Below are 114,368 nucleotides of genomic sequence, written 5' to 3' on the forward strand. Positions count from 1 at the left end.
GTCGTCTTCCCGACGCCGCCCTTGAGGCTGTAGATCGCGACTGTTGCCATCACGCTACGGTGCCGGTCCGGGGCAGTAAGGGCAAGAGCGCGCGGCACAAAGAAAGGGCCGGCGGAAGATCCGCCGGCCGTCAGGACTCTCGGTGCCGACCTGAAATCAGGCGTGGCAGGCAATCAGGCGTGGCAGGTCTGGGCCGACTTGCCCGGCGCGGTGAGCGTGACGCTCGCCTCGTCGCCGGTCATCGACCAGCCGCCCTCGGCGGTCTTCGGCGCGCCGGCAACCTCGGACTTCAGCGTGGTCGGGGTGCCGCCCTTCTTGGTGCGGACCACGGCCTGCTTGTCGCCCTGGAAGAACGTCACGTAGAGCAGGCTGTTGTCCTTGCAGCGCAGCGTCTGCTCGGACTTGATCGCGGGCGGCAGCACGACCGGTGCGGCGTTTGCCAGCGTGTTCGCCATCGGATCCGGGTTGGTATCGATCACCTCGGGCGAAGCAGGCTTGGAGTTGCAGGCAGCCAGCACGAGCAGCGCGGCGACGGCGGTCATGGGGAGGATTTTCATAGCGGAACATCGCTTCGCGCATGCAGCATGGAGCGTCAAGGCTTATGGCCCGTCGCGCGCCGGGCGTGCGCCACGCAGTCGCAAGGCCAGTGACGAAGCGTGGCAGATCCGCGACGACCGCCCCCAAGCGTCGTTTTTGGCGCGGCAAAGTTTCGCTCGCTTGCCCGCGCTGGCCGGGGACGCCACATACCCCCCATGCAAACGACACCTGATACGCTCGCCCTGATCGGCAACACCCCGCTCGTCCGCCTCAAGGGCCCCAGCGAGGCCACCGGCTGCGATATCTTCGGCAAGTGCGAATATGCGAATCCCGGCGCGTCGGTGAAGGATCGCGCGGCCTTGTTCATCGTCGAGGACGCCGAGCAGCGCGGCTTGCTCCAGCCCGGCGGGACGATCGTCGAGGGGACCGCGGGCAATACCGGGATTGGCCTGGCGCTGGTCGCCAATGCCAAGGGCTACAAGACGATCATCGTCATGCCCGAGACGCAGAGCCGCGAGAAGATGGACACGTTGCGCGCGCTCGGCGCCGAGCTGGTGCTGGTCCCCGCGGCGGCGTTCTCGTCACCGTGCCACTTCGTTCACACCTCGCGCCGGATCGCCGAGGAGACGCCTGGGGCGATCTGGGCGAACCAGTTCGACAACACCGCCAATCGCCGCGCGCACATCGTCGGCACCGCCGAGGAGATCTGGGCGCAGATGGACGGCCGGATCGACGGCTTTACCTGCGCGGCGGGCACCGGCGGGACGATCGCGGGCGTCGGGCTGGGGCTCAAGGCCAAGGATGAAACCGTCTGCATCGCGCTGAGCGATCCGCACGGCGCCGCGCTGTATAATTATTACGCGCATGGCGAGCTGAAGTCCGAGGGATCGTCGGCGGCCGAGGGGATCGGGCAGGGCCGGATCACCGCTAACCTGGAGGGTGCGCCGATCGACACGCAGTTCCGTATCTCGGACCAGGAGGGCTATGCCTGGGTCCGCCGGCTGCTCGACGAGGAAGGGCTGTGCCTGGGGCTGTCGTCGGGGATCAACGTTGCGGGCGCGGTCGCGCTCGCGCGGCATCTGGGGCCGGGCAAGCGGATCGCGACGATCCTGTGCGACACCGGATTCCGCTATCTCTCGACGCTGTACGATCCGGCATGGCGTGCGGCCAAGGGGCTCGGCTGATCGCCCGGATGCGCGGGAATCGACAGCGGCGCGATGGTCGGGTATCCTGGCGCGGCAAGATGAAGTTACCACATGACCCCTCGCAGACGGCGCAGCGCATCAAGGTCGGCATGATCGGGCTGGCGGCGGTCGTCCTTCTGATCGGGCTGGCAAGCGCGATCATCGGCTCGGCCAACCGCGAGCGCCCGGTCGCGACCGCGGGCACCGCGCAGCCGGACGTGGTCGCGAACATGGGCGTTTCGAACCTGGTCGACCCGGCTGGGGCGGGCGAACCGCTTGCCGAGATGGGGGTTGCGCCGAGCGCTAACTCGCAGGCGCCTGCGCAGTAGCTGGCGCTGGGGGCGTTGGGGTTTGGGGCTGAGTGGCAGCGTATTGCGTGGCGGGTGTCGTTAGCCTGATCGTTGCCCGGATCGCCACATGGATCGTTACTCCGATCATCCCCTATATCGTCACCCCAGCGAAGCTGGGGTCTCCAGTGTGGCAGGCGACGGGAGTCACATGGGGATACCCCAGCTTTCGCTGGGGTGACGGTTTTGGGCATGTGGTGCGATAGTTTATTCTCGGTTCTCGCCGTTCGCCGTCAAGGGCTCGCCATCCGCCATCCGCCGTCCGTCGTCTCGCGTCCGGTGTCCGGCCTGACACGTGGCGCATTCAGCGTACGGCAGTCTGCGTACGGCATTCGGTCTGTCGCATTCGGCTCGAGAGCTGGTTCGCGACACCAGCGCGCATCGATATCGGCCAAATCCCTGGATTTCCCCGGCAACACCCCGCAGACTGCCCGGATCGAGTCCGATCTGCACCGAAATTCCCCCCGAAGCGGCGCGCGGAACTCGTCGCAATTCCGTCCAATCCCCAAAAATCCCGTTGCGTCCCCGGACCTCTATGGTAGATGGAGGTTAATACAGGGGCACGTTCACCGTTAGCTGTCAGCGCGGTCGGAACGCGGCGAGAGTCGCGTTTTGAGATGGTGAGGCGTGTGCGCCATTTCGAAGGGTTTTGGCGTGTCGGTGCGGGGTCGCTATCAAGGAGACGGTATCGGCCTTGTCGACGACAAGGGCCGGGTAGCCATCCCCTCGGCGCTCCGCACGACACTTTCCGCAAATGCGCCCAAGGCGAACGGCAAGGACGGCGGAACCATCATTATCGGCGCGCATCAGAAGAATCGCTGCCTGGTCGCGTATGATCCGGGCTATGTCGACATTCTCGCCGAGCGCCTCGACCGCCGCGAATCCGAGAACACGTCCGAGAACGGCGAGTACGACTATAACATCAAGCGCGCCGCAGCGTCCGGCGAAGCCGTCCCCTTCGACGGCTCCGGTCGCTTCATCATGCCCGCCTTCCCGCGCTTCTATGCGGGTATCAAGGGCCATGCGTTCTTCTACGGCGTGCTCGACTATATCGAGATCTGGGACCCCGCGACGCTGATCGCCACCGACGGCATGCCCCCCGTCGTCAAGGAGATGGCGCGCTTCTACATGGCCGAGAAGGGGGTGCAGCTGTGAGCAGTCCTGACGCTCCGCATATCCCCGTCCTGCTCGACGAGGTCCTGGCCGCGCTTTCCCCTGAGCCCGGCGAGACGATGGTCGACGGCACGTTCGGCGCAGGCGGCTATACGCTGGCCTTGCTCAAGTCGGGCGCTCGCGTGATCGCGTTCGATCGCGATCCCGATGCGATCGCCGCCGGCCGCGGAATCGAGGATGCCGAAGACGGGCTGACGCTGATCGCCGCGGACTTCTCGGCGATGGCGTCGGAGCTCGAGACGCGCGGACTGGCGCCGGTCGACGGCGTGACGCTCGACATCGGTGTGTCGTCGATGCAGCTCGACCAGGCCGAGCGCGGCTTCTCGTTCCAGTCGGACGGCCCGCTCGACATGCGGATGGCGCAGGCCGGCATGTCGGCGGCAGACTTCGTCAACGAGGCGGACGAGAACGAGATCGCCGACGTGCTGTACCAATATGGCGACGAGCCCAAGTCGCGGCGCGTGGCGCGCGCGATCGTCGCGGCGCGCCCGCTGACGCGGACCGGCGAGCTGGCGCACATCGTCCGCCGTGCGCTTGGCTACAAGGCGCACGACAAGAAGGACCCGGCCACACGCGCGTTCCAGGCGATTCGCATCCATGTGAACCGCGAGCTGGGCGAGCTGGCGGACGGGTTGCTGGCGGCCGAGCGCGTGCTGAAACCCGGCGGGCGCCTGGCGATCGTGACGTTCCACAGCCTCGAGGACCGGATGGTGAAGCGCTTCCTGCGCACGCGTTCGGGCGGGGCGCCTTCAGGTTCGCGTCATCTTCCGCAGGCGAAAGCCGTTGCAGAACCTAGTTTTTCTCATGTCGGCCGCGGTGTGCGCGCCGGCGAGGCCGAGGTCGCACGCAATCCGCGCGCGCGCTCGGCGACATTACGGACGGCGCGGCGGACCTCCGCGCAACCCTGGACGGAAGAGGTGACGACATGACGGCGGCGTATCGGATGAAGGGTGTGGGCTGGTTCGGGGGCTGTGTCGCCGTCGTGCTCGGTTTCTACCTCGTGTCGCTGCAGGTGGCCGCCGAGCGCAAGAAGCTGGAGGCGGTCAACGGGCAGATCCGGTCGGCTGAGCGCGATATCCGCGCGCTGGAGACCGAGTTCGACACGCGCGGCAACCTCGCGCAGCTCGAGCGCTGGAACGGCGACACGCTGGCGCTGTCGGCGCCGACCGCGGGCCAGTTCGTGGTGAGCGAGGCCGCGCTCGCGTCGCTCGATGTCAACAGCCTGCGCGCGGACGGGGTCCAGACCGCCGCGCTGCTGGTGCCGTCGGGGGCAGGGTCGGTCGTGTCGACGCCGGTCGTTCCGGTGACCGCGGCGCCCGCGGTCGTGAAGCTCGCGCCCGCGCCGGTGCAGATGGCGCAGGCAAGCGCGCCGCGCGCGATCAACGTCGCGATTGCGGCCGCGTCGAAGACCGCGCTGAAGCCGGTGGTGATCCGTGCGTCGGTGGCGACGCCGCGGTCTGCCGAGGCGGCCCTTGTCCGCGCGGCCAAGACCGATCGCCTGGCGGCCGTCGCCAAGGTTCGGCCGCAGGCGGTCGCGATGCTCGATCGCAAGCTGCTGTCCGACACAACTCTGGGTGACATCATGAGCGGTGCGCGCTCCGAGAGCGGCCGGCGGCGGTGACCGCGTTGGTCGCCCGGCCTGTCGCGCAACATCGTAGCGCCAACCAGCGTCACGCGCTGGTGGCGACCGCGCACACGCGCCTGATGATGCTGATGTTCCTGTTCGGCGCGGCGGTGCTGGTGGTGGTCGGGCGGCTGGGGATGCTGGCGGTGCAGGCGTCGCTCGCCGATCCGCAGGCGCGCGCAGCGACGATCGCGGCACGCGGCGACATCGTCGATCGCAATGGCGCGCCGCTGGCGCGGACGATCGATGCGTGGACGATCGCGGTCCACCCCAAGAAGCTGATCGGCGACCCGACCGAGGTCGCGAGCAAGCTGGCCGCGCTGATGCCCGAGGCGGGCGACCAGGCGCATTATTATGCGCTGCTGACATCGGGCAAGAGCTTCATCTATCTGCAGCGGCGCGCGTCGCCCGCGCTCGTCGAGCAGGTCAATGCGATCGGCGAGCCCGCGATCGTGTTCGACCGCGATACGCAGCGCCTGTATCCGCAATCGACGATGGCGGCGCATGCGCTGGGCTTCCTGTCGACCGCGGGGCACGGGATGAGCGGGATGGAACGCGTGCTCGACGAGCGGCTGACCAACCCTGCGCTCAACGGCACGCCGGTCGCGCTGTCGCTCGACAACCGAGTCCAGGCGGCGATGGAGAGCGAACTCGGCCGCGCGATGACGACCTTCTCCGCGCGCGGTGCGGGCGGCATCGTCCTCGACGTGGCGACGGGCGAGGTGATCGCGATGGTTTCGCTGCCGACCTTCAACCCCAACCGCGTCGGGATGGCGGGCAGCGAGGAGCTGCGCAACGTCACGACGCAGAGCGTGTTCGAGCTGGGATCGACGTTCAAGCCGATCACGATGGCGACCGCGATGGATACCGGCGTCGTTACGTCGTTCGCGCGGCGGTTCGATGCGACGCACCCGCTGCAGGTCGGCCGCTTCACGATCCATGACGAGCGGGGCGATCCCAAACGCTGGCTGAACATGGCCGAGACGCTGATCTATTCCTCGAACATCGCCACCGCGCGCGTCGCCGACGAAGTCGGGCCGGCGCGAATGCAGACGATGTTCAAGAAGCTGGGCTTCGACACCAAGCCCGATATCGAACTGCGCGAGAAGGGCCGCCCGTTGTGGCCGAAATACTGGGCGCGCACGACGACGATGACGACCGCCTATGGCCACGGCATCGCGGTGACCCCGCTGCATCTGGCCAGCGCCTATGCGGCGTTGGTCAATGGCGGGATCTGGCGGCCGGCGACGTTGCTGAAGGTCGCGCCGGGGCATGCGCCGGTCGGGCGTCGTGTGATCAGCGAGCAGACCAGCGCGCGGATGCGGCAGATGCTGCGGCTGATCGTGCAGCGCGGCACGGGCCGCAAGGGCGACGCACCGGGCTATCGCGTCGGCGGCAAGACCGGCACGGCCGAGGCGGCGGTGTCGGGTGGCTATGACCATTCGCGCAACGTGGCGACGTTTGCCGCCGCGTTCCCGATGGATGCGCCGCGCTATGTGGTGCTGGCGATGCTCGATTCGCCGCTCGGCACGAAGGAAACCGCCGGGTGGAAGACGGCTGCGTGGAACACTGCGCCGGTGGTGGGCCGGACGATCTCGCGCGTCGGCGCGATGCTGGGCGTGGTGCCCGATGCGCACCGCGACATCGACGTGTCTGACATCGTGCCGACTTTGTGGCAGGACCCGACCCGTACGCAGCCAACCGGGCAATGAGGACGACCAAATGAAGCTGTCAGCGCTGACCGAGGGTACGGAAGAGGCGCAGGTGACGGGGTTCGCGATCGATCACCGCAAGGTTGCGCCGGGTACGGTATTCGGCGCGTTCGAAGGCGCGCGCGTCAACGGCGAGGACTATATCGCCGACGCGATCCGGTCGGGCGCGATCGCGGTGGTCGCGCGGCCCGGGCTGACCGTCGAGGGCGCCGCCTATATCGCCGACGAGAACCCGCGCGAGCGGTTCGCGCAACTGGCGGCCAAATTCTTCGCGCCATTTCCCGAGACGTCGGTGGCGATCACCGGCACCAACGGGAAGACGTCGTGCGTCGAGATGACGCGCCAGCTGTGGCGGATGGCGGGCTTCCATGCGGCGTCGATCGGCACGCTGGGCGTGACGACCGCCGACGAGCGCGTGACGACCGGGCTGACGACGCCCGACGTGGTGACGTTCCTGTCGAACGTGGCGGGGCTGGCGCGCGAAGGCGTGACGCACCTGGCGTTCGAGGCGTCGAGCCACGGGCTGACGCAATACCGGACTGAGGGGCTGAAGGTGGCCGCGGCGGCATTTACGAACCTCAGCCGCGATCACCTCGACTATCACGGCGACATGGCGGCGTATTTCACCGCCAAGATCCGGCTGTTCTCCGAAGTGCTGTCGACCGATGGCACCGCGGTGGTGTGGGCGGATGATCCGCAAGCGGCGCGCGTGATCGACCTGGCGCGCGAGCGCGGCAACCGGCTCGTGACGGTCGGCACGCAGGGTGAGACTCTGCGGCTGGTGGCACGCGATCCGACGCTGCTGGGGCAGGGGCTGACGATCGAGGCCGAGGGGCGGACGTACAAGGTGACGCTGCCGCTTATCGGGGCGTATCAGGCGGCGAATGCTTTGGTGTCCGCCGGGCTGGTGATCGCGACGGGCGGCGACGTGGCCGCGACGATCGCGAACCTGGCGCGGTTGCAGCCGGTGCGCGGGCGGCTGGAGCGCGCGGTGATCGCGAAGTCGGGCGCGCCGGTCTATGTCGATTACGCGCATACGCCCGATGCGCTGGAGGCCGCGATCGCCGCGCTGAAGCCGCATGCGGGGGGCAAGCTGATCGTCGTGTTCGGCGCGGGCGGCGACCGCGATACGGGCAAGCGCGAGACGATGGGGCAGGTGGCGGTGCTGCATGCCGACCGCGTGATCGTGACCGACGACAATCCGCGGACCGAGGATGCGCGGGCGATCCGGAGCGACGTCCTGAAGGGCGCGCGCGGGGCCGAGGAGATCGGCGACCGCCGTGCGGCGATCGCTGCTGCTGTGCGCGAGGCTGGGCCTGAGGATATCGTGCTGATCGCGGGCAAGGGGCATGAGCAGGGGCAGATCGTCGGCGACATGGTTCTGCCGTTCGACGACGTGAGCGTGGCGCGGGAGTGTGCTGCGTGAGGGGGGCTAGATCTTCATTCCCTTCCTGCTTGCGGGACGAGACAGCACTTCTGCTCCTCTCCCATTCATGGGAGGGGTCGGGGGAGGGCGCGATGTACGTACTGGCGTCCGGCCTGTTTGGTCAGCCCCTCCCCCGACCCCTCCCGCAAGCGGGAGGGGAGCAGTGAGTCTGTGGACTTCGGCTGAGATCGCGGTCGCCACGGGCGGTGTGGCGTCGGGCGACTTCTTGGTCTCCGGCGTTGCGTTCGATTCGCGTGAAGTTGGCCCGGGCGATCTGTTCATCGCGATGAGGGGCGAGGCGAGCGACGGGCATCTGTTCCTCGACCAGGCGTTTGCGCAGGGCGCCGCCGGGGCGATCGTGTCGGAGCCTTGCGACCACCCGCACGTCCTCGTCGCGGACAGTTTCGTCGCGCTGAACGCGCTCGGCGCCGCGAGCCGTGCGCGCAGTGGCGCGACGATCATCGGCGTCACCGGGTCGGTCGGCAAGACCAGCGCGAAGGAGGCGCTGTTCGCGTGTCTCGAGCGTGCGGCGCCGGGCGCGGTGCATCGCTCGGTCAAGAGCTACAACAACCATACGGGCGTGCCGCTGAGCCTTGCGCGGATGCCGCGCGATGCGGTGTTCGGCGTGTTCGAGATGGGGATGAACCATGCCGGCGAACTGGCCGAACTGACGCAGCTGGTGCGGCCGCATATCGCGATGATCACCGCGATCGCGCCCGCGCATACCGCCTTCTTCCGCGACGAGAGCGCGATCGCGGATGCCAAGGGTGAGATCTTCGCCGGGCTGATGCCGGGCGGCACCGCGATCGTCCCGTATGACAGCCCGCATCGCGACCGGCTGCTCGGCCATGCCGCGCCGCATGCCGCGCATGTCGTGACCTTCGGCAGCGAAAAGGGGGCCGACGTGCGCGCGATCGAGGCGATGCGGCTGCCGACCGGCGGGACGTTCGTCACGGCGCGGATGGGGCAGGCCGCGGACCACGAGCTGAGCTTCACGATCGCGCAGCCGGGCGCGCACTGGGTTTCGAATGCGCTGGGCGTGCTGGCGTGCGTGCAGGCGGCGGGCAGCGATCTCGGGCTCGCAGGGCTGGCGCTTGCCGAGCTCGGCGGGCTGCAGGGGCGCGGCGCGCGATCCATGGCATCTGTCGGTGACGGCGAGATCCTGGTGATCGACGAGAGCTACAATGCGAACCCGTCATCGATGCGCGCGACGCTCAGCGTCCTCGCCCACGAACCGGGGCGCCATATCGCGGTGCTCGGCGAGATGCGCGAACTGGGCGACGCCTCGGCGGACTATCATGCCGGGCTTGCCGAACCGATCCTTGCGGCGCGCGTCGAAATGGCGCTGCTGGTCGGTGAAGCGATGGCACCGCTTGCGCAGGTGCTTGAGGGACAGATCGAAACCGTCCATGTGGGCGACGCTGCGACCGCGCTCGCCACGCTACGGACGTTTGTCGCGCCGGGCGACGCCGTGCTCGTCAAGGGATCGAACGGGGTTGGGCTCGCTCGGATCGTGGCAGGTCTCTTGAGCGGGAAAAACTGAATGCTGTACTGGCTCGCCGAGCATCTGGGGTTTCCCGGTCTGCTGAATCTCATCCGGTACCAGACGGTGCGGACCGGCGGGGCGGTCGCGACCGCGCTGATCATCGGCCTGATCATCGGCCCCAGGTTCATCGGCTGGTTGCGCGTGCGGCAGGGCAAGGGCCAGCCGATCCGTGCCGACGGCCCGCAAACGCACCTGGCCAAGCGCGGCACGCCGACGATGGGCGGGCTGATGATCCTGACGTCGATGTGCCTTGCGATCTTCCTGTGGATGGACCTGAGCAACACCTATGTCTGGGCGTGCCTGTTCGTGACGCTCGGCTTCGGGACGATCGGGTTCATGGACGACTATGACAAGGTGCGGAAGGCGAGCACCGCGGGGATCAGCGGGCGGACTCGGCTGCTGCTGGAATTCGCGATCGCCGGGATCGCGGCGACGATCATCATGTCGCAGAACGGGCCGCATCTGTATCTGCCGTTCACGTCGCGGCTGTATCTCGATCTCGGCTGGTTCTTCCCGGTGTTCGCAGCCTTCACGATCGTGTCGTTCGGCAATGCGGTGAACCTGACCGACGGGCTCGACGGGCTGGCGACGATGCCGGTGATCATCGCGAGCGTCGCGTTCATGCTGATCGTGTACCTCGTCGGGAACGTGAAGTTCGCCGATTATCTGGGCATCCCGCATGTCCCGCGTGCGGGCGAACTCGCGATCTTCTGCGGGGCGATCGTCGGGGCGGGGCTTGCGTTCCTGTGGTTCAATGCGCCGCCGGCTGCGGTGTTCATGGGCGATACCGGCTCGCTGGCCCTTGGGGGCGCCCTGGGGACGATCGCGGTCGTCGCGCATCACGAGATCGTGCTGGGGATCATCGGCGGGCTGTTCGTGATCGAGGCGCTGTCGGTGATCATCCAGGTGTTCTTCTACAAGCGCACGGGCAAGCGCGTGTTCCGGATGGCGCCGATCCACCATCATTTCGAACAGCTCGGCTGGGCGGAGGCGACCGTCGTGATCCGCTTCTGGATCATCGCGCTGGTGCTGGCGCTGGTCGGCCTCTCGACGTTGAAACTGCGGTGATCGTCGCGAAGGCCTGGCGCGGGAAGCGCTATGCGGTGCTGGGGCTCGCGCGGTCGGGGGCGGCGACGGTGCGGGCGCTGGTCGCTGGCGGCGCGGGGGTTGTGGCTTGGGATTCGGATGAGGCCAAGCGTGAAGCAATCCTCCCCGGCACGGGGAGGGGGACCAGCTCTGCTGGTGGAGGGGGGGCTGTTCCGGGCGTTGCGCCTGCGGATGGCCCCCTCCACCCCCAGCCTTTGGCTGGCGGTCCCCCTCCCCGTGCCGGGGAGGATTTGCGTGTTGCGCCATTGGAGGATCTTTCGGGGTTCGACGCCTTGGTCGTGTCGCCGGGGGTTCCGTTGAATACGCATCCGCTGGCCGCGGTCGCGCGCGACGCGGGCGTTCCGGTCATCGGCGATATCGAGCTGTTCGCCAAAGCCCGCGCGGACCTGCCGGCGCACAAGGTCGTCGGGATTACCGGGACCAACGGCAAGTCGACGACCACCGCTTTGGTGCATCACATCCTCAAGACCGCCGGTATTCCCACGCTGATGGGCGGCAATATCGGGTTGCCGATCCTCGAGCAGGAGGCGCTACCGGAGGGCGGGGTCTATGTGCTCGAGCTGTCGAGCTACCAGATCGACCTGACGCAGACGCTCGATTGCGATGTCGCGGTGCTGCTCAACATTACGCCCGATCATCTCGACCGGTATGACGGGTTCGAGGGCTATGCGGCGTCCAAGGCGCGGCTGTTCGCGATGCAGTCGGCCGGGCATGACGCGATCATCGGGATCGGCGATGCGCCGTCCGCCGCGATCGCGCGCGGGTTGTCCGGCAGGGCTGAGCATCTGACCAAGATCGCGCCCGGCGTGTGCCTGTTTCAGGGCGACTGGCCCGCGCTGCAGGGGCCGCACAACGCACAGAACGCGCTCGCGGCGATCGCGGTGGCCAAGGCGCTGGGCGTGAGCGAGGTCGATATCGATCGCGCGCTCGCGAGCTTCACCGGCCTGCCGCATCGGATGCAGCAGATCGCGTCTTATGGCGGCGTCGCCTATGTCGACGACAGCAAGGCGACCAATCCCGAGAGCACGGCGCCCGCGCTCGCCGCGTTCGAGCGGGTCCACTGGATCGTCGGCGGGCGCGCGAAGGGGGACGACCTCGACGCGTGCCGTCCCGCATTCGGGCATGTCGTCCGTGCCTATACGATCGGCGAGGCCGGGCCGAAATTCGCCAAGATCCTGGGCGGGTCGATGCCCGTCGAGACCGTCGGCACGCTCGACGCCGCGGTTCGTGCAGCAGCCGCCAATGCGAAGCCGGGGGACACGGTGTTGTTATCCCCTGCTTGTGCTAGCTTCGACCAGTTTCGCGATTACGAAGCGCGCGGGGCGGCGTTCCGTGCCGCGGTAGAGTTGCTGGCATGACCGATTTGCGCGCTGGAACCATAAATATGGGTGTGCCCGGACAGAAGAACGGGATCGTCGCGAAGATGAAGCGGCGTGGCGGGCGCGGCGATCAGTCGCCGCTGGGCACGTGGTTCTGGGATATCGACCGGATGCTGCTGTTGCTGACGCTGTTCCTCATCGCGATCGGGCTGATCGCGGTGGCGGCGGCGTCGCCGGCCAGCGCGGTCCGCTATTCGGGCGAGCATCGCAAGATCGCACCGCTCTATTATTTCTGGCGGCAGCTGATGTGGGTCGGCGTGTCGTTGCCGGTGCTGATCGGCGTGTCGATGATGCCCGTATCGATGGCGCGGCGAATGGCGATCGGCGGGTGTGCGGCGTTCGTGCTGATGCTGATGGTGACGCCGTTTATCGGGGTCGAGGTGAACGGGGCGCGGCGCTGGCTCGGCTACGGCTTCGCGCAATTCCAGCCGTCCGAGTTCCTCAAGCCGCTGTTCATCGTGACGGTCGCGTGGCTGTTGTCGCTGCGCGCGAAGGATTCGGAACTGCCGACGGTGCTGATCACCGGCGCGATGACGGCGGGCGTGGCGGTGCTGCTGATGCTGCAACCCGATTTCGGCCAGACGATCATCTTCTGTTCGGTGTGGCTGGCGCTGCTGATGATCGCGGGGACGCCCGCCAAGGTGCTGATCGGGCTGATCGCGATGGCGCCGGCGGGGCTGGTCGCGGCCTATGTGTTCTACGGCGTGGCAAGGTCGCGGATCGACGCGTTCCTGTTTCCGGGCGTCGAGGGCGAGGGCGCGGGCGACCATTTCCAGACCAACGCGGCGCACAACACGCTGACCGCGGGGGGCTGGTCCGGGACCGGGCCCGGCGCGGGCGCGGCGAAGTTCGGGCTGCCCGAGGCGCATACCGATTACATCTTCTCGGTGATCGGCGAGGAATTCGGGCTGATCGCGTGTTCGGTGATCGCGGTGATCTTCCTGGCGATCGTCGTGCGCGTGTTCGTCAAGCTGCTGGACGAGCAGGACGAATTCAAGCTGCTGGCGTCTGCCGGGCTGGCCACGCAGTTCGGCGCGCAGGCGCTGGTGAGCATGGCGGTGAACACCGGGCTCGCGCCGTCGAAGGGAATGACGCTGCCGTTCATCAGCTATGGCGGATCGTCGATGATCGCGCTTTCGGTCGGCATGGGGTTGCTGCTGGCGTTCACCCGGCGCAATCCGTTTCTCACGCGGAGCCCCTATGTCGTCCGCTGGAGTGGTGAATGACTAAGCATTATGTCCTCGCAGCCGGTGGCACCGGGGGACACATGGTCCCGGCGGCGGCGCTTGCGGCCGAGCTGACCAAGCGCGGCCACCGCGTCGCGCTGGTGAGCGACGCGCGCGGCGTGCGCTTTCCCGGGCTGTTCGACGAGATCCAGACGCATGTCCTGCCCGCGGGCCGCTTTGCCGGTGGGCCGCTCGGCTGGGCGAAGGCGACGCGCGAGATGTGGCGCGGGCGGGCGATGGCGCGCGAACTGTACGCGACGTTCAAGCCGGCGGCGGTGATCGGTTTCGGCGGCTATCCGGCGCTGCCCGCGCTGCTGGCGGCGTTTGCGGACAAGATTCCGACCGCGGTGCACGAGCAGAATGCGGTGCTGGGGCGCGTGAACCGCTTCGTTGCAGGCCGCGTCGATGCGATCGCGACCTCGTCCGAGCCGACCGAGCGGCTGGCGGCCAAGCTGCTGGGCAAGACGCATCTGGTCGGCAATCCGGTGCGCGAGGCGGTGCTGGCGCTGCGGTCGCGGCCCTATCCGCTGCTCGAGGAGGACGGGATCTTCCGCGTGCTCGTGACGGGGGGCAGCCAGGGGGCTAGCATCCTGTCGCAGGTGGTGCCCGATGGGCTGGCGATGCTGCCGGTGACGTTCCGGCGGCGGCTTCAGGTGACGCATCAGGCGCGGATCGAGGATATCGATGCGGTGCGTGCGAAATATGCCGAGCATGATATTCCGGCCGAACTGGCTACGTATCTTCCCGATATGCCCGAACAACTCGCCTGGGCGCATCTTGTGATCGCGCGCGCGGGTGCGTCGACGATTTCGGAGCTGACCGCGGCCGGGCGTCCGGCGATCCTGGTGCCGTTGCCGAGTGCGACCGACGACCACCAGACCGCAAACGCGCGCGAGATGACTCGGGCAGGCGGCGCGCGGACGATCGCGCAGGGAGACTTTACCGCAGTGGAACTGGCCAAGCAGATGCAGAAACTCGGGCTCGACCCGGCCGCGTTGCAGAACGCGGCGGGACGCGCGCGCAGCTGCGGGCGGCCGAATGCCGCAAGCGATCTGGCGGATCTGGTCGAGAGCCTGGATGCACCGGTGTCGCGGATTCCGGTCGGTGCGCCGTCCAAGCCAAAGGCGCAGTTCGCATGAAGACGCTCGCAAAAATCCTCCCCGGGACGGGGAGGGGGACCGTGCGCAGCATGGTGGAGGGGGCTCTCCTCCAGCGCTGTGTTTCGTGGCTTGCCCCCTCCACCCCGCCGCTGCGCGTCGCGGTCCCCCTACCCTTGCAGGGGAGAATTTTCGCATGAGGGGTGTCGCAACGGATATCGGCACGATCCATTTCGTCGGGATCGGCGGGATCGGCATGTCGGGCATCGCCGAGGTGATGAAGAATCTCGGCTACCGCGTGCAGGGGTCGGACGTCGCCGAGGGCTATGTCGTGCAGGGCCTGCGCGACAAGGGGATCCCGGTCGCGATCGGCCATGCCGCGGCGAATATCGGCGATGCCGCGGTGGTGGTCGTGTCGACCGCGATCGTGCGCTCGAACCCCGAGGTCGAGGCAGCGCTCAACGCGCGCGTGCCCGTGGTGCGGCGTGCGGAAATGCTCGCCGAGCTGATGCGGCTGAAGTCGACGGTTGCCGTTGCGGGCACGCACGGCAAGACGACGACGACATCGATGGTGGCGGCGTTGCTCGACGCAGGCGGCGTCGATCCGACGGTGATCAATGGCGGCATCATCAACTCCTACGGCTCGAACGCGCGACTGGGTGCGAGCGACTGGATGGTGGTCGAGGCGGACGAGAGCGACGGCAGCTTCCTGCGGCTCGACGGGACGATCGCGGTCGTCACCAACATCGATCCCGAGCATCTCGATCATTACGGATCGTTCGACGCGGTGAAGGATGCGTTTGTCGAGTTCGTCGAGAACGTGCCCTTCTACGGGGCGGCGCTGCTGTGCCTCGATCATCCCGAGGTGCAGGGGATCCTGCCGCGCGTGCGCGACCGGCGGATCGTGACCTATGGCTTCTCGGCGCAGGCGGATGTCCGCGGTGTCGAGGTGACGCCGATCCCGGGCGGCAACCGCTTCGACTGCGTGGTGCGGACGCGTGACGGCGCGACGCGCACGATCCACGGGATCGAGATGCCGATGCCAGGCCGGCATAACGTCCAGAACGCGCTGGCCGCGATCGGCGTCGCGCTCGAGCTGGGCATCGAGGATGCGACGATCCAGCAGGGCTTTGCCAAGTTCGGCGGCGTGAAGCGGCGGTTCACCAAGGTGGGCGAGGTTCCGGTCGAGGGTGGCGGTGTGGCGATCATCGACGATTACGGGCATCATCCGGTCGAGATCCGCGCGGTGCTGGCCGCCGCGCGCGAGGGGGCGAAGGGGCGCGTGATCGCGGTCGTGCAGCCGCATCGCTATTCGCGGCTCGGCAATCTGATGGAGGATTTCCAGACCGCATTCAACGACGCGGACCGGGTGCTGGTGACTCCGGTCTATGCGGCGGGCGAGGCGCCGGTCGAGGGCGTCGATGCGGCGGCTTTGGTCGAGGGGCTGAAGCGGCGCGGGCACCGGTTTGCCGGCGCGGTCGCGGACGCCGATGCTCTGGCGGTCGAACTGGCGGCGACGATCGAGGCTGACGACATGGTCGTTTGCCTTGGCGCTGGCGATATTACCAAGTGGGCGTCTGGGCTGGCCGATGCGATCGCGGTCGAGCGTGCGAAGGTGCCGGCGTGAGTGATGGCGCGCAAATCCTACCCGGTACGGGGAGGGGGACTATGCAGGGCATGGTGGAGGGGGCTGGCCACGGGCGTGCCGTTTCGGGCGGGCCCCCCTCCACCGCCTTTGGCGGTCCCCCTCCCCGTGCCGGGGAGGATTTGCGGGGGTCTCTGACTCCGAATGGCAGCCTGGCGGACTTTATCTGGTTTCGCACCGGCGGGGCGGCCGAGTGGCTCGTGCGGCCTGCGGATGTCGAGGATCTGGCTGGGTTGTTGAAGGGTCTCGATCCTTCGACGCCGGTTCTGCCGGTGGGCGTCGGCTCAAACTTGATCGTCCGCGACGGCGGCGTGCCGGGCGTGGTCGTACGCCTCCCCAAGGCGATGGCGAAGGTTTCGGTGCAGGACGGTCGCGTTCGCGCCGGGGCTGGGGCGATGGGAATTACCGTCGCTAGCGCCGCGCGCGACGCGGGGATCGCGGGGCTCGAGTTTCTGCGCGGGATTCCGGGGACCGTGGGCGGTGCGGTGCGCATGAACGCGGGGGCCTATGGGCGCGACGTCAGCGATATCCTGATCGAGGCGACCGTCGTCACGCGCGACGGGGCGGTCGAGACGTGGCCGGCGGCGCGGTTCGGCTATGTGTACCGGCATTCGGATTTGCCCGCGGGTGCGGTGGTGGTCGAGGCGGTGTTCTCGGGCACGCCGGGCGAGCCTTCGGTCATCGGGGCCGAGATGGACCGGATCGCTGCCGAGCGCGAGGCGTCGCAGCCTTTGCGGTCGCGCACCGGCGGATCGACCTTCAAGAATCCCGAGGGGCACAAGGCCTGGGCGCTGATCGACGCGGCCGGGTGTCGTGGGCTGACGCGCGGCGATGCGCAGGTCAGCGAGAAGCATTGCAATTTCCTGCTGAACCTCGGGTCCGCGTCGAGCGCGGAGATCGAGGCGCTGGGTGAAGAGGTACGGACCAAGGTGAAGGCGCATTCTGGGGTGACGTTGGAATGGGAAATCCAGCGGGTTGGTGTCGCCCGTCATCCTAACGAAAGTCAGGATCCAGAGCCAAAAGCGGCGCGCTCGGTAACCCTGGATCCTGACTTTCGTCAGGATGACGAGGGGGTGGCGAAGTGAGTACGCCTCTTCACATCGCGGTGCTGATGGGCGGCTGGTCGGCGGAGCGTGAGGTTTCGCTGATGTCGGGTAATGGCTGTGCCGATGCGCTGGAGTCTCTCGGGCACCGGGTTACGCGGATCGACATGGGGCGCGACGTCGCGGCCAAATTGGCTGACGCCAAGCCCGATCTCGTGTTCAACGCGCTGCACGGGACGCCCGGCGAGGATGGCTCGGTGCAGGGGCTGCTCGACCTGATGGGCGTGCGCTACACGCATTCGGGGCTTGCGACGTCGGTGATCGCGATCGACAAGGTGCTGACCAAGCTGCTGCTCGTCCCGGCCGGTGTGCCGATGCCGGGCGGGCGGATCGTCAAGTCGGCGGACCTGTTCGAGGGCGATCCGATGGCGCGGCCTTATGTGCTGAAGCCGGTCAACGAAGGGTCGTCGGTCGGCGTCGCGATCGTCACCGATAGCAGCAATTACGGCAACCCGATCGCGCGCGACAGCGTCGGGCCGTGGATCGATTTCGAGGAGCTGCTCGCCGAGCCCTATATTCGCGGGCGCGAGCTGACGACCGCGGTGCTCGGCAACCGGGCGCTCGGCGTCACCGAGTTGAAGCCCAAGACCGGTTGGTACGACTATGAGTCGAAATATACCGACGGGATGACCGAGCATGTCTGCCCGGCGGAAATCCCCGACGAGATCGCCGACGCCTGCAAGAGCCTCGCGCTCGAGGCGCACCGGTTGCTCGGCTGCAAGGGCGCGTCGCGGTCGGATTTCCGCTGGGACGACGAGCGCGGCGTCGACGGGCTGTTCCTGCTCGAGGTGAACACGCAGCCGGGAATGACTCCGCTCAGCCTCGTGCCCGAACAGGCGCGGCATATCGGCATGAGCTATGCCGAACTGGTGCAGGCGATCGTCGACGAGGCGCTGGCCGATCATCCGCTGGCGCAGGCCGGCGCGCCATGAGCCGGACGATCAAGCGCGGCCCGCCGCCCAAGCGGCCTGCCCCGCGGCGTAAGGTCGCGGTCAAGAAGGTGTCGGCGATGGACCGGCTGGTCGGGATGCTCCCGGTCAGCGAGGATACGCTGCGCAAGATCGCGACCTGGTCGATTCTCGGCGCGGGCGGTGCGGTGGCGATCGCGGCGGCGACGTGGATCGGCATCCCCGGCATGATCGGCGCGGCGGTGGCCGAAGGCGCGGGGCGCGCGGGCTTCAAGGTCGAGCAGATCGAGGTGACGGGCCTCAAGCGGATGGACCGGATGTCGGTCTATGCGGTCGCGCTGGAGGACAAGCAGAACCAGACGTCGATGCTGTCGGTCGATCTGGAGGCGGTGCGGCAGAAGCTGTTGCGCTATGGCTGGATCGCCGACGCGCATGTCTCGCGGCGGCTGCCCAACACGATGCTGGTCGATATCGTCGAGCGGACGCCGGCCGCGGTGTGGCAGGATAATGGCCAGCTGACGCTGATCGATTCGTCGGGCGTGCTGCTCGAACCGGTCCAGCCCGAGGCGATCCCGAACCTGCCGCTGGTGATCGGGCCGGGTGCGGATCGGCAGGAGGCGTCGTACCAGACGCTCCTCGCAGCCGCCCCTGCGCTGAAGCCGCGCGTGAAGGCCGCGACCTGGGTCGGCAATCGGCGCTGGGACCTGACGTTCGAGAGCGGCGAGACGTTGGCGCTGCCCGAAGATGGCGCGCCGCGGGCGCTGGTGAAGTTCGCCGAGCTGGATGGCGCGCGGCCGTTGCTGGGGCGCGGCTGGATCCGGTTCGACATGCGCGATCCGACCAAGCTGGTCGCGCGCAAGCCTGGCGCGAGCCTGGCGCACAGCGTCGACGTGCCGGCGCCAGCTAGCGCGCCGGAAACGGGCGAGAATACGACTATTCCGTCGCAAACGGCGGGCGCGAACGTAACGGGCGGGGAGGGATGACATGGCGAAGGTGGCACCGGAAGGGCTGATCACGGCGCTCGATATCGGGTCGTCGAAGGTTTCGGCGATGATTGCGCAGAAAGGGGACGGGGGCGAGTTGATCGTGCTCGGTACCGGCCAGCGCGAGAGCCGCGGCGTCAAGCGCGGCTATATCGCCGACATGGCGACGACCGAGGCGGCGGTGCGCGAGGCGGTCGAGCAGGCTGAGCGGATCGCGGGGATCAACATCGAGAATGTCTGGGTCGGCTTCTCGGCCGGCGGGCTCGTGTCCGACGTCGCCGAGGTCGAGTTCGAACTGGGCGGCCACCGGGTCGAGCAGCAGGATATCGATGCGTTGCTGGCAGCAGGGCGCAATTCGATCGATCCGCAGGGGCGGATGGTGCTGCATGCGCAGCCCGCGCTCTACACGCTCGACGGGCTGACGGGCGTGAAGACGCCGCTCGGGCTGCATGCCGATCGGCTTGGCGTGCATATCCATGTGGTGGCGGCGGACGGATCGCCGGTGCGCAACCTCGACCTGTGCGTGCGCTCGGCGCATCTGGAGGTGAAGTCGATCATCGCCTCACCGGTCGCGACGGGGCTGGCGTGCCTGAGCGATGAGGAGCGCGAGCTGGGCGTCGCGCTGGTTGAGATGGGCGCGGGGATCACCAACGTGTCGCTGTTCGCGGGGGGGATGCTGGTCGGGCTGACCTCGATCCCGATCGGTGCGCAGGACATTACGGATGACATCGCCAGCGCGTTCGGGACGCGGCGGCAGAATGCCGAGCGGATGAAGTGCTTCCACGGATCGGCCAATGCGTCGCCGCGCGACAATCACGACATGATCCCGGTCATGCCGATCTCGGCCGAGGACGGCGCGGGCGAGGGGGCGCAGATCACCAAGGCGCAGCTGATCGGCGTGATCCGCCAGCGGCTCGAGCATCAGATGGGGGAGGTGCGCAATGCACTCACCAAGCTGAAGTTCGAGGGGCCGGTCGGGCGGCAGGTCGTGCTGACGGGTGGCGGCGCCGAGCTGAAGGGGGTCGCCGATTATGCGCAGCAGGCGCTCGGACGCTCGGTCCGGATCGGTCGACCGCGCGGGTTGACCGCGCTGCCGGAAGCGCATGGCGGACCGGCGTTTGCGACGCTAGCGGGGTTGGCCTTCTATGCGGCGACCAACCCGATCGACCTTCGCGGGCTCGCGCCGCAGCGGACGACGGTGCACCGACCAAAGGGCATGGGCATGGTCCGCAAGTTGATTCAGGCGGCACGCGCGAATTATTAAGAGTTTCGAGGGTGCTGGCGTTATTTCGGCTGGAACAGGCCGTAACGTTGGTGCACACAGATTAATCAGGGGCCCGGCCGTAGCGTATCTACCGGGTTGTGCGGAGAACGGCGATGAGCATCGAATTCCTTAGTCCCGAAGTGGACGATCTGGCCCCCCGCATCGCGGTGATCGGCGTCGGCGGCGCAGGCGGCAACGCCATCGCCAACATGATGCGGGCCGACGTCCAGGGCGTCGACTTCCTCGTGGCGAACACCGACGCGCAGGCGTTGAAGCAGTCGACCGCACCGCAGCGGATCCAGCTGGGCACCAAGATCACGCAAGGGCTCGGCGCCGGCTCGCGTCCCGAGATCGGCCGCGCGGCCGCCGAGGAGACGATCGACCAGCTCGCCAAGATGCTCGAAGGCGCGCACATGTGCTTCATCACCGCCGGCATGGGCGGCGGCACGGGCACGGGCGCGGCACCGGTCATCGCCAAGGCGGCGCGCGACATGGGCATCCTGACCGTCGGCGTCGTGACCAAGCCGTTCGCGTTCGAGGGCAACCGTCGCGCCAAGTCGGCCGAGGGCGGCATCGACGAGCTGCAGAAGTATGTCGACACGCTGATCGTCATCCCGAACCAGAACCTGTTTCTCATCGCCAACGCGAACACGACCTTCAAGGAGGCGTTCACGATGGCGGACGAGGTCCTCCAGCAGGGCGTCCGCAGCATCACCGACCTCATGGTGATGCCGGGCCTCATCAACCTCGATTTCGCCGACGTCCGCTCGGTGATGCAGGAGATGGGCAAGGCGATGATGGGCACCGGCGAGGCGAGCGGCGACAACCGCGCGCTCGAGGCCGCGCAGAAGGCGATCTCGAACCCGCTGCTCGAAGGCGTCAGCATGCGCGGCGCGAAGGGCGTCATCATCTCGATCACCGGCGGCGACGACATGCGCCTGCTCGAAGTCGACGAGGCCGCGAACCACATCCGCGACCTGGTCGATCCCGACGCCAACATCATCTGGGGCTCGGCCTTCAACCAGGAGCTTGAAGGCAAGATCCGCGTCTCGGTCGTCGCGACCGGGATCGACGCGGATGCGCGTCCGCCCGAAGCTGCGCCCGAGCCGACCCGCTCGTTCAGCTTCGGATCGCGCAAGACCGACGAGAATACCTCGTTCCGTCCGAGCGAGCCGTCCGCACCGGCTGCTGCCGCTGGCCAGGCGGGCGAAGAGCCGCTCGACCTGACCGCGTCGTCGGAAGTCGAGACCGCGTCGACGTCGGATGACGAGCTTGTGCTTGGTGCCGAGACGATGGTGCCGCAGGCTGCTCCGGCGCCAGCGCCGGTCGCCCCCGCGCCGCAGCCGGCGCCTGCGCCGCGCACCTATGCGGACGAAGCCTATGGTCGCGGCCCGATCGCGCGTCCGGCTTCGGCCTCGACGATGCCGCCGGCGCGCGCCCCGATCGCCCCCGCGATCCCCGTGCCGACCCCGGCCGCGGACGAGGGTGGCGCGCGTCGCCGCTGGCTCGCGCCGGGTGCCGAGGCTGCGCCCGAGGCGGTTCCGGCTGCACCGCGCGTCAAGCTCGGCGGTACGCTGTTCGAGCGTATGTCGAATGCGGCGCGGGGCGCAGCGAAGGAAGAGGGCGATGCGGCTCCGCAGGACCCGCTCGACATCCCGCGCTTCCTGCATCGGCAGAATAACCAGTAAGTCTGGGCGCCGTTCTCCCGGTCTGACGGGAGAACGGCGGGGCCAGATGGATTGGTGGCGGTCTCGTTCTCCAACATCACCTCCCGGGCGAAGGCGGGAGAGGCGGTGTTTCAGCGTGAACGCTTCTCCAAGATCTCATATGTCGAATTCGCAAATTGTAACCCTCGCCCGTTGCTTGCTCCTCGGCACTTCACTCGTCGCCGCACCAGCCCGGTTCGCCGCGCCCCTGCGTCGCGGACATTGCCGGTTCCGTCGGGCTGGCGTCTAGACAGATGATCCTCATGACCCGCTCGTCCCATCATCTCCTGACTGCTGCGCTGGCGCTCGTGCTGGCGGCGGTGCCGTGCGCGGCGTCCGGGCAGGCGATGATCCAGGCGATCCCGGGGACGACCGATGCGGACCGGCTCGGCGACGAGATGCGCAAGCTGGCCAGCAACCCGCGCAACATCGACGCGTTGATCCGGGCGGGTGACCTGTCGATGGGGCTGGGCGATCTGAGTGGTGCGGCCGCACTGTTCGCGCGCGCCGAGAAGGTGAACCCGCGCGATGGTCGCGCAAAGGCGGGAATGGCGTCGATCCTGGTGCGGTCCGAGCGGCCGGGTGAGGCGTTGCGCTATTATGCGCAGGCCGAGGGCTTCGGGCTCGATCCGCGCACGTTCGCGGCGGATCGCGGGCTGGCCTATGATCTGATCGGGCAGCAGGACCGGGCGCAGCGCGACTACCGCGTTGCACTGCGCGATGCCCCCGATGACGAGACGACGCGGCGCTACGCCTTGTCACTCGGGATTTCGGGCAAGCAGGAGCTTGCGTTGCAGCAGCTTGCGCCCTTGTTGCTGAAGAGCGATCGGGGTGCGTGGCGGTCGCGCGCGTTCATCATGGCGATGAACGGCGACGTCGCGGGCGCGGAGAAGATCGCGACGACGATGATGCCCGCCGGGACCGCGCAAGGGCTGCAACCCTTTTTCCAGCGGCTGCCGACTCTGCCGGCGAGCGACCGGGCGTTCGCGGTGCATTTCGGCGAGGTCCATGCGACGCCCGCGCGGCTCGCGGATGCGCGGATGGCACCGCCGATGGGAATGCTCACGGCAGATCCGACCGCGCCGGTGATGATGGCCGCGGTGACGCCGCAGCCGGTGGTCGCGGCGACCTCGGGCAAGAAGGGCAAGCGCGATCGGCGCGGCAAGCCCGATCGGGTCGAGATGGCGGCGGTAACGCGATCGGCAGCGACACCGGTACCTACGACTGCGACGGTTGCGCCCAACGCCGCGCGTGCCGCCCCGACGGTTCTGACGACTATAGATGCTGCGCCGGTCCAGCTTGCGGCGGCGCCGATGCAGATGGTGCAGACGCTGCCGCCGCGGACGGTGCCGACGCCGCAGCCGAACTATGTGGCGAACAGTCCGGTTCAGGGTGTCCGCACCAACCCGGCCGCCGAGGCGAATTCGGTGGTTGCCGCTACCGTGCAGCCGGGCGTGCCCGCTGCATCGGTTCCGGTGACCACGACGGCGCGTGTCGTGCCGGCACCGGCGATGGTGGGGACGCTGCCGCCAAGCGTTGCCTCGCAGATGGCGGCCATCCCGGTTGGACAGGGGCGGACCGATCCGACGCGCTCGGCCAATGCGCTTGCGGCGTCGGCGTCGGCGTCGCCATCGGTTGCGATCCAGCCGACACCTGCTCAGCAGGCACCTGTTCAGCAGGGTTTGGGCCAGCAATTCGCGCCGGTTCAGACTGCGAGCACCGGTACGCCGACGCCGGGCTTCTCCAGTTCGCCTATGGTTTCGCCTGTTGCCCCGACGACCGTAGCTGCGGTCGCGACGCCTCGGCCCCATGCCGTGGCGGCTAGCGAGGATTCGATCCTTGCGCGGATCGTCGCGGGGCTGTCGATCCCGGCGTCCGAGCTCGACGTCGCGCCGATGCGTCCTGCGCCTGCGGTGACGCCTGGCGTCCTGCCGGCCGCCTCGCCGATGTCGGAGGAGGCCGGGCGCGTGGTGGCCGAGGCGAACGCCAAGGCCGAGCGCGATGCCGCGGCCAAGGCGATCGCGGCAAAGACGCTGGCGGCGGACAAGCTGGCGGCCGACAAGAAGGCGGCCGCGGACAAGAAAGTCGCCGCACGCAAGGCCATCGCCGACAAGAAGGCGCTCGCCGAGAAAAAGGCGGCGGCTGCCGAGAAACTCGCGGCGGACAAGGCTGCGGCCGAGGAAAAGCGCATCGCGCGCGCCAATCCGGAGCGCGTCTGGGTGCAGGTGTCGACCGGCGCGACCGAGGGCGACCTGCCCAAGGCGTGGAAGAAGGCCAAGGCCAAGGCGCCGACCGTGTTCGGCAGCCGCGGCGGCTGGACTGCGCCGTGGAAGGCGACCAACCGCGTGCTCGCCGGGCCGTTCAAGACCGATGCGGAGGCGCGCACCTTCGTCAACCAGCTCGCCAAGGAAGGCGTCTCGACGTTCACCTTCACCAGCGATCCGGGCGAGATCATCACGAAGTTGCCGGCGAAGTGAGCTACCGCGCGCCCTGGGCATCGGACCCGGCGCGCAGCAAAGGACGGCTTCAGGAAGAACAGAACGGGTCCGTCCGGGGGCCGCGCGATGCGTTCCAGCGCGACCGCGACCGGATCATCCACTCGATCAGCTTCCGTCGGCTGCGCCACAAGACGCAGGTCTTCATGGCGCCCGATGGCGATCATTTCCGCGTGCGCCTGACGCACAGCCTGGAGGTGGCGCAGATCGGCCGGACGATCGCGCGGACGCTGGCGCTGAACGAGGATCTGACCGAGGCGCTGTGCCTGGCGCACGATATCGGCCATCCGCCGTTCGGCCATGCGGGCGAGGATGCGCTGAAGGCGGCGCTGATGCCGTCGGTCGAGGACGGCGGGCAGGGCGGCTTCGATCATAACGGGCATACGCTGCGCACGTTGATGACGATCGAGCGGCCCTATCCGCTGTGGAACGGGCTGAACCTGACCTGGGAAACGCTCGAGGGGCTGGCCAAGCATAATGGCCCGGTCCGGAATCCGGGCTGGGCGCTGGCGGCGGCGGATGCGGAATTTCCGCTGGCGCTGACCAGTTTCTCGTCGCTGGAGGCGCAAGTCGCGGCGATCGCCGACGATATCGCCTATGACAATCACGATATCGACGATGGCCTGCGCGCGGGGTTGCTGACGCTCGACCAGATGCTGGCGGTGCCGTTGGTCGCGCGCGGCTGGGACGATGTGCGGCGGCGGTTTCCCGATGTCGCGCCGAAGCGGCTGGTGGGCGAGCTCGTCCGCACGCAGATCGGGACGATGGTGAACGACCTGATAGCCGAGACCCGCCGGCGGATCGCGGCGAGCGGCGTGACGACTGTCGATGACGTGCGCGCGGCGGGGCAATGCCTGGTCGGGTTCTCGCCCGAGATGAGGGATGCGGAGCGCGACCTGAAGCGGTTCATGTACGCCAACCTCTATCATCATCCGCGACAGCTGGCGGCGGCGGATGCGGCGCACGGGATCGTGTCTGGGCTGTTCGCGGTCTATCGCGATGATCCGGGGACGATTCCCGAAGAGTGGCGCGAGCGGTTGCCCGAGGCGGAGCCCGACCGGAGCCGGCATATCGCGGACTTCATCGCGGGGATGACCGACCGGTATGCGGTGTCGCGGTATCGGGAGCTGGTCGGGCCGATCGATCTGCCCGAGGGGTTTTGAGGGGGGCGTGGTGTGATCCACGGCTTTACCGCACGCTTTCAGCTTCGCCCTTTCCGTCATCCTGACGAAAGTCAGGATCCAGGGTCATCGGGCGCAACGTTTGGTACTCTGGATCCTGACTTTCGTCAGGATGACGGAGGCGGATATGGTGGATGATCGCGTGTAACGGGGCAAGGGGCGGCCGGTAACGCAAGACGGCGGCCGGACCGAGGTCCGACCGCCGTCTTGGCCGTCAGTGCGACAGCGTCAGGTCAGCGCGTGACCGACGCGATGCCGCCCGCAGCGCCGGTGGCTTCGGCGGTCTTGAACGCGACCGGAACACCGCCCGACACGCCCGAGACGCGATCGCCGCGGACGATCAGGTGGAACTTCTGGCCCGACGGATAGCTGCGGCCGTCGATGACCTGGCGGCCGCCGTCCTGCGTCGTCGTGTAGACATAGGTGCTGCCCTCGTGGACGAAGCTCTGCTTGTCGGCGGCGGCCATGCCGATCGTCGAAGTGAGTGCGGCGGCGGCGGCGGCGATAATCTTGAAGGTATTGCGCATGATCGTGTCTCCCGCATTGTGCGTCGAGCCGGATCAGGTCTTCTCCCAACTCTCGAGCCAGGGAAATATTGCACTGCAGCATGAGTCGCAATTGCAAAGCCCTCGATTGCGGTTGCGTGCGGTGCAACGATGGGCCGGCCGGCCGTTGCGGTGAACCGCTGGCCCGACATAGTTGCGCGACACATTGGGCGCAGATCGGCGGGGAAGGAGAGGGTTCGTGGCCGCTTCCAGTATTGCGCTCAATCGATTCGGTTTCGGGGCGAGGCCCGGGGACGTGGTCTCGGGCGATCCCGCGCGGTGGGTGCTCGCGCAGTGCGACCGGTTCGATGCGCGGCCTGCCGCGATTGCGGGTGCGCCCTCGACCGCGAGCGTGTCGGCGGGGCTTGTCGCATATTTCGCGGAGCAGAAGGCGATCCGGACGCAGTTCGGTCCGCGTGCGCCGAAACCTGCGGCCGGACCGGCTCCCGATCCGATGGCCGCGCCGGTGCCCGCCATGGCCGCTGCGGATCCGGGCGAGGCCGCGCGGCAGGCGGCGCGACAACGGGCGGGCAAAGTCAGCCGCGACGATTATGGGGCCGCGGTCGCTGCGCGGACGATCGCCGCGCTGACGGGTGACGCACCGTTCGTCGAGCGGCTGGTGCATTTTTGGGCGAACCATTTCGCGGTCTCGACCGAGAAGCTCGAAGTCACCGGGCTCGCCGGGCCGCTGGAGTTCGAGGCGATCCGCCCGCATGTGCTTGGCACATTCGCCGACATGCTGAACGCGGTCGAGCGGCATCCGGCGATGCTGCTCTATCTCGACCAGGCGGTGTCGGTCGGCCCCGACAGCGCGTTCGCCGCGCGCCGGGCGAAGCGCCGGTCGGGCCTGAACGAGAATCTCGCGCGCGAGATCATGGAGCTGCACACGCTCGGCGTCCGCAGCGGCTATACGCAGGCCGATGTCACCGAAATCGCGCGGGCGATGACGGGCTGGACGGTGGCGGGGATCGGCCGTGGGCCGGGTGCGCGCGTGCAGGACGATTCGCGGGCCGGCGCGTTCGTGTTCCTCGCCGACGTGCACCAGCCGGGCGACCGGATCGTCATGGGCAAACGCTATCCCGCGGGCGGCGAGGCGCAGGCGCAGGCGGTGCTCGCCGATCTCGCGGTCCATCCCGCGACCGCGACGCATATCGCGACCAAGCTCGCGCGGCATTTTGCGGGCGATACGCCGCCGCCGGCGATGGTGGCGCGGATCGCGGCGGCGTTCCGGACATCGGGGGGCGACCTCCCCAGCGTCTATCGCGCGCTGGTGGCATCGCCCGAAGCGTGGGTGACGCCGCCGGTAAAGTTCAAGTCGCCGTGGGAATGGTATGTCTCGACGCAGCGTGCGCTGGGGACGACGACGGTCCAGCCGGGCGTGACGGTGGGGATGATGAACCAGCTTGGCCAGCCGATCTGGAAGCCGGGGCAGCCGGTCGGCTATGACGATATCGCCGCCGCCTGGGCGGGGCCCGATGCGATCCTGCGCCGGGTCGAGGCGGCGGAACGGTTCGCGGCGCGCGCGGGGCCGGTCGATGCGCGCGCGCTCGCGCCGACGCTGTACCCGGGCGCGCTGAGTGCCGCCACCGCGCAAGGGCTCGCGCGCGCGGAAAGCCCGGCGCAGGCGCTCGCCCTGCTGCTGGTAGCCCCCGAATCGTTGCGGAGATGATCATGCTCGACCGTCGTTCCTTTCTCTCGACCGGTACGCTCGGCGTGCTGGGGTCCGCCTTCGCACCGCGCATCGCGTTTGCGCGCGCCGCGACCAACAAGCGGTTCGTGTTCGTCATCCAGCGCGGCGCGGCCGACGGGCTGGGCATGATCGGTGCGGTCGGCGATCCTGCGTTCGCCGGCGTGCGCGGCGATCTTGCCGCGGACCTGGCCGCGGGCACCAAGCTCGACGGCATGTTCGCGCTGCACCCGGCGATGGTGGCGAGCGCGGGGCTGTACACGCAGGGTCAGGCGCTGTTCGCGCACGCGATCGCCTCGCCCTATCGCGATCGGTCGCATTTCGATGGGCAGAACGTGCTCGAGACGGGTGGCGCGAGCGCATATCAGGTGCGCGACGGGTGGCTGAACCGGCTGCTCGGTGTGCTGCCCGCGGATCAGGCGCGCGCGATCGCGGTGGCGGCGACCGTGCCGATGGCGCTGCGCGGCCGGCGCGAGGTGGCGTCCTATGCGCCGTCGAACCTGCCCGATGCGTCCGACGACCTGCTGCAACGCGTGACGATGCTGTACGAGGGCGACCAGCAACTCCACGGCCTGTGGAGCGAGGCGATGGCGACGCGGCAGCTCACCAGCGATCTCGCGCAGGACGGCGGGCGCAACGCCGCTGCCACGGGCGCACTCGCCGCGCGGTTGCTGAAGCCCGATACGGGCGCGCGGATCGCGATGATCGAGACGGGCGGATGGGATACGCATACCAGCCAGCGCGGGCGGTTGACCGCGCAGTTGAAGGGGCTCGATGCGATGATCGCAGCGCTGCGGGCTGGGCTGGGGCCGTTATGGGCGGACACGATGGTGCTGGTCGCGACCGAGTTCGGGCGGACCGTCGCGGTGAACGGCACGGGCGGTACGGATCACGGCACGGGTACCGCGGCGATGCTGTTCGGCGGCGGCGTGAAGGGCGGGCGAGTCGTGTCCGACTGGCCGGGGCTCGCGCCCGCCGCGCTGTACGAGGCGCGCGACTTGAAGCCGACGATGCAGCTCGATGCGTTCATCGGCGGCGCGGTGTCGGCGCATTTCGGGGTCGATCCGGCGCGGGCGATGGCGGCGTTGTTCCCGGCAAGTGCGAGGACGGCGGCGATCGAGGGGCTGGTGCGAGTCTGAGTGCAGGGCGCGCGGACGGGATTAAAATTGAGCGGCACCCGGCTTTGGTCTAGAGCGCGCGTTTCCTTGACGTACCGGGACTGCCATGACGCTCTATACCCGTTTCGCCGCGCATATCGATGCGGCGCTCGACACGCTGACCGCGGCCGGAACGCTGCCGGAAGGGCTTGATCGCAAGAACGTGACGGTCGAGCCGCCGCGCGACACGAGCCATGGCGATCTCGCGACCAACGCCGCGATGGTGCTCGCCAAGCCCGCCAAGACCAATCCGCGCGTGCTGGCGGATGCGCTGGTCGCCGAGCTGTCGAAGCTCGAGGACGTCGCCTCGGCGAGCGTCGCAGGGCCGGGCTTCATCAATATGAAGCTGACCGACGACGCGTGGCGCGCCGAGTTGGCGGCGATCCCGGCGGCGGGGGCGGATTATGGTCGGTCGACGCAGGGCGCGGGGATCACGGTCAATATCGAATATGTCTCGGCCAACCCGACGGGGCCGATGCACATGGGGCATTGCCGCGGCGCGGTGGTCGGCGATGCGCTGGCCAGCCTGCTCGAATTCGCCGGGCACCGCGTGATCCGCGAATATTATGTCAACGACGCGGGCGGCCAGGTCGATGTGCTCGCGCGCTCGGTCCACCTGCGCTACCGCGAAGCGCTGGGCGAGACCGTCGAGATCCCCGAGGGCCTCTACCCCGGCGACTATCTCGTCCCCGTCGGCCAGTCGCTCGCCACCGAATATGGCGATCGCTATGTCGGCGCGCCCGAGAGCGAATGGCTCGCGATCTTCCGCACGCAGGCGGTCGCCGCGATGATGGTGATGATCCGCGCCGATCTCGCACTGCTCGGGATCGAGCATGAGGTGTTCTCGTCCGAGGCCGAGCTGCAGGCGGCGAAGAAGCCCGAGGCGGCCGAGGCGGAGCTGCGGTCGCGCGACCTGGTGTATGACGGGGTGCTCGAGGCGCCCAAGGGCGAGACGCCCGACGACTGGGAGCCGGTCGAGCTTCCGCTGTTCCGCTCGACGCAGTTCGGCGACGACCAGGATCGCCCGATCAAGAAGTCGAACGGGTCGTGGACCTATTTCGGCGCCGATCTCGCTTATCATTTCCAGAAGAGCCAGAGCGCCGATCAGCTGATTGACATCTGGGGCGCGGATCATGGCGGCACGGTCAAGCGGATCGTCGCGGCGGTCGCGGCGCTGACCGGCGGCAAGACTCGGTTCGACGTGAAGCTTGTCCAGATGGTCCGGCTGCTGCGTAACGGCGAGCCGGTGAAGATGTCGAAGCGCTCGGGCAATTTCGTCACGCTCGCCGATGTCGTGCGCGAAGTCGGCAAGGACGTCGTGCGCTTCACGATGCTCACGCGGCGGTCGGATGCGCAGATGGATTTCGACTTCGCCAAGGTGGTCGAGGCGTCGAAGGACAACCCGGTTTTCTACGTCCAGTACGCGCATGCACGGATCGCATCGCTCCATCGGCGCGCCGAAGAGGCGGGAATTACGCCGATTTCGGCCGATTTGTCCCGGCTTGATACGGACGAACTGGCGCTCGTGCAGCTCGCGGCACAGTTCCCGCGGCTCGTCGAGATTGCCTCGACGGCGCGCGAGCCACATAGAATTGCGTTCTATCTCTATGACTTGGCTGCCGCGTTTCATGCGCTTTGGAATGTCGGCAACGACCGTCCCGATCGCCGTTTCCTCGTGATCGAGGATCCGCAGGCGACCGCGGCACGGCTTTTCTTGGCGTCCGCTATAGGGCAGATTATTCATAACGGCCTCGCCATCATGGGTGTCGAAGCGGTTTCGGAGATGAAGTGATGGCCGAAGACATGGATCTGCGCGAGGAAGACCGGCTCCCCTGGCTCGAAACCGTCGAGCCCGACGATCAGGACACGGTTGGCATCGGCCGCGTGATCGCGCTCGTCGTGCTCGGCCTCGCGGTGCTCGCGGCGATCATCTTCGGCATCTACAAGCTGCAGCAGCGCGCGCCCACGGGCGACGGCCAGCTGATCGCGGCGCAGGAGGGCGACTATAAGGTCAAGCCCGACGATGCCGGTGGCATGAAGGTCAAGGGCGAAGGCGAGTCGGCGATCGCGACGAGCGCGGGCAAGTCAGGCAACGGCGCGATCGACCTGCGCGGCGTGCCGGAAGCACCGGTTGCGGGCAAGCGCGCGGTTGCGCCTAAGGCCGAAGACGCAGCGGGTCGCAACGCGGTCGCGCAGGTGCCGGCGTCGGGCGGGCGACTGGTCGCCGCCGCGCCGATGACCGCGGCGAAGGCGAACGGCGCGGGTGCCGGGACGGGTGGATCGCTGGTCCAGCTGGGCGCGTATCCGAGCGAGGCGGTCGCCAATGCGGCGTGGACGAACTTCTCGAAGCGGTTCGCTTACGTCGGTGCGCTCGGCAAGTCGGTCCAGCCGGTCGCGACGGGTGGTCGCACGCTGTATCGCCTGCGCGTCAATGCGGGCAGCGCGAACCAGGCGGCGGACATCTGTGGTCGTCTGCGTGTCGCCGGCGAGACCTGCTTCGTCGCGAGCTGACGCGACGGTATCGTCGGGGGATCGGAGTTTTGGGTTAGGGCGCCGACGCTCGTTCGTCGGCGCCGCCTTTGGCGGGTGCAAATCGATCGTTTGATGATGGTGTGAGGTTCGAGCGGTGAACGCCCGGTCGGCTGTCCCCGTGTCGGTCGATAGCGCTGCGAACAGGCCTACGAGGCAGTCAGCGACTCTGGCGTGCAAGTGTACCGGATCGGTCCGCTCAATGAGCGTTGACCTTGATAAGATAGCGAACTGAGCCGCCGCAGGGCTTAGCCGGGGCACGTCGCTCGGGCACTGCGCCTCGCTCTACAACGAGCCGCATCCGAGCCGCGTTAGGTTCGACCCCAACTCGCGGATTGCAACAGTCTGCGCGACTCCGTCGCGCAGGTGAGGGCACCTTTCAGGATAACACCGCAGCGCATCCTGTCCTTGTGACCAACCGGGTCGGGTCTGTGCCCTGGTTCGGCTTCAGATCGAGCGGCGATGCTTTCCGCCGTATTTGCGGCCGATGTAATCGCCGATCTGCGCCACTTCGGTCGCAGCAGCGCGCGCGCCGGTAACCTGGCAGGGCAGTGGATCGCTGTCGTGGTTGTTCGCACGGCGCTTCACGGTTTCGCACAGCTCTTCGATATCGGCGCGCGTCAGGACGTTCTTCTCGCGCAACAGGCATATCAGGCTCTGCAGGATCACGAGGTTCTTGTCCTCGGGATCGGCTTGGAGGTCCGGGTATGTAGCCATCTGAGGTTTCCTCTCACCAATATGCAGAGGATATGCCGAATGCGCGAACAAGCAAGCTGTAAGAATTACCTAGCGAAACTGCGCTGCCACCACGCCTCGAACGAGTCCCGCTGCTCCCGGCTGAGTGCAAGCCCGATCTTGCTGCGGCGCAGCAATGCATCTTCGGGTATCCTCGCCCATTCGCGATCGTGCATCCAGCGTGCCTCGATCTCGGTCAGCCCGGCACCGAGATCGGCGCCGAGGCCCGCTTCGTCGGTGACGCCCGCGAGCATCTCGTCGAGCAGCGCCCCGTAGGCATGCGCCATGCGCTCGCTGCGCGCATCGCCGAGGAACGGCCACCGCTTGCGGACCTGTGCCAGATAGGTTGCGAACGGCGGGATGCTGCCCCCCGGAAAGGCGCGGTCGCGTGTTGTCTGGCGCGCGGTGATGCCGAGGGTAGGGGCGATCTTTTCCAGGACTTCCTCGGCGAGGTGGCGCGCGGTGGTAATCTTGCCGCCGAACACCGAGAGCAGGGGCGCGGCGCCCGTGTCGCCAAGCGTGTCGAGCTCGAGGACATAGTCGCGCGTGACCGCCTTGGCTTCGCTGGCACCGTCATCATAGAGCGGGCGGACGCCGGACCAGGTCGAGGTGACGTCGGCGGGGGTGATCTGGCGGGTGAAATGCTGGTTCGCGGCGTCGCAGAGATACGCGATCTCGCCGTCGTCGATCACCGCATCCTCGGGACGATCGACCGGGACATCGGTCGTGCCGATCTCGGTCTGGCCCTGATAGGGGATCGCGAAGACGATGCGGCGGTCGGCGAGCTGGAGAATATACGCGTGATCGCCCTCGTACAGCTTGGGCACGACGATGTGGCTGCCCTTGACCAGCCGGACCCCGGCGCTGGCGTTGATCCCGAGGCGGCCGAGCAGTTCCGCGACCCAGGGGCCCGCCGCGTTGACCAGCGCCCGCGCGGTGATGTCGCGTCCGTCGGACAGCGTCGCGCGCCACACCGTGCCATCGCGGCGTGCGGTGACGAGCTCAGTGCGGACGGCGATCTCCGCGCCCGAGTCCTGTGCGTCCATGGCGTTGAGCACGGTAAGCCGGGAATCGTCGACGAATGCGTCGGAATAGACGAAGCCGCGCGCGCCGTTCTTGAGCGGCGCGGTATAGGCGGTGTCGGCCTTGCGGAGGCCGCGCGAGCGCTTGAGCGTCATGCGACCGCCGAGAAAGTCGTAGAGGTACAGCCCGAGCCGGACCATCCACCAGGGGCGCACCGCATTTTCCTGCGGCAGCACGAAGCGCATCGGCCGGATGATGTGCGGCGCGGCCTTTACCAGGCGTTCGCGCTCACGCAGCGCCTCGGCGACCAGCTTGAAGTCGTAATATTCGAGGTAGCGCAAGCCCCCGTGGATCAGCTTGGTCGAGGCGGACGAGGTCGCGCCGGCAAGGTCACCCTTTTCGACGAGCAGGACGGAGAGGCCGTTCAGCGTGGCTTCGCGGGCAATCGCTGCGCCGTTGATGCCGCCGCCGACGATGAGAATGTCATAACTTTGCGTCATGTCCCGCTACTTAGCCGTTTGGTAAAGCCGAGCCTACCGACTATCTCTTGTCCATGTACAAACCAAAAGCCGGTCTTCCGACGCGCGAGCAGATCCTCGACTTCATCGCCACCTCCGACGTGCCCGCGGGCAAACGCGAGATCGCCAAGGGCTTCGGGCTCAGCGCGCAGGACAAGATCGGGCTCAAGGCCTTGCTCAAGGACATGGCCGACGAGGGGCTGATCGACAGCGCCCCCGGCCGCGCGTTCCACAAGATGGGCGGCGTGCCCAAGGTCACCGTGCTGCGGATCGCCGATGTCGACGATGGCGGCAATGTGTGGGCGGTCCCCGAGCGCTGGGAGGCGGAGGGTGTGCCACCGCCGCGGCTGCGTGTGCGCGAACGCAAGCGCGGCGCGTTGGGCGTCGGCGAGCGGATCCTTGCGCGCACCGAGGAGGCCGGGAATGGCTGGATCGCGCATCCGATGAAGGTGCTCGCGCCGGCCTCAGAGCAGGTGCTGGGCGTGCTGCGCGAGGACGGTGGGCGGCTGTGGCTGACCGGCGTCGACAAGCGCGAGCGGCGCGAGTTTGCGGTGGCCGATGCGGGCGGTGCGGCGCCGGGTGACTTGGTGCTGGCCGAACTCGCGGGCAAGCCGCCCAAGATCGCCGCGCGCGTCGTCTCGAAACTGGGCGATCCGTTTGCGGCGCGCAGCTTCTCGCTGATCGCAATCCACAAGCTGGGCATTCCCGACGTGTTCTCGCAGGAGGCGCTCGCCGAGGCGGAGCGGGTGTCCAAGCTGCCGCTGGGGGAGGGGCGCGAGGATTTGCGCGACGTGCCGATCGTTGCGATCGATCCCGAGGATGCGCGCGATCACGACGATGCGGTGTGGGCGGAGGCGGATGACGATCCCGCCAATGCGGGCGGCTGGAAAGCGATCGTCGCGATCGCCGATGTCAGCTTCTACGTCCGGCCGAAATCGGAGGTCGATCGCGAGGCGCGGCGGCGCGGGAACTCGGTGTATTTCCCCGACCGGGTCGTGCCGATGCTGCTCGAAATCCTGTCGGCGGAGGTGTGTTCGCTGAAGGAAGGCGCGGATCGCGCGGCGCTGGCCTGCCATTTGCGGATCGGCAAGGATGGATCGCTCAAGTCGTGGCGCTTCACGCGCGCGGTAGTGCGGATCGCGGCGAACCTTGCCTATGAAGAGGCGCAGGCGATCATCGATGCGTCCTCCCCTCCCGCCTTGCGGGAGGGGGCGGGGGAGGGCGGTGCCCCACTTGATGCAGTCGAGAGTCAGGAAGCCCCTCCCCAGACCCCTCCCGTAGACGGGAGGCGAGATATGCTGGCAGTGCTGCGTCCCCTCTGGGCGTGCTGGCAGTCACTGGCGAAGGCGCGCGACGCGCGGGCGCCGCTCGATCTCGACCTGCCCGAACGGCGCGTGGTGCTCGACGAGCAAGGGCGGATCATGTCGGTGTCGCCGCGCGAACGGCTCGATGCGCACCGGCTGATCGAGGATTACATGATCGCCGCCAACGTCGCCGCCGCCAAGGCGCTCGAGGCGAAGAAGGCGCCGGTGATGTATCGCATCCACGAGCCGCCCAGCCGCGAGAAGCTGATGGCGCTGAAGGAGTATCTCGAGACGTTCGACGTGCCGTTCGCGCTGGGGCAGGTCGTCCGTCCGGCGACGTTCAACCACATCATCGAGCGGATCGGCGATGCCGACTTCCGCCCGCAGGTGATGGAGCAGATCCTCCGCACGCAGACCCAGGCCTATTATGCGCCGGGCAACCATGGGCATTTCGGGCTGAGTCTCGGCAGCTACGCGCACTTCACCTCGCCGATCCGGCGTTATGCGGATCTGCTCGTGCATCGCTCGCTGGTGTCCGCTTACGGGCTGGGCGAGGGCGGGTTGCCCGCGGACGACGCGGCCAACATGGAGTCGGTCGGCGAGATCATCAGCCGGCTCGAGCGCCGCGCGATGGAGGCCGAGCGCGATACCACCGATCGCTATGTCGCGGCGTTCCTGTCGGAGCGAGTCGGGCAGGTGATGGACGTCAGGATCACCGACGTCACCAATTTCGGCTTCTTCGCGACGGTCGAGGGGATCGGCGGCGACGGGCTGATGCCGGTACGCGATCTGGGCGGCGAGTATTTCCGCTTCGACGAGGGCGCGCGCACGCTGACCGGCGAGCATAGCGGCGACGTCTTCGCGCAAGGCCAGACGCTGGAGCTGCGGCTGGCGGAGGCGAACCCGGTATCGGGGGCGCTGCGGTTCGAGATGCCCGAGGGGAAGGGGGCTGCTCCTCCGATGCGCGGCGGGCGCAAGCCGGTACGCGAGATCAAGCATCGCGGGCGGCCGATGAACATCCGTCACAAGGGCAAGCGCCGTTAGGATTTGGACAAGCTCCCCGCGCTATGCGAGCGTGGCGCAGGGGAGACTGGCATGCGGGGATATATTCTAGGCCGGTCGCGGCGGCGGATCGTCAGCGATTTCGTCGCGGCGAAGGCGACGGCGGCGGATCGTGCGATCGCCTATGACGCGCAGGACCTGCGGACGTTTCGACGGCTGTGCGCGTTCGGTGCGATCGTCGACGACGGGGCGGGGCGCTATCACCTCGATGCGCGAAAGCTCGGGGCGTTTCGCGGGGCTGTGCGCCGGCGGGCGGCGGCGATCGCGGCGGCATCGGGCGTGGTGGCGAGTGCTGCGGCGGCAGCGACGGTGTTCGCGCTGGCGGAGTAACCGGGCGCGCCGCCGAGATCGCAGCGTGTTTCCCCGCGAAGGCGGGGAAACAGACTGGGCTCCCGCCTTCGCGGGAGAACAGCAGGGTGCGGGGTTGAGGTCCTGACTGTGATCAGCCGACCGTGAAGGTGAGCCCTGCCTTCGCCACGAGGCGATCGCGCAGCTTCGTGCCCATCAGCGCGCCCGGCGTCCAGATGCCGCCATCGCCAGCCACGTCCTGAACGAGGCACAAGGCCGCCTCCGCGATCATCTTGCTGGTCGAGCCATAGCCCGGATCGCGGTCGCCGGTGACGACCGAGTCGATCCGCGCGCCATCGGGCATGATGCCGACGAACAACAGGTCGTAATGACCGGCGTCGCGCTCTTCCTTGGACGGGCCTTCGCCGGGTTTGGGGCCCTTGTCGCCCGAGAAGGGATTGAACTTGGCGATCGCTTCGGCCGCCACCTTGCCGAGATCGCCGAGCCCCGCGACCATCATCTCGTCATAGACGAAGTCCGCGCCATAGGCCTCGCCGAGCAGGAAGTTGGTGCGGTGGACGTTCTTGGTGTTGATCGGCGCCATCACGAACGGCGCGACCCAGGCCGAGAGCGTCGTGTCATATTCGGGGAGCAGCCCGGTCGGCTGGTGCGGGCCCTGGAAGCCCGGGGTGAGCGCGAACGGGCTGGTCAGCAGCTTGACGATGCCGGGGTCGCGCGCGGCGGCGGCGAGCGTCGCCTTCAGGCTGGCCGCGGTGCCGCCCGAGAACGTCCCCTGCATCTTCCGTACGCGACCTTTCACGCGGGGCGCTGGCATGCCGTATTTGGCTTTCGCGGCATCCTGCAGCGTCAGCACGCCGAGATCGAAGGGGATGCTGTCGAACCCGCACGAGAAGACGATGCGCGCACCCGTACGCGTCGCCTCGCCCTCATGCGCGTCGATCATGTGGCGCATCCAGGCGGGCTCGCCGCACAGGTCGACATACCCGGTGCCGGTCGCGGCGCACGCGGCGACAAGTGCGCTGCCGTAGAGCTGGTAGGGGCCGACGGTCGAGATGACGACGGTGGCGCGTTCGGCCATCGCGCGGAGGCTGGCGGGATCGTCCGAGTCGGCGGTGACGAGCGGCGTGTCGGCGGGCGCACCGATCAGGTCGCGCACCTCCTGCAGCTTCGCCAGCGACCGACCCGCCATCGCCCAGCGAACGCCGCTCGGATAGGTCTGCGTCAGATATTCGGCGACCAGCCGACCGGTGAAGCCCGTCGCGCCATAGATGAAGATGTCGAAGTCGCGCATATCCGCCTCCTGTTTGCCCCCGGTTTGCGCTTCCGCTGATGGCATCGCAAGCGAAACGCAGTGACTCGCCATGGCTGCTTCGATCTGCGAGCATCGCGCTATGGCCTCCGATCGCAAAACCGTCGCGTTCATCGTCGAGCAGCTCGCCGCGGCGGGCAACGTCTCCGCAAAGCCGATGTTCGGCGAATATGGCGTCTATTGCGACGGTAGGATGGTGGCGATGGTCTGCGACGACCAGCTGTTCGTCAAGCCGACCCCCGGTGGCCGCGCGTTCGCGGGCACGATCGACGAGGCGCCGCCTTATCCCGGCGCGAAGCCCTGCCTGCTGGTAGACGCCGACCGCTGGGACGATGCGGACTGGCTTGCCGAACTCGTCCGGATCTCGGCGGCGGAACTGCCGCTGCCGAAACCCAAAAAGGCTAAGCCGCCTCGTTGAACTGGAGGCTGGCGAGCCGCGCGTAGAGCCCGCTGTTCGTCATCAGCGAGCCGTGCGAGCCCTCCTCGACGATCTGCCCGTCGCTCATCACGATGATCCGCTCGGCCGCGCGCACGGTGGCGAGGCGGTGCGCGATGACGAGCGTGGTGCGGTTCGCCATCAGCCGCTCGAGTGCCTCCTGCACCAGCCGCTCGCTTTCGGCGTCGAGCGCGCTGGTCGCCTCGTCGAGCAGCAGGATCGGCGCATCGCGGAGCAGCGCGCGCGCGATCGTCACGCGCTGACGCTGGCCGCCCGACAGCCGCGCGCCGCCCTCGCCGAGGAAGGTGTCGAGCCCCTCGGGCAGCTTGCGCAGGAATTCGGCCGCGTTGGCGGCCTCGGCGGCGGCCCAGAGCTGGTCGTCGGTCGCGGTCCAGTCGCCATAGCGCAGATTGTCGCGCGCGGACGCGCCGAAGATGATCGTCTCCTGCGGGACCATCGCGATCCGCGCGCGCACCGCAGCGGGATCGGCGTCGCGCAGGTCGACGCCGTCGAGCGTCACGCGGCCCGCATCGGGATCGTAGAAGCGCTGGACGAGCTGGAACAACGTCGTCTTGCCCGCGCCCGAGGGACCGACGACCGCGACCGTCTCGCCCGGCTTGATGTCGAGCGAGAAGCCGTTGAGCGCGGCGACGTCGCGGCGGGTCGGGTAATGGAACTGGACGTTTTCGAACGCGAGCGCGCCGCGCGGCGGCTGCGGGAGTGCGACCGGATTGGCGGGGGCGGCGATCTCGGGCGTCTCGCGCAGCAGCTCGGACAGCCGCCCGGCGGCGCCGGCACCGCGCAACAGGTCGCCATAGACTTCGGTCAGCGCGCCGAATGCGCCCGCGACGATGCCGCCGGTAAGAACGAACGCGGCGATCGCGCCCCCGCTGATCCGCCCGGCAGCGACGTCGATCGCGCCCTCCCACAGGACGAGCGTGATCGAGCCGAAGACCAGCCCGATGACGATCGCGGTCATCACCGCGCGCAGCAGGATGCGCGCGCGCGCCGCGGCGAAGGTTGCGCCAACCGCATCGGCAAAGCGGATCGCCTCGCGGTCTTCCTGCCCGAACGCCTGCACGACCTTCATCGCGCCGAGCGTCTCGGTCGCGATCGAGCCGACATCGGCGACCCGGTCCTGGGAAGTGCGCGAGTAATTGCGGACGCGTTTGCCGAGCAGTGCGATCGGCAGGATGATCAGCGGGATGCCGATCATCAGCATGCCCGCGAGCTTCGGCGAGATTGCGAACAGATAGATCAGCCCGCCGATCCCGGTGAAGGTGTTGCGCAGCGCGATCGACACGGTGCTGCCGACGACCTGTTCGATCAGCGCGGTATCCGAGGTCAGTCGCGAGGCGATTTCCGACGGGCGGTTCTCCTCGAAGAAGCGCGGCGTCAGGCGGAGCAGGTGGCGCTGCACATTGGTGCGGATATCCGCGACGACGCGCTCGCCCAGCCATGAGACGTAATAGAAGCGCACCGCGGTCGCCAGCGCGAGCACAACGACGATCATCAGCAGATAGTGGAACGAGGTGCCGACCGATCCGCTGGCGCCGGGGCCGAAGCCGCGATCGATCACACGCTTGAAACCGTAAGGGATGCCGATAGTCGCCGCCGACGTGGTCATCAGCGCGAGGCCGGCAAACGCGATCTGGCGCGGATAGTTGGCGGCATGACGCCACACCATCGCGAGATCGCCGATCCGGCGGGACGTCTTCTCTTCGGGGTTCGGCTTGGCCATGCGGCACCGCCTAGCAGCCGTGGGGGTGGCGCTCAACGACAACCGCCGTGCGCGGTGGCCGTGGAGACAGGCCGGCCTTACGCGATAGGTAATGATCGCGCGTTGCGCTGCGGCGCTTTTGCGTTACGACCGTTATAGCCTATATAAAGGCGAAGGATACCGCATGCTCTACGATGCTTACGAATTCCAACGGTCGATGATGTCAGGTGCTAGCAAACTGGCGAGTTTCGGCGCGGAAATGCTCAACAACCCGGCAAACCCATTCTCCTATTTAGGCGGCGGGGCGGTGATCGGATCGGCGCTGGAGGTGTTCGCACACGCGAATGCGACTCGCGGAAAGCCCGCATTCGGGCTCGACCAGACGGTGATCGACGGGCGTGAGGTCGCGGTGCGCGAGGAGATCGTGCTGCGAAAGGATTTCGGCCAGCTCAAGCGGTTCGTACGTGAGGGCGTCGAGGGCGGTCCCAAGCTCCTGATCGTCGCGCCGATGTCTGGCCATTATGCCACGCTGTTGCGTGGGACGGTCGAGCGGATGCTCCCGTTCGCGGACGTCTACATCACCGACTGGCGCGATGCGCGCAGCGTGCCGTTGTCGGCGGGCCGCTTCGATCTCGACGATTATGTCGACTACCTGATCGCGTTCCTCGAGCAGATCGGCGCGAACGAAGGGCAGGGCGGTACGCACATGCTCGCGGTCTGCCAGCCCTCGGTGCCCTGCTACGGCGCAGCGGCGCTGATGAGCGCGGACAAGAATCCGTGCCGACCCAAGACGTTGACGATGATGGGCGGTCCCGTCGACACGCGCGAGGCGCCGACCGCGGTCAACACGCTGGCGACCGAGCGGCCGCACGCCTGGTTCGAGCAGAATGTGATCGCGACGGTACCGGGCAATTATCCCGGTGCGGGGCGCAAGGTATATCCTGGGTTCCTGCAACTTGCCGGGTTCATGTCGATGAATCTGGGCAACCACATGGTCTCGCATTGGGAGATGTATAAGCATCTCGTCCAGGGCGACGATGCGAGCGCGTCACAGAGCCAGGATTTCTACGAGGAATATCGCTCGGTTTGCGACATGACCGCGGAATTCTATCTCCAGACGATCGACGTGGTGTTCCAGACCCACGCACTGCCACGCGGGATCCTGACGCATCGGGGTCGGCTGGTGGATCCGGCGGCGATCACCGATATCGGGTTGTTGGCGATCGAGGGCGAGCGCGACGATATTTCAGGGCTGGGCCAGACCAAGGCTGCGCTGACGCTGGCGACGGCGTTGGCCGATGCGAAGAAGCGGTATCTGATCGCGGAAGGCGCGGGACATTACGGCATCTTCAACGGATCGCGCTGGCGCGACAAGATCGCGCCGGTCGTCGAAGAGTTTATTACCGCGAACGGGTGATGATTATGGGCAGCCCCGATGGCGGGGCTGCCCATCGGTAGGTCAGGCGACCGAGTCGACGACGGCGTGGCTGCTCGACTCGTCCGAACGGATGGTGCCGCCGAACAGCATCTTCAGGCGACCACCGATCGAGATGTCCGTCTCCCACAGCTCGGCGCTGTCGATGTCAAAGCGGAGCAGCGTCAGGTTGGGGTCTTCCTTGCCGCCCGGAAACCATGCCTCGACCTGGTTGTTCCAGAGCTTGTCGATCTGCGCGCGGTCGTTCGACGTCGAAACGTCGCCCGACATGCAGGCGAAGAAATCATGTCCCTTGCCGACGAACTGCGCCATCGCCGCGCCGCCCTTGGCGATGCGGTTGTCGCGACCGGCGAAGAAGAACAGCGTGTTGGGCTGATCGTCGTCGATCTGCGCGGTCATCGGCTCGGAATGCTGGCCATCCTCGAGGCCGATCATCACGAACGGGCTCGACTTCAGCTTGTCGATGAACTTCGCTGCGATTTCCTGCGGGGTATCCTTGTCGGCCATCGTCATTCTCCTATGGGCTTGGATTGCCTGAGAGAACGGGTGGGGCGGGCGTTGGTTGCGCTGCGCGGTCCGATGCGATGCTGCTTGGTGAAAGCGCAGACGGCGCGCCATGATGGTGGCGGCAGCAGTCCTGCTGCCAAACAAGAAAGGTAAGGTGTATGCAACTTGCCGATCTGTGCCTGATCCTCGGCATGCTCTTCGCCTTCGCGACCCTGGTCGTGAAGATCATCGAAGTGTCGCGCAAAGGCTAGGTGCACGGGAGGGGCTTGGGCTGACACCCAAGTCCCAAACGTATTGGGCCCCGGCCGCTGACACGACCGGGGCCCAAACAAGAAAGGCGGTGTATGCAACGCCGTTTTGCTACATGCGCGAATGCGGCAAGTTTTTCAAGATCACAGCACCTCGAACAACCCGGCGGCACCCATGCCACCGCCTACGCACATCGTGACGACGACATACTTCGCACCGCGGCGCTTGCCTTCGATCAGCGCGTGGCCGGTCGCGCGGGCGCCGGTCATGCCGTAGGGGTGGCCGATCGAGATCGCGCCGCCGCTGACGTTGAGCCGCTCGTCGGGGATGCCGAGTTTGTCGCGGCAGTAAAGCACCTGCACCGCGAATGCCTCGTTCAGCTCCCACAGGCCGATATCGTCCATCTTGAGGCCGAAGCGCTTGAGCAGCTTCGGGATCGCGACGACCGGGCCGATTCCCATCTCGTCGGGCTCGGTGCCACCGACCGCGATGCCGACATAGCGACCGAGTGGCTGGAGACCGCGCTGCGAGGCGATCTTCTCCTCCATCAGCACCGACGACGAGGAGCCGTCGGACAACTGCGACGCATTGCCCGCGGTGATCGTGAAGTCGGGGCCCATCACGGGTTTCAGCGACTGAAGCCCCTCGAGCGTGGTGTCGGCGCGATTGCCCTCGTCCTTGGCGATCATCACGTCCCTGTAGGTGACCTCCTTGGTCTCCTTGTTGACGATCGCCATGGTGGCGTCGACCGCGACGATCTCCGCGTCGAAATAGCCTGCGGCCTGTGCGGCGGCGGTGCGCTGCTGAGACTGGAGCGCATAGGCATCCATCGCGTCACGGCTGATGCCATAGCGCTTGGCGACGACCTCGGCGGTCTGCAGCATCGGCATGTAGACGTCCTTGTGCATCGCGACCAGCTGGGGGTCGGGCGCGACGCGCATCTGTGGGGTCTGGACGAGGCTGATGCTCTCGACACCGCCGCCGATCGTGATGTCCATATTGTCGGTGATGATCTGCTTGGCGGCGGTGGCGATCGCCATCAGGCCCGACGCGCACTGGCGGTCGACCGACATGCCCGACACGGTGACGGGAAGCCCCGCGCGGAGCAGCGACGTGCGCGCGATGTTGCCGGCCTGATGACCCTGCTGGAGCGCGCAGCCGAAGACGACGTCGTCGATCTCCGCACCATCGACGCCGGCGCGCTCGACCGCGGCGCGGATCGAATGCGCGGCGAGCGTCGGCGCGGGCGTGTTGTTGAACCCGCCGCGATAGGCGCGGCCGATGGCGGTGCGAGCGGTGGAGACGATGACGGCTGAACGCATGGATTTGCTCCTTTTGGATTTGGATCGTCACCCCAGCGAATGCTGGGGTCTTCTGGGTGGCGGGCGTCGTGGCTCGAACCGGGAGATGCCAGCGTGCGCTGGCATGACGTCGATGGTTGGGCGGACTTAGACGAAGACCTGGCTGATCCATTCGGCGATCAGGGCGGGCTTTTCCTGGCCATCGATCTCGACCGTAAAGGCGTTGGTCTGCTGCCACTGGCCGGGGCGCTTCTCGTCGAACGACAGCAGCTTGAACTTGCCACGCACCTTGGAGCCCGACCGGACCGGCGAGAGGAAGCGCACCGAATTGCCGCCGTAATTGACGCCCATCTTGGCGCCCTCGATCGTGGGCGCGTCGGGCACCTTCGACGACAACAGTGGCATCAGCGACAGCGTCAGGAACCCGTGCGCGATTGTGCCGCCGAACGGGGTCTGCGCCGCGCGGGCGGGGTCGATATGGATGAACTGGTGGTCACCCGTCGCAACGGCGAATTTGTCGATCATGGCTTGCGTGACCTCGACCCAGTCGGACACCGTTTCGGTGCCGATGCGGGCCTGCATCTCTGCGGTGGTGATCGTTGCCACGGGGGTCCTTTCTGGTTGGCGCGGTGCGCTGACGCGTCTCTAGGCGCGGCGGTGCTAGTATCGCAAGTCTTGCGTTGACCGGAAAGAGGAAAATGCTGAGTTTGTCTACGTGGAACGGCGAACCCGATGTTCTAAAGGGTGGTTTTACAAAGGAGGGTGGGGGCGGCGTACGTAGGGCGGTTGTCCCGCGAAGGCGGGAGTTCAGTCTGGGTCCCGCCTTCGCGGGGAAACATTTGCGGGCTGGTTCGAGTGGTTAAGGTACCACCCCGGCGGAGGCCGGGGTCCAGTTGGGAGACGTTGCTGACTGAGGTTCGGCTACGTTACCGCGACCTCCTCAACTGGGCCCCGGCCTCCGCCGGGGTGGAGGCGTGATCTTGGGGACACGTGTATCCAGTAGCGGCAGCGAGCGCTGGCCCAGGTAGCCGGGGCTCAGGCCGTCACGCCCTCGGTCTTCGGCCGGCGTATCTCCGGATACGGCGTCACAATCGAACCATCCGGCGCGGCCATCATGTTGACCTGGGTCGGGAAGGCGATCTCGATCTTCTCGTCGTTGAAGCGCTTCAGGATGGCGATGCCGACCGCGGTGCGGCCGTCGTAGAAGCTGGCGTAATCGGGGCCCTTGCTGTCGAACTGGACCTCGAAATCGAGGCTCGACGCGCCGAAGCCGGTAAAGCCCGCGCGGGTGAAGATCTTGTCGTTGGCCTCGACTATCTCCTTGAGCATCGCGGGGATGCGCGAGCAGACCTCGGGCGGGGTCGAATAGGTGACGCCGATGATGAATTTCGCGCGGCGGTGGTTGCGCTGCGTGTTGTTGAGAATCTCCTTGTTGAGGAGGTTCTTGTTCGAGATCACGCGCTCCTCGCCGTCGATGCCGCGGATTCGCGTCGATTTCAGGCCAATCGCCTCGACGCTGCCCGAGGCGGTGTCGTAGCTGATCGAATCGCCGCGGCGGAACGGGCGGTCGAAGATGATCGCGAGGGCTGCGAACAGATCGGCGAAGATACCCTGCGCGGCGAGACCGATCGCGATGCCGCCGACGCCGAGCCCGGCGACCAGGCCGGTGACGTTGACGCCGAGATTGTCGAGCACGACGACCAGCGCCACCGCGAACACGACGAACGTGACGAGCAGCCGGATCAGGCCCATCGCCGACAGCAGTGCCTCGCCCGAATAATGTTCGGACTGCGTGCGATGCTCGATCGCACCGAGGATGATCTCGCGCACCCAGACCGCGGCCTGGAACACCGCGGCGACGGTGAAGAGGAAATTGATCGTCGTCGCGACCTCGCCGGGGGCGGCGGAATAGCCCGACACGAGCTTGGCCGCGAGCATGACGATGAAGAAATTACCGGTCCGCGCGATCGCCTTACCGACGACCATCCCCCAGCCGTTCAGCGCGCGCGGGCGTTCGCACAGCTTGCTGCCGAACCGGCGCGCGGTGTGGAGCGCGACGACGATCGCCGCGCCGATCCCGACCGCGATCAGGATCTGGAGCCAATAGGCCTGCACCCAGGCGATGCTGGCGGTGACGAAGCCCTGCGCCTGGTTGCCGACGTCGCCGGCGTCAAAGATCGGTTGTTTGGCGGGGGTGGTTGCGTTGGACATGGAAATACTCGTCAGGCCGCGTTTGCGCGTGCGGTCAGAATGGGCGCCGCGGTGGCGGGCGTGCCGGCTTCGAGGAAGGCGATCAGCCCGCATTCCTCGCGGCTGAGATAGCGCTTGGCGCGCGGGAGGCGGAGCGCCTTGCGAAAGGTGGACTGTCCCTGTTTCACCAGCGCGATGAGCGACGGATGAACATAGCTCTTCCGCGCGATCGCGTGCGTGTTGCCGAGCCGTGCGACGACGGGCTCGAGCATCGTCTTGAGGCTGAGATCCACCTCGGCGGAGGCGAGCGCCTCGAACGCGGCGACGCTGGCGGCCCAGGTGCGGAAGTTCTTTGCGGTAAATTCGGTGCCGGTGACGTCGCGGATATAGCAGTTCACGTCGGTCGAGGTGACGGGATGCGCGACGCCCGCATCGTCGAGCCAGGCGAACAGATGCTGCTCGTCGAGGTCCTGGCACTTCTTGACGAAGCTGCTGAGCGACCGATCGGTGATCTTGAGCGTCCGTAACTTGCCCGACTTGCCCTTGTACTGGAGTTTGAGCGTCGCGCCCTTCACCGCGCCGTGGCGCTTGCGCAGAGTGGTCGCACCGAAGCTCTCATTCGCCTCGGCATAGGCTTCGTTGCCGACGCGGATATGGCCGCCGTCGAGCAGCCGGAGGACGGCGGCGACGGCGCGCTCCCGGGTGAGCGAGCGTTTGCGCAGATCGGACTCTACCGCCTTGCGTAGCTTCGGGAGCGCGTTGCCGAAGTCGGCGCAGCGTTCGTATTTGGCCGCCTCCTGCGCTTCGCGGAAGCCGAGGTGATAGCGATATTGCTTACGGCCCTTTTCGTCCCAGCCGACCGCCTGGATATGACCGTGGGGCTTGGGGCAGAACCAGGCGTCACGATAGGCGGGGGGCAGGGCGATCGTGTTGAGCCGGCCGATCTCGTCGCGGTCGGTGATGCGCTCGCCCTTGGCGTCGAAATAGCCCCAGCCGTTCCGCATCTTCTTGCGGGTTATGCCGGGCTTTGAGTCGTCCGAATACACGATTCTGGTGGGCAATGCGGTGGTCCTTGGGGCGCCGTATGAAGTCTTCTGGAAATGTTCGGCAAGGCGCATCGTTCCGGAACGACGCGGGCCGCCCGTGGTTGAGGGGGCACTGGATTTCACTGGAGACATGCCATGACCGATCTTTCCCAAGCTCGCGTACTGATGCTCGCTGCCGATGGTTTCGAGACCGTCGAACTGTTCGAACCCAGGAAGGCGCTCGAGGCGGCGGGGGCGAAGGTTACGCTCGCGTCGATCAAGACCGACCCGATCCAGGGCATGAAGGGCGACATCAACAAGGCCGAGACGGCGACGCCCGAGCTGACGCTCGACGAGGTCGATACCGACGATTACGACGCGCTGGTGCTGCCGGGCGGCGTCGCCAACCCGGACACGATGCGTCAGGAAGAGCGCGCGATCGAGATCATCACCGAGTTCATGGAGGACGGCAAGATCGTCGCGGCGATCTGCCATGCGCCGTGGCTGCTGGCCGAGGCGGACGTGATCGATGGCCGCCGCGTGACGAGCTACCCGTCGATCCGCACCGATCTGGAGAATGCGGGCGCCGACGTGGTCGACGAGGAGGTCGTGGTCGACGGCAATCTGATCACCAGCCGCAAGCCCGATGATATCCCTGCGTTCAACAAGGCGATCATCGCCGCGCTGGAGGAAGAGCTGGCCGACGAACCGGTCGACTGATTGCAAGAGTGAAGCACGCTCTTCCTTGTTCTCCTGCGAAGGCGGGAGCCCAGACTGGGTCCCCGCCTTCGCAGGAGAACAAGGAGGGGGTGGTCTAGTGCCTGTTAAGCCAGCGTTGGGCGGGGCGTTCTATTAGGTGATAGAGTGCGATCGAGGCCAGCAGGACCAGGCCGAGGTACAATGCGAGCTTCGCGGGCGACACGGCGTTCGCATCGCTGACGAAGGCGAGCTTGAATGCCTTCCACAGAATGAAGTGGCTGAGATAGGTGGCGTAGCTGATCTCGCCGAGATAGTGGATCGTGCGCATCTCGAACGGGTTGTCCGGTCGGCCCGACGTGAGGGCCAGTAACAGGAGCAGCGTTGCGAACAGCGCGGGGACGACGAGCGTTTCGGGCGCGCCGGCAATCCAGATGATGGCGAGCGCCATGGCGGTGAATATGGCCGCTCCGATCGCCGCACGCGCAGTGCGCCAGCGTAACCAAAGCGCGCAGACGATGCTGCCGGTGGTGAACTCGATCAGGCAGCGGAGCAGGCCGTAGCGCGGGATGTCGGTGCCGAGCGTCGGGGAGTCGATTGCCAGGTGCAGCGCCAACAGCAGCAGGCCCGCAAGCGCGAGCAGCACCGCGGTCGGTACGCGGCGCCAGTCCACTGCCATCACGAGCAGCGGGAACAGCAGGTACGCGGCGAGCTCGGCGCTGATCGACCAGGCAGGATCGTTCCAGGCGAGGTGGCGGGTGAACCCCCAGTTCTGGAGCAGCACGACGTGCAGCGGGAGTTCGGAAAACACGAATTGCGGGTCGTTACGGCCGGTCGCGCGCAGCACGAGCGCCAGCGCGACGGCGCCCACCAGAGTCACCAGATGCAGCGGCCAGATCCGCGCGAGGCGTTTTTGCAGGAAACGCGGCACGCCCGCGATGCCGCCGATCCGCAGGCGGTCGTTCCAGGTGAGCCAGATCACGAAGCCGGACAGCAGGAAGAAGAAGTCGACCGCGAGATAGCCCTTGGCGAAGACGTCGCGCAGGGCGGTGGGCAAGCCGGCGATCGAGAGGCGGATGTGGTAGAAGACGACGAACCACGCCGCGATCCCGCGTACGCCGGTCAGCGCACGCAGTTCCCCGATGGACGCGCGTGCGCTCATGCCGCCGGGGCGGCGGGCGCCGCGCGCCGCATCGGGCGGAACGACTCTTCGCTCCGCTTGCGCGCGAGATAGGTGTCGAGGCCGATCTGCGCGCCGATCAGCATGTAGATGAACGGCTGGAACGCGATCGCGATGAACGCTGCGCCGAGCAGATAGACGATGTGGCCGCTCTGCAGCGCGGCCGCGAGCGGGCCGGCCCAGGCGAACGTGCCGTCGGGATCGCGGTAGCGGCGGCGAACGACCTCCATCCGGACCAGGCCGATCAGGTTGATCGCGAGCCACAGCGCGAGCCCGAAATAGCCCTGTTCGCCGAGCATCTCGAAATAGGCGCTGTGATAGGCGCGCGCCTTGTCGACCTCGACCTTGGGGGTGGCCGCGGCGGCGGGGGCGCCTGCGCTGCCTGCATCCGGCGCGGTCTTCAGGTCGTATCGGATATGGTTGCCCAGATACGCGTTGAAGCCGCCACCGAACGGATGCGTCTTGGCGTATTCGATCGTCCATTTCCACACCGCGAGCCGGGTCGAGGCGGACTCGTCCGCGTCGTACGTCTTGATCGTGTTCATGCGGTTGGTGAAGGTGGAGGGCAGGAACGGAATCGCCGCGACGCCGAGCACGCCGAGCATCGCCAGATACGCAAACTTCCGCTTCACGTTGCGGATCGACAGCAGCGCGAGCAGGCCGATGCAGAGCAGTCCGGTGCGGGTCGAGGTGCCGACCGGGATCAGCAGGCATGCGAAGACCAGCGCGAGGCAATAGCCTTTCAGTCGCCAGTCGCGCTTGAAGATCGTGCCGTGGCTCATGAACCAGATGATGATCGGGATGATCGCGATCGCCACCGCGCTGATCGTGCTGCCCTCGTACAGCCCCGAATTATTGTCGACCATCAGGTTCAACTGGCCATAGCCGCCGCCGCCGCTGGCGATCGTCTTGATGCCGCCGACGACGATGATCGAAGACGCCGCGAGGATCATGAACGCTAACAGCGCCTCAATCCGCAACCGCGTGCGCAGCGTGAGCGGGAGGAAGGCGGCAAAGGCGAGCGCCTTCCACACCCAGTCCCATTTCTCCTTGGCCTCGGCAGGGAAATCGGCGGCGATCGTCGTGCCCCAGCAATAGAGCAGCAGCAGCACGATCAGCACCTGCCGCCCGCCGACCCGCGTGTCGCGCTTGTCGTCGGCGAGGATCCATCCGCCGACCGCCAGCGCGACCGCGATCAGCGAGATCGGCACCGAATTGAGCAGCAGATAGGTCAGCCGCTGCGGCGAGACGATGTCGATATAGACATAGACGAGCACGAGCAGGAACGGCCGCTTGAACCCCATGCCGAAGAACGCGAGCAGGAAGGCGATGAACGCGAGATCACGCATCGCGGCGGGATGTCCGGTCGGGGCGGCGAGTCTTGTCGGCGGCGTCGTGCGGGCCGGGCTCGCGATCGAGATCGGGCCGCCGGAGCAGCAGGAATGCGGCGAGCATCATCAGCCCGTGGCTGAGGCCGAGCGCGAGATTGTCGATCATGGGACGGCCTCCTTTGCGTGCAGGGGTTTGCGTAGCGGGTTTCTCGAGATTTGTGCGTAGCCATAGTCGGTTGACGCGCCGTTAAGCGATCTGTGGCAGACGCGGTCCACAATGCGTATCCTTCATATCCTCGACCACGGCCTGCCGCTGCAAAGCGGCTACACGTTCCGCACGCGCGCGATCCTCAAGGCGCAGGAAGGGCTGGGGTGGACCGTCGCGGCGGTTACCGGCCCGCGCCACGGCGCAGCGCCCGCCTCGGTCGAGTCGATCGACGGGCTGACGTTCCACCGGACGGCGGCGGGCGTGAAGCCGGGTCCGGTCGGCGAGGTTGCGGGGATCGCAGCCTTCGCCAAACGGATCGAGTCGGCGGTCGATGCCTTCAAGCCCGACATCCTCCACGCGCATTCGCCGGTGATCGACGCACTCGCCGCGCTTATCGTCGCGCGCAAGCGCAAGCTGCCGCTGGTGTACGAGATCCGGGCGTTCTGGGAGGATGCGGCGGTCGGCAACGGGACGGGGACGGCGACGTCGCTGCGCTACCGGGCGACGCGCGCGCTGGAGACATGGGCGGTGCGGCGCGCGGATGCGGTCGCGGTGATCTGCGAGGGGCTGCGCGGCGACCTGGTCGCGCGCGGGATCGCCGCGGACAAGATTACGGTGTCGCCCAACGGCGTCGATCTCGAGCTGTTCGGCACCGCGCCGCCGCGCGACGATGCGCTGGGCGCGGCGCTCGGGCTCGACGGTGCAGACGTGGTCGGGTTCATCGGCAGCTTCTACGATTATGAAGGGCTCGACGACCTGATCGCGGCGATGCCTGCGCTGGTCGCGGTGCGGCCCAAGGCGCGGCTGTTGATGGTCGGTGGCGGGCCGATGGAGGCGGCGCTGCGCGCGCAAGCGGAGGCGTCTCCGGTGGCGGATGCGATCCGCTTTGTCGGGCGCGTGCCGCACGAGGAGGTCGAACGCTATTACGGGCTTGTCGATATCCTCGCCTATCCGCGCAAGCGCATGCGGCTGACCGATCTCGTCACGCCGCTCAAGCCGCTCGAGGCGATGGCGCAGGGTCGGCTGGTCGCCGCGTCCGACGTCGGCGGGCACCGCGAGCTGATCCGCGACGGCGAGACGGGGACGCTGTTTCCGCCCGACGATCCGCAGGCGATCGCGGATGCGCTGGCGGGCATGTTCGCGGACAGGTCCGGCTGGGAAGAACGCCGCGCGCGCGGGCGGGATTTCGTCAGGACAGAGCGTAACTGGTCGTCAAACATTCGGCGCTATGATCCGCTTTATGGACGGCTGATCGCAGCTGCTGCACGGGAAAATCGATGACTGCGCTTGGTCGCTACCCCCTGATCCGATCGCTGCCGCTGTACGGCGCGGTGGCCGGCGGGCTGCTCGCTGCCGTCGGCGTGGTGGCGATCTCGACCGACACGCTGGAATCGCTGGTGTGGACCACCGGCGTCGCCGCGCTCGTCCCCGCCGCCGCACCGCCGCTCGGAATGACCGCGCGCGCCTTGCTGGCGCTGGGCAGCGGGCTGCTGGTCGCGGCGTTGCTGTGGTCGTCGCTGTTCCTGCTGTTCGGACCGGGCGGGTTCCTGGTCCGCCGGGCGCCGCGCGAGGACGGCGTGCCGGTGATCCGCCGCGCCGACGCGCATCCCGACGCGCCGCCGCGCAAGCCGATGTCGGCGGCCGACCTGGGCACGCCGATGATGGAAGTGGGCGTGGGGTCTGGCGGGCGCGACGAGCGGACGATCCCGGCCGATCTCGATTTGCCGCTCGCGGCGTTCGATCCCAAGGCGATCCCGCCGGTACCGATGGAGCCGGTGCGCCCTGTGTCGCCGTTGAAACAGGCGATCATGGCACCGCTGATCGCGGTCGAATCGTCGGCGGAGGCGAAGACGTTCCTGACCGCGCCTGCACCACCGTCGGCACCGGCGCCGGTCGCGCCCGTCGAGGCCGTTGTCGAGACGCCAGCTGCAGTGCCGGTCGAGCCGGTCGTCGAGGCACGCGACGTGCTGGTGCAGGAGGACGTCGTCGAAATCGCCGCGCCGACGCCGATCGCGCGGCCGGCACGCGCGGTGGCCGAACCGGCGTCGCCCCCGACGATCGAGGCGCTGCTGACCCGGCTCGAGAAGGGCGCGCTGCGCCGCGGACTGATCGGCTCGCACTGAACGCGCAGGCCGGCGATCCTCCGCTATACGAACGTACCGGACCCTGCTGAAACCGCTGTTTCTCCCTGATCTGCTCTGATACCCATAGCTCGAAAACATCGAGGAGGGATCATGGCGGGCGCGGATACCAAAACTGTTGGGCCGGCACTCGAGGCCGAACACGGTGCGCCCGTGGAGCAGGGCGCGACCCGCTACGCCTGGTACGTGCTGTCGATCCTGTTCCTCGTCTACGTGCTGAACTTCGTCGACCGGCAGATCATCTCGATCCTGGCGGAGGACATCAAGCGCGACCTGGGGCTGAAGGATCAGGATCTCGGCTTCCTGTACGGCACCGCGTTCGGGGTGTTCTATTCGTTGTTCGGGATCCCGCTGGGGCGGCTGGCGGACAATTGGCACCGCGTGCGGCTGATGACGATCGGGTTGTCGCTCTGGTCGGTGATGACCGCCTTGTCGGGGTTTTCGCGGACCGGCGGGCATCTGGCCGCGGCGCGGATCGGGGTCGGGATCGGCGAGGCGACCGCGAGCCCGTCGGCCTATTCGATCATCTCCGATTATTTCCCGAAGCGGCTGCGCGCGACCGCGCTCTCGATCTACTCCGCGGGGCTGTACGTCGGCGGGGGCTGTTCGTTGTTCATCGGCGGGCTGATCGTGCAGGGCTGGAACACGGCCTATCCGGGCGGCGGGCCGCTCGGGCTGGTCGGCTGGCAGGCGGCGTTCATGGCGGTCGGGCTGCCGGGGCTGTTGCTGGCGGTGTGGATTGCGACGCTGAAGGAGCCGATCCGCGGGCTGGTCGAGGGGCTGCCCGAGCCCGAGAAGCATCCGGCGCCGTTCCGCGCATTCGGCGCCGAGCTGGTGACGATCGTGCCGCCGCTGACGCTGATCGGTGCGGCGATGGGCGGGGCGCGCGCGCTCGGGTATAATCTGCTGGCGCTCGCGCTGGTGTCGGCGGCGGTGACCGGGCTGATCGAGGCGGGCGAGCCGTGGCCGCAATGGGTGGCGATCGGGATCGGCGTGTATGCAGTGTTCTCCTGGGCGTCGGCGTTGAAGCGCCGCGATCCGCCGACCTTCGCGCTGATCGTGGGGACGCCGGCGTTCCTGTGCACGGTCGTGGCGTATGGGCTGAACGCGTTCCTGAGCTATGCCGCGAGTTTCTGGGCGGCGCCCTATGCGTTGCGCGAGCTTGGCGTGACGCCGTCATCCGCGGGGTTCATGATAGGCAGCCTTGGCGCGACCGCGGGCTTTCTCGGGCTGACGATCGGCGGCGTGGTGTCGGACCGGTTGCGGCGCGGCAATCCGGCGGGGCGGTTGTGGGTGGTGATCTTCGGCGCGGTGGTGCCGGTGCCGTTTCTGGTGCTCGCCTTCACCGCCAGTGCGCCGACCGCCTTCTATACCGGGATATTCCTCGCGCAGCTGACCGCGTCGTGCGCGCTGGGTGCGGCGGCGGCGACGACTCAGGACATGGTGCTGCCGCGGATGCGCGGGACGGCGACCGCGACGTTCTTCATCGGGACGACGCTGATCGGGTTGGCGCTCGGGCCGTATATGGCGGGGCGGGTGTCGACGCTGACGGGGAGCCTGTCGATCGGCATGTTGTCGCTGCTGGTGGTGACGCCGATCACGCTGGCCTGTGCAGTGGCGGCGTACCGGCTGGCACCGCGCGCCGAGGCGACTCGGGAGGCGCGGGCTCGGGCTGCGGGGGAGGCGGTTTAGGGGATCTTCCTTCCGTCCGGCCTGCCGACGGCCTGACGCAGTTAGGAAAAGGGCGCCCCTCTCGTCTCGAGAGGGGCGCTGGTACTCAGCCGGCCTGGAACACGCCGCAGGCGATGCGGCCGCCGCTGTTGCCGGACGGGTCGGTCATCAGGTCGTCCGGTGCTGCATGCACCACGAACGCCGCGCCGTCTGCGTCGAGCAGTCCGGCCATCGTCGCGCCGGGGATCGTCATGCCGATCGTGCCGCGGCCGTCGGTGCCGATAATTAGGTTTGGCAGGTCGCCTTCGTGCGGGCCTTGCGGGTTCATGCTGCCGTGCTTCGTACCGGTCGGGTTCCAATGGCCACCCGCGGTCGTGAAGTCGGGTGCGTCGCAGCGGCCGACCGTGTGGATGTGCGCACCGTGCGTGCCGGGGGGCATCGCCTTCGCGTCGAGCGTGAAGCGGACACCGCCTGCAACTTCGGTCGCGGTGGCGCGGCCGACATCGACACCGTTTGCGGTCGTCAGCGTCGCGGTGGCGCGCTGGCCGCCCGCCATCGGGGTTCCGGTGTCCATTCCGCTCTTGGCGCAGGCGCCGAGGCCCATCGTTGCCGCGCCGAGCAGTGCCAGTGTCGCAATCCGCATATCGTCTCTCCCTGTTGATCTCTCTTGCGAACCCTTCGCCGTGGCTCAGGTTCCCCGCGGCGTATCGAGCGCCCATCGCGCGACGGGTTCGTAGGTCGCGCCGTCGCGCCCGAGATGGCTTTGGTACAGCACGAGATGGGGGAGCGGGAAGGGCGCGCTGGCAAGCCCGGCATGCTCCGCCAGCCATGGATCGACCGTGAACCCGACGCCGGCCGAGCGCGCGAGCCGCGCGACCGTCAGATGCGGGAGATAGGCGCGGCGTTCAGGCTCAAGACCCGCGCGGACGCAGGCCTGATCGACCTTGCGGTGGAGTGCAGCGAGCGCATCGTGCGGCGTTACGCCGACCCAGAGCGTATCGGTCCGCCCGCGTTCCTCGAATCGGCCGACTCCGGCGAGCGAGACGACCGGCGCGGGGGCTGCGACATGGCTCAGCGCGACCGCGATATCTTCCGCGACCGGCCGCTCGACCGCGCCGATGAAGCGCAGCGTGATGTGAAGCTGGTCGTCGTCCTGCCAGCGCGCGGCGGGGACGCCTTCCATTATGTCGAGCAAGCTCTGACGGATAGGCGGCGGAGGGCGGAGGGCGACGAAAAGACGGATCATGGGCATCAACAGGTTAACCGTCACTATGGCCCCCGATGCAACCACTCTGCTTGAAAAGCGTCGTGCAAGAGACGATATTCATCGTAACCGGCACGATGCCGGACAAAGGAGCTGATTTCACCATGGCTAATTGGTCTGACCCCCGGCCCCGCGCCACGTCGTTCGGAACGACGGCCACGGGGCAGCGTACCGAGGCCTATGACGCTGGTCTCCGGTCGTACATGCTGTCCGTCTACAACTATATGGGCTCGGCCGTGCTGCTGACCGGCATCGTCGCGATGCTGTTCGCCTGGGGCGGCGCCCAGTCGCCTGCCGCACAGGTGTTCATGAGCGGCGGCATCCTAAAGTACGTCATCATGTTCTCGCCGCTGGCGATCGTGTTCGGCATGAGCTTCGGCCAGAACCGGATGAGCACCGGCACGATGCAGATGCTCTTCTGGGGCTTTGCGGTCCTGATGGGCCTGTCGATGTCGACCATCTTCCTGGTCTATAGCGGCACGTCGATCGCGGGTGCGTTCTTCGCGACCGCTGCCGGTTTCGCCGGGCTGAGCCTCTATGGCTACACGACGAAGCGTGATCTGTCGGCATTCGGGACGTTCCTGATCATCGGCGTGGTCGGCCTGCTCGTCGCCAGCCTGATCAACATGTTCCTGCAGTCGGGCGTCATGCAGCTGGTCATCAGCGGCGTCGGCGTGCTGCTGTTCGCTGGCCTCACCGCCTATGACACGCAGCGTACCAAGAGCCTGTATGCGCAGGTCGCGGGCACCGACATGGTCGGCAAGGTCGTGATCATGTCGGCACTCAGCCTGTATCTCGACTTTATCAACATGTTCATGTTCGTGCTGCGTCTGTTCGGTAGCAGCCGCAACTAACTCCCGCTAAGGGTGTGACGAACGCAGGGCTCGGCGGGACACCGCCGGGCCCTTTTCTTTTGGCTTCAGGACAGGAATGGGACGCGCGATGCGGCTCTCGATCGACGTGCGTCTGGATTACGGGATCAGCGGAGATGCCGATGTGCTGCTCCAGATCGAAGCCGCGGCGATGGCCGACCAGACGATCGAGTCCGAATCGCTGACGATCTGGTCGGACAGTCCGATCCGCGCAGTCCGCGGCGAGGACGGGATCGGCCAGCGCTGCTGGTCGCGCGGGCATGGCCGATTCACCGCAGAGTATAAGTCGATCGTCGCGGTGTCGCGCGAGCGGGTCCAGCTCGAGTTGTATCCCGCAACTCCGCCGCGAATGCTCGATGGCGAGCTGACGCCGTATCTGATGCCCAGCCGCTATTGCCCTTCGGACCGTTTCGAGGGTTTTGTCGGGCGCGAGTTCGGTGGGCTGGAAGGCGGGCCGCTGGCCGCTGCGCTGACCGAATGGGTGTACCAGTCGCTCGACTATCGGTGCGGATCGAGCAGCGGCGAGACGACCGCGCTCGACACGTTCGCGTCGCGATCGGGCGTGTGTCGCGATTATTCGCATCTGCTCGTGTCGCTGGCGCGCGCGGGCGGGATCCCGGCGCGGTGCGTGTCGGCTTATGCCCCCGGCGTCGATCCGCCCGATTTCCATGCGGTGGCGGAGCTGTGGCTGGCGGGCGACTGGCGGCTGATCGACGCGACGAAGATGGCGACGTGCAGCGATATCGCGCGCGTGTGCGTCGGCCGTGATGCGACCGACATCGCGTTCATGACGGTGTTCGGGCAGGCGTATCTGTGGGAGCAGCGGGTCACGGTCACGCCGCTCGACTGAAGAGCCGTCCGTCATCCTGACGTTTGGGGGCGGGGGGCAGGAACGCTCTTGCCGCTGGACCGTTGGTCGTCGCAAAGTTTTCAAAGAGGGACAATCGCGATGACCGACATAGACAAGAGCGCACTCGACAGCCTTTCGGTCGCACCCGACGACAAGGATGCCGAGGGCAAGACCTCGGGCCGCGATCCGCGCCAGGAAGCGGGCCAGGACAAGTCGATCGCCAAGCGCCTGCAGAAGAACCCCGACAGCGCCGACGCGCGCCTCGACAACGGGCTGGACGAGTCGATGGACGGCAGCGATCCGATCTCGGCGACTCAGCCGGGGTCGGGCAACGAGCCGGCCAAGTCGTCGGGCTATGACGAGGATGCGGAGCGGGCGCTGCGCGAAAAGCAGGCATAACGCACTGTGATTGCCTGACGAATGGGCGTCGGTCGGAAACGACCGGCGCCTTTTTGTTGCCCGAACGTCGCGCAACGTAATCGAATCGCTCGATTTGGTTCGGTTCGTCGCACGCTTGTTGCAGCGCAACAGCTTTCATGGTCGCTTGGCGTTACGGAAAGATGACGCGCATTTCGGTCGTTGTTAACCATCCGAGCGCATAGTCTGCAGGTTCCTTGACAGAGCGGGGTGACGACATGGCTTCCAGAATGACACCGGCACAGGGCTCGACGACGCTGGCCGAGATGAAGGAATTCGCAGGCTTTCCCGGCGCCACGCAGCGCTATATCCGCCGGTCGCTCGATGTCGGGCTGGACCGCGAGGACGCGATGCTCCGCTGGTCGCGCGACGTCGTCGAGGCGGCAAGCATTCGGGCTCAGGCGCGGCTGTACAACTCGCTCCCCGATCTGCGCGCGCTGGTGCCCGACGACAGTGGGCTCGACTCGATCGAACCGTTCCTCGCGCCGCTGATGACGCTCGTCGCGTTCGACCTGGGACAGGGGCGATTGACGAGCTTCTCGGCGCTGCGCTTCCTGTACGAGCGGTTGATCGGTGCCGAGGTCCGGCCGTGGCTGCCATCGGCCTTTTGTGCGGCGGCGGCGCTGCCGCATCTGCATCCCGAATTGCGGCGCAAGCTGCTCCAGTCGATCAGCGAGGCGGCAGCGACCGCCTCGGGTTGGTCGAACCGGCAGCCGGCCTTCTTCCCCTATTGGGTTGAGAAGGTGGATTCGGGGACGACGCTGGCCAGCTGATCGCACCGCGCTATCGGCAGGCGCGCCAGCCCATCGATCCGCGATCGGCCTGGTCGAGATGCAGGTGATCGGCATGCGCGGCGTTATAGTCGGGGGACAAGGTCGTCGCGAACAGCGGGCAGGCGCCGTCGCGGACTTCGCGCAGGAACGCGGACTTGGCATCGCCGCGTTTCCAGTCGCGCACGACGGTAATGCGGGTGCCGTCGTTCAGGCGGAAGCCGGCAATGTCGACCGCGTCGGCGGTGGAATGCTCGCTCCAGTTGCCGGCATCGCGACCATAGATCCGCCGACAGCTATAGCTGCCGAAATGATCGATACTCGCGACCCGCGCCCCGAAACGACGCTCGGCGGCAGGCTGGACGATGTTCCATTCCCAAACCGACAGTGCCGCCGCGACCGGGCAGGCGACGCCGAGCCCGGGCGGTACGAACGCGATCTTGCGCGCGCCGCCGGTCAGCCTGACGCCGTCCGAATAGCCGCATTGTCCTTCGCCCTTGCGTGGCGGCAGGACAGTGTAGCGCACCCCGGCGCGATCGAGCAGCGCGCGGCATTGCGGGAAATCGCTGGTCAGCGCGGCCAGCTTGCGTCCGGTGAACATCCCGATCGGCTGGCCGAGATCGAGCGGTGCCCAGGGCAGGTCCTGCGGGCGGCCGCGAGTCATCGCCCAGAGCATCAGCGCCAGCGTCGCGACGACCGCCAGCCCGACGAGCCAGCCCAGGATCCGCCGCACCGCGCGCATCTCAGCCGCGCACCGCGTCGGACATCGGCTCCGACGTGATCGGATAGCCGAGATCGTGCGGGATGCAGAGATGCTCGACCTCGCCTCCCGCCGCGCTCCGCCGCATCTCCGTCCAGGGCGTGACAGTCCGTACCGGGTGCGCGCGCGCGTCCGCGACCGCGGCGTCGAAATAGGCGAACTGCGCGAGGCGCTCGAGATTGCGCCGCGTCGGGAAGATGATCGTCGCGCGGCCCGCGTCCGCCTGCGCGAGCACGTCGGCGGCGGTCGCCCAGAACAGCCGGACATTCTCCGTCGCATCGACCCGCGCCTCGGGCGCGTCCGCCGGCATCCGCGCCAGATAGAAGTGCGTGTCGAAGATCCGCGCATGCGCGTGCGCGGGCCGCCAGCGCGCGAAATATTCGAGCGAGTCGAGGTCGAGGCTGGCACCCGCCTCCGCCAGCGCCTCGCCCAACACGGTTCCGGCGTGGAGCATCGCGCGCAACCGCTCAAAGACCGCGGGGGGGGGCGTCGGCGAGAGGCCGATTGGCAGCCCGACCTCCTCGATCGTCTCGCGGATCGCGGCGATGCGCGCGGCGGCGTTGGTATCGGGGTGGCCCGACGCGGCGGCGAGGACATGGTCGCCCGGATCGATCCGGCCGCCAGGGAACACCAGTGCGCCGCCGGCGAACATCATCGCCTTTGCCCGCTCGACGAACAGCAGCTCGGGCGGCCCGGCGACTGAGTCGCGGAATAGCACGAGCGTCGCGGCGGGGATCGCTGGCGTGAGGGGCGGGATGTCGGTCATGTCGCGGTGTAACGCGCCACCCCGCGATCGGGTAGCGTGGGCAAAACGTCCAACGATCTCAACGCGCGGCCGGCGTCAGCGGAGCGACCGGTATCGTAATCGGCGGCGCCCTCGGCGCGGCATAGGACAGCGACCAGCCGGGCGGCAGATAGTCGGTCGACATGTAGTAATAGAACAGGCACGTCCCGTCGCGCCGGTAGGTACCGCCCTTGACGAGGCCAAGCGCGACCGTGCCGTCGAACACCGGTGCGCCGCTGTCGCCGCCCTTGCAGGTCGGGCCCTCGACCGCGACCCAGGTGGGCAGGCATGCACCGCCGCATAGATCGCCGGCGGGCGCGAAATCGACCATCGCGACCAGCGCGCAGCTATAGCCGGTCCGCTCGCCGCGATGGCAGACGAAATCGCCCGCACGCGTGCTTTCGCGGTTGCGCCAGGTCGAGACGGGTCGCGCGAGCGTCTTCGCCGTGTTGGCGTAGAAGGTCGCGGGGAAGGACGCGGGCAATGGAACGGCCGCCGCGACGGTGTTGATCTGGACGTCCTGATAGCCCCAGCCCCATTGCCCGACGAACTCGAGCGGCACGCTGCCCTGGCGCTGGTCGACATAGGTGAGCGCGTCGGGGCAATGCGCCGCGGTGGCGATGCCCGAGCGCGCTCCGTCGGTGACGACGAACCCGGTGGTGCAGGCATAGCGCTTGCCATCGACCGTCCCGACGACCCGTGCGCCGCCCTCAATCGTTGGCGTCGGGGCAATCGCCGCGGGGGCCGCGTCGCTGGAGATAGTCTGGGACGAGGGGCTGAGATCGCTGGTGGTTTGGTCGATCGCCTCGATCTGGACGGGAACGCCGGTCATAGCCGCGATCTGCGTCTGGACCGCGCCGTCGCGATCGCGCTCGGCATCGCGGCCGCTGATCATCACGACCAGCGCACCCGTGCGCGGATCGATCCCGAGCCCCGGCGGATGCGGCAGCGCCGCGCGGATCTGCGCCTGATGTGCGGCGATGACCGCGAGCATCCCCGTTCGGTTCATCGCGGCCCCGGTGCGGAACACGATCGGGACGTCGATGCCACCGGCAACGATCGACTGATCCGCGACTGGGTCCGTGCCGGTCAGCAGAATGACGATCCGATAGCTCGGGCGATGCTCGATCACGATCCCCGCCCAGCGCTCGCGATAGGTCTCGCGCAGGCGATCGGTGACGGCGACGCTATCGGCCTGGGCGCGCAGCCGGTGCATCGCCTCGTCGAGCGTCACGCCGAACGCGCGCGCATATTCGGCCGCATCCTGCATCAGTGCGTCGATGGGCATCTGGACGCGCGGGACGGGCGCCGTCGGAGCCTGCGCCATGACCGGTGGCTGGAGCGCGGTCAGCAGGGAAAGCGCCAGGGCGAGCCGGGCTCGAAACGTCGACATTGATCGGGCATCGCACAGGAGAAGCGGGGAAGGGCCTGGTGACATACCCAGGGGGTTCAAACACCTGCAATCCGCCGTTCGATCCCGCGATGGATAGCGTGTCGACACAGTCGCGCGGCGTGTCCTGGCGTGTCTGTCATATTTGAAACACCGCAGGACGGTGCGTGCGCGTTCGTTACGCCCGTACCGTCCTGCAGTGTCTGGTCCGTGCCGGCGATCGCCGGGTCAGATCAGCCCTTCATGCTGCATCGCGGTCTGCACCGAGGGGCGAGTCATCAGCCGATCGCGGAACGCGGCGAGCTTGGCGGGAACCTCGATCGCGTTCTTCTTCGCCCAGAGCAGCATGACGAACAGGTAGAAATCCGCCACGCTGACGTCGGCGCCAAGCAGGAAATCGCCCTTCATCGTATTCGCCAGATACGTCATCCGCTTGACGATCATGTCGGACGCCTTGGCCTTTTCGTCGTCACCGGCGCCCGAGAAGAACGGCTTGAAGCTCTTGTGGATCTCGGTCGAGATGAACGCGAGCGCTTCGAGCAGATGCGTGTGGCCCATCGCGCCCGCGGGTTTGAGCGCGGTATCCTGATGCGCGATCCAGTCGAGGATGGCGATGTTCTCGCTCAGCGTCTCACCCGAATCGAGCGTCAGCGCAGGCACATAGCCCTTGGGATTGATCGCGGTGTAATCGGCACCGCTCTCGGTCCGCTTGGCCTTCAAATCGACCTTTTCATGCTCGAACGACAATCCCGCTTCATGCAGCGCGATATGGTCTGCCAGGCTGCAGGCGCCGGGCGCATAATAGAGCTTCATCGGTTTTCTCTCCGTGGTGGACGGCGTGAACGCGCGGGATGTCGATCGGCTGCCCGGCCGTTCTGGGCGGCGGGCAGGAAACGGCTTATTCGAGATCGTCGTCGTCGATGACCACGACGTTGGCGTTGGGCCGCTGATCGGCGACATCGGCGCAGACGTCGAGAATCTCGTCGCTGAACCGTTCGAACAGTTCGAGCGCGTCGTTGTCGGGCTCGTCGCCGCTCAGTTCCTGGAGAACGGCATATTTGACGGCAAAGTCGCGCTCGTCGCCGTCGATTTCGGCGGTGAACTCGATCTGCTGCGCGATGTCGTTGTCGGTGAGGCTGGCTTGGTCGACGGTGATACGGCTGGGCATGGCGTGGGTCTCCTGGAAAAGGACAGGCACTGCCCAAGAGCGGTGACTCAGGCAAGGGGTCGCGTGTCGAACAGCGGCCGAGTGTGCGCGTCGCGGCGTATCAGGCGACCGGCATAACGACCGATATGGACCATGTTCCGTATCGCGGGCCGACCGGTTGAGGCGTAGTCTCAAACAGGCCGTCACAGCGGCCGGGACTCGCGGTGTTTCAGCCACGTCGCGTGTCCTGGGTGGAACTCCCTCTGTTGCCCTTAAAGGCCGCTGTGGCGCCACTATCGGGTGTATCCGAGCCGGTCTCGTCATGGCTCGGGGTGCCTGCAACTAGCCCGGTCCGCCACCGCAGCGGGCCCCGCGCAGCAAGGTGATGGAGATCCTGATGGATATCGTAACCCCGTTCCAGTTCTCGCTTGTGTACAACGCGTTCTCGTTCACCTTCGCAACGATGGCCGCGGCGACCGCGTTTCTCTGGCTCAGCCGGTCGCAGGTCGCGCCGGCGTATCGGACAGCGGTGACGATCTCGGGGCTGGTGACTGCAATCGCTGCCTATCATTATTTCCGCATCTTTGAGAGCTGGAACGCCGCCTATGACTTCAAGGACGGCGTGATCACCGCCACCGGCTTCGCGTTCAACGACGCCTATCGCTATGTCGACTGGCTGCTGACCGTGCCGCTGCTGCTCATCGAGCTCGTCCTCGTCATGCGGCTGTCGCCCGAACAGACATCGTCCAAGACAGTCCGTCTCGGGTTCGCGGCGGCGCTGATGATCGTGCTGGGCTATCCCGGCGAGATTGCGCTCGACATCCCGACCCGCGCGCTGTGGGGCACGCTGTCGTCGATCCCGTTCGTCTACATCGTCTGGGAATTGTTCCGCGGGCTTGGCGAATCCATCGAACAGCAGCCGGCCGCCGCACGCGATCTGGTGCGGCGCGCACGGCTGCTGACCTTCGCGTCGTGGGGCTTCTATCCGATCGTCTACATGGCCCCCTATGCCGGCCTGACCGGGGGCAATGTGACGACCGTCATCCAGCTCGGCTACACGATCGCGGACATCGTCGCGAAGGCCGGCGTCGGCGTGCTGATCTTCATGATCTCGTCGCGCAAGTCGCAGGCGGAGGGTCATGTCGCGGGGGTCCACGCCGCGTGACCGACGACCCGGCGGCACATGATGGCCGCTGACAGCCTCAACCACCGCCGCACCCGGATCGGGCGCGGCGGTGTCGTGCCTGTCGCGTTCTGGATCGTGGGGATGTATCTCGCAACAGCGCTCGCCGCGGGGATTCCGCTCGATGGGCGGACCGCGACGAGCATCGCGACTTTGGTCTTCATCGTGGGTGGCATGCCGCATGGCGCCTATGACATCGCGTTGCTCACGCGCGCGACGTGTCTGCGCAACGGCTGGCTCTGGCTGGCGGTGGCGGGCTATGTCGGCGTCGCGATCGGCATGGCGGTGCTGTGGGTGGTCGCGCCGGTGGTCGCGCTGATCCTGTTCCTGACGGTCGCGGCGATCCATTTTGGCGAGGACTGGACGATGCTCGACGAGCCGCTGCTCAAGATGGCGGCGGGCACTGCGATCATCGCCGCGGCGGCGATCGGCCACCCGTCGGAGGTCGCCGCGCTGTTCGTCACCATGGCAGGCGGCGCGGGCGGCACGGTGGTCGCGCGCGCGGCGATCGCGGTGGCGCCCGTCGCGTTGCTTGTGACGAGCGTGGGGATCTGGGTCGCGTGGCGCGAGGGCGCGCGCGAATGGGCGGCGGCGACCGCGGTCGCGATCATCGCACTGATCGTCCTGCCCCCGGTCGCGGGCTTCGCGCTGTTTTTCGTGTTCCTGCACTCGCCGCGCCACCTGAGCGACGCGCGCGCGCTGCTCGACGATATGCCGCGTGCGAAGTGGCTGACGACGGGCGCGGCGATGAGCGCGCTCGCAATCGGGGGGTGGTGGCTCTTCGCATCGGGTGTCGAGGCGTTACCCGCCGACATGACCGCTCAGGCCTTTCAGCTACTCGCCGCCGTCGCCTTGCCGCACCTGCTCCTGTCGCGCTGGCTCGAGCGGCGCCTGGCGCCTGCGGTATCCGGTCAGGGCGACGAATTTTGCGTGCGGGGAACGGATCCGTGATGCGCCACTCTACGCCGCTCAGCGACCCGGACTATTCCGCTAGTATCTGGTCCGCGAGGAGGCGGCCGGAGAGCCAGGCGCTTTCGATCCGCGGTGCCAGCAACCAGTCGCCGGCGGCGCCGAGACGCGTCCCGGCATTCCACAGCGCACCGCGATCGGTCGCGGTCGCGCGTGCGTAGCGCCAGCGATGCGCGGTGCGATAAATTGGCGTGGGAAGCGGGCGGTCAGCCTGGTCTGCCAGCGCGGTGTGCAGTCGCTCGGCGACGCTGTCGATCGAGTCTTCGAGGTGCGTCGTCGACCAGTCCGGCGTGGCCTGGATCACCCAGGTCTCCGGGCCGCTGCGCTCCGGCTTGGCGCTGTTGCGCGCGGCCCAACCGATGATCCCGGCGTGGCGGACGACGTCCTCGGTGATCGGGACGGGCTCGGCAAAGGCCAGCATCGCGGTCCAGCTTGGTGACGAGCGGCAGGCCTTGGCTTGGGCCGACATGGCCGGATCATGATCGGCCAAGAGCGCCGCGGCCTGCTCGGCGGGAACGGCGATAATGACCGCGTCGAACGGCGCGTCGGCTGATAGGGTGGGCATGAGTGGCGGAGGCGTGAGCGGATCGACGTGCCAGCCGGCGTCGCTGCGGCGGAGCGCGGTGACCTGGTGCTGCCAGTGGACCTGCGTCTGGTCCGCGAGATGCTTGACGATCGCGTTCATGCCGGGTGTGCCGACCCAGGCATCGTCCCCCGCCGCCGGCCAGCGCGCGACCACGCCGGCCGCAGCCCAGGTGTCGACCGCGGCGACGAAGGCGGGATCGCGCGCGGTCAGATATTGCGCGCCGTGATCGAACGCCGCGTTGCTTGCAGACGTCTCGACCCGCCGCGTCGACATCCGCCCACCGGCGCCGCGACCCTTGTCGAACAGCGTGACGTCATGCTCCGCGTCCTGCAGCCGCAGCGCGCAGGACAGACCGGCGATGCCGGCACCAACGATCGCAATTCTCATGACGCTCTCCGTGACACCCAGACGCGCGGGCCATGAACGCTCCGCTGTTGCGCGACAACAGCGGTTGCACGGGGCGTCGCGTCATCCTTGCGCAAAGTTGATCTCGCGCAACCGGACACGATGCAAGCCGGTGGCGATATGATCGTCCGCTGCCGGATTATGCGCGGAGGTGCCCTTGACGGCCTGGCTCCAGGGCAATCGAGCATGGGGCGGCCGTTATGAGCCGCCGTGCCTGACCGGCGGCGCGGCCGCGATGGCGGCGTTGCCCGGCAGGTCGGCGTCGGTCGGACCGGGCAGGACTGCGCAGGACTGCGTCCGCCGATCGGTCAGCGCGGGCTGGTCAGCGCGCAGACCGCAAAACCGAGCGGCGGGAGCGTGACGGTGAGGCTGCCAGGCGCGGCGACCTTGCCGCATCCGGCCCCCGCGAGCGGCCGCGCGGCGGTCGCCTCGACGCCGATCTCGACCTGGCGCGTCAATGCGGTCGTCGAGGTGTTGAACGCCAGCAGAACCTCCGCCTGCGTGACCGGATCGAAGCGCGAAATCGCGAGCAGCCCGGGCGTTTCCTCGCGCGCGCGCAGCATCTGCCGGCCGCGCGTCAGGGCAGGCGTGGCGGTGCGCAGCCGGGCCAGCGTGGCGGTCTGGCGGAACAGCGGGTTGTCGCGGCTGAAATGCGCGGTCGCGGTCGTGCTCGCGGTGCCGAGCAAGCGGTTGTCGTTGTACACCGCGACCTTGCTGGCGAACATGTCCTCGCGCGCATCCTGGTCGTTGCCGTCGCTCGCAAACCCTTGCTCGTCGCCCGAATAGATCGTCGGCACGCCGCGCAACGTCAGCAACATCGCGTTGGACAGCATCACGCGCCCCAGCACCTCATCGTCGCCCGCCTTGGGAAACGCGGTGCGGACGAACGTCGCGAACCGGCCGTCGTCATGGTTGCCCGTGAAGGTCGGCAACGTCACGGCGGTGTCGTAGCCATGGGCATATAGTGCATCGCCGTCGAACAGCGCCTCGAACGCATCGGTCCCGCGAGTGCCCGCGACGGTGTCGACCACCGCCTGGCGGAACGAGAAATCGAGGACGGCGGGCAGTTTGTCGACGATGGTGTGCTGTGCGAGCACGGCGGGGCGGACCTCATGGTCCGATACCTCGCCGAAGATATGGAAATTGGGGATGCCCTTTGCGGCGGCGCGGGCCTGCATCGCGGGGACGAAGGCGGCCCAGAATTCGGGGTTCACGTGCCGCGCGGTATCGATCCGGAAGCCATCAACGCCGTAGCGATCGATCCAGTCGCCGAAGATGTCGATCATGCCCGACACGACGCGCGGATTCTCGGTCATCAGGTCGTCAAGGCCGACGAAATCGCCCATCGTCGAACTCTCGTTGCGATAGGTCGTGTCGCCGCGATTATGGTAATAGCGCATGTCGTTGAGCCATGCGGGCACCTTCACGCGGCGCTCGGCGGCGGGCACGAACGGCGTGTAGGCATAGTCGTTGCGGACGAGCTTGGAAAAGTTGTCGGCGGTGCGGACGTCGTCGCCGGCAAAGCCCGGATTGATCGCCGCGCCGTTCGGCCCGAGCCGGCGCTGGTACGGATAGTCCGCCCGGCTGCGATAGGGGCAGGCGCGCTGGCCGACGCATTCGCGGTACTGGATCACGTCGGCGGTGTGGTTGATGATGATGTCCATATAGACCTTCATCCCGCGGCCATGCGCGGCGCTCACCAGTGCTGCGAAGTCGGCATTGGTGCCGAGATGCGGATCGACCTGCGTGAAGTCGGTGATCCAATAGCCGTGATAGCCGGCGGATTGGTGACCGGGGGCGCCTTGTACGGGCTTGTTCTTGAACACCGGGCCGACCCAGATCGCGGTCGCGCCGAGGCTCTGGACATAGTCGAGCCGCTGGGTCAGCCCCTTGAGATCGCCGCCGTGGAAGAAGCCCTTGGCAGTGGGATCGAGGCCGGTCTTGTCCCGGCCACCCGTCAGCCCGCCGCGATCATTGGAGGGATCGCCGTTCTCGAACCGGTCTGGCAGCACGAAATAGATCACCTCGTCCTGCGGCAGTCGCGCGCGGTAATCGAGTGGGGGCGCAGGCGGCGTGGGCGTGGCCTGGGCGGGGGACGTCTGGACGGGGTTTGCCAGCGCATGCGGCGCGGCGAGTGCCATCGCCAGCGCGACCGTGAATTTCGTAGCGCGCGTCGACATGCAATCTTCTCCATCATCGCATGGCCGATCTTGCGCCGACCCGGGTTCTTGGCGCCTGCTGTGCCGGTCGATGCCCGCTAAACCAAGTATCGCACATACGTATTCAGGTTGGGGATGGGCTAGGAGCAGCCGCACCAATGGGTTGCGCTTCGCCGATGGCGAGGCTGAACGACGACTGCCGTACTTGCCTAAAGACAATGGCGCGGCGTCGGTACGCCATGATCGAAACGCGCCTGCCGTGCGCTCCGTAAGCTTTTGATCGTGCACGACCTCTCGGTTTTGACGTTTGGGCGGAGGAGGGGGCGAGCAATCTGACGGATGCAGAACGACTATATTCATGGTTGAAATTAATCTAGGTTAGAAGCAACGAGCGCCTTTCGTCGATCAAGGGGGCCTGTGCGGAAACAGGCCGCGCAGGCCGCGTTCCGATTGGGCCCGATCGTTCGGCAAAGGGGGAAACGCGATGCGACGGTTGCCACAACCATATGCCATGCTGATCAGCATCCTGCTTGTGCCGCTGCTGCTTGGCATGCTCGGGTGTTGGGAGCGCGTGCGGGCCCAGCGCTCGGTCGTCGACTATGCGACCGCGGTGGTGTCCTTGCCGCAACAGGTTCGCGAGATGCGCGAACTCGGCGCGCGTGACAGTTCAGCCTCGATCGACCTGGGCAATCCCGACACCGTTTACGCCCCCGCGCTCGCAGCCGACATGGTGGAGGCGCGCCTGCCGTCGGTCCGGCGCAGTCTGGTCCTTGCGCGGATGCAGGGTCCGCTGGCCTGGTGCGTGATCGGTGGGTCGTTACTGGCGCTGCTCTGCGGCGCGATCGGGCTGGCGGCCGCGCAGATTGCCGCACGTCGTGCGATGGTGTCGCGCGACGTGCTCGTGGCGAGCTTTGCCGCGCTCCAGCGCGCGCTGCCGCTGGTGCTGGGCGGGATGGTGATCGGCCTTGCGCTCGCCGTGGTCTGCGGGGTGCTGTTCGAACTGATCAGCCTGTGGTCGTCGGTGTCGCTGTCGGGCGGCGGCGTGAAGCTGATGTTCGCGGGCGTGGTGCTGGCGACGATGGCGGTATGGACCGCCTGGTCCGCGATCGCCGCGCTGCGCGAGGTGGTGGCGCTCTACACGCCGCAACCGGGCGCGGTCACGGGACGCGCGGTCAGTGTGGACGAGGCGCCCGCGCTGTGGCGCTTCGTGGAGGACATTGCCCGTCGGCAGCAGGCGATCGCGCCTGATACGCTGGTGCTGGGGTTGACGCAGGGCTTCTATGTCACCGAGCAGGACCTGGTGCTGTCGCCGCGCGACCGGGCTGTTTCGGGCCGCACGCTCTACCTGCCGGCGCCCTACCTGCAGTTCTTGGACGAAGAGGAGGTGGCGGCGATCGTCGGCCACGAGCTGGCGCATTTTACCGGCGAGGACACGGCGTACAGCCGACGGTTCGCCCCGCTTTATGCCGGGATGGAGCGCGCGCTTGCGGCGATGCATGCCGACGCGAACGGGCTATTGCTGCTGAGAGGGCCGCTGCAGCTGGCCGATCACATGATGGAGCGGTTCGATCTCACGGTGCGCCATTGGAGCCGGCTGCGCGAGTTCGAGGCTGATCGGCTGGGCGCGCTGGTATCCGGAGGGCGGCCGGCCGCGTCCGCGCTCGTCCGGACGGCGGTGGTCGCGCCGCCGGTCGATACCGTGCTGCAAAACGCCTTCGCCTACCCGCCTGAGGATGACGCGAATCTGGTGGCGATGATGGCGCAGATGGTCGACGAGAAGGGGTGGCCCGATATCCGCGCCTATCTGGAAGACGTGCAGTCACACCCGACCGATACGCATCCGCCCACGCCTGAACGCATTCAGCGGCTGGACGTGGCGCTCGATGCTACATTGCTCGAGACCGCGCTGCGCGCGCCCCGCGAGGGGCTGCGCCCTGCGGGCGAGCGCCTGATCGACGACTGGCACGTCGTGTGCCGACGCCTGAGCAGCGATTACCTCGCCGAAGCCCGCGGGGCGCATGCGCGCCACCGCCAGTATCTGGAGGACACCGTGGCCGCCGTGCCGCAGGAGGCGGTGACGCTGTACAACAATGTCGCTTCGGTCAGCTGGGTGCAGTTTGGCGTGGCCGCGATGTTCGCCGCCATCGGTGTGGCGATCTGGATCTTCCGCCGGGCGATCGGCTTCGGCCATGACGCCTTCGCGGTGTGGTTGATCCTCGGCATCTGCAGCGCCGCGGTCGTCATCGGCGTTGTTGCCGGCATCATGACCCGCCGCAGCGGGCAGACGCCCTATCTGATCCTGCTGCCCGAGACGTTGAGCGCCCCCAAGCTGAGTGCGCCGATCGCATGGCGTGACGTGGAGAATTGGGGCGTCGTCTATGGCACCCGCTTCGCTCTCGATCTGATATTGGAGGACGGCGTCGTGCTACCTCACGCGCAGCGCTTTGCGCGGGGGACCAAAGTCCACAAACGCAAGCGGCTGGTTTCGATCGGCGCCTATGGCGTTCGCGGCATGAGCGTCGAGGATTTCCAGCAGGTGATCGAGCGTTACGTGGAGGCGGACCAAGCCCGGCGTGTCCTGGCGGAGCGTTGACCGGCGGGGCGTTCGCTCGCGGCATCTCGGCCCTGACACGCGGAACGAACGTGGCGATTCCGACTGCGTTCTTTCGCCGGGGCGGGCATCCGACGAACAGCGCCAGTGCGCCGGCAAGCACTACAGGCGCTGCACAGCATCGATATCATCTGCGGGCGCGTGTAAGACCGGTGCAGCGTTGGCACCTGCATGTATCACTGGGCGACCGATTACTTTTCCGTTCAAGACAACCAGCAATATGGAGGATCTCACGACCACACGCTCATGAAGCGCGAAGGATGTCAAGGCCGAACAAATGACCGACGTGATATAGGTCACATAGGCATTTACCAAAACTGCGCGAAGCGACAGGTTGATCAATACTACGAGCGGCAGGTGTAATAGATATATCGTGTAAGATGCAGCGGATACACGCTGTACCAGTGCAGGAACCGATCGAACCCGAAGCGCTGAGCGCAATATGAGCACAAATGCCGCGGGCGGGCATAGCGACGCTGCTACAAAGCGTAGGTCGGCTGTCCCCATTGCGACGAAGGCCGAATTTGCATTGGGTGCGATTAGCGCAAACCAGATTAGATAGCTCGACGCCACCACGGCGGTGATACGTATCGCGCTCGCTGGTTGGTTGAGCAGTAATGACTTGAGTTCGGGGATGCGGCCGACGAGATATCCCAGAAGGAACATCGGCAGATAGCCGGCGACAAGCTGTAGCGTGCGGAACGCGGCGAACGCCGATTCCGACATCGCCGCCGCCATGATGGTGGGGGCGATTCCGAACAGGACGGCGGACATTACGGCCGTAAACAGAAGTACCGTAGACGATCGCACCAGCCTTCGCTCGATCAGGTCGACGATGCAGGCCTCCAGCGTCCTATCAAGTCGTAACCGTATCATCGCGTAGATGACGATCGAATAGGCGATCAATGCTGCAAGGAACCACAAATGGTACCAATTGAATAGCATACCTGTCGCAGCGGTATCGCCCGCCGCCGTACGCATCAGCCAGATGGATGGGGAAAGTACAAAAAGGCCGAACGCCAATGGGAAGCCCAGCTGAACTAGTCGGCGGCGTAGCCAGATGCTCGGTGTCCGCTTGGCAAGCGAAATGGCAGTCAATACGCCCGCTATGCCGAAAAAGGCGCCCATCCGGAATGTCTGGGAAATGATGTCGATCGCGCCGAACAGGCCGAGTGGCGGCAGGCCAATCGATCCGTGCAGAATAATACCGCCAAGAATTAGAGCCGCACGCCAAGCGTCAAGGCCTATAATGTAGCCGACGGGTGGTGCGGACTTCGCCATTTCATGACGGGTGTACTCTATTACGACATGATGCAACCACGCTACTTGCCATCGATCGATCGATGGCCTGTCGAATATTGATCGACCATAATGCGTAACCCGCTGCATTGAGGTGGATATTATCGACGTACAGGCTGTTATCGGGCAGTCCGTGGCGGAGCAGAACTTTTCCCGCCGTTATGAATGTAATTTTCTGGTTGCCCCGAATGAATTGGGGGAAAGCGGCGTCGTATCGCAATTGCTCACCACGCTGTGGCCACCGTCCCGGACTTGGCTTCATACTAATGACGAAGATCGGAACCGACGGCCATTTTCGGCTCATCGCGTCGACCAGCTGTGCCACCTTGCGAGCGGTATCGATTCCCGATGCGCCGGACGCGATGTCGTTTTCCCCGGCATAAAATATCAGTGCGGCCGGAGCGACTGCACTGTCGGTACGGAGTGCTCGTGCTGCAATCTGACCGATCAGGGCGCCGTCGATGCCGCGTCTGTGCGTCTGCCATCCGGGGAAATCGCGGTCCAGCGTGCGCCACTTCTCGATGGACGAACTACCGATGAACCATAACCCGCATCTGCTCGCGTCGGATGCGGCGACGGAATCGGGGAGTGGGATATGATTGATGACCCATGGCCGAAGGTAAGTCCAACCGGTAAGCACGGCGACAAACACCCCGAGTCCAATCAGGAACTTCAGCAATGGGGGCGTCGTATCGTGCGGTGTTCGTCGGCTGTTCATGTCAAGCATTTGGCAGTGCACGGTTAATTTTAGCTTTGCGCGCCGCTTACAGCACCTGCGGATGGTGGCTCCGCCACGCGGCGTCCGGTGATGTTCCAGTAGGCGCGTTCAGGGGCGGCCAAGCGGCCAAGCGGCCAGGCGGCCAGGCGGCCAGGCGGCCAGGCGGCCAGGCGGCCAGGCGGCTTTCGCGACGAGCGCTCAGCGGCGCAAGTATCCGGGCAATACCCAATTACGATAGTTTGGGCGGTCGATCGTGTCAGTGACGCATCCAGCGCTCGTAACGAACTTATTTTTACGTGGCGTTCGTGCCCGTGATCTACAATTCGCTCGTCTTCGGTGTGGCGACACCTCGGTGGACTGCCTTCACGGTTATTGCCGACAATCGGCTGGCTGAGATTCGTTCAGTCTGCTTTCGCGAAATCGAACACAGGCGGTGCGGCCGATCTTAGTCCAGCCGTCACCGCGGTCTGGCGTTCGGCAGCGTCTTCGCCGACGAAAAGGCATGCGTCCTTCTCATCGGCATAGCCCGCGCGCGCTGCTGCCAGCCTGAAGATCTCGGGCGTAGCCTTGCTGTGTCCGACATCCTTGCTGTAGATCAGGAGATCTTTCTCGAAGAATTTCTTTATTCCTGCATTGTCGAGTAGCGGGGTGATAGCCGAACCAGGAAGGTCGCCGGTGTTCGAGATGATCCCCAGCCGGGCACCGCTACGCTGCGCGGCCTCTAGCATCGGGACTGCCCAGGACAGCAGAGCAAACGCCGTGATTGAGCCCGGCGGGTCGCCCGGAACTGGCGTCGCCAGCGTGGCGCCGATGTCGAAGAAGATGACCTTGGCCGCGATCGTCATTGGAGCCTCGTGTCAGCTGCTGCCGCCCGACAGTGCCAGCAACGGCGCTAGCAGCTGTGGCACGTCGGTCTGGCCGGTCAGGCTGGTTGTCGCCTCCGACGTGGGTAACGAGAAGCTTCGGGTCTCATCGTCCGCGCCGACGATTTCGACCCGGTAGCCGCCAAGATCGGCGCCGATCATCGGCTCGGCCGCCGTGAACTGCGCCGCCGCGCTCAGCTGGCGGACTGCATCGTCCATCGCCGCACGGCCCGCTTCGTCGAGTCGTGTGCGGTCGAGATCGACCAGCGGCGGTAGGGCGATGTTGCCGGCAAAGCCGCCGACCTGTGTCACCGTCAGTCTGCTGCATCCCTCGGTCATGTCATCCTCACTTGCTGCCGAACCGTGATAGCACAGGACGCGCGGCGGCGCTCGGCCACCGCGCGTCAGGCCTTGGATCCGATCACCCGGATCCGATGTGTGCACGGGCGCCTGTCTCGGCGGCGCACACGTTCGGCCGCTCATTCAGCTGCCTTGGGCCACTCATGCGGATCCTCTTCCCCGCCGATCCCGCCTTGCAGCTGCCGCAGCTCGTCCTCGAGGTAGCGTTCGTCCAACTGATGTTCGCGCAGTCGCATCGTCCCGCAGCACCCCGATCGGTCCTGAAGACCATTTTCTTTGACCCTCAGGAACGGATGGTCGACCGCCTCGAGGACATCGTCGCTGGCCATGTCCTGTGTGAGCGGGGTCGGTGAGACCACCACCTCGCGCGCGGTAAACTGGTTGCGGATCGCGTTGCGGTAGGCGACCGGTTTCCCATCCGCGGCGGCGATCACGAGCATCTTGTTGACGACATCGGCGAAGGTCGCGTTCGTCGCCGGCGCCGCCTGGATCGCCCGCAGGAGCAGGCGGAATACATATTGGGCGCAGTTCACCAGCGTGAGCGCTTCATCCTCGCCGGCGACGCCAAGATTGCGTTCCAGCAGGAAGATGTCGGCGAGTATGTCGTAAACGCCGCCGGTAAACACCTGGCTCAGATCGTGGACCTCGCTCGTCACCTGGCTGAGTTTCTTGTCATTGTCGGCGTTGCGCAGCCCATTATCGCGGCCGAGCGCCAGTCCGAATTGCTCGGCCACGTCCGAGAGGAAATTCTTGTTGTGCAAATTGCCCTTGGTCTGGACGATCAGCGCCTCGGCTTGGTCGAGTTGCGAAAGCGCCAGGAAGACCGCGACGAGATCGCCGAACGCTTCGTGCAGTGCGCCAGTCTGCGGATTGGCGCTCGCGCTGAGCCAGCCCGGCTTCAGCGAATCGAGCACGGCGTGGCCGCATTCGTGCGCGACGATGTCGAGCGAGCGACAGGTGTAGATCACCGGTGCGGGCGCAGGCGCGCCCGGCTTGTTGAAGTAGAAGAATTTCAGCGCCTTTTCGCCGCGGCTGTAGAACGCGTTCATCGTCACGCCGGCGTGCGGGAACACCGTGATCGGATCGGTGTTGGAGCCACTATTCCATTGCCATTTGATCGCCGCACCGACTGCGCGCTGGCACATCGCCAGCGTGAGATGGACGACCGAGAAGGTATGGACCGCGTCGAACGTCGGCGTGTCGGGCGTCTGGATGAAATCGTTCATGCTGTTCGGAGCGACTGGCGGCACGCCCGCAAGATGGATCCGGTTGTTGCTCGGGCCGGTCCCGAACAGGCCGCGCAACAGAATCCGGCGCAACCCGATCTCGGCGACGCTCGGATCCTGCTTGTAGAGCAAGACGCGCGAAGCAAACGAGATCGGCAGCGGCGGGATCGGGATCGCGATCACCGGGCCGGCGGCGGCTTGATCGTCGGTCGAGCGGACCAGCTCGAGCGCAGGCCGGCTGGGCGGACGCGCGGCGCCGCGATTGACGGAGGCGGCATTGAATTCGCGTGTCGGCGTGGGCACGAACGCGGCGGGCAGGACAGTGCTGTCGATGATTTCGGTCATGGCTGCAGGCTCCCTAAAGCGGTTGGAAGGCGTTCAGACACACTCCGACTGCACGGCCCTTCAGACCGGATCAGCATAAGCGGAGCAGGCGACATCAGCTTTCACGCAAAGAAGGACGCGACTCGACACTTACTTGTGAGGTAATCAGTCTACCACGACTAATCGATACTTAAAATGTCATTGAAGAGTATGCGATGGATATCATGCGCTCAATGTCTAGTGATACAGTATACCGACTGTAAAATTATCCAGGGGATTGGGTTGTTTATACGGTTGGACGGCAAGAGTTATTCCATCTGTTGTTCGATAGAATGTACGAGGGCGTATTTTTATCTGGAAGGTGTGGCAAGCGCCTCCGTCAAACGGTCTTGCCGGCCCACAAACCGGCAGGTCGCTGATCATTCTCCGTCGGATTTGCGATCCGTCGGCGCGAGCGCGGTCGTGCGGCAAGCAGGCCTTGCGGGCAGTTTTCGCCCGATGGCGAAACTCCGCGTTCCCGTAGGTATCGAGACCGCGCTCGGCCGGATCGTCTTTGTATCCAGGGCGGAGACGTGGCTGCCGGAGCGATCAGCTATGGCGCGATGTTCGTGGCAGGTGTCGATGGGTAGGGGGGGGCGCTAAATCGTTCCGAGCACTGCGAGCTCGTTGCGCTCGCCTGCCGCTGCCCGGTCGCTCTCAACCGGCCGCGACGTGTTCAACCGGTGGTGGCGAACCCCTATCGGGCGGGTCCTTCACCACCTAACGTTGGAGCAACCTGAGCATGGACCGCGCTCAAGCTCGGTCAGGACGGTCTGAAAACCCAGCGCCGACCTCGAGGTGCTGCCAACCAATTGGCTGGTCGGGGGGGGCGATGCTACGCCTGAGGGTCAGTCATCCCGAAAGATGCGACGAATGCTCGTGCTGCAACGCGACGCCACGGCGGCCAGAACCACCGCGATAAACGTGCCGCCCCAGATGACACCAAGGGCGACACATATCCAAAAAAGCACGATTCAGGGTTAAAAGGGTAGCACCTTCACGCGTGCTCCGACCGTACAGAAGATGGCGGTTGCAGCCAGCGAACCACCAAGCCATCCCAATGCGATAATCATCATAGACATGCCATCGTCCTCTCAAACGTCGACTGTTGTCGATCGTTCTGGGACGATAACCGCTGTGCGATTCATTACAATAAAAAGACACGGTCGTTGGCAAAAAAAACGGCGCTTCGAGCGATGCGGCGGGCTGTCGTCGAACCGTTCATTTTGTCTCGGCAGCAGCGGTCGAGGCGAAAGGGTCAGTTGCTTAAAACCGGCCCAGCGATACAGTTTGGTACGGCAGCCAAGACTCGACCAATTTGGCGCCGATGGGGGATGGCAGGATGAAACGGGGCATAACGACGATCGCGTTGCTGACATCGGTGGCCGCGAACGCGCAAAGCGTGGCAGACGATGCGCGGGCGTTTGGCGCGCGTCCTGCTATCGAAGACATCAGCCTCTCGCCCGACGGGAAGCGGATCGCGTTTGTCGCGCCGGGTAGCGGTCTATCCTCTACCTTGTACACGGTCGCGATCGGCGACGGGGCGGAGCCGAGGGGCGCGCTCGCCGTAAGTGGCGCACCGGACCGTCTGTCCTGGTGTCGATTTGTGTCGGGCTCGCGACTCGTTTGCACCATCTGGGGCTCGTTCATTGCGCCGGGGTACACCCGGCCGATGAGCTATTCCCGAATCGTCGCGACGGACGAAGCCGGCGGCAATCAGAAGATGCTGACCGGCCGCCAGGTTAATCAACGCACCGCGACCTTCTATGGCGGTGCGGTGCGCGATTGGCTGCCGGGCGAGGACGGGCAGGTGCTGATGGACCGCGAGTATAGTCGCACGGACACGATCGACACGAACATTGGCACGACCCGCTCGGGCACCGGGGTTGATCGGGTCGACACCCGTACGGGGCAGCATCGCACCGTCGAGGCGCCCCGACCCAATGCCGTCGACTTTATCTCGGACGGGCGCGGGACGATCCGCATCGCCGGCTACCAGTTGGCAGCCGGTACCGGGCAGGTCGATGGACGGATCAGCTATCGCTATCGCAAGGCCGGGTCGAACGACTGGCTGGAGATGGGCGTCTACGACAGCATCAAGGAGGAGGGGTTCAATCCATACGGAATCGATCCGGTCGCCAACATCGTCTATGGCCTGCGGAAGAAGGACGGGCGGCAGGCGCTGTTCACTCGTGCGCTGGACGGCAGCGACACCGAGGTTCTGGTTCTTTCGCGCCCTGATGTCGACATCGATGGATTGATCCGCGTCGGCCGAGACCGGCATATCGTTGGCGCAACCTACGTCACCGACAAGCGAACCGCGGTCTATTTCGACCCTGCAGTAAAAGCCGATCTTGCGTCGTTGCACCGGGCGCTGCCCGCGCTGCCGATCATCGATATTGTCGATGCCAGCAGCGACGGGAAGCAACTTCTCGTTCACGCCGCCGCGGATACCGATCCCGGCCGCTACTATCTCTTCGACAAGGCTACGAAGACGCTGAAGGTCTTGATGCAGGATCGTCCTCAGCTTGACGGGCGTAAACTCGCCAGCGTCCAGGCCATCACATATCCCGCGCAGGACGGTACGATGATTCCGGCGTATCTGACGATGCCGGCTACCGGGGCGACAAAGGGGCTTCGCGCGATCGTCATGCCGCATGGCGGCCCCAGCGCGCGGGACGAATGGGGTTTCGACTGGCTCGCGCAATTCTATGCAGCGCGTGGCTATGCGGTCATCCAGCCCAATTACCGCGGCTCGTCGGGATATGGTGACGCCTACCTGATGAAGAATGGATTTCGGGCCTGGCGCACGGCGGTTGGCGACACGAGCGACGCGGGGCGTTGGCTCGTGAAGCAGGGCATCGCCGACCCTGGCAAGCTGGCGATCGTTGGCTGGTCCTATGGGGGGTACGCCGCGTTGGAAGCAGGCGTGCTCGACCCGCAATTGTTCAAAGCCATCGTCGCGATCGCACCGGTTACCGACCCGGCGAGCTTGACCGACCAGTTACGCGACTATGCGAATTACCGCGTGAACAAAGACTATATCGGCACGCTCGAAGCGGGTGCGTCCCCTGCAAAGAATGCTGGGCAGATCGCCGCGCCGGTGCTTCTGTTCCATGGGACGCTGGACAGCAATGTCGCGTACAGCCAGTCGAAGCTGATGAACGACAGGCTGAAATCTGCGGGAAAATCATCCGAATTGATAACGTTCGACGGGCTGGATCACCAAATCTACGACTCGGCCGCACGTGCGCAGATACTGGAGCGATCCGATGCTTTCCTGCGCGCAGCGACTGGAGGGTAGGGTAGTCCGATTACCCACAACGCGCCCAAAGCAGCGCGTCCATCAGTAACTCATCCAGTCGAGTTCAGCATCATCGAGCGCCGCGAACGCATCGCCATCCGCCCCCCATCTCCTGGAGTCGCCTTCGCACTGCTTGAGTATCGTCGTTGCGCGGGAGGGCGCGACTGGCGCGCGCGGCGTCGGCAATGCCGTCGACCCGGTCGATCCGATCGCGCCGATTGAGTAGCCAAACCCCGAATGCGGGGCGCGTTTCAATTTCTTGATCATCGGTTTGCATGCCGGCGAATCCTCGTCTGATCCAACGCGGCCGGCTGCAGCATATTCCGAATTTGTTCTTATGACCCGCGGTGTGTTGGGGCAGGGCAATATTGAAAACGACCGGCATTGCCGGGAACGCCGGGTCATCAGAACGCTATCAAATGCTTTTAATCTAAGTTAGTTGTCATGTTCGATTCTTGGGGTCGCCCGACGACATGGCAGGGATGAATTGATGGTAGCGCGTGTTCTTCGCGGCATTACTCAGACGTTCGAAAGGGCCAATTCGTGGGTTCTGACCACGTGGTTCAAGGCGAGTTATCCAGGGCTGAGCATCGGCACGGGGGTACTGATCCGCACGGGAGCGCGCCTGCGAGTGCTGAATGGCGCCACGATGTCGATCGGAGACAGGACGGTGATCGAGCGTAACTGCCTCCTGAGATCCGATGGGGTCCTGTCGATCGGGAAGGACGGATTCATTGGACCAGGGTCGACGATCGTCGCGGCTATTGCCATCGCCATTGGCGCTGATGCGCTCATCGCCGAGAATGTCACTATTCGGGATCAGAACCATCAGACAAATGATGCGAGCCCATACCGCCTCCAGGGCCTCGATGCCGATGCGATAAGCATCGCCTCGAACGCTTGGATCGGCGCGCACGCGACGATCCTGAAAGGCGTGAAGATTGGCGAGGGTGCGATTGTTGCCGCAGGGGCGGTCGTCAGCAAGGATGTGGCGGCGAGGGAGGTTGTTGGAGGCATCCCCGCCAAACTGATCAAAGTCCTTTGACCCGATAGAGCTCGCAGAACTGCGGTGTTGGGCACTTCACCGGGGTGCACTCAATACTGGCAGCGTCCGTTTGCCGGGCTGCACCCCGGCATCCCCCGCCCGGCTATACCGGACGGGAAACTTGCGCGCGCGTGGGCCTTCCGTCGAGCGAAGGCGACCGCCTCGACGCCGATCTGCCACGATTGGAGGATCATCCGCGTGCGGAGCGTCAGTGCCGCGAACCAAGCCTCCTGATAGCCATGGAGCTGGTCGAGGAAGATTGCCTTCAGCTCGGCCGCCTGGTCGGCGGTGAAGTGGTTCTTCTTCGCCTTCTTCCTCTCGCCCGCATTGCGGTTGGCGACCTTGTCGTTCAGGCCGCCGGAATGCCCGCTGGGTGCCTCGTAGCGGCGCACCTTGGCCAGGATCTCGACCTGGCGGCGCAGCGCATCCAGCTCGGTATAATCGGCGCCGGTCTTCTTCTCCTTGCAGATCAGCACCATCAAGCGGGTCTCAAGGCAGTCTTCCAGCTTGCGGATCGACGGCGCATCGTTCCAAGCATGACACCGTCGCCGGCTTTTAACGGTGTCGTATCTGACTGCGAGCCCGTCGGCGATCTGCGCGCTGCTCCAGCCGCGCCAGTACGGGCTGCGTGTCGGGCGAACCCGTTCTTCGACGGGTAGCGTGAGAGGGTCGGATAAGATCGACATGGTAAGGCGATGCTAGCCACGCCCCGACGCCTGCCGCCTCCCATGAATCTTGTAAAATGGCGTTCTACAAGAGCGTCCGTCCAGTAGTCTACCTTATCCACGAGAAATAAGAGATAATTGAGCTGTGTCAGGTTAAAGAAAGCGATCGATTAAGAATTGGAGCCTAATCCATTAGTATTAAATATCTCTGGATTCTGCCTGGTTAATGACCCCGTCAACCTCGTCCGGTTGCGAAAGCCAGGATATATACCGCGAAGCCTTGTCACTACACTTGGCCAATTGAGGAGCGCTATGAGCGCCAGAATTGCTGGGGTGAGCTCGCTAATGATCGATGTAAACTGTTGTAACAACAATCCGCGAGGTCCCGGATGAGTATCAAAACTATCAACGATGATACCCCCGTGTTTCGCGGCATATTGCATTTTGGGCACCCACCAGGGATTGCCCGGATATGTGGTAGAGGCTGCGCTACCGTTCACAATATCTCGTATCAGTGGCGCGTTTGCCGCCTCCAAATTGGAATCATAATATCTCCAGCGGCCGTCGACTTTCGCCGCTACAGCAAAATGACCGCGCCCAGTCGGATCAGCGCTAGGCCAAGCGAAACGTACAGCAGCATAGTGCATGTCAAACCTACGCAACAGTTCCATAAAGATTATCGACTGCTGACTGCACATGGCATGGCGATGACGCAGGATACTATCGGTGCCGAGTGGAACGCTCAATCCATAGGGGGGTGCTCCGCCTAGAGCCGCGAGCGCCCAGTTCTCCCGCCAAGAAGTGTGGGAAATACCGTGAACAAACCTATTGCGAACAAATTCGTCAATGCCCTTGACTATCTTCTCTTCACGAGAACCTTGTTGCGCCTAAATTAAGCGAGTTACGATGGGCATGGACTTATCCATCGTATCTATCGATGTTAAACTAGGTTGCCACTGTTCGTTCTGGGGCCTCAAAGGCGTTCTTACACCGCTCGGCGAATACTGAAATGCTATCAGCAGTACCGCCGCGAAGATCAAAATTACGGACAACGATTTACGGATAAGCATGGTAAAACTAATCTATCACAGTTTTTTCAGCAATAACATATGCATATGTGATTGTCATGGGGTAGCAGTAACCACCTAGATCTTGTAAAAAATCTACTGTTCCGCCAGCTGAAATAAAATCGGTAAATATCTGTCGTTAAACGGAAATATCTGGCAACTGCATTAAGTTAATTTTATCAGGATTCTTTGACCGGTTGAGGATCCGGCGAGCGCTACTGAGCAAGTCGGGGGCTGTCGAACGAGGTGAACGAGCTTGAGCCGTACATCTAGGTCGTTCGGTGCTGACCGAGCCGGACGTGGACTACGTACACAAGTGCAAGCGCCCGCTTCAGCTCGCGTTTTTTGTAGAAATGAATTCTACAAGATTGGCCGCTTGAGATCGCCGCCGTCTTCGTCCCAGTTCGATTCGTCAAACGGCGCCCGGCGCGCTCCAATCGATCGAGGACCTGCCGCCATTGGAACCAAGAGCAAGCGGTTCCGCACCCTCGTCGAAAGCGAGACCATCAGCGATGGCCGCAAGGTTGCGCCGGAGATTATCGACGAATGCGTCGCGACCTTTGCGCCTGCGACCTACTCGCCACGGATCAACCTCGAGCATGTCTCGTGATACAGTCCCGAGGCGACCTTAACGGCTATTGCAACGTAGTCGCGCTCGAATCCAAGACCTATGGCATCGTCATCGGCGGCAAGAGTGAGTAGCGCTGCAGGTCGTATGCGACCGTCGAGGGCAACGACCAACTGGTCGCGCTCGCCCGAGCCAACCAGAAGCCGTTCCCCTCGGTCAAGCTGACCCCCAATTATGCTGGCAGCGGCACGTTCGGAGTCATCGGCTTGGCCTTCACCTACGCGCCCGCGTCGATCGGCGCCGAGCGGCTGCAATTCTTGCACCCCGCGTCTGGCAGTCTCTTTGCCTCAGGCATCGACGTCGTCGCAATCGAGTTCGAAGCGAAGCAGACCGAACAGGAGAAAGCCGACAGCATCGTGGACCGCCTGTTCGCTGCGGTTGCTGCCAAGTTCAGACCCGCCCAGCCGTTTAGGCCTACGCCTGCCAACGGCAATTTCGACCCCCCGGCGCGTTCGCGACCGACGTGCGGACGGCGTTCAGCGGCTCGATCACCGCGGCACTAAAGCCAATCACCGAGGCCCCAACCTGGAGGATCAAGCGCGATCGTCGTTTGGACGCCACGACAGCGGCCCTTGCCCACGCGATTCTGATGCTGACGTCCTCGTGATCCGTCGCCGTATCGTCATGGAGGGCACGCCCGACTTCGCGACCGGCAAATCGGCGGAGTTCGATTGTGACTGGAGTGACGATGACCCCGATTACGACGTCGTCAGCTACCGTTTGATCGCCGCCGGGACAGTCACATTGGCCACCTAGCTTGCAGACGCAACGATGGCAGAGAAATTTCCGTTGAACGAACCATCAACATCACTGATTAGCCGGCTAACTTAGATGAGTTTCCGTCTCGTTATCTCAAGACCATAATCTCTTTCCCAACATAAGTTACATTGATACAGTTCGGGAAACTAAGGGTGGGCGTTCAATCTATGGGTTACCGGGGTGACATCCAAATATTTCGAGCGCTTGCCGTCATTTTGGTGGTGCTGTTTCATCTGGGCGCCCCGGGATTCTCGTCTGGATTTCTAGGGGGTGATATTTTCTTCGTCATCAGTGGCTATCTGATGACGAAGCTGCACGCGGAAGATGACGGCGCTTTCGCTTTTTACAAACGTCGCGCCCGCCGACTATTGCCCGCTTACGCGGCGACAGTCGCGGTGACGCTTGGCACCGCATTTTTCATCACTGTACCAAGTGATTTCGTCCAAGTCGGCGAGCAAACGTTCTTTGCAGCCGCGCTAGCGGCGAACTTCGGGTTCGCGTTGCAGAACTCTTATTTTAGCAGTTTTGAGTTCAACCCACTCCTGCACCTCTGGTCGCTCGCGGTGGAGTGCCAGTTTTATCTGCTGTTCCCGTTCATCATCAAAGTAGCGGTGCGGTGGCGGTTCGCGCTCGCTGCAATAGCATTTGCATCGCTGGTGCTGTGTTTGGCCTTCGTGCTCATCAGTCCAAAATATGCCTTCTTCATGCTTCCGATGCGAATGTGGGAATTCGCTATCGGGATGTGGGTCGCGTTACGGCCTTCGCGGACGAGTAGGGCAGGGCGATGGGGCGCGATGGCGCTCGTAGCCATGGCCGTTATTCCGTTGATGCCTCTCAACGGAAAGCTTCGCGATCTCGTCTTTGGTCATCCCGCGCTTGGCGCCGTCATGGTCTGCCTTGCGACTGGGGCGGCGCTGATGATCGGTCAGCCCGCAACGCTGGTCAACTCGGCTCCAGGGCGGGTAGCCCAGCGGCTCGGCAATATCTCGTATTCCCTCTACTTGGCGCACTGGCCCGTCCTTGTGCTGTTCCACTACCAGCCGTTCGGCGGTACCACGCCGCACGCTTTGAACATCATTGACGCCGCAAGCGTGATTGCGGTTACCGCCGTCGCCACGGCGTTGCTCTACCTTGTATTCGAGAGGCCCGGACCGCGGTTGTTCTCTGCGCGCCGCGCCGTACTCGCCGCCGCAGTCCTGTCCCTGGCAACGGCGATCCTCATGCCACTGCAACTCCGCCAATTCGACGCGATCGATGGCGTCACGTTCGCGGCCATGAAGGATCGATCGTACAATAGATGCGGTAAGGCGTTTCGCATCCTGCACCCTCAGCAACAACTCTGCGAGACTGGCGCGGGCCCCCGCGGAAACATCCTACTGATCGGCGATAGCTTTTCGGACTCCATCAAGGAGGCGTTCGCCTCTACTGCTAAATCCCATGGGTTTGGAAGCTACTTCGCGGTCGACAATCAGCCGTTGATTACGCGTGGTCTGGACGCAACGTGGCTTGCCGGCGAAATACGCGATCTCCGGCCGAAGGCGGTGTATCTGCACTACACGGCCGAGCATCTCGCAGATGGTGTGCTGGAGGCCGCCAAAGAGGCGGCCGCACCTTCCCACATTCCGGTGATCGTGATCTTGCCGCCTCCGACATACGTGCAGAACGTGCCTCAGAGTATCTACTTAAGCCGGCATGGCGGCCCTGCGATGGCGGCCACTACCTTAGCGAAATATCATTCAGCGACTAAGGATCTTGCCGCCCGCTCGGCAGCGCTCGGGTTTCATCTCATTGATGTTGCCCCGGCGTTTTGTGACCCCGTTTGCGCGGTCAAGGACAGCGCGGGCAGGCCGCTCTACTTCGACCGCGCTCACCTCACGCTTGTGGGAGCCGAATGGATGGCTCCTTGGCTTGGGTCGTCGATCGCGAAGCTATAGACAGCCTCCCTTCCGGGTTGCGCTCGCATGTTTGCGAGACGGAGATGGCCGCGCACCGCATGGCGCTCGATCTTTAAACCTCTCACCACCAGCGCCGCGCCGCCGCGACCCGAATCCGAGGGCTGACAAGATGAACGACCAGAAGAACACGCCAAACTCCGCACCCGCCGCCCCCGGCGACGTCACGTTCGATTACGACATCGTAGTCGCCGGCAAGGTCGTGCTGCCGACCGTTACGCGGATTCATGTCCGAAAGCGGATGGGCGGCGCCCTGCGCGGCGTGAATCGCGGCGGCCTGGTCCGGATGGATTATCACCAGTAGCACCGCGCGTGACGCAGCCGATCCTCCACCCGCATCTGATCGACGCGATGGACTCGGCCGACGCTGCCAATCATGCCCGGCCTGGCCGAGTCCATTCTGGCGACGCCGACAATCGGCGCGATCTTCGTGGTCACCGGGTTCGGCAGCAAGTTCTGGTAATGGTGCGACAAAGCTGGTTTGCCAAATTGCTCGGCGCACGCGCTGCGCAAGGCCGCAGCGCGGCGCGGAGGCTTTCTGCTCCCATCAGAGATCAAGCCGTGGGGCGGTCACACGACAGTGAGGTCGCCCCGGACGCCGCTGCGGCTGATCAGCGCACGTTGTCCGACACTGCCGCCGACGAGCTTTTGGCTAACCTTGCGGAAAGGTTGGCCAAAGATGCCCCCAAGGCACTGACTGTACAGGGAAATAAATGATGTTTGGTGCACCCGACTGGATTCGAACCAGTGGCCTCTGCCTTCGGAGGGCAGCGCTCTATCCAGCTGAGCTACGGGTGCCGGTGACATGCGCCTAGCAAAGGCCGGGGCGGGGCGCTAGCCGTTTTGATGCGGGGGCTTCACTTCGTCTGTGGGTTTCCCCTTTGGCGGCGGCGTCTTGGGTTTGAAGGCGCAGAGATCGCTGACGATGCACCGCCAGCATTCGGGTGTCCGTGCCTTGCAGACATAGCGGCCATGCAGGATGAGCCAGTGATGCGCGTGGAGGCGGAAGGGTTGCGGCGTCGCCTTGTCGAGTTTCAGTTCGACCGCGAGCGGGGTCTTGCCGCGCGCGAGGCCGGTGCGGTTTCCGACGCGAAAGATGTGCGTGTCGACCGCGAAGGTCTCCGCGCCGAACGCGACGTTGAGGACGACGTTGGCGGTCTTACGCCCGACGCCGGGCAGGCGTTCGAGCGCGTCGCGATCGCTCGGGACTTCGCCGCCATAGTCGTCGATCAGCATCTGCGAGAGCGCGATGACGTTCTTCGCCTTGGTGTTGAACAGGCCGATCGTCTTGATGTGGCGCTTGAGCTCGTCGAGGCCGAGCGCGACCATCTTGGCGGGCGTATCGACCTCGCGGAACAGCGCACGCGTCGCCTTGTTGACGCCGATGTCGGTCGCCTGCGCGGACAAGGCGACCGCCACGACGAGCGTGTACGGATTGACGAATTCGAGTTCGGTCTCCGGGTGCGGATCGGCCTCGGCCAGACGCGCGTAGAACGCGATGACGTCCGCCTTTTTCACAGCCCGAGCACGTCGCCCATCCGGTAGCGCCCGGCGGGTTGGCCGGCGAGCCAGATCGCCGCGCGGACCGCCCCGCGCGCGAAGATCGAGCGATCGTCGCCGCGGTGGTTGAGTTCGATCCGCTCACCCTCGCCGGCGAAGATCACGCTGTGGTCGCCGATCACCGACCCGCCGCGCAGCGATGCGAAGCCGATCGTGCCCTCGGACCGTGCGCCGTGCAGGCCCGCGCGGCTGTCGACGCGCAGCTCGGCGAGCGACGACCCACGGCCCTTGGCGGCGGCGTCGCCGAGCAGCAGCGCGGTGCCGGACGGCGCGTCGACCTTGTGCCGGTGGTGCATCTCGACGATCTCGACGTCCCAGTCCGCGCCAAGCCGCGCCGCGGCCTCGCGGACCAGGATGCCGAGCAAGGTGACGCCGAGCGATGTGTTGCCGGTCTGGAGGATGGCGATGTCGGCGGCGGCGGCGTCGATCATCGACTGATGCTGTGGCGACAGGCCGGTCGTGCCGATCACGATAGCGGTACCAGCGGCGCGCGCGGCGGCGAGATGCGCCTCGATTGCGGAGGGTGTCGAGAAATCGACGAGAACGTCGGCGCTGCGGGCGAGCGGGGTCGGATCGTCGCCGGCATCGACGCCGCCCGCGAGCGAGGCGCCCGCGGCCTCGATCGCATCGACGATCGCGCGGCCCATGCGTCCGGCGCTGCCGTAGATGCCGATCGAGGTCGTTCCGCTGGGGGGCGGGGCGAGTTGGGGCGCGTGCGTCTGCATGCCTGCGCTTTGCACCAAGTGGCGGTTTGGGGACAGGGGGCAGCGGCAGCCCGAGGCAATTTCTCCGCGAATAATGGCTGGGCCAGCGGCCCGATCTGCGGGCCGGACTGGCTTCAGGGACGCGCGATCAGGGCCCGGACAAGGTCTAGGTCGGCGGGTTTGTCGACATCGACCGCCGCCAGGCCGAACGGCGTCGAGACCGCTGCCGCGTTCAGACCTGCGAGACGACCCAGATGCGCGATCGCGGCCACCAGCGTCAGCCGACCCGACATGTAGCGGAGCAGCGTGCCGAGCCCGAGCCGGCGGACGATCCGCCACGGGCGCTTGCGATCCGCCTCGACCTGCGCCCACAGGTCGAGCGCGGCGACCGCGCGCGGCGTGGCGAAGAGGAACAGGTTGCACCCCGACCAGGCGCCATCGGCGAAGCGGAGATAGGTGCGGCGCGTGCCGGGGGCCGCGGCTTCGATCACGTCCTGGCGTGCGAGCAGCGCGGCGACGTCGGCGTCCGCCGGCACGTCGGCGAGAAAGCGCGTGATCCATTCGGGCTGGAGCAGCGCATGATCCGCCGTCGTGACCAGCAGCGGCGTGCCGAGTGCCTCGATACCGTCGCGCACGCTGCGGCTGGGGCCCGACGCGGCGGTCAGGACTGTGAGGCCGAGCGCGGTCGCCGCCGCGCGGACGGTATCGTCGGACACCGAGACCGCGATATGCGTTGCGCCTGCATCGCGCAGTGCCTGCGCGACACGGGCGAGCAGGGTCTGGCCGTCGAGCAGGATTAGCGCCTTGTGCGCGACGCCGGCATAGGCCGCGACCGGATCGACGCCGCCGCGCGAGCCGGCGAGGATCAGCGCGTTGACGGGGGTGCTCATGGCGTCGTGGTGCCTGTCTGCGACCGCGCGCGCCAGACCCGCCAGAACACGCCGGGCGCCGCGAGGATGGGATGCTTCTCGCGCCACGGTGTCAGCGGCACGGCGACGCCGGTATGCCGCTCGACCTTCCATAGGCCGTAGCGTGCGGCGCCCTCGAAGGTGAAGGCGGCGCGCACCAGGCGGGCGATGTTGATCGGTTTGCCGGCGCGACGTCGGCGCGCCCAGGCCTGCTGCAGCGCCGCGCGCTTTGCCGGCGACAGATCGGGTCGCAGCACGCCGGCCTCGTCGCGAAACGCGATGCCGTCCGCCGTCCAGGCGAGCGGCAGGAGGTCGTCGTAGCGCGCCGGATCGAAGCCGAGGATCTGCCCCTCGCGCCCCTTGCGTTCGACGCGGAGTTCGGCGGCGTAGGTCTGGCGGAACAGCGCGCGCCAATAGGTGTCGGCGGTACCGCTCGCGGGGCCAAGCGCCGCGGCGAACCGCGCGGCGGACCGCGCCGCATCGCCGATCGCTGCCGCCACCTGGGTCGCGATGGCGGGCTCGCGGACCCAGACGAGTGCGGAGGGCTGCACGAACCGGGTCCAGATCGTCGTGTCGAGCGTCCGCGCGGCCGCGGCCTTGGCGAAGGTCGCCAGCCGCATCGTCGCGATCTTCGCGCGCACCGTCTCGCCATTATGGGCGAATTCGCGGTAGCTGACGGTCGGCCACATGCCCCGCTCGGGCGGGCCTGCGGTCAGGACGTAGAAATCGAGCACGCCCTCGATGAGGCCGGTGCGCAGGTTCGAGCCATAGAACAGCACTGCCAGCGTGTCGGCCGACCCGTCCGCCAGCACCGAGGCGACGTCTCGGACTGCGGCGATGGTGGGGACGTGCAACTGGCGGCGGACGACGTCGCCGAGCGTGATCACGGGACGACGAAGCTGAGCGCGCGCGCTTCGCGGACGATCAGGTCCCCGCCGGCATAGACTTCGCCGTCGAGGATGAAGCCCGAGTCGATCGACAGGTCGAAGCTCGGCGTGTCGATCCGGTGATAGCCGGCGCGATCGAGCCAGGCGGCGGGCGAGCCGGCGACGATCAACGGCGTCGCGGCGGCGAGCCAGCGCGGTGGTGCATCGACCAGCAACGTCTTCAGCCCACCGCGCGGCACGCCGAAGGGACGGATCCCGATCGGCATGCGCTTCAGCGTCGACGCAAGGAGAATATAGCGCGCGCGATCGGTTTCGGCATTCTTTCCAGCGGCATGGACGCCCTCGTCGCCGCGCGACTGGAAGCGGATCCGCATCCGGTTGCCCGCGCGCCACGCGCTGTTCGCGCCGCCGAACAAAGTCTGCAGGATCGCCCAGCACAAAGCGAGCCCGACCGCGACGCCGTTGAAGGCGCCCGCGCGGTGCGTGCGCTGCGCGAGCGCAGTGGCGTCGACGAACGCGCCCGCGCCGAACAGGAACCCGCAGAGCTTCGCGCCGCTGTCCTTGCGGATTACCTCGACCGGGCTGCGCAACTTGACCCGCCCGTGGCGAGCCGCGGTCAGCGCCTGATCGAGCGTCCAGCTATCGGGTATGCCGAGATCGAGCGCGAGCGCGTTGGTCTTGCCCGAGGGGACGATCGCCACGCGGGGGGCAGCCCCCGTCCAGACGCGCGCGGCGGCGGTCATCACGTCGCGGATCGTGCCGTCGCCGCCGTCGATCACGAGAAGTTCGATGCCGTGCCGCGCGAAGTCGGTGAGCACCTCGGCCAGCTCGTCCTGCGTACGCGGGGTGACGGCGAGCACCGTGCCCGACAGGAACGGCTTGGTCGCCTCGACGCTGCTGCGGTTGCGGTGGCTCTTTGGATTGCAGATGATTCCGGTGCGGATCTTGGCGGCGGCCTCGCGCGGGTTCACGCTGGCCCGTTCGGTTGCCGCCGAATCGAACATGCCCTCGGGCAACCACGCGGGTGCCGCGGGAGGGGTAAGCGATTGCCTGCCAAAGGCATCAAAGTTCGAAACAGCATCAGCCACGTTATAGAGATACCCGTCACGGTAAAGAACCGCTACAATTTTGTGTCAATAAGATTTCCGTTCCGCGTCTACCGCGGTCCGGGCGAACATTACCCGCGATATCGCATCTTCATCCGTATCACCGTGCCGGACGCGGGCAGGGCGGTGCGGACCGCATCGAACGACGGCAGCCCGACCGAGGTCGGTGCGTCGTTCGAGAAGCCGAAGCCTTCCTTCGGCACGAACAGCGTCCGGTTGAACTTATGGTCGCCATTCTCGTCGTGATATTGCGCGACGGCATAGTGTCCCGGCTTCATCCAGAAGCAGGCGCGTGGCTTCGCCGCCGAGACGCGGGCGCGCCCGACCTTGGCGCCCTTTGCCAAAAACCTGGACTTGTCATCGGGATAGATCGCGAAGGCGACCTCGCCCTGGCTATTGCGCAGCGTCGTCGCCTCCAGGATCAGTTTTGCGTTGCCGTTCCCCGGCGTGCCCTCGCACGTCTCGGCGGCGCGGGCATGGGTCGGCGCAAGTGCCGCCGCGGCGCCGAGCGCGATAAGGAATCCGTAGTTCATCGGCAGACCATGACCCGAAAATAGTGGCGATAGAGCGGCGCGCAGATGACATTTGCGACGTGAACGAGGCGTTTATCGCAGCCTCCGCGGTCGCGGTGTCGTGGCCGGGTCAGGCCTCGCGGGGCACGCGTGTCATGCGCGCGGCGGCGAACCCCAGCAGGATCGCGACCGCCACCGACCCGACCGCGACCGCCACCGCGACGCCGGTCGACTCATAGGTCGGCATCAGCATGAACGCGGTGACGAACAGCAGCACGACGCCGACCGCACGAATTGCGAACACCGTGCCGGCCCGGTGGAGCGCGGTCATTACCGTATCGAGGCTGACGGTGGCGAGGTCGAAACAGCCGGCGGCGGCAAGCCACAACAGGACGGGATAGGCGCCGCCGAACGACTTGCCGCCGACCAGCTTCAGGATCGGCTCGCCGACCAAAGCGACGATCGCGAGGATCACCAGTGCAGCGGCGGTGCTGGCCATCATGGTCCGCATGAGGATACGCCGCAGCCGCGAGGGCTCGGCGGTGCGCACCGCGCGGACGATCTCGGGGAAGGCGGCGCGCGAGAGCATCTGCGACAATTTGGCGAGCGCCTGCGCCAGCTGGGTCGCGAGCCGGAACGCGCCCGCCGCCGCGGGGCCGATCGACGCGCCGACCAGGAGCAACGGGATCTGCTTGCTCGACAGCCCGAGCGTCGCGCTGGCGTTGGTACTGAGCGAGAAGCGGACGATGCCCGGATTCTCGTCGCGCAACTGCCGCCACGCGCCGCGGCCGCGGGCGAGCAGGCCGAGGTCGCCGCTGCGTGCGACCATGATCCAGTAGGTCGCCGCGGTCACGATCTCGGCGATCGCCCAGGCGAGCATGAAGCCGCGGATGGTGGGCGCAAAGAGCATCGCTGCGCCCGCGCCGACGAACCGCATGATCGGCGTCATGCTGTCGGCCAGCGCGGACAGCGAGAATTTGTCGCGCAGGCGCAGGATGCCGAGCGGGGTCGAGCGGATCGTGACGAGTTGGACGACGGTGAACATCAGCGTGTCGCGCATCAGGTCTGGCGGGATACCGAAGCGGTCGCTCCATATCCAGAGGATGACGACGCTGAGCGCCGCCCCGACCAGCGCGCTGCACAGGTCGAGCACGGCCGAAAGCCGGAGCAGCCGCGCGAGCCGGGGCGTGTCGCCGTGCTGGATCGGCTCGACGCCATATTGGACGATGATCTGCCAGGTCTGGAAGCCGACAAAGGTCGCCAGCGCCTGCGCCGCGCCCGAGATCAGCGCGAACCGGCCGAAATCGACCACGCCCAGCGTGCGTGTCGCAAAGCCGAGATAGAAGAGCGACAGGACCGCCAGAACGCTGCGACTGGCGAGCAGCCAGCCGAGGTTGCGCGCCGCCGCCCGGAAAATCCCGGTCGTGCCCGCGCGTGCCGGTGCATCCGCCGGGGCCGGAGAAGGAGCGGGGTCCTGAACCATCTGCGACCGGCCCCTAGAGCGCGATCGCGGGTGCGGCAAGGTGCCCCGGAGGTGACAAAGCGGCGGGCGGCTCCTAGACCGCGCGCGATCGGGCGGCAGCGCCGCCGTCATGCGAGGGATCGTTCGTCATCTGCGGAATTGCCGGCCTTTACGCGCGGGGTGGCGGTGCCGTTTCGCCCCGCCTCGTCACCGCACCCCTGATCACCGCGCAGTGCGACGCGATCCTGCACCGCGGGCCCGACGACCAGGGCGTGATGACCGATGGCGATTTCGGCTTCGGGATGCGCCGGCTGAGCATCATCGACATCGAAGGCGGGCACCAGCCGTTCCACTCGCCCGACGGTCGTTATGCACTGGTCTTCAACGGCGAGATCTACAATTTCCGCGCTCTGCGACAGGAGCTGCAGGCGCTCGGCCGCATCTTCGAGAGTGCGGGCGATACCGAGGTCATCCTCGCAGGCTACGAACGCTGGGGCGACGATGTCTGGACCCGGCTCGACGGCATGTTCGCGGTCGCGGTGTGGGACATGCACGCCCGGCGACTGACGCTCGCGCGCGATCCCGTGGGGATCAAGCCGCTTTATTATACCGACCAGGCCGCCGGGTTCGCGTTCGGCTCCGAACTCAAGACGCTGACCTTGCTGCCGGGGATGGCGTTCGACGTCGACGCCCGCGCGCTCCACGATTATTTCAGCTTCGGCCATGTCCGCACGCCGCGCTCGATCTACACGCAGGTCCGCACGTTGCCGCCGGGCCATGTGATAACCGTCGAGGCGAGCGGCACGCCGACGCTGCGCGCCTATTGGACGCCCGCTTATCATCCGGCCGAGCCGCGGTCCGAAGCGCAGTGGATCGAGCAGTTCCGCGATCAATGGCTCGACACGATCGGCAAGCAGATGGTCGCGGACGTCGATGTCGGCGCATTCCTGTCGGGGGGCGTGGATTCCTCCGCGGTGGTCGCGGCGATGGCGCAGGTGTCGGACCGCCCGGTTCGCACGTTCACGATCGGCTTCCCCGACCCACGCTTCGACGAATCGCCGCATGCCGAGGCGATCGCGCGGCATCTCGGCTGCAACCACGTTACGCGGACGCTCGAACTGGCGGATGCGCAGGCGATGCTGCCCGAAGTCCAGCATTGCTATGACGAGCCGTTCGCCGATCCGTCCGCGGTGCCGACCTGGTATGTCAGCCAGATCGCCGCGCAGGAGGTGAAGGTCGCGCTGTCGGGCGACGGCGGCGACGAGCTGTTCTTCGGTTACAAGCGCCACGCGACCGAGCGCCGGATCGGGGCGTTGCCAGCGCCGTTGCGCAAGCTCGCGCGCGCACTGGACGCGGTGCCGACGCTGCCGTCGCGGCATGCGAATGCGGTGTTGCAGCGCTGGCGCAAGACGACGGGCAGCGCCGCGCTTCCGAACGGCGTCGCGCGGTTCTTCGCGAAGACGCAGATCACCAACGAAGCCTTCCGCCGCGAGATCTTCTCGGCGGAGTTCATCGCCGAGGAAGAGGGCGGAATCGCCGCGCTGGTCGCGGAATACTTCCCCGATCCCGCCGCGATCTCGGCCGACACGCTCGAGCAGTTCGGGCTGGCGGATCTCGCGCTCAACCTGCCCGGCGCGATGCTGACCAAGGTCGACCGCGCGAGCATGGCGCATTCGCTCGAGGTGCGCGTGCCGATGCTGGGGCAGGGGATGGTCGACCTCGCGCTGTCGATGCCCGCCGACATGAAGCTGCACGGCAAGGTCGGCAAATACGTCATCCGACAGGCGATCGCACCGTGGCTGCCCGAGGGGATCCTCGATCGCCGCAAGCAGGGCTTCCAGATGCCGCTCGCCGCCTGGTTCGCCGGCGATTTCGGCGCCTATGCCGAACAGCTCTGGCGCGACAGCGGCGTCCGCGAACAGGGGATGTGGCGCGCGGGCGCGGTCGACAAGGTGTTCGCGGATCACCGCGCGGGGAAGCGGGATTACAGCCGATTCCTGTACGCGCTGGCGATCTACTGCCTGTGGTGGATCGGCCGGCCTAAGGCCGTTGCGGTCGGCATACTCTAATTCGTCATCCTGACGAAAGTCAGGACCCAGAGCCACGGACGTCCACCTTTGTGACCCTGGATCCTGACTTTCGTCAGGATGACGGCGTGACGCCTAAGCCAGCCAACTCACCAGCGTCTCACCTTTGGCCTTGCGCGCCATCGCCTGCACCAGCCGCACCATGTGCACCACCAGCGAGATCGCGGTCCACGCGGCCACCCCGATGATCCCCCAGTCGGGCCGCATCACCAGCAGCCCCGCGAACAATATCACCATGTTCGGGTTGCGCCGCGCGGTGATCAGCCGGAACCAGCTGTCGAACCGCTCCCAGACGTGGATGTGCATCCCGAACCGGACGATGAACGCCCCCTCGATCAGCCGCTGCGCGACATAGCCGAACAGCATCGTGCCGATCACCGCCCAGAACACGCCGTCCTCAAGCGGCCGACCGTACGGCGCGCACCCCGCCGCCCAGGCCCACCACCAGAAGGGCGGGTGGACCAGGTCGACGCCGTGATCCCACGCATTGCCGAGCTTGGACGAGGTGATCGTACACCGCGCGAGCTTCCCGTCGACGGTGTCGAGCACCATGAAGAACAGCCCCGTGGCGAGCCCCGTCCAGAACCAGCCATACCAGAACGCCACGGTCGCCACGATGCACAGCACCGATCCGAGTGCGGTCACCTGGTTCGGCGTGATCCCGGCGCGCGCGCAGACCCGCGTGATCGCCAGCGCCCATTCGGGCCACAGATATTTGGTCAGCAGATCGGTGACGCCCTTATACGCCCCGACATAGCTTGCGCGCTCGATCGCCGGCACCGCGGGCGGAGTCAGCAGTTCGGCGAACGGACGCTCGCGTTTGCGCAGCGCCTCGTTGAGGATGCCATCCTCGGCTTCGGCGGCGATCACCGTGAGGCCGGACACCAGCGGCGCCTCGCCGAGCATCGCCGCGGTCATCCGCGCACGCTCGTCGGCGTTGCGGACATGCGCGAGAACGGGGACGCCGGTCCGCGTGACGACCGTACCGGGGCGGGTCTTCAGATGCGCGATCCACACCGGATCGAACGCATAAGCGAGGTTGGCGAGGATGACGGGGCCCGTGTCGCCCGCATCGTCGGTTGCCAACCCCTGCGCGACGCCGATCCGTCGGATCCGCTCGGCATTGGTCATGCCCCAGAGCAGCGTGTCGTTCGCCCGGACGGTCCGGAGCGCTGGCGTGGGGGCTGTAGAATCTACCATGGCGCACCCGTTAGCCGATCTGGTCGTGAAAGCGAGAGGGGAGGGGTAGAACGACGCTTCCGCAGGGCACCACCCCGGCGGAGGCCGGGGCCCAACTGGGACGGCCAGAGTAACTGTGCACAGTCCCTTGTCAGCATCGTCCCCCAATTGGGCCCCGGCCTCCGCCGGGGTGGTGGGGTTTATCGAACTGGCCTCGCTTCCAGCACGCGAACGATTTCCGCCGCAGCCTTCGCCGCGCCGCCCTCAACCGCGCCGAGCGATTTGCCGGCGAACGCCGCCTGAACCGTCGCATACTCCGCGTGCACCAAAGCCGCCCGGTCTAGCGCCGCGATCACATCCGCGACGTCGTCGACCACCTCGCCGCACGCCCACATCGCGTAGTTCGGATCCCCCTCCCACGCGACGCCCGCCGCGTTGAGAAATACGCACGGCCGCGGCCGCATCAGGAACTCGATCACCTGGCTCGACGTGTCGCCCAGATAAACGTCCGCGACGCCGGTATAGCTTCCGTCGACCATCGCGAAGCCGTCAATGTCGCAGTGCACGTGCGGCAGAGCGCCGATCTCGCGCATCAGATCCGCGACCTCGGGGGCTTTCTCGACCAGGCGCTGGTGCGGCGCGAAGATCAGATTGTAACGCCCGTCCGCGACGATCCGCCGCACGACCTCCGCCCCCCAGCGCCACCAGGACGAGCGATGCTGTTGCCAGTGCGGCGTGTACAGCACCACCGGCCGCGTATCCGCGAACGGCGGCGCGGCGTGCGTGCGGTGCGTGAAATCTGCCTTCACATAGCCGGTCGCGACGAACCGGTCGGGCGCGAACCCGCGATCGAGATAGGTCTGGCGCTCGCGCTGGCTCGGCACCAGCGTCAACGCCGCCGCGCGCCGGCGCGGGTCGTCGCGTGCGCTCATCGACCCGACGCCGTGCGAGGTCTTCACGAACTTCGCACGCATCGGGAACAGCCGCGGCAACCACAGACTCGTCTGTTCGGCGCACACGACGACGCGTGCGCTGCGGAGATAGGGGAGCAGCCGCACCAGCATCGGGATCTTGGCCGGCAGCACGGGATTGCGCCCCGTGCCATCCTCGGCAACGCGGCGGAACCCCGGCGCGCGGCGGATACGGACGGTGGGGAAGGGGGCCGTCCACCGGGTCAGGAGAGTCTCGTGGACCGAGGTGCTCACCCACAGGTCGATCGGCACGGTCGATGTCGCGGCGAGCGCCTCGACGATTGGATAGAGATGCGGGATCAGCAGCGTCTCGCCGAGGAACAGGAACGCGACCTTGCCTCTGGGAGGGGGGCTGGTCATGGCCGATGATCGCGTTCCCACAGCGCGATATCCTCGGGCCGGTCGATCTCCTGCCAGTGCGCGCCGGTCGCGATCCGCACCGCCGTCACGCCAGGGCCCTGCGCGACGCGTGCGACGACGGCGTGGTGATAGGCGTGGATGCCGTTCTCCTCGCCGATTACCGCGCGCAACGCCTCGGCATAGGCGCCGCCGCCGTGCGACACGATCAGCCCGAGCGAGCGATCGGTCGCCTCATGCCCGACGAGGTGCTTGCCGACCGCGATCACGCGGGTCCCGTCGGCCTCGACCAGCATGTCGTCGAGCCCGGCGTCGACCAGCGGCTCGACAAGCAGCGCCACGCCCCCCGTGTCGCCGCCAAGCGCAGTGCGCAGGATCGTCGGGTCGAACACGGTGTCGCCGTTCATCAGGGCAAACGGCGCGCCGAGATAGGCGCGCGCCGCCCAGACGCTGCCGATGCTGTTCGCGCTCGACCAGAACGGGTTGAAGACAAGCTCCGTCGGCAGGGCGCCGTCATGCGCACGCAGGTGCGCGTCGATCTGGTCGATACGATAGCCGCCGATGATCACCGCACCATCGAAGCCCGCGGCCGCGACCGCGTCGAGCTGGTGATCGAGGATCGCGCGTCCGCCGACTTCGACCAGGCATTTGGGCGTGGTCAGCGTCAGGGGCAGCAACCGCGATCCGTGGCCCGCGGCAAGGATGATGGCCTTCATGGGGTGCGCCTTTACGCGGCAAGTGTGGCAGGAAAATGCAGTTGCGCGCCGTTCTCCCGCCTCCGGGGGGGAGAGCGTTATCGCTGCACGCTCTCGCTGTCCGCCCGCGACCAGCCGCCGCCCATCGCCTGATACAGCGTCACATAGGCGGTCAGCCGGTCCGCGCGCGCTTGCACCAGCGACAGCTCCGCGGTCAGCAGGCCGCGTTGCGCATCGAGCTGGTCAATATACGCCGAATAGCCCGCGCGGTAGCGGTTCGAGGCGTTGCGCAACGCTCCCGCCAGCGCATCGCGCTGCCCGGCGAGCGCGACCGCCTGTTCGCCCGAGCGCTGCACCCCGGCCAAGCTGTCGTCGACCTCGCGGAACGCCTGCAACGCGGTGCGGCGATAGGCGAAGGCGGCCTGGTCGCGGCGGGCGGTGGCGGCGTCGGCCTGTGCGCCGAGCCTGCCGCCGTCGAAGATCGGGCTCAGCACGCTCGCGCCGATCGAGAACACCGCAATTGGGTTCGCCAGCGCACTCGACAGGACGACGCCCGCCGAGCCGGTCAGCGCGAGGTTGGGCAGCATCGCCGCGCGTGCGCTGTCGAGCGAGCGGTCGGTCGCGACCAGAGTCTGCTCGGCCTGGTAGAGATCGGGGCGGCGGCGGAGCAGGTCGGCGGGCAGGCCGTCGGGGATCGCGGGCGCGGCGAGCTGGTCGAGCGTGCGGCCGCGCGGGATCGGGCCGGGATTGTCGCCGAGCAACAAGCTGAGCACGTTCTCCTGTCGGCTGATCGCGAGCTGTGCGGCGGGGACGAGCTGTTCGGTCGCGTGATATTCGGCCTCGGACTGCCGGAGTTCGAGGTTCGAGGTGTAGCCGGTCTCGGCGCGGCGGCGGGCGATGCGCAGGCCCTCCGCGCGCGCTGCCAGCGTCTGCCGCGCGACTGCGAGCCGCAGGTCGAGCGCGCGCAGCGTGATGTAGCCGGTCGCGACGCTGCTCGCGATCCCGAGCCGTACCGTGTCCTGCGCCGCCTGGCTGGCGAGCAGCTGCGCCTGCGCCGCGCGGCTAGCCTGGCGGAGGCGGCCAAACAGGTCGAGGTCGTAGCTGATGCTGACCGAGGGCTGCGCGCCGATCGCGTCGGAGGGCAGGCCGAACGCGCTGACCGTCTGGCCGGTGGTGCTCGGCGCCGATCCGCTGACGAGCGGGGTCTGCTGCGCGCGGGCGAGGCGCGCAGTGGCGCGCGCCTCGTCGATCCGCGCGGCGGCGGCACCGAGATCGGGACTGTTCGCCAGCGCGCGCGCGACGAGCGCGGTCAGCGCGGGATCGCCGAACGCGCTCCACCAATCCGCACGCATCGGCGCGCCGGGCCCGAGCGCGGTGCGCCACGCGGGGGGCGGCGCGACCGCGGTGGTCGCGGGCGCCTCGGGGCGGGGGCCGATGCAGGCGGTGGCTAGGAGGGCTAGGGGGAGGATCCCGATATCCCGAACCAACCGCCACCCCGGCGAAGGCCGGGGTCCAGGTGGGAAGGTCGAAGTAACGGCGGACTGCGCTTCGTTACTGCCGTCCCCCAACTGGGCCCCGGCCTTCGCCGGGGTGGTGGACTCGGTTGAGGTGGTGGACTCGATTGAGTTGGTTTGTCCGAGGGCGGTGGCATTTCCCATGTGTCCCCGCGAAGGCGGGGACCCAGTCTGGGCTCCCGCCTTCGCGGGAGAACAGGGGCTGGGGGCAACGCGTGGGTTGCGGGGCATCACCGGACGCCCGGTCCGCCGGCGGTATCCACGCGCGCCTGCACCGACATGCCCGGCCGCAACCGGGCGCTCAGCCGCTGGCCCGCATCGACGCGGATCCGCACCGCGATCCGCTGCGGCACCTTGGTGAAGTTGCCCGTCGCATTGTCCGCCTTCAGCACCGCGAACTCGGACCCGGCGGCAGGCGCGATCCGCTCGACATGCCCGGTCAGCCGTTCGTTCGCGAGCCCGTCGACGGTGAACGACGCCGGCTGGCCGACCGCCATCCGCGCGGTCTGCGCTTCCTTGAAGTTCGCGATCACCCAGGTTTCGGGCGGCACGAGGAACATCAGCTGCGACCCCGCGGTCACATATTGGCCGAGGCGGACGCCGACCTCGCTCAGCCGCCCCGTCTCGGGCGCGCGGATGACGGTGTTGGCGAGGTCGATCCGCGCGAGGCTGCGCGCCGCCTCGGCCCCCGAGACCCCCGCTTTCTGTCCGCCACGCCCGACCTCGACCGTGCGGATGTCCTGCCGGGCGATCTCGCGCGCGGCCTTGGCCTGCTGGACCTGCGCCTGCGCCTGGCGGAACGCCGCGAGCGTCTGGTCGCGTTCGCGCAACGACACCGAGCCGTCCGTCACCAGATCATTGACTCGCGCCATGTCCGCCTGCGCGCGCATCAGCTGCGCGGCGGCGTTGGCGACCGCGGCATCCTGTGCCGCGAACGTCGCCTCGCGGCTGGCCGCGGTCTGGCGGCTGTTCGCGAGTGTCGCGGCCTGCGCATCGACCTGCGCCTGCGCCTGGTCGACCCGCTGGCGGTAAATGCGGTCGTCGATCTTCACGAGCGGATCGCCCTGCTTCACATCGGCAAAATCGCGCACCAGCACCTGCGTGACATAACCGCTGACCTGCGGGCTGATCACCGTCGTCCGGCCGCGGACATAGGCGTTGTCGGTCGATTGATAGCTGGTCGCGAACGGCGGTAGCCGCCACGCCGCGAGCACCGCGCAGACGCCCGCCACCGCCAGCAGGGCGATGATGATGATGACGTTGCGGCTCGGCGGCTGCGGTCGCCAGCCCGATCCGACCGGGGTGGCCGGGGATGCCGGGGCGGCGGCAGGGGCAGGCGCTGGTGCCGCCGTCTCTGCCATCTTTTCTTCGGTCGCCGGTCCTTCGGCCACCGGGCTGCGCGCGTCGGTCATGTTGTCCCCTCCAGCCGCGCGCGTCGTTCGCGTCGCGCGCGTCTCGCCAGCAGGAACAGCAGATAGCCGAACGTCCCCCCCGCGAGAACGGCGATCAACCGGAAGACGTCGTCATACGCAAGCACGTTTGCTTCGCGCGTGGTGGTTTGCGACAGGATCGCCGCCCCCTCGGCACTGCGCAGCGTCGGATCGACGATCACCCGGCTGACCGCGGCACCGCCCGCGGCGATGCGCTGCGCGACGATCGGGTCGGTCGGCGAGATCTGCTGGACCAGCGCCACGCTGTTCGCCTTCTCGCGAATCACCTGATAGCTGCCGAGCAACGCGGTGCCGCCGAGCCCGCCCAACGAGTTGATGATCCCGAACAGCGCGATGAAGCTGATGATATGGCCGGCGCCTTCCTTCAACGCGCGGGTCATGCCGAACAGCAGCGCGGGGCCCAGGAAGAACGTCGCGGAAAAACCGATGATCGCCTGCGTCACGTACATCTGCGGCGCGCGCGTCAGGCTGGTCGCGTAGGAATCGAACCAGGCCGCCACCGCGACCAGCCCGATCGCGAGCATGATCGGGTGGCCCAGCCGCTCGACATCGAGCGTCACCGCGCTTGCGATGACGCCTGCGACCGAGGCGACGAAGATGATCAGGAAGAACGGCACGAGCTGGTCGTTGTTCTGCCCCAGCACGGTCAGCAGCCCGACCGAGGCATAGGTCTGTTCCGACAGCACGATCCGCGCCATGACGATGACTATCGTGAAGCGGACGATGTCGGCGCTGCCCAGCCAGCGCGTGTTGAGCAGCGGGTTGGCGCGGTGATGCTCGACGACCAGCGCGGCGGCGAACATCGGGATCGCCGCGATCAGTGCCCAGCCGATCCACGGCGCATTGGTCCACCACACGATCCGCCCGAGCCCGAGCACCGCGGCGAACAAAGCGGTCGAGCCCGCGAACAGCACGAAGGTGAGGAAGTCGAGCGGCTCGAACGCCTTGCTCCGCGTCGTCGGCGGCAGGCGCAGCGCGGCCACCGCGGCGAGCGACAGCAGCGCCAGGCCGAGCTCGAACAGGTACAGCGTGCGCCACTGCGACATCGCCAGCAGGTCCGGCGAGAACAGGCGCGCGAGCGGAGTCGCGCATTGCGGGATGCCGATGCCGAGCACGACCGCCTTCAGCCGCCATTTCGCAGGCAGCGACTGCATCACGTAATAGAGGCACAGGCTGCTGAGCGCCGCCCCTGCCATCCCGCTGATCGCGCGCACCGCGATCGCGGTCGCAAAGCCGTGGACGAACAGGTGCGCGAGCGTGATCAGCACGTAGAGGATCAGGAAAATCATCGCGAACGGCCTGAGCCCGAACTGCGCGCGGAACTTGATCATCAGCAGGTTTATGCTGACGTTGGTCATCACATAGACCGTCGGCAGCCACGCGATCTCGGCGGGATCGAGCCCGAGTGCGCCCTGCAGCGTGTAGGTGTTCGCGCTGATCAACGCGTTACCGAAGCCGACCGTGAGCCCGAGCAGGATGCCGATCAGCGCATAGGCGATCTGGCGGTGGCGCGGATGGAGTGGCGAGCCGGGAGAGCCGGGCAGGACGGGGCGTTCGTGTTCGGCGAACTGCCAGTCCTCCTCGCTCAGGAAGTCTCTGATTCTCCGCGCTATCATCGGGCGTCGTTTTGGCACGATCGGGGGCGGGCGTCATCCAGGAACGCTGATGATGGGGGGCAATGTAACGAGTAAGTCACCACCCCGGCGGAGGCCGGGGCCCAGTTGGGGGACGGGAGTAACGGTGGACAGCGCGCCATCATGGCGACCTTTCCAACTGGGCCCCGGCCTTCGCCGGGGTGGTGGCAGCACAGAGGGCATTTGCTGCACCGCAGCGGAACATCCCCCGTTGCCCGCCGTTGCGCCTTCATGCGCATGTTCCGATCGCTTCACATACCGCCCGAATGGGTCTGGCTGGAGAGCGTCGCCGTCGTCTCGGCCGCGATCCTCGTCGCGCTGGTCGCGCACTGGCTGACGATGCGGATCGCGGGCCATGCCCAGCGCCGCACCACCGCCAAGACCGACGGGCTCGTCCTCGCCCGCGTCCGTCGTCCGTTGCGCGCGGTGTTCGTCTCGGTGTCCGTCGCGTTCGTCGCGCGGATCCTGCCGATGGACAACGACGTAGAGGATCTGTGGAAGCAGCTGCTCGGCTTCCTCGTCCCCGCGCTGCTGGGCTGGCTCGCAGCCGCGGCGTTGCGCGCGTTCCAGGACGTGATCGAGATCCGCGCCGACATCACCGTCGAGGATAATTTGCGCGCGCGCCGCAAGCGCACGCGCGCGGCGATTCTCGGGCGGATCGGGACGTTCTTTATCGTCTTCATCAGCGTCTGCCTGATGCTGCTGAGCGTCCCCGGCATCCGCTCGATCGGCGTCACGTTGATGGCGTCGGCGGGTATCGCCGGCCTCGTCGTCGGTGCCGCCGCGCAGCCCGCGCTGAAGAACCTGATCGCGGGTGTGCAGATGGCGTTTACCGAGCCGATCCGGCTCGACGACGTGCTGATCGTCGATGGCGAATGGGGGCGGGTCGAGCAGATCAACCTGACGTTCGTGGTCATCAAGATCTGGGACGAGCGGCGTCTCGTCGTGCCGGTCTCGAAGTTCCTTGAACAGAGCTTCCAGAACTGGACACGCGAGACGAGCCAGTTGCTGGGGTCGGTATTCTGGTATGTCGATCCGGCGACCGACGTGCCACGGTTGCGCGAGAAACTGGGCGAAATCGTCACGGCCAATCCGCGCTGGGACAAGCGGTTCTTCAACCTCCAGGTCACCGACGTGAAGACCGATTGCATCGAGCTGCGCGGCCTGATGACCGCAAAGGACGCGGCGATCGCGTTCGACCTGCGCTGCGACGTGCGCGAGGCGCTGCTGCGCTATATGCGCGACGAAATGCCCGAGGCAATGCCGCGCAACCGCCTGCTGATGGCAGCGGACCCGGCGGGTGGCATGGGCAGCCGCCCCGCCTAACTAAGATTGTAGCCAGCACCTCTTCACGCCGTCATTCCCGCGAAGGCGGGAATCTATACTGGCTAAGCACCGCGATAAACCGCTTGCGGTAGCCAATATGGATCCCCGCCTGCGCGGGGATGACGGGATCTGGGGTAGAGGCGATCGCTGTTATGCCTCGACATGCTCCGGCGCGGCTTCGAGCGCGGTGATGAACAGTTCGCACCACCACATCACGTCCTCCTTGCGGACGTTGTCGATCAGCTTTTTCCAGCGCGCCTTGCGCTCCGCCAGCGGCATCTTGAGCGCGCGGGCGATCGCGTCGGACATTTCCTCCGGGCTGTACGGATTGACGAGCACCGCGTCGGACAGCTGCGCGGCGGCGCCGGCGAACTGCGACAGGATCAGGACGCCGGGATCGTCGGGATCCTGCGCCGCGACATATTCCTTCGCGACCAGGTTCATCCCGTCGCGCAATGGCGTCACCAACCCGACGCGCGCAGCGCGGTAGATCCCCGCCAGCACGTCGCGCGGGAAGCCCTGGTTGACGTAGCGGATCGGCGTCCAGTCGATATCCGAAAACTCGCCGTTGATCCGCCCCGACATCGAATCGAGGTTCGCGCGAATCTCCTGATAGGTATCCACCTTCTCGCGGCTCGGCGGCGCGATCTGGAGCATGTAGACCAGCCCGCGGTGATCGGGATGCGACGCGAGAAAGCGTTCATAGCCCGAGAAGCGCTCGGCGAGGCCCTTCGAATAATCGAGCCGGTCGACACCGACGATCAGGCTGCGCCCGGTCGCCGACATGTACATCCGCTCCTTGGCGTGGCGCGCGGTGTCGCTGCTCGCGGACTTCTCGAAGTCCGCGGTCTCGATGCCGATCGGCGTGGTGATCGCCTTGATCGTGCGATCGCCGACCGTCACCCAGCCATCCTCACCGACCACGCCGTCGAGCTGGCTGGTGACGTAATGCAGGAAGCTGTCGAGCCAGTCCTGAGTCTGGAACCCGACGACGTCATAGGCGAACATCGATTCGACCAGCGCGCGGTGGCTCGGCAGCGACAACAGCATCGCCATCGGCGGCCACGGGATGTGGAGGAAGAAGCCGATCTTGTTCTCGACGCCCAGCTTTCGGAGTTCGCGGCCGAGCGGGACGTGGTGATAATCATGCACCCAGACGAGATCGTCGGGCTCGATCAACGGCAGCACCGTCTCGGCAAAGCGCGTGTTCACCCGCGCATAGCCGCTGGAGAAATCGCGTTCGAACTCGGTCAGGTCGATCCGGTAATGGAACAGCGGCCACAGCGTGCGGTTCGCATAGCCATTATAATATTCGTCGAAATCCTGTTCCTCCAGGTCGATCGTCGCGGTGGTGACGCCCTTGCCCTGCTGGAAGTTGATATGGCCCGTGAAGGTCTCGGTGGTCGCACCCGACCAGCCGAACCACACGCCGCCCTTTTCGCGGAGCGCCGCGAGCAGCGCGACCGCGAGGCCGCCCTGGTTGCCCGAGGGCGCGTCGACCGACTGGACGCGATTAGAGATGACGACGAGGCGGCTCATCGTACGGCACTCCAGGGCTTGCTGAGCAGGACGGCACAGTTGATCAGCCCCACCAGCGAATAGGTTTGCGGATAATTCCCCCACAGCTCGCCGGTCGCAGGATCGATATCCTCCGACAACAGCCCCGCAGGGGTACGGCGCGCGACCATCTCGGCGAACAGCGCACAAGCATCGGCGGTGCGGCCGGTGGTGTGCAGCGCCTCGATCAGCCAGAAGGTGCAGACGTTGAATGCGGTATGCGGCAGGCCGAAATCATCCTCGGTCGCATAGCGCAGCATGTGGCTGCCGCGCCGCAACCCTTCCTCGACCGCCTTCAGCGTCGACTGGAAGCGCGGATCGTCGGGCGCAAAGAAGCGCAGGTCGAGCAGCTGGATCAGGCTCGCGTCGAGATCGTCGCCCCCGAACGTCGCGGAGATACGCTGCGTATCCTCGCGCCACGCCGACGTCTCGATCGTGCTGCGAATCGTGTCCGCGCGCGCGTTCCAGAACGTCCGGCGATCCTCGAGCCCGAGCACGCCTGCCGCGTTGGCAAGCCGGTCGCACGCCGCCCAGCACATCGCCGCCGAATAGGTGTGGACATGCGCCTTGGTGCGCAGCTCCCATAGGCCCGCATCGGGCTTGTCATAGGTTTCCCAGGCGCGATCGCCGACGAGTTCGAGGCTCCTGAAGTCCTCGTGGCTCGACATGCGGAACAGCCGCTGGTCGAAGAACGCCTGGACGTCGGACAGGATGATCTGCCCATACGCGTCGTGCTGGATCTGCTCATACGCCTGGTTGCCGACGCGGACCGGACCCATGCCGCGATAGCCAGGCAGCGTGGTCTCGGTGCGCTCGACCAAGGTCGCCTCGCCGCCGACCCCGTAGAGCGGCTGGACATGGCCACCCTTCGACGCATCGACGATGTTCCGCAGATATTCGAGATAGCCCTCCAGCACGTCGAGCGCGCCGAGCCGGTTGAGCGCCTGCACCGTATAATAGGCGTCGCGGATCCAGCAGTAGCGATAGTCCCAGTTGCGCTCCGACCCCTCGTGCTCGGGGATCGAGGTGGTGAGCGCGGCGACGATCGCGCCTGTCTCCTCATGCTGGCACAACTTCAGCGTGATGGCGGCGCGGATGACGACGTCCTGCCATTCGACTGGCGTCGCGAGCCCGCGCACCCAGTGGCGCCATTCTTCCTTGGTCCGCGACAGCATCGCCTCGGCGGCTTCGTGCAGCACGCCGGCAAAGCTCTCGTCGGGCCCCAGGAACATGTGCATCGGCCGCTCGAGCCGGAACCAGCTCTCGCCGACGACATGGCCGACGGGCGCGTCGGTGGTCAGCCGCAGCGTCTGGTCGTCCATCAGGAAGCGGACATGGTTCGACCCTTGCGTATGGCTGGTCGGCTTGCCCCAGCTGGTCGCGACGCGCAGGCGGATCCGGATGCGCGGCGACCCCGCGACGGGGCGCACGATCCGGACGAAGCTGGTCGGGCGATAGGTCCGCCCCTCGCGCACGAAGCGCGGGCAGAAATCGGTCACCTCGACCGCGTTGCCGGCCTGGTCCTCATGCCGCGTGACAAGGATCGGCGTGTTACGGATATAGCTCTGCGTGGTCTTCGCGCCGCCCTCGAGCTCGATCGCCCAGAAGCCGGTCTCGGGCGCATCGCCGCCGAGCAGCGCGCAGAATGCCGGGTCGCCATCGACCCGCGGCACGCAGCCCCAGACGAACGTGCCGGTCTTGTCGATCAGCGCGGACACCTGGCAATTGCCGATCGGCCAGAGGTTCATGTCGGCCTTGGGCGGATGGGCGAGGGGGGTAGCGGTCATCGTGTTTCCAATATGGCGGCGATCCAGTCACGGAGAGCGGCAACGTCGTTCAGGCGGTAGGTGGCGGCGGTAGGGCGCGCATCGCCGATCAGCACACCGGCCCCGCCGAGATTGCGGGCGGCTTCGAACCCGTCTTCGTCGGTAACGTCGTCGCCGAAGAAATAGGGCGTGGTGCCGGCCATTGGGGGCGCGTCGATCAGCGAACGGAGCGCCGCACCCTTGTCGCCGGGGGTGCGCAGCTCGACCATCATCTTGCCGCGCTGGAGTGTGAGGCCGTGGCGGTCGGCCAGCGTCTCGGCGAGCGCGACGGCGTCGGGCTCGAACGCCGGGGCCATCCGGTAATGGAGTCCCGCACCGAGGCTCTTGGCCTCGTAGACGAGGTCGTTCGCGGCGGCGAAGGCGGCGAATTCCTCGGCGGCGGCTTCGAGCGAGGCGGGGCGTTCGGCGGCGACATGGCCGTCCTCGGGCGTCCGCCGCTCGGCGCCATGGCTGCCTGCGACCGCGAACCGGCGGGCATGATCGCCGAGCATTGAGTCGAGCTGCTCGATCGACCGGCCGCTGATGATCGCTACGCGCCCGGGATAGCGTTCGGCGAGGCTGTCGAGCGTATCGCGCAGACGCTGGTCGACGACGACCGCATCGGGGGTCGCGGCGAGATCAACGAGCGTGCCGTCGAAATCGAAGAAGAGGCTGACGGTGTCGAGGGCCACGGGTGGCGGATCGAGCGCGACAGGCGGCGGCGCGAGGACTTCAGTCGCGGGCTGGCGTTCGGCTAGCATCATCGTCAAACCCCCGGGGGTGCCGCTACGTTCCGCTGCACTGCAAAATTGGAACGGGTGCGGTTCGATTGCTGTTTCGGGTGCTGAAGCGCCGTTCGCCCTCGCCTTGTATTCGCGCGAAGGCGGAAGCCCAGGACCAAGCAAAACCGCGTTTTGGGCTGCTCGACCTTCGCCTTCGCGGGGGAACGGAGAGGATGGACGGCCTCGTAAACCCGAGCACCACCACGGCGAAGGCCGGGGCCCAAATGGGAGGCGCTGGCGAAATGATGGATGTCCGTCGTCACATCGACCTCTCCAATTGGGCCCCGGCCTTCGCCGGGGTGGTTGCGTCCCGTGCTGCCACGCCGCGCGACCCCATTATACCACGGCACCCATCCCGCCTGCGACACCTCGCGACACAAAAGCGCTGGACTAGCAAAGGCCCCTTGGCCATGCCTGCCGCCCATGTCCCGAGTCCGGCTTCTTCTCATCGCATCCGCCGTATCCGGGGGGATCCTGCTCGCAGGCTGCACCGTCGGCCCCGATTATCATCCAAAGGCCGCGGCCGAACTTGGCGTTCCGGATGCCTATTCGGTCACCCCCGCGACCACGCCCGAAGACCTGACCCGCTGGTGGCAGAAGTTCGACGATCCCGTCCTCGGCCAGCTCGTCGAGCAGGCCGCTGCGACCAATCTCGATCTCGCCCAGTCCGTCGCGCGCCTCCGCCAGGCGCGCGAGAGCCTGATCCAGAACCGCGCCTCGCTGCTCCCCACGCTGAGCGGCTCCGCTGGGTATCAGCGCAACGAGAATGTGCGGGGCGGCGGGCGCTCGTTCACGCTGCCCGACGGCACCGTCGTCGATACCGGCGGCGGCGGCGCCAACAGCTTCACCGTCGGTGCCAGCGCGAGCTACCAAGTCGGCGTGTTCGGCGAGATCCGCCGCACCGTCGAGGCGAGCCGCGCGGACTATGCTGCGTCGGGCTATGATTATGCCACCGTGCTGATCTCGGTGGAGAGCGAGGTCGCGCGCAACTACGTCCTCGCGCGGTTGTACCAGCAACAGCTCGCCAACGCCCGCGCGTCGCTCGCGATCCAGGACGACAATCTCGAAATCGCGGGCTTCCGCGTCCAGGCCGGGCTCGTCTCCAGCGTCGACGCCGAACAGGCCCGTGCCCAGCGTGCGCAGACTGCCGCGACGATCCCCAGCCTCGACCAGCAATATGCCGCCGCCGTCGCGCGGATCGGCATCCTTACCGGCCAGGCCCCCGGCGCGCTGCGTCCGCTGATGGCGCCCGTCAAGGCGATCCCGACCGGCCCCGCAGCGGTCGGCGTCGGCATTCCCGGCGACACGCTGCGCCAGCGTCCCGATATCCGCTCGGCCGAACGCGCGCTTGCCGCCGCCACCGCGCGGATCGGCGTCGCCAAGGCGCAGCTCTATCCGGCGCTCGCGATCACCGGCAACCTCAACACCAACGCGACGTCGATCGGCAGCATCGGCGACGCGATCACCGGCAGCCTGTTTGCCGGGCTCACCCAGGCGATCTTCAACGGCGGACGCCTTCGCTCCCAGGTCCGCACCAGTGAAGCCGCCGCCGATGGCGCGCTGGCGCTCTACAAATCGACCGTCCTCACCGCGCTGGAGGATGTCGAGAACGCCGTCGTCGCTTTGCAGACCGCACAGGAACGCGAACGCCAGTTCGCGATCGCACTCGACGCATCGAACAATTCCGCGATCCTGAGCCGCAGCCAGTATCGCACGGGCCTCACCGATTTCACCACGCTCAACCAGCAGGAAACCGCGCTCTTGTCCGCGCGAAACGGCGCGACGCAGGCGCGCGCCGACGCCGCCACCGCGCTGATCGCGCTGTACGCGGCGCTCGGCGGCGGCTGGGATTCGACCGTCATTCCAGAAGCGCCGGTTCGCGCGCCAACCAATCCAGAGGCACGCTGATGGCCGACGCATCGATCGACGACTTCCTCGGTGTAAAGCCGCAAGCGCCCTGGCGGCGATACGTCAAATGGGTCGCGATCGCGATCGGCGTGGTCCTGCTCTGCCTGCTGCTCACGCGCTGCTTCGGCGCGAAGGAGCAGACGCAATATTCGACGCAGGCCGCAGCGCGCGGCAACCTGACCGTCACCGTCTCGGCGACCGGCAAGCTCGCGCCGACGACTCAGGTCACGGTCGGCTCGCAGCTGTCGGGTCTCGTCACCAAGGTCGTCGTCGACGTCAACGACCGCGTCGTAGCCGGTCAGCCGCTCGCGCTGATCGATCCCGAACAGCTCGACGACCAGATCCGCCAGACCAGCGCACAGCTTGCCGCGAACCAGGCGCAGGTCGCGCAGGCGCAGGCCACCGTCGCCGAATCGCGCGCGCAGCTGAACCGCCTCGAAGAGGTCTCGCGCCTGTCGGGCGGCCGCGTGCCGTCGAAGACCGAACTCCAGACCGGTCGCGCTGACTACGCGCGCGCGGTCGCCGCGCAGAAGGTCGCCGAGGCCAATGTCGTCGCCAGTCGTGCAGCGCTCGCGCAGAACCAGACGCAGCGCGCGCGCGCGATCATTCGCTCGCCCGTCACCGGCGTCGTGCTCGCGCGCCAGATCGATCCCGGCCAGACGGTCGCGTCGTCGTTCAACACGCCGACTTTGTTCGTGATCGCCGAAGACCTGACCAAGATGAAGCTCGAGGTCGCGATCGATGAGGCGGACGTCGGCGAGGTGAAGGTCGGCCAGAAGGCCAGCTTCACCGTCGACGCGTTCCCCGGCCAGACCTTCCCGGCGACGATCACGCGGGTTGATCTGGGCTCGAACCTGACCGTCAGCTCGGCTACGTCCTCGACGACGACCACGACGACCACCACCGGGCAGGTGGTATCCTACGCCGCCGACCTGACCGTCGCCAATCCGTCGCTGACGCTGCGCCCCGGCATGACCGCGACCGCGGACATCGTCACCTCGGACAAGCGCAACGTCATGCTCGTCCCCAACGCCGCGCTGCGCTTCAAGCCAAGCGCCGACGCAGCCAAGGATTCGGGCGGCGGCATCGCCGGCTCGCTCACCTTCCGCCCGCGCCGCGGCGCCGGCGGCAACGCGCGGACCGCCAAGCTCGATCGCGGGTCGCAGCAGACGATCTACGTCAAGGGCGCCGACGGCACGCCGCAGCCGGTGCAGATCACGACCGGCGACACCAACGGGACGATGACCGAAGTCCTGTCGGGCAATCTCCAGCCCGGCGCGCAGATCATCATCGGCCAGCTCGCCAGCGGCACCGACACCACCAAGACCGCCGGACGACGGTCGGGCGGCGCCAGCAAGGGTGCAGGCGGTGGCCAGTAATACGCCCCCTCTGATCTCCTTACGCGGCGTCACCAAGACGTACGGCACGGGCGCGACGATGTTCCAGGCGCTCAAAGGCGTCGACCTCGATATCGCGGCAGGCGATTTCGTCGCGGTGATGGGGCCGTCGGGGTCGGGTAAGTCGACGACGATGAACATCCTCGGCTGTCTAGACGTGCCGAGCGCGGGGACGTTCACGTTCCGCGGCCACCACGTCGAGACGCTTGACCGCGATCAGCGCGCGCTGCTGCGTCGCAATTATCTCGGCTTCGTGTTCCAGGGCTTCAACCTGCTCTCGCGCACGTCCGCTCTGGAGAATGTCGAACTGCCCTTGCTGTACCGCGGCGACGAGAAGCGCGCGCGGCGCGATGCGGCGATGGCGAGCCTCGATACCGTCGGCCTCGCCGACTGGTGGGATCACACCCCCGCCGAACTGTCCGGCGGCCAGCAACAGCGAGTCGCGATCGCGCGTGCGCTGGTGACCAGCCCCGACGTGCTGCTGGCGGACGAACCGACCGGCAACCTCGACAGCGAACGCTCGATCGAGATCATGCAGCTGCTGACGCGCCTCAACGCGGAGAAGAACATCACCGTGCTGATGGTCACGCACGAACCCGACATGGCTGCGTTTGCGCGCACCGTTGTCCACTTCAAGGACGGCCTGGTCGAACGCATCGACAGCCAGCACCACCAAGGCGAGAGGGTGGAGTCGTGAGCGCCCCCATTACGACAACCTATCTTCTCCCCTCCCGCCTGCGGGAGGGGACGGGGGAGGGGCGTGCCCCACTCACCGGACGCCAGTACGTACGTCATTCCCTCCCCCGACCCCTCCCGCAAGCGGAAGGGGAGCAGCAAGTCCGCGTCCTCGATACCGGAGCGACGCACTAATGTTCGGCACCACGCTCGTCCTCGCGCTCCGCTCAATCCGCCGCCATCTGCTGCGCTCGTTCCTGACCATCCTCGGCATCGTCATCGGCGTCGGCGCGGTGGTGACGATGGTCACCCTCGGCAAGGCGACCACCGCCGCGGTCCAGCAGTCGATCTCGTCGCTCGGCACCAACATCCTCCAGATCCGTCCCGGCCAGGGCTTCGGCCGCGGTGGTGGCGGACCACCGCCGCCGCCGCTCAAGATGGACGACATCGATCCGATCGCGCGGCAGATCGCCGGCGTCACCGCGGTCGCCCCGACCGAGCAACGCAGCGCCACCGCGATCTACAACGGCGCGAACTGGACGACCTCGATCAACGGCACCACCGGCGCCTATTTCGAGGTGCAGCCCTGGCCGCTTGCGGGCGGCCGCCTGTTCACGGGCCAGGAGGAAGCCGCGGGGAAGGCGGTCTGCATCATCGGCAACACCGTCATCCAGAACCTCTTCCGCGGCGTCGATCCGATCGGCCGACGGATCCGCCTGAACGACATTTCGTGCGACGTGATCGGCACGCTCAGCACGCGCGGGCAGGCCGGCTTCGGCGGCGATCAGGACGATGTCGTGGTCATGCCGATCAAGACCGTCCAGCGCCGCTTTACCGGCAACCAGAACGTCGCGGCGATCCTCGTCGGCGTCGATCAGGGCTATGACACGCAACAGGTCCAGGCATCGCTGACCGATCTGCTGCGCGAGCGTCGCCATCTCGCCGCGGGGCAGGACAACAATTTCAACATCTTCGATACCAAGCAGATTTCGGACACGCTGACCGGCACCACGACCTTGCTCACCGGGATCGTCGCCGCGGTCGCCGGGATCAGCCTGGTCGTCGGCGGGATCGGCATCATGAACATCATGCTGGTGTCGGTTACCGAACGCACGCGCGAGATCGGCATCCGCCTCGCGATCGGCGCGATCGCGCGTGAGGTATTGATGCAGTTCCTCGTCGAGGCGATCGCGCTGTCGTGCCTCGGCGGCGTCATCGGGCTCGTCATCGCGCAGCTCGCGATCGCGATCATCGCGCCATTGATCAAGGTTCAGTGGCTGTTCGTGCCCGAGATCAACATCTTCGCCTTCGTCATCTCGGCGGTGATCGGCGTGGTGTTCGGCTATTTCCCCGCCCGCCGCGCGGCCGCGATGAACCCTATCGACGCGTTAAGGCACGAGTGATCGCCGCGCGGGGATCATGGACGAGTGCCTGTAGCCGCTCCAGGTCCTCCGGCGTATCGATATCGATCAGTTCGGCGGGCGCGGTGACGACGTGCCGCCCGGCCTTCACAAGATCGCGCGCGCCCGCATCGCCGTCCAGCGTCAGCAGGAAATCGAATCGCTCGCGCCCGAACAGGGCAGGGGGCGACGGTTTCTCGCCATCGCTCGACGCGACCACCGCGTCCGCGCTGTCGGCGGCATCGAGCATCCGGTAGATATGCGCCGCGGTCACGCGCGGCATGTCGGCGAGCGCGATCAGTACCGCCTCCGCACCCTCGTCCTTGGCACGCTGCACGCCGAGCTTCACCGACTGCGACATACCCGAGGACGGGTCGTCATTGTGGACTACGTCGAACCGCTCGCTGATGAAATCGAGCTTGCAGCCATCGGTGACGACCAGCCGCCGCTTGAACGGGATGTTCTCGAACGCGGTGACGACGTGCAGCCCCAGCGGCTTGTTGAGGAACGGCACCTCGAGCTTGTTGGGGATGCCGAACCGCTCCGAACGCCCCGCGGCGAGGAGGATGAGAAAGACGTTTTCAGCGGCGATCATTGAACGCTCCTATCATCGCCGCCGCGACCGACAGCGCAATCTCGGATGGCCCGATCGCGCCGATGTCGAGCCCGACCGGCGCATCGATCCGGTCGATATTCTCCGCCGTAACGCCCTCGCTGGCAAGCCGCTCGCGCCGTGCCGCATGGCTCTTGCGACTGCCGAGCGCGCCGACATAGGCGGCGTCGGTGGCGAGCGCAGCGATCAGCGCAGGATCGTCGATCTTGATATCGTGGCTGAGCGTCACGACCGCGGTCGACGGGCCGGGGCGCAGCGCCGTAATCGCCTCGTCGGGCCAACGATCGTCGAGCGTTACCCCGGGGAAGCGCTCCTCGGTCAGGAAGCGCGCGCGCGGATCGATCACGATCGTCTCGATCCCGAGCTCGCGCGCGAGGCCGGCCAGCGCCTGTGCGATCTGCACCGCGCCCACGATCAGCAGCCGGCGCGGCGGGTCGTAGCGGTTGACGAACACCTCCCCCGTCTCGAGCGGCCGCGCGTCGCTATGCCCGGTCTTGAGGTCGGTGGTGACGGTCAGCGCATCGCCCTGGTCGCGCGCGTCGGCGATCCGGTCGAACAGCTCGGGATCGAACCCCTCGACCGACACCGGCTGCATCATCACCGCGATCTCGCCGCCACACGGCAGCCCGACTTCCCACGCCGCCGCGTCCGCGACACCGTAGTTGCGCACTTGGAACGGCGCGCCAGCGATCACCTCGGCGGCGGTCGCGAGAATATCGCTCTCGACGCACCCGCCCGACACGGATCCTTCGAACCGGCCATCGGCGTGGACGAGCATATGGCTACCCTTGGGCCGCGGCGCGGATCCCCAGGTCGAGACGACCGTGGCAATCGCCATCTTTTCGCCCTTCCACGCCTTGGCGGCGGCAATCACGCTATCGTTTTCGGCCATGTCTCGTTCTCTTTCTAATCCTCCCCGGAACCGGGGAGGGGGACCAGCGCAGCTGGTGGAGGGGGCCAGCCGCAAACGTTACGCTTTTGGGGCCACCCCCTCCACCCCGCCAAGAGGCGCGGTCCCCCTCCCCGTGCCGGGGAGGATCAAACGGCGGGCAATCCTGCCAACAGCTTGTCGAGCGTCACCGGGAAGTCTCGCACCCGCACCCCAGTCGCGTTGTAGATCGCGTTCGCCACCGCCGCGCCTGCGCCCGAGATGCCAAGCTCGCCGACGCCCTTCGCGCCGGCCGGATTGGCGGAGTCGTCGATCTCCTCGATGAAATGCACCTCGAGCTGCGGAATATCGGCGTTCACCGCGACGTGATATTCGCCGAAATCGGGGTTCACGAACGCGCCGGTCCGCGTGTCGACGATGCCCTCTTCGCTCAGCGCATAGGCAATCCCCCACGCCATCCCGCCGGTGATCTGGCTCGTCGCGGTCTTGCGGTTGAGAAGGCGGCCGACATCGAACACGCCGAGCATCCGCCGCACGCGCGTCTCGCCCGTCACCGCGTTCACCGCGACCTCGACGAAGTGCGCGCCGTGGCTCGCCTGGCTCGTGCGCTTGCTCTCCTTGCCCGGCCCGGTCTTGCCCATCGCCACGATCGGGTCGCCGCG

The 114,368-nt window shown here is 66.7% G+C and carries 101 protein-coding genes, 1 tRNA gene and 1 pseudogene (2 of these 103 running past the window's edge); 52 read left to right on the top strand and 51 right to left on the bottom strand.

The genetic code is table 11. From position 1 onward, the window contains the following. Both EV283_RS08655 and EV283_RS08660 read right to left on the bottom strand, forming a co-directional pair. A protein-coding gene (locus tag EV283_RS08655; RefSeq protein WP_130324450.1) for a ParA family protein crosses the window boundary here: on the bottom strand, positions 1-50 show its 5' portion. The gene continues 661 nt to the left of window position 1, outside the view; only the first 50 of its 711 coding nucleotides appear in the window; the start codon lies at positions 48-50; its stop codon lies off the left edge, out of view. Positions 51-173: 123 nt separating this feature from the next. After that, the gene (locus EV283_RS08660) at positions 174-557 is read right to left on the bottom strand and encodes a hypothetical protein (protein WP_056417506.1); all 384 of its coding nucleotides are present in this window, start codon (positions 555-557) and stop codon (positions 174-176) included. A 195-nt stretch (positions 558-752) separates the two neighbouring features. On the opposite strand from EV283_RS08660, the gene EV283_RS08665 reads away from it, so the two are divergent. The 20 genes from EV283_RS08665 (at position 753) to EV283_RS08765 (ending at position 25,625) form a co-directional block, all read left to right on the top strand. Further along, positions 753-1,721, top strand: coding sequence for a cysteine synthase A (locus EV283_RS08665; protein WP_130324452.1), 969 nt, complete (start codon positions 753-755; stop codon positions 1,719-1,721). Positions 1,722-1,780: 59 nt separating this feature from the next. Further along, a complete protein-coding gene (locus EV283_RS08670; RefSeq protein WP_130324454.1) occupies positions 1,781-2,050 on the top strand; it encodes a hypothetical protein in 270 nt (89 codons plus the stop codon). A 672-nt stretch (positions 2,051-2,722) separates the two neighbouring features. Next, positions 2,723-3,223 (top strand): division/cell wall cluster transcriptional repressor MraZ, encoded by a 501-nt coding sequence (locus EV283_RS08675; RefSeq protein WP_056052920.1) that lies wholly within the window; start codon positions 2,723-2,725, stop codon positions 3,221-3,223. Beyond that, entirely contained in the window at positions 3,220-4,170 is a 951-nt protein-coding gene (gene rsmH / locus EV283_RS08680; RefSeq protein WP_130324455.1) for a 16S rRNA (cytosine(1402)-N(4))-methyltransferase RsmH, read from the top strand. Before EV283_RS08675 ends, rsmH begins: the two co-directional genes overlap by 4 nt. After that, positions 4,167-4,862: a hypothetical protein gene (locus EV283_RS08685; protein WP_130324457.1), complete on the top strand. Its 696-nt coding sequence runs from the start codon at positions 4,167-4,169 to the stop codon at positions 4,860-4,862. The genes rsmH and EV283_RS08685 overlap by 4 nt, the downstream gene beginning before the upstream one ends. Further along, entirely contained in the window at positions 4,859-6,577 is a 1,719-nt protein-coding gene (locus EV283_RS08690; RefSeq protein WP_130324460.1) for a penicillin-binding protein 2, read from the top strand. The genes EV283_RS08685 and EV283_RS08690 overlap by 4 nt, the downstream gene beginning before the upstream one ends. A gap of 10 nt (positions 6,578-6,587) precedes the next feature. Beyond that, the gene (locus EV283_RS08695) at positions 6,588-8,003 is read left to right on the top strand and encodes a UDP-N-acetylmuramoyl-L-alanyl-D-glutamate--2,6-diaminopimelate ligase (RefSeq protein ID WP_130324462.1); all 1,416 of its coding nucleotides are present in this window, start codon (positions 6,588-6,590) and stop codon (positions 8,001-8,003) included. Positions 8,004-8,166: 163 nt separating this feature from the next. Further along, entirely contained in the window at positions 8,167-9,546 is a 1,380-nt protein-coding gene (gene murF / locus EV283_RS08700) for a UDP-N-acetylmuramoyl-tripeptide--D-alanyl-D-alanine ligase (protein ID WP_242615879.1), read from the top strand. Next, the gene (gene mraY, locus EV283_RS08705; RefSeq protein WP_130324466.1) at positions 9,547-10,617 is read left to right on the top strand and encodes a phospho-N-acetylmuramoyl-pentapeptide-transferase; all 1,071 of its coding nucleotides are present in this window, start codon (positions 9,547-9,549) and stop codon (positions 10,615-10,617) included. Further along, positions 10,614-12,014: a UDP-N-acetylmuramoyl-L-alanine--D-glutamate ligase gene (gene murD / locus EV283_RS08715; RefSeq protein WP_242615880.1), complete on the top strand. Its 1,401-nt coding sequence runs from the start codon at positions 10,614-10,616 to the stop codon at positions 12,012-12,014. Before mraY ends, murD begins: the two co-directional genes overlap by 4 nt. Before the next feature lie 65 nt (positions 12,015-12,079). Continuing rightward, complete coding sequence (locus EV283_RS08720) at positions 12,080-13,261, top strand: putative peptidoglycan glycosyltransferase FtsW (protein WP_130325077.1); 1,182 nt, start codon at positions 12,080-12,082, stop codon at positions 13,259-13,261. Beyond that, on the top strand, positions 13,258-14,400 hold the full coding sequence (murG, locus tag EV283_RS08725; RefSeq protein ID WP_130324468.1) for an undecaprenyldiphospho-muramoylpentapeptide beta-N-acetylglucosaminyltransferase: 1,143 nt from the start codon (positions 13,258-13,260) through the stop codon (positions 14,398-14,400). Before EV283_RS08720 ends, murG begins: the two co-directional genes overlap by 4 nt. 154 nt (positions 14,401-14,554) lie before the next feature. Continuing rightward, positions 14,555-15,985, top strand: coding sequence for a UDP-N-acetylmuramate--L-alanine ligase (murC, locus tag EV283_RS08730; protein ID WP_130324470.1), 1,431 nt, complete (start codon positions 14,555-14,557; stop codon positions 15,983-15,985). 140 nt (positions 15,986-16,125) lie between these two features. After that, the gene (gene murB, locus EV283_RS08735) at positions 16,126-17,088 is read left to right on the top strand and encodes a UDP-N-acetylmuramate dehydrogenase (RefSeq protein WP_242615881.1); all 963 of its coding nucleotides are present in this window, start codon (positions 16,126-16,128) and stop codon (positions 17,086-17,088) included. Then, entirely contained in the window at positions 17,085-18,038 is a 954-nt protein-coding gene (locus EV283_RS08740) for a D-alanine--D-alanine ligase (protein WP_130324472.1), read from the top strand. Before murB ends, EV283_RS08740 begins: the two co-directional genes overlap by 4 nt. After that, entirely contained in the window at positions 18,035-18,997 is a 963-nt protein-coding gene (locus EV283_RS08745; RefSeq protein WP_130324474.1) for a cell division protein FtsQ/DivIB, read from the top strand. The genes EV283_RS08740 and EV283_RS08745 overlap by 4 nt, the downstream gene beginning before the upstream one ends. 1 nt (position 18,998) lies before the next feature. Next, the gene (gene ftsA / locus EV283_RS08750) at positions 18,999-20,261 is read left to right on the top strand and encodes a cell division protein FtsA (RefSeq protein WP_055880042.1); all 1,263 of its coding nucleotides are present in this window, start codon (positions 18,999-19,001) and stop codon (positions 20,259-20,261) included. 113 nt (positions 20,262-20,374) lie between these two features. Further along, positions 20,375-21,949 carry a cell division protein FtsZ gene (gene ftsZ / locus EV283_RS08755; RefSeq protein ID WP_130324476.1) on the top strand — a complete coding sequence of 525 codons (1,575 nt, stop codon included), beginning with the start codon at positions 20,375-20,377 and terminating at the stop codon, positions 21,947-21,949. A 281-nt stretch (positions 21,950-22,230) separates the two neighbouring features. Beyond that, positions 22,231-24,444 carry a tetratricopeptide repeat protein gene (locus EV283_RS08760; RefSeq protein ID WP_130324478.1) on the top strand — a complete coding sequence of 738 codons (2,214 nt, stop codon included), beginning with the start codon at positions 22,231-22,233 and terminating at the stop codon, positions 24,442-24,444. Beyond that, positions 24,441-25,625, top strand: a complete 1,185-nt coding sequence (locus tag EV283_RS08765; protein ID WP_130324480.1) for a deoxyguanosinetriphosphate triphosphohydrolase — start codon at positions 24,441-24,443, stop codon at positions 25,623-25,625. Before EV283_RS08760 ends, EV283_RS08765 begins: the two co-directional genes overlap by 4 nt. A 251-nt stretch (positions 25,626-25,876) precedes the next feature. Here EV283_RS08765 and EV283_RS08770 read toward each other — a convergent pair whose 3' ends face one another. Continuing rightward, positions 25,877-26,170, bottom strand: coding sequence for a hypothetical protein (locus EV283_RS08770; RefSeq protein ID WP_130324482.1), 294 nt, complete (start codon positions 26,168-26,170; stop codon positions 25,877-25,879). Between the two features lie 217 nt (positions 26,171-26,387). Here EV283_RS08770 and EV283_RS08775 point away from each other — a divergent pair, with 217 nt between their 5' ends. The 4 genes from EV283_RS08775 to EV283_RS08790 all read left to right on the top strand — a co-directional run bounded on the left by EV283_RS08775 (position 26,388) and on the right by EV283_RS08790 (position 31,543). Then, positions 26,388-27,857 (top strand): DUF1800 domain-containing protein, encoded by a 1,470-nt coding sequence (locus EV283_RS08775; protein WP_130324484.1) that lies wholly within the window; start codon positions 26,388-26,390, stop codon positions 27,855-27,857. 2 nt (positions 27,858-27,859) lie between these two features. Further along, positions 27,860-29,014, top strand: a complete 1,155-nt coding sequence (locus EV283_RS08780) for a DUF1501 domain-containing protein (RefSeq protein ID WP_130324486.1) — start codon at positions 27,860-27,862, stop codon at positions 29,012-29,014. Between the two features lie 85 nt (positions 29,015-29,099). Continuing rightward, the gene (gene argS, locus EV283_RS08785; protein WP_130324488.1) at positions 29,100-30,824 is read left to right on the top strand and encodes an arginine--tRNA ligase; all 1,725 of its coding nucleotides are present in this window, start codon (positions 29,100-29,102) and stop codon (positions 30,822-30,824) included. After that, on the top strand, positions 30,824-31,543 hold the full coding sequence (locus tag EV283_RS08790; protein WP_130324490.1) for an SPOR domain-containing protein: 720 nt from the start codon (positions 30,824-30,826) through the stop codon (positions 31,541-31,543). Before argS ends, EV283_RS08790 begins: the two co-directional genes overlap by 1 nt. A 465-nt stretch (positions 31,544-32,008) precedes the next feature. Here the strand turns inward: EV283_RS08790 and EV283_RS08795 are convergent, their stop codons facing one another. Further along, positions 32,009-32,278 (bottom strand): hypothetical protein, encoded by a 270-nt coding sequence (locus tag EV283_RS08795; RefSeq protein WP_056417565.1) that lies wholly within the window; start codon positions 32,276-32,278, stop codon positions 32,009-32,011. 65 nt (positions 32,279-32,343) lie between these two features. After that, entirely contained in the window at positions 32,344-33,819 is a 1,476-nt protein-coding gene (gene glpD / locus EV283_RS08800) for a glycerol-3-phosphate dehydrogenase (RefSeq protein WP_130324492.1), read from the bottom strand. 53 nt (positions 33,820-33,872) lie between these two features. Between glpD and EV283_RS08805 the strand changes: the two genes are divergently transcribed. Beyond that, entirely contained in the window at positions 33,873-36,185 is a 2,313-nt protein-coding gene (locus tag EV283_RS08805; protein ID WP_130324494.1) for an RNB domain-containing ribonuclease, read from the top strand. A gap of 51 nt (positions 36,186-36,236) precedes the next feature. Then, the gene (locus EV283_RS08810; RefSeq protein WP_130324496.1) at positions 36,237-36,533 is read left to right on the top strand and encodes a hypothetical protein; all 297 of its coding nucleotides are present in this window, start codon (positions 36,237-36,239) and stop codon (positions 36,531-36,533) included. A gap of 112 nt (positions 36,534-36,645) precedes the next feature. On the opposite strand, the gene EV283_RS08815 is transcribed toward EV283_RS08810, so the two are convergent. Continuing rightward, the gene (locus EV283_RS08815; RefSeq protein ID WP_130324498.1) at positions 36,646-37,803 is read right to left on the bottom strand and encodes a saccharopine dehydrogenase NADP-binding domain-containing protein; all 1,158 of its coding nucleotides are present in this window, start codon (positions 37,801-37,803) and stop codon (positions 36,646-36,648) included. Positions 37,804-37,903: 100 nt separating this feature from the next. On the opposite strand from EV283_RS08815, the gene EV283_RS08820 reads away from it, so the two are divergent. Next, a complete protein-coding gene (locus EV283_RS08820) occupies positions 37,904-38,239 on the top strand; it encodes a TfoX/Sxy family protein (protein WP_130324500.1) in 336 nt (111 codons plus the stop codon). On the opposite strand, the gene EV283_RS08825 is transcribed toward EV283_RS08820, so the two are convergent. Next, positions 38,223-39,998, bottom strand: coding sequence for an ABC transporter transmembrane domain-containing protein (locus tag EV283_RS08825; RefSeq protein WP_130324502.1), 1,776 nt, complete (start codon positions 39,996-39,998; stop codon positions 38,223-38,225). The genes EV283_RS08820 and EV283_RS08825 overlap by 17 nt on opposite strands. Positions 39,999-40,161: 163 nt before the next feature. Between EV283_RS08825 and phaZ the strand changes: the two genes are divergently transcribed. Continuing rightward, positions 40,162-41,394: a polyhydroxyalkanoate depolymerase gene (gene phaZ, locus EV283_RS08830; protein WP_130324504.1), complete on the top strand. Its 1,233-nt coding sequence runs from the start codon at positions 40,162-40,164 to the stop codon at positions 41,392-41,394. 42 nt (positions 41,395-41,436) lie between these two features. On the opposite strand, the gene EV283_RS08835 is transcribed toward phaZ, so the two are convergent. From EV283_RS08835 to EV283_RS08855, 5 genes are all read right to left on the bottom strand, one after another. Further along, positions 41,437-41,919, bottom strand: a complete 483-nt coding sequence (locus tag EV283_RS08835) for a pyridoxamine 5'-phosphate oxidase family protein (protein WP_130324506.1) — start codon at positions 41,917-41,919, stop codon at positions 41,437-41,439. Positions 41,920-42,311: 392 nt separating this feature from the next. Further along, the gene (locus EV283_RS08840; RefSeq protein WP_130324508.1) at positions 42,312-43,490 is read right to left on the bottom strand and encodes an acetyl-CoA C-acyltransferase; all 1,179 of its coding nucleotides are present in this window, start codon (positions 43,488-43,490) and stop codon (positions 42,312-42,314) included. Between the two features lie 126 nt (positions 43,491-43,616). Beyond that, a complete protein-coding gene (locus EV283_RS08845) occupies positions 43,617-44,075 on the bottom strand; it encodes a MaoC family dehydratase (RefSeq protein WP_130324510.1) in 459 nt (152 codons plus the stop codon). A gap of 429 nt (positions 44,076-44,504) precedes the next feature. Then, complete coding sequence (locus tag EV283_RS08850; RefSeq protein WP_130324512.1) at positions 44,505-45,680, bottom strand: mechanosensitive ion channel domain-containing protein; 1,176 nt, start codon at positions 45,678-45,680, stop codon at positions 44,505-44,507. Positions 45,681-45,691: 11 nt separating this feature from the next. After that, entirely contained in the window at positions 45,692-46,663 is a 972-nt protein-coding gene (locus EV283_RS08855) for a DNA topoisomerase IB (RefSeq protein ID WP_130325081.1), read from the bottom strand. Positions 46,664-46,840: 177 nt separating this feature from the next. Between EV283_RS08855 and EV283_RS08860 the strand changes: the two genes are divergently transcribed. Continuing rightward, positions 46,841-47,404 (top strand): type 1 glutamine amidotransferase domain-containing protein, encoded by a 564-nt coding sequence (locus EV283_RS08860; protein ID WP_055878364.1) that lies wholly within the window; start codon positions 46,841-46,843, stop codon positions 47,402-47,404. A gap of 94 nt (positions 47,405-47,498) precedes the next feature. Here EV283_RS08860 and EV283_RS08865 read toward each other — a convergent pair whose 3' ends face one another. From EV283_RS08865 to EV283_RS19110, 3 genes are read right to left on the bottom strand one after another with little or no spacing between them, the layout of a single operon-like run. Beyond that, positions 47,499-48,542 (bottom strand): acyltransferase, encoded by a 1,044-nt coding sequence (locus EV283_RS08865; RefSeq protein WP_130324514.1) that lies wholly within the window; start codon positions 48,540-48,542, stop codon positions 47,499-47,501. Then, entirely contained in the window at positions 48,539-49,909 is a 1,371-nt protein-coding gene (locus EV283_RS08870; protein WP_130324516.1) for a putative O-glycosylation ligase, exosortase A system-associated, read from the bottom strand. Before EV283_RS08870 ends, EV283_RS08865 begins: the two co-directional genes overlap by 4 nt. Then, the gene (locus EV283_RS19110) at positions 49,902-50,057 is read right to left on the bottom strand and encodes a hypothetical protein (RefSeq protein WP_165391728.1); all 156 of its coding nucleotides are present in this window, start codon (positions 50,055-50,057) and stop codon (positions 49,902-49,904) included. Before EV283_RS19110 ends, EV283_RS08870 begins: the two co-directional genes overlap by 8 nt. Before the next feature lie 111 nt (positions 50,058-50,168). Here EV283_RS19110 and EV283_RS08875 point away from each other — a divergent pair, with 111 nt between their 5' ends. The 3 genes from EV283_RS08875 to EV283_RS08885 all read left to right on the top strand — a co-directional run bounded on the left by EV283_RS08875 (position 50,169) and on the right by EV283_RS08885 (position 53,932). Continuing rightward, positions 50,169-51,380, top strand: coding sequence for a TIGR04063 family PEP-CTERM/XrtA system glycosyltransferase (locus tag EV283_RS08875; protein ID WP_130324518.1), 1,212 nt, complete (start codon positions 50,169-50,171; stop codon positions 51,378-51,380). Beyond that, on the top strand, positions 51,377-52,222 hold the full coding sequence (locus EV283_RS08880; protein WP_130324520.1) for a hypothetical protein: 846 nt from the start codon (positions 51,377-51,379) through the stop codon (positions 52,220-52,222). The genes EV283_RS08875 and EV283_RS08880 overlap by 4 nt, the downstream gene beginning before the upstream one ends. A 111-nt stretch (positions 52,223-52,333) precedes the next feature. After that, complete coding sequence (locus EV283_RS08885; protein WP_130324522.1) at positions 52,334-53,932, top strand: MFS transporter; 1,599 nt, start codon at positions 52,334-52,336, stop codon at positions 53,930-53,932. 85 nt (positions 53,933-54,017) lie between these two features. Here EV283_RS08885 and EV283_RS08890 read toward each other — a convergent pair whose 3' ends face one another. Next, a complete protein-coding gene (locus EV283_RS08890; RefSeq protein ID WP_130324524.1) occupies positions 54,018-54,554 on the bottom strand; it encodes a superoxide dismutase family protein in 537 nt (178 codons plus the stop codon). Positions 54,555-54,599: 45 nt separating this feature from the next. Next, positions 54,600-55,157, bottom strand: a complete 558-nt coding sequence (thpR, locus tag EV283_RS08895; RefSeq protein ID WP_130324526.1) for an RNA 2',3'-cyclic phosphodiesterase — start codon at positions 55,155-55,157, stop codon at positions 54,600-54,602. Between the two features lie 122 nt (positions 55,158-55,279). Between thpR and EV283_RS08900 the strand changes: the two genes are divergently transcribed. The 4 genes from EV283_RS08900 to EV283_RS08915 all read left to right on the top strand — a co-directional run bounded on the left by EV283_RS08900 (position 55,280) and on the right by EV283_RS08915 (position 58,087). After that, positions 55,280-56,029 (top strand): Bax inhibitor-1/YccA family protein, encoded by a 750-nt coding sequence (locus tag EV283_RS08900; RefSeq protein WP_130324528.1) that lies wholly within the window; start codon positions 55,280-55,282, stop codon positions 56,027-56,029. 88 nt (positions 56,030-56,117) lie between these two features. Next, a complete protein-coding gene (locus EV283_RS08905) occupies positions 56,118-56,897 on the top strand; it encodes a transglutaminase family protein (protein WP_130324530.1) in 780 nt (259 codons plus the stop codon). A gap of 99 nt (positions 56,898-56,996) precedes the next feature. After that, a complete protein-coding gene (locus tag EV283_RS08910; protein WP_130324532.1) occupies positions 56,997-57,296 on the top strand; it encodes a hypothetical protein in 300 nt (99 codons plus the stop codon). 248 nt (positions 57,297-57,544) lie between these two features. Further along, the gene (locus EV283_RS08915) at positions 57,545-58,087 is read left to right on the top strand and encodes a hypothetical protein (protein WP_234422756.1); all 543 of its coding nucleotides are present in this window, start codon (positions 57,545-57,547) and stop codon (positions 58,085-58,087) included. 10 nt (positions 58,088-58,097) lie between these two features. Here EV283_RS08915 and EV283_RS08920 read toward each other — a convergent pair whose 3' ends face one another. The 5 genes from EV283_RS08920 to EV283_RS19115 all read right to left on the bottom strand — a co-directional run bounded on the left by EV283_RS08920 (position 58,098) and on the right by EV283_RS19115 (position 62,186). Continuing rightward, on the bottom strand, positions 58,098-58,826 hold the full coding sequence (locus tag EV283_RS08920; protein ID WP_130324534.1) for an extensin family protein: 729 nt from the start codon (positions 58,824-58,826) through the stop codon (positions 58,098-58,100). Position 58,827: 1 nt separating this feature from the next. Next, positions 58,828-59,610, bottom strand: a complete 783-nt coding sequence (locus tag EV283_RS08925; RefSeq protein WP_130324536.1) for an NUDIX hydrolase — start codon at positions 59,608-59,610, stop codon at positions 58,828-58,830. Positions 59,611-59,668: 58 nt separating this feature from the next. After that, positions 59,669-61,021, bottom strand: coding sequence for a hypothetical protein (locus EV283_RS08930; RefSeq protein WP_207223064.1), 1,353 nt, complete (start codon positions 61,019-61,021; stop codon positions 59,669-59,671). 225 nt (positions 61,022-61,246) lie between these two features. Further along, entirely contained in the window at positions 61,247-61,831 is a 585-nt protein-coding gene (locus tag EV283_RS08935) for a glutathione S-transferase N-terminal domain-containing protein (protein ID WP_130324538.1), read from the bottom strand. Positions 61,832-61,916: 85 nt separating this feature from the next. Further along, the gene (locus EV283_RS19115; protein WP_056417631.1) at positions 61,917-62,186 is read right to left on the bottom strand and encodes a DUF1488 family protein; all 270 of its coding nucleotides are present in this window, start codon (positions 62,184-62,186) and stop codon (positions 61,917-61,919) included. A gap of 376 nt (positions 62,187-62,562) precedes the next feature. Between EV283_RS19115 and EV283_RS08945 the strand changes: the two genes are divergently transcribed. Together EV283_RS08945 and EV283_RS08950 are read left to right on the top strand one after the other, a co-directional pair. After that, positions 62,563-63,330: a bacteriorhodopsin-like gene (locus EV283_RS08945; protein ID WP_130324542.1), complete on the top strand. Its 768-nt coding sequence runs from the start codon at positions 62,563-62,565 to the stop codon at positions 63,328-63,330. Between the two features lie 18 nt (positions 63,331-63,348). Continuing rightward, positions 63,349-64,299: a Brp/Blh family beta-carotene 15,15'-dioxygenase gene (locus tag EV283_RS08950; RefSeq protein WP_242615882.1), complete on the top strand. Its 951-nt coding sequence runs from the start codon at positions 63,349-63,351 to the stop codon at positions 64,297-64,299. A 31-nt stretch (positions 64,300-64,330) separates the two neighbouring features. Here EV283_RS08950 and EV283_RS08955 read toward each other — a convergent pair whose 3' ends face one another. Together EV283_RS08955 and EV283_RS08960 are read right to left on the bottom strand one after the other, a co-directional pair. Further along, positions 64,331-65,290 (bottom strand): FAD-dependent oxidoreductase, encoded by a 960-nt coding sequence (locus EV283_RS08955; protein WP_130324544.1) that lies wholly within the window; start codon positions 65,288-65,290, stop codon positions 64,331-64,333. Between the two features lie 326 nt (positions 65,291-65,616). After that, positions 65,617-67,488 (bottom strand): alpha-amylase family glycosyl hydrolase, encoded by a 1,872-nt coding sequence (locus EV283_RS08960; RefSeq protein ID WP_130324546.1) that lies wholly within the window; start codon positions 67,486-67,488, stop codon positions 65,617-65,619. Between the two features lie 619 nt (positions 67,489-68,107). On the opposite strand from EV283_RS08960, the gene EV283_RS08965 reads away from it, so the two are divergent. Next, a complete protein-coding gene (locus EV283_RS08965) occupies positions 68,108-70,060 on the top strand; it encodes a M48 family metallopeptidase (RefSeq protein ID WP_165391729.1) in 1,953 nt (650 codons plus the stop codon). Between the two features lie 120 nt (positions 70,061-70,180). Here the strand turns inward: EV283_RS08965 and EV283_RS08970 are convergent, their stop codons facing one another. The 5 genes from EV283_RS08970 to EV283_RS08990 all read right to left on the bottom strand — a co-directional run bounded on the left by EV283_RS08970 (position 70,181) and on the right by EV283_RS08990 (position 74,889). Continuing rightward, complete coding sequence (locus EV283_RS08970; RefSeq protein ID WP_165391730.1) at positions 70,181-71,359, bottom strand: acyltransferase family protein; 1,179 nt, start codon at positions 71,357-71,359, stop codon at positions 70,181-70,183. A gap of 1 nt (position 71,360) precedes the next feature. Continuing rightward, positions 71,361-72,056, bottom strand: coding sequence for a GDSL-type esterase/lipase family protein (locus tag EV283_RS08975; protein ID WP_165391731.1), 696 nt, complete (start codon positions 72,054-72,056; stop codon positions 71,361-71,363). A gap of 440 nt (positions 72,057-72,496) precedes the next feature. Next, on the bottom strand, positions 72,497-72,940 hold the full coding sequence (locus EV283_RS08980) for an HAD family hydrolase (protein WP_130324554.1): 444 nt from the start codon (positions 72,938-72,940) through the stop codon (positions 72,497-72,499). A 12-nt stretch (positions 72,941-72,952) separates the two neighbouring features. Further along, on the bottom strand, positions 72,953-73,297 hold the full coding sequence (locus EV283_RS08985) for a hypothetical protein (RefSeq protein WP_130324556.1): 345 nt from the start codon (positions 73,295-73,297) through the stop codon (positions 72,953-72,955). A gap of 140 nt (positions 73,298-73,437) precedes the next feature. After that, positions 73,438-74,889 carry a hypothetical protein gene (locus EV283_RS08990; RefSeq protein WP_130324558.1) on the bottom strand — a complete coding sequence of 484 codons (1,452 nt, stop codon included), beginning with the start codon at positions 74,887-74,889 and terminating at the stop codon, positions 73,438-73,440. A gap of 1,399 nt (positions 74,890-76,288) precedes the next feature. Between EV283_RS08990 and EV283_RS08995 the strand changes: the two genes are divergently transcribed. Continuing rightward, entirely contained in the window at positions 76,289-78,211 is a 1,923-nt protein-coding gene (locus EV283_RS08995; RefSeq protein WP_347400213.1) for a S9 family peptidase, read from the top strand. 42 nt (positions 78,212-78,253) lie between these two features. Here EV283_RS08995 and EV283_RS09000 read toward each other — a convergent pair whose 3' ends face one another. Next, positions 78,254-78,478, bottom strand: coding sequence for a hypothetical protein (locus tag EV283_RS09000; protein WP_130324562.1), 225 nt, complete (start codon positions 78,476-78,478; stop codon positions 78,254-78,256). 223 nt (positions 78,479-78,701) lie between these two features. On the opposite strand from EV283_RS09000, the gene EV283_RS19415 reads away from it, so the two are divergent. Further along, entirely contained in the window at positions 78,702-79,256 is a 555-nt protein-coding gene (locus EV283_RS19415; protein ID WP_130324564.1) for an acyltransferase, read from the top strand. Between the two features lie 50 nt (positions 79,257-79,306). On the opposite strand, the gene EV283_RS09010 is transcribed toward EV283_RS19415, so the two are convergent. After that, positions 79,307-79,942 (bottom strand): hypothetical protein, encoded by a 636-nt coding sequence (locus EV283_RS09010; protein WP_242615883.1) that lies wholly within the window; start codon positions 79,940-79,942, stop codon positions 79,307-79,309. Between the two features lie 1,772 nt (positions 79,943-81,714). Here EV283_RS09010 and EV283_RS09020 point away from each other — a divergent pair. The 5 genes and pseudogenes from EV283_RS09020 to EV283_RS19315 form a co-directional block, all read left to right on the top strand. Then, positions 81,715-82,119: pseudogene (locus EV283_RS09020) on the top strand (GPO family capsid scaffolding protein); the annotation flags it as partial. Positions 82,120-82,219: 100 nt separating this feature from the next. Further along, the gene (locus tag EV283_RS19125) at positions 82,220-82,372 is read left to right on the top strand and encodes a hypothetical protein (RefSeq protein ID WP_165391733.1); all 153 of its coding nucleotides are present in this window, start codon (positions 82,220-82,222) and stop codon (positions 82,370-82,372) included. 170 nt (positions 82,373-82,542) lie between these two features. Beyond that, entirely contained in the window at positions 82,543-84,309 is a 1,767-nt protein-coding gene (locus EV283_RS09025) for an acyltransferase family protein (RefSeq protein WP_130324569.1), read from the top strand. 130 nt (positions 84,310-84,439) lie between these two features. Beyond that, entirely contained in the window at positions 84,440-84,631 is a 192-nt protein-coding gene (locus EV283_RS09030) for a hypothetical protein (protein ID WP_207223065.1), read from the top strand. An 8-nt stretch (positions 84,632-84,639) separates the two neighbouring features. Further along, entirely contained in the window at positions 84,640-85,044 is a 405-nt protein-coding gene (locus tag EV283_RS19315) for a hypothetical protein (RefSeq protein WP_207223066.1), read from the top strand. Between the two features lie 4 nt (positions 85,045-85,048). Here the strand turns inward: EV283_RS19315 and EV283_RS09035 are convergent. The 8 genes from EV283_RS09035 to EV283_RS09070 all read right to left on the bottom strand — a co-directional run bounded on the left by EV283_RS09035 (position 85,049) and on the right by EV283_RS09070 (position 91,487). Then, positions 85,049-85,125, bottom strand: a tRNA-Arg gene (locus tag EV283_RS09035). 36 nt (positions 85,126-85,161) lie between these two features. Beyond that, a complete protein-coding gene (gene nth, locus EV283_RS09040; RefSeq protein WP_130324571.1) occupies positions 85,162-85,845 on the bottom strand; it encodes an endonuclease III in 684 nt (227 codons plus the stop codon). After that, entirely contained in the window at positions 85,842-86,612 is a 771-nt protein-coding gene (dapB, locus tag EV283_RS09045) for a 4-hydroxy-tetrahydrodipicolinate reductase (protein WP_130324573.1), read from the bottom strand. The genes nth and dapB overlap by 4 nt, the downstream gene beginning before the upstream one ends. A 113-nt stretch (positions 86,613-86,725) precedes the next feature. Next, positions 86,726-87,481: a nucleotidyltransferase family protein gene (locus EV283_RS09050; protein WP_130324575.1), complete on the bottom strand. Its 756-nt coding sequence runs from the start codon at positions 87,479-87,481 to the stop codon at positions 86,726-86,728. Next, entirely contained in the window at positions 87,478-88,386 is a 909-nt protein-coding gene (locus EV283_RS09055; RefSeq protein WP_130324577.1) for a hypothetical protein, read from the bottom strand. Before EV283_RS09055 ends, EV283_RS09050 begins: the two co-directional genes overlap by 4 nt. Then, positions 88,383-89,474, bottom strand: a complete 1,092-nt coding sequence (locus EV283_RS09060; RefSeq protein WP_130324579.1) for a diacylglycerol kinase family protein — start codon at positions 89,472-89,474, stop codon at positions 88,383-88,385. Before EV283_RS09060 ends, EV283_RS09055 begins: the two co-directional genes overlap by 4 nt. Before the next feature lie 89 nt (positions 89,475-89,563). Further along, the gene (locus tag EV283_RS09065; protein ID WP_130324581.1) at positions 89,564-90,025 is read right to left on the bottom strand and encodes a DUF2141 domain-containing protein; all 462 of its coding nucleotides are present in this window, start codon (positions 90,023-90,025) and stop codon (positions 89,564-89,566) included. Between the two features lie 109 nt (positions 90,026-90,134). Beyond that, positions 90,135-91,487, bottom strand: coding sequence for a lipopolysaccharide biosynthesis protein (locus EV283_RS09070; RefSeq protein WP_130324583.1), 1,353 nt, complete (start codon positions 91,485-91,487; stop codon positions 90,135-90,137). Between the two features lie 137 nt (positions 91,488-91,624). Here EV283_RS09070 and asnB point away from each other — a divergent pair, with 137 nt between their 5' ends. Next, positions 91,625-93,535, top strand: a complete 1,911-nt coding sequence (gene asnB / locus EV283_RS09075; RefSeq protein ID WP_130324585.1) for an asparagine synthase (glutamine-hydrolyzing) — start codon at positions 91,625-91,627, stop codon at positions 93,533-93,535. A 93-nt stretch (positions 93,536-93,628) separates the two neighbouring features. Here the strand turns inward: asnB and EV283_RS09080 are convergent, their stop codons facing one another. From EV283_RS09080 to EV283_RS09105, 6 genes are all read right to left on the bottom strand, one after another. Continuing rightward, on the bottom strand, positions 93,629-94,753 hold the full coding sequence (locus tag EV283_RS09080) for a CDP-alcohol phosphatidyltransferase family protein (protein WP_130324587.1): 1,125 nt from the start codon (positions 94,751-94,753) through the stop codon (positions 93,629-93,631). A gap of 179 nt (positions 94,754-94,932) precedes the next feature. Continuing rightward, on the bottom strand, positions 94,933-96,063 hold the full coding sequence (locus EV283_RS09085; RefSeq protein ID WP_130324589.1) for a hypothetical protein: 1,131 nt from the start codon (positions 96,061-96,063) through the stop codon (positions 94,933-94,935). Next, positions 96,060-96,776, bottom strand: a complete 717-nt coding sequence (locus EV283_RS09090) for a phosphocholine cytidylyltransferase family protein (RefSeq protein WP_130324591.1) — start codon at positions 96,774-96,776, stop codon at positions 96,060-96,062. Before EV283_RS09090 ends, EV283_RS09085 begins: the two co-directional genes overlap by 4 nt. A gap of 77 nt (positions 96,777-96,853) precedes the next feature. Further along, on the bottom strand, positions 96,854-98,242 hold the full coding sequence (locus tag EV283_RS09095) for an efflux transporter outer membrane subunit (protein ID WP_130324593.1): 1,389 nt from the start codon (positions 98,240-98,242) through the stop codon (positions 96,854-96,856). A 257-nt stretch (positions 98,243-98,499) separates the two neighbouring features. Then, on the bottom strand, positions 98,500-99,681 hold the full coding sequence (locus tag EV283_RS09100; protein WP_130324595.1) for an HlyD family secretion protein: 1,182 nt from the start codon (positions 99,679-99,681) through the stop codon (positions 98,500-98,502). Further along, a complete protein-coding gene (locus EV283_RS09105; protein ID WP_130324596.1) occupies positions 99,678-101,336 on the bottom strand; it encodes an MFS transporter in 1,659 nt (552 codons plus the stop codon). Before EV283_RS09105 ends, EV283_RS09100 begins: the two co-directional genes overlap by 4 nt. A 255-nt stretch (positions 101,337-101,591) precedes the next feature. On the opposite strand from EV283_RS09105, the gene EV283_RS09110 reads away from it, so the two are divergent. Next, positions 101,592-102,680, top strand: a complete 1,089-nt coding sequence (locus EV283_RS09110) for a mechanosensitive ion channel domain-containing protein (RefSeq protein ID WP_165391735.1) — start codon at positions 101,592-101,594, stop codon at positions 102,678-102,680. Between the two features lie 150 nt (positions 102,681-102,830). On the opposite strand, the gene EV283_RS09115 is transcribed toward EV283_RS09110, so the two are convergent. From EV283_RS09115 to otsB, 3 genes are read right to left on the bottom strand one after another with little or no spacing between them, the layout of a single operon-like run. Further along, positions 102,831-104,219, bottom strand: a complete 1,389-nt coding sequence (locus tag EV283_RS09115; protein WP_130324600.1) for a trehalose-6-phosphate synthase — start codon at positions 104,217-104,219, stop codon at positions 102,831-102,833. Further along, positions 104,216-106,024, bottom strand: a complete 1,809-nt coding sequence (locus EV283_RS09120) for a glycoside hydrolase family 15 protein (protein ID WP_130324602.1) — start codon at positions 106,022-106,024, stop codon at positions 104,216-104,218. The genes EV283_RS09115 and EV283_RS09120 overlap by 4 nt, the downstream gene beginning before the upstream one ends. After that, entirely contained in the window at positions 106,021-106,806 is a 786-nt protein-coding gene (gene otsB, locus EV283_RS09125) for a trehalose-phosphatase (protein WP_242615884.1), read from the bottom strand. The genes EV283_RS09120 and otsB overlap by 4 nt, the downstream gene beginning before the upstream one ends. Positions 106,807-107,247: 441 nt before the next feature. Between otsB and EV283_RS09130 the strand changes: the two genes are divergently transcribed. From EV283_RS09130 to EV283_RS09145, 4 genes are all read left to right on the top strand, one after another. Continuing rightward, positions 107,248-108,732: an efflux transporter outer membrane subunit gene (locus EV283_RS09130; protein WP_130324604.1), complete on the top strand. Its 1,485-nt coding sequence runs from the start codon at positions 107,248-107,250 to the stop codon at positions 108,730-108,732. After that, a complete protein-coding gene (locus EV283_RS09135) occupies positions 108,732-110,111 on the top strand; it encodes an efflux RND transporter periplasmic adaptor subunit (RefSeq protein ID WP_130324606.1) in 1,380 nt (459 codons plus the stop codon). The genes EV283_RS09130 and EV283_RS09135 overlap by 1 nt, the downstream gene beginning before the upstream one ends. Before the next feature lie 58 nt (positions 110,112-110,169). Next, complete coding sequence (locus EV283_RS09140) at positions 110,170-110,826, top strand: ABC transporter ATP-binding protein (RefSeq protein ID WP_130325088.1); 657 nt, start codon at positions 110,170-110,172, stop codon at positions 110,824-110,826. A 172-nt stretch (positions 110,827-110,998) separates the two neighbouring features. Further along, positions 110,999-112,207: an ABC transporter permease gene (locus EV283_RS09145; RefSeq protein ID WP_130324608.1), complete on the top strand. Its 1,209-nt coding sequence runs from the start codon at positions 110,999-111,001 to the stop codon at positions 112,205-112,207. On the opposite strand, the gene EV283_RS09150 is transcribed toward EV283_RS09145, so the two are convergent. The 3 genes from EV283_RS09150 to EV283_RS09160 form a co-directional block, all read right to left on the bottom strand. Then, on the bottom strand, positions 112,182-112,799 hold the full coding sequence (locus tag EV283_RS09150; RefSeq protein WP_130324610.1) for a nucleotidyltransferase family protein: 618 nt from the start codon (positions 112,797-112,799) through the stop codon (positions 112,182-112,184). The genes EV283_RS09145 and EV283_RS09150 overlap by 26 nt on opposite strands. Continuing rightward, a complete protein-coding gene (locus EV283_RS09155) occupies positions 112,786-113,709 on the bottom strand; it encodes an XdhC family protein (protein WP_130324612.1) in 924 nt (307 codons plus the stop codon). Before EV283_RS09155 ends, EV283_RS09150 begins: the two co-directional genes overlap by 14 nt. Positions 113,710-113,855: 146 nt before the next feature. Further along, positions 113,856-114,368, bottom strand: partial view of a xanthine dehydrogenase family protein molybdopterin-binding subunit gene (locus EV283_RS09160; RefSeq protein WP_130324614.1) — the 3' end only. Its footprint extends 1,692 nt past the window's final position; the window shows 513 of its 2,205 coding nt (coding positions 1,693-2,205); its start codon lies beyond the right edge, outside the window — the gene reads right to left on this strand; its stop codon occupies positions 113,856-113,858.

Source organism: Sphingomonas sp. BK036, assembly GCF_004216825.1.
Classification (GTDB): Bacteria; Pseudomonadota; Alphaproteobacteria; order Sphingomonadales; family Sphingomonadaceae; genus Sphingomonas.

What these genes read in the sequence shown, in the direction of transcription:
- EV283_RS08770 (WP_130324482.1), bottom strand. Translation starts at nt 26,170, where the DNA reads ATGCGCAATACCTTCAAGATTATCGCCGCCGCCGCCGCCGCACTCACT.
- EV283_RS09100 (WP_130324595.1), bottom strand. Translation starts at nt 99,681, where the DNA reads ATGACCGACGCGCGCAGCCCGGTGGCCGAAGGACCGGCGACCGAAGAA.
- EV283_RS09090 (WP_130324591.1), bottom strand. Translation starts at nt 96,776, where the DNA reads ATGAAGGCCATCATCCTTGCCGCGGGCCACGGATCGCGGTTGCTGCCC.
- EV283_RS08855 (WP_130325081.1), bottom strand. Translation starts at nt 46,663, where the DNA reads ATGCGGAACGGCTGGGGCTATTTCGACGCCAAGGGCGAGCGCATCACC.
- EV283_RS08840 (WP_130324508.1), bottom strand. Translation starts at nt 43,490, where the DNA reads ATGCGTTCAGCCGTCATCGTCTCCACCGCTCGCACCGCCATCGGCCGC.
- EV283_RS08945 (WP_130324542.1), top strand. Translation starts at nt 62,563, where the DNA reads ATGGATATCGTAACCCCGTTCCAGTTCTCGCTTGTGTACAACGCGTTC.
- EV283_RS08850 (WP_130324512.1), bottom strand. Translation starts at nt 45,680, where the DNA reads ATGTCCAACGCAACCACCCCCGCCAAACAACCGATCTTTGACGCCGGC.
- EV283_RS09110 (WP_165391735.1), top strand. Translation starts at nt 101,592, where the DNA reads ATGTTCCGATCGCTTCACATACCGCCCGAATGGGTCTGGCTGGAGAGC.
- EV283_RS08990 (WP_130324558.1), bottom strand. Translation starts at nt 74,889, where the DNA reads ATGACCGAAATCATCGACAGCACTGTCCTGCCCGCCGCGTTCGTGCCC.
- murG (WP_130324468.1), top strand. Translation starts at nt 13,258, where the DNA reads ATGACTAAGCATTATGTCCTCGCAGCCGGTGGCACCGGGGGACACATG.
- EV283_RS08880 (WP_130324520.1), top strand. Translation starts at nt 51,377, where the DNA reads ATGACTGCGCTTGGTCGCTACCCCCTGATCCGATCGCTGCCGCTGTAC.
- dapB (WP_130324573.1), bottom strand. Translation starts at nt 86,612, where the DNA reads ATGCAGACGCACGCGCCCCAACTCGCCCCGCCCCCCAGCGGAACGACC.
- EV283_RS08910 (WP_130324532.1), top strand. Translation starts at nt 56,997, where the DNA reads ATGACCGACATAGACAAGAGCGCACTCGACAGCCTTTCGGTCGCACCC.
- glpD (WP_130324492.1), bottom strand. Translation starts at nt 33,819, where the DNA reads ATGACGCAAAGTTATGACATTCTCATCGTCGGCGGCGGCATCAACGGC.
- murC (WP_130324470.1), top strand. Translation starts at nt 14,555, where the DNA reads ATGAGGGGTGTCGCAACGGATATCGGCACGATCCATTTCGTCGGGATC.
- EV283_RS09115 (WP_130324600.1), bottom strand. Translation starts at nt 104,219, where the DNA reads ATGAGCCGCCTCGTCGTCATCTCTAATCGCGTCCAGTCGGTCGACGCG.
- EV283_RS08685 (WP_130324457.1), top strand. Translation starts at nt 4,167, where the DNA reads ATGACGGCGGCGTATCGGATGAAGGGTGTGGGCTGGTTCGGGGGCTGT.
- EV283_RS08860 (WP_055878364.1), top strand. Translation starts at nt 46,841, where the DNA reads ATGACCGATCTTTCCCAAGCTCGCGTACTGATGCTCGCTGCCGATGGT.
- EV283_RS08965 (WP_165391729.1), top strand. Translation starts at nt 68,108, where the DNA reads ATGCGCGAACTCGGCGCGCGTGACAGTTCAGCCTCGATCGACCTGGGC.
- EV283_RS08865 (WP_130324514.1), bottom strand. Translation starts at nt 48,542, where the DNA reads ATGAGCGCACGCGCGTCCATCGGGGAACTGCGTGCGCTGACCGGCGTA.
- EV283_RS09065 (WP_130324581.1), bottom strand. Translation starts at nt 90,025, where the DNA reads ATGAACTACGGATTCCTTATCGCGCTCGGCGCCGCGGCGGCACTTGCG.
- argS (WP_130324488.1), top strand. Translation starts at nt 29,100, where the DNA reads ATGACGCTCTATACCCGTTTCGCCGCGCATATCGATGCGGCGCTCGAC.
- EV283_RS08960 (WP_130324546.1), bottom strand. Translation starts at nt 67,488, where the DNA reads ATGTCGACGCGCGCTACGAAATTCACGGTCGCGCTGGCGATGGCACTC.
- EV283_RS08805 (WP_130324494.1), top strand. Translation starts at nt 33,873, where the DNA reads ATGTACAAACCAAAAGCCGGTCTTCCGACGCGCGAGCAGATCCTCGAC.
- EV283_RS08870 (WP_130324516.1), bottom strand. Translation starts at nt 49,909, where the DNA reads ATGCGTGATCTCGCGTTCATCGCCTTCCTGCTCGCGTTCTTCGGCATG.
- EV283_RS19115 (WP_056417631.1), bottom strand. Translation starts at nt 62,186, where the DNA reads ATGCCCAGCCGTATCACCGTCGACCAAGCCAGCCTCACCGACAACGAC.
- EV283_RS08905 (WP_130324530.1), top strand. Translation starts at nt 56,118, where the DNA reads ATGCGGCTCTCGATCGACGTGCGTCTGGATTACGGGATCAGCGGAGAT.
- EV283_RS08930 (WP_207223064.1), bottom strand. Translation starts at nt 61,021, where the DNA reads ATGTCGACGTTTCGAGCCCGGCTCGCCCTGGCGCTTTCCCTGCTGACC.
- EV283_RS09155 (WP_130324612.1), bottom strand. Translation starts at nt 113,709, where the DNA reads ATGGCCGAAAACGATAGCGTGATTGCCGCCGCCAAGGCGTGGAAGGGC.
- EV283_RS09130 (WP_130324604.1), top strand. Translation starts at nt 107,248, where the DNA reads ATGTCCCGAGTCCGGCTTCTTCTCATCGCATCCGCCGTATCCGGGGGG.
- EV283_RS08955 (WP_130324544.1), bottom strand. Translation starts at nt 65,290, where the DNA reads ATGAGAATTGCGATCGTTGGTGCCGGCATCGCCGGTCTGTCCTGCGCG.
- EV283_RS08925 (WP_130324536.1), bottom strand. Translation starts at nt 59,610, where the DNA reads ATGACCGACATCCCGCCCCTCACGCCAGCGATCCCCGCCGCGACGCTC.
- EV283_RS09120 (WP_130324602.1), bottom strand. Translation starts at nt 106,024, where the DNA reads ATGACCGCTACCCCCCTCGCCCATCCGCCCAAGGCCGACATGAACCTC.
- EV283_RS09010 (WP_242615883.1), bottom strand. Translation starts at nt 79,942, where the DNA reads ATGTCGATCTTATCCGACCCTCTCACGCTACCCGTCGAAGAACGGGTT.
- EV283_RS08820 (WP_130324500.1), top strand. Translation starts at nt 37,904, where the DNA reads ATGGCCTCCGATCGCAAAACCGTCGCGTTCATCGTCGAGCAGCTCGCC.
- EV283_RS09050 (WP_130324575.1), bottom strand. Translation starts at nt 87,481, where the DNA reads ATGAGCACCCCCGTCAACGCGCTGATCCTCGCCGGCTCGCGCGGCGGC.
- EV283_RS08720 (WP_130325077.1), top strand. Translation starts at nt 12,080, where the DNA reads ATGAAGCGGCGTGGCGGGCGCGGCGATCAGTCGCCGCTGGGCACGTGG.
- EV283_RS08900 (WP_130324528.1), top strand. Translation starts at nt 55,280, where the DNA reads ATGGCTAATTGGTCTGACCCCCGGCCCCGCGCCACGTCGTTCGGAACG.
- EV283_RS09140 (WP_130325088.1), top strand. Translation starts at nt 110,170, where the DNA reads ATGTTCCAGGCGCTCAAAGGCGTCGACCTCGATATCGCGGCAGGCGAT.
- EV283_RS09030 (WP_207223065.1), top strand. Translation starts at nt 84,440, where the DNA reads ATGAACGACCAGAAGAACACGCCAAACTCCGCACCCGCCGCCCCCGGC.
- thpR (WP_130324526.1), bottom strand. Translation starts at nt 55,157, where the DNA reads ATGATCCGTCTTTTCGTCGCCCTCCGCCCTCCGCCGCCTATCCGTCAG.
- EV283_RS09080 (WP_130324587.1), bottom strand. Translation starts at nt 94,753, where the DNA reads ATGGTAGATTCTACAGCCCCCACGCCAGCGCTCCGGACCGTCCGGGCG.
- EV283_RS08760 (WP_130324478.1), top strand. Translation starts at nt 22,231, where the DNA reads ATGACCCGCTCGTCCCATCATCTCCTGACTGCTGCGCTGGCGCTCGTG.
- EV283_RS08890 (WP_130324524.1), bottom strand. Translation starts at nt 54,554, where the DNA reads ATGCGGATTGCGACACTGGCACTGCTCGGCGCGGCAACGATGGGCCTC.
- ftsA (WP_055880042.1), top strand. Translation starts at nt 18,999, where the DNA reads ATGGCGAAGGTGGCACCGGAAGGGCTGATCACGGCGCTCGATATCGGG.
- EV283_RS19110 (WP_165391728.1), bottom strand. Translation starts at nt 50,057, where the DNA reads ATGATCGACAATCTCGCGCTCGGCCTCAGCCACGGGCTGATGATGCTC.
- otsB (WP_242615884.1), bottom strand. Translation starts at nt 106,806, where the DNA reads ATGATGCTAGCCGAACGCCAGCCCGCGACTGAAGTCCTCGCGCCGCCG.
- EV283_RS08935 (WP_130324538.1), bottom strand. Translation starts at nt 61,831, where the DNA reads ATGAAGCTCTATTATGCGCCCGGCGCCTGCAGCCTGGCAGACCATATC.
- EV283_RS08915 (WP_234422756.1), top strand. Translation starts at nt 57,545, where the DNA reads ATGACACCGGCACAGGGCTCGACGACGCTGGCCGAGATGAAGGAATTC.
- mraY (WP_130324466.1), top strand. Translation starts at nt 9,547, where the DNA reads ATGCTGTACTGGCTCGCCGAGCATCTGGGGTTTCCCGGTCTGCTGAAT.
- EV283_RS09145 (WP_130324608.1), top strand. Translation starts at nt 110,999, where the DNA reads ATGTTCGGCACCACGCTCGTCCTCGCGCTCCGCTCAATCCGCCGCCAT.
- EV283_RS19415 (WP_130324564.1), top strand. Translation starts at nt 78,702, where the DNA reads ATGGTAGCGCGTGTTCTTCGCGGCATTACTCAGACGTTCGAAAGGGCC.
- phaZ (WP_130324504.1), top strand. Translation starts at nt 40,162, where the DNA reads ATGCTCTACGATGCTTACGAATTCCAACGGTCGATGATGTCAGGTGCT.
- EV283_RS09150 (WP_130324610.1), bottom strand. Translation starts at nt 112,799, where the DNA reads ATGATCGCCGCTGAAAACGTCTTTCTCATCCTCCTCGCCGCGGGGCGT.
- EV283_RS08825 (WP_130324502.1), bottom strand. Translation starts at nt 39,998, where the DNA reads ATGGCCAAGCCGAACCCCGAAGAGAAGACGTCCCGCCGGATCGGCGAT.
- EV283_RS08660 (WP_056417506.1), bottom strand. Translation starts at nt 557, where the DNA reads ATGAAAATCCTCCCCATGACCGCCGTCGCCGCGCTGCTCGTGCTGGCT.
- EV283_RS09025 (WP_130324569.1), top strand. Translation starts at nt 82,543, where the DNA reads ATGGGTTACCGGGGTGACATCCAAATATTTCGAGCGCTTGCCGTCATT.
- EV283_RS08835 (WP_130324506.1), bottom strand. Translation starts at nt 41,919, where the DNA reads ATGGCCGACAAGGATACCCCGCAGGAAATCGCAGCGAAGTTCATCGAC.
- EV283_RS09135 (WP_130324606.1), top strand. Translation starts at nt 108,732, where the DNA reads ATGGCCGACGCATCGATCGACGACTTCCTCGGTGTAAAGCCGCAAGCG.
- EV283_RS08695 (WP_130324462.1), top strand. Translation starts at nt 6,588, where the DNA reads ATGAAGCTGTCAGCGCTGACCGAGGGTACGGAAGAGGCGCAGGTGACG.
- EV283_RS08745 (WP_130324474.1), top strand. Translation starts at nt 18,035, where the DNA reads ATGAGCCGGACGATCAAGCGCGGCCCGCCGCCCAAGCGGCCTGCCCCG.
- EV283_RS08795 (WP_056417565.1), bottom strand. Translation starts at nt 32,278, where the DNA reads ATGGCTACATACCCGGACCTCCAAGCCGATCCCGAGGACAAGAACCTC.
- EV283_RS08670 (WP_130324454.1), top strand. Translation starts at nt 1,781, where the DNA reads ATGAAGTTACCACATGACCCCTCGCAGACGGCGCAGCGCATCAAGGTC.
- EV283_RS09105 (WP_130324596.1), bottom strand. Translation starts at nt 101,336, where the DNA reads ATGATAGCGCGGAGAATCAGAGACTTCCTGAGCGAGGAGGACTGGCAG.
- EV283_RS08920 (WP_130324534.1), bottom strand. Translation starts at nt 58,826, where the DNA reads ATGCGCGCGGTGCGGCGGATCCTGGGCTGGCTCGTCGGGCTGGCGGTC.
- EV283_RS08980 (WP_130324554.1), bottom strand. Translation starts at nt 72,940, where the DNA reads ATGACGATCGCGGCCAAGGTCATCTTCTTCGACATCGGCGCCACGCTG.
- EV283_RS08665 (WP_130324452.1), top strand. Translation starts at nt 753, where the DNA reads ATGCAAACGACACCTGATACGCTCGCCCTGATCGGCAACACCCCGCTC.
- EV283_RS08985 (WP_130324556.1), bottom strand. Translation starts at nt 73,297, where the DNA reads ATGACCGAGGGATGCAGCAGACTGACGGTGACACAGGTCGGCGGCTTT.
- EV283_RS08790 (WP_130324490.1), top strand. Translation starts at nt 30,824, where the DNA reads ATGGCCGAAGACATGGATCTGCGCGAGGAAGACCGGCTCCCCTGGCTC.
- EV283_RS08780 (WP_130324486.1), top strand. Translation starts at nt 27,860, where the DNA reads ATGCTCGACCGTCGTTCCTTTCTCTCGACCGGTACGCTCGGCGTGCTG.
- EV283_RS08810 (WP_130324496.1), top strand. Translation starts at nt 36,237, where the DNA reads ATGCGGGGATATATTCTAGGCCGGTCGCGGCGGCGGATCGTCAGCGAT.
- EV283_RS08875 (WP_130324518.1), top strand. Translation starts at nt 50,169, where the DNA reads ATGCGTATCCTTCATATCCTCGACCACGGCCTGCCGCTGCAAAGCGGC.
- EV283_RS09000 (WP_130324562.1), bottom strand. Translation starts at nt 78,478, where the DNA reads ATGATCAAGAAATTGAAACGCGCCCCGCATTCGGGGTTTGGCTACTCA.
- EV283_RS08885 (WP_130324522.1), top strand. Translation starts at nt 52,334, where the DNA reads ATGGCGGGCGCGGATACCAAAACTGTTGGGCCGGCACTCGAGGCCGAA.
- EV283_RS09070 (WP_130324583.1), bottom strand. Translation starts at nt 91,487, where the DNA reads ATGGTTCAGGACCCCGCTCCTTCTCCGGCCCCGGCGGATGCACCGGCA.
- EV283_RS08815 (WP_130324498.1), bottom strand. Translation starts at nt 37,803, where the DNA reads ATGCGCGACTTCGACATCTTCATCTATGGCGCGACGGGCTTCACCGGT.
- EV283_RS08950 (WP_242615882.1), top strand. Translation starts at nt 63,349, where the DNA reads ATGATGGCCGCTGACAGCCTCAACCACCGCCGCACCCGGATCGGGCGC.
- ftsZ (WP_130324476.1), top strand. Translation starts at nt 20,375, where the DNA reads ATGAGCATCGAATTCCTTAGTCCCGAAGTGGACGATCTGGCCCCCCGC.
- EV283_RS08970 (WP_165391730.1), bottom strand. Translation starts at nt 71,359, where the DNA reads ATGGCGAAGTCCGCACCACCCGTCGGCTACATTATAGGCCTTGACGCT.
- EV283_RS09085 (WP_130324589.1), bottom strand. Translation starts at nt 96,063, where the DNA reads ATGACCAGCCCCCCTCCCAGAGGCAAGGTCGCGTTCCTGTTCCTCGGC.